This is a genomic window from Pseudomonas sp. MWU13-2517 (assembly GCF_023242545.1).
Taxonomy (GTDB): Bacteria; Pseudomonadota; Gammaproteobacteria; order Pseudomonadales; family Pseudomonadaceae; genus Aquipseudomonas.
The window spans coordinates 1-112572 of the sequence record NZ_JALMFA010000003.1 but is presented as its reverse complement, the minus strand read 5'-3'; the positions used below and the strand labels follow the sequence as shown (position 1 = coordinate 112572).

Genomic DNA, 112572 nt, shown 5'->3' with positions numbered 1-112572 from the left:
TTGGGCGTGTTGTACCACGTGTACGGCAGGAAGTCCGAGACCGGCATGCGGCCCTTGGTGGCCAGGTACCAACGACAGCGCCAGTGCCCGAAGTTGGGAAAGGTGATGATGCACTGACGGCCGACGCGCAGCATTTCGTCGAGGATGCGGTCCGGGTAGTGCACCGCCTGCAGCGCCTGGGTCATCACCACGATATCGAAGCTGTTACTGGCAAAGTTGCCCAGTCCCTTGTCCAGGTCCTGCTCGATCACGTTGATGCCCTTGGCCACGCACTGGGCGATGTTGTCGGCGTCGTTTTCCAGGCCATAGCCGGTGACTTGCTTGTTGTCGCGCAGCCAGCTCAGCAGTTCGCCATCGCCGCAGCCCAGGTCGAGCACGCGGCTGCCGGCGGGTATCCAGTCTTGGATGATTTCCAGGTCGGCTCTCATGGCGTTCTCATACAGTAATGCGGTTCATGTAGTTGCCGAACGCCTGCAAGTAACGCGGGATCGGGATCAGGAAGGCATCGTGGCCCTGCGGAGCGTCGATCTCCAGGTAGCAGACGTCTTTGCGTGCAGCCATCAGCGCGTCCACCAGCTCACGGGAACGGGCCGGCGAGAAGCGCCAGTCGGTGGTGAATGACATCACACAGAACTTGGCCGTGGCGACTTCGAAGGTTTTCGCCAGGTCGTCGTCGTGATTCGCTGCCGGGTCGAAGTAGTCCAGAGCCTTGGTCATCAGCAAGTAGGTGTTGGCGTCGAAACGTCCCGAGAACTCCTCGCCCTGATAACGCAGGTAGCTTTCCACCTGGAACTCGACGCTGTGGAAGTCGTAATTGAGCTTCTCGCTCTTGAGGCCGCGGCCGAATTTCTCGCCCATGGAGTCATCGGACAGGTAGGTGATATGCCCCACCATCCGCGCGAGCATCAGGCCGCGCTTGGGGATCACGCCGGCTTCCTGGAATGAACCGCCGTGGAACTCGGGGTCGGTGAGGATGGCCTGGCGCGCCACTTCGTTGAAGGCAATATTCTGCGCCGAGAGTTTCGGTGCCGAGGCAATGGCCAGGCAATGGCGCACGCGATCCGGGTACGTAATGGTCCATTGCAGCGCCTGCATACCGCCCAGGCTGCCGCCGATCACCGCTGCCCATTGGTCGATACCCAGCAGGTCAGCAAGGCGTGCCTGGCTGTGCACCCAGTCTTCCACGGTCAATACCGGGAAGTCGGCACCGAACGGTTTTGCGGTTTCCGGGTTGATACTGCTCGGGCCGGTAGAACCGTTGCAGCCGCCGAGGTTGTTCAGGCTGACCACATAAAACTTGTTGGTGTCGATGGGTTTGCCGGGGCCGATGCAACTGTCCCACCAACCGGGCTTGCGATCATCTGCGGCGTGGAAGCCGGCCGCGTGGTGATGGCCGGACAGCGCGTGACAGATCAGCACGGCATTGCTCGCCGTGGCGTTCAGTTGGCCGTAGGTTTCATAGATCAGATCGTAGGCGGGCAGCGAGCGTCCACAGGCCAGGGCCAGGGGTTCGCTGAAGTGCGCCACTTGGGGCACGACCAGTCCAACAGAATCGGGGGGAAAGGCAGTTGGCATCGACCCTGCTCTCGTTTAAATGAGGCGTAAGTCTAAAGACCGCTGCACCCAGCGGCAAGCAAAGGCCTGCGCCATTACACAGATACAAGTGTGGGAGGGGGGCAAGTCGAATCGGCGCACCGCCCCTCCTGCACTTGAACCGCGTCAGATCAGGCCGAACAGCTCTTTTGGCATGAACGCATAGTAGGCCAGACGCGGAATCACCCAGCTTTGCAGCAGCTGAATCGCGATAAACGCGAAGATCGGCGAGATATCCAGGCCGCCCAGGTTAGGGATCAAGCGACGGAACGGCGCCAGCACCGGCTCGGTGATCTGGTACACCAACTCGGCGCCCGGGCTGCGGCTGCCGGGTGCGACCCACGACAGGATCACGCTGATGATCATCGACCAGAAGAGGATCTTCAAAAACAGCGAGAAGATGCCGATCAGGCCCCACGGCAATAACAGCACCGTGTTGGCCTGGTAGCCGTTGAGCAGCAGGATCACTGCGAACAGCAGGATCTGCAGCAGCAGCGCCAGCACCAGCGAGGACATGTCCAGGCCGAACATGCTCGGGATCACCCGTCGCAGTGGCTTGAGCAGCGGTTGGGTGGCTTTCACCACGAACTGGCACAGCGGGTTGTAGAAGTTTGCCCGCACCAGTTGCAGGATAAAACGCATCAGCACGATCAGCAGGTACAGGCTGCCCAGGGTCTGGATGATGAAAATGGCAGCGTCATTGATTCCGAGCATGTTTGTTTCCTATGTAGGGGACGACTATTTGCCCAGCTGTTCGGCCATTTCAGCCGAACGGTGTGCCGCGGCACCCAGTGCTTTTTCCACCAGGGCCTCAAAGCCTCCGGCCTGGAACGATTCGATGGCGGCCTGTGTGGTGCCGCCTGGGGAGGTTACACGGCGGCGCAGTTCGGCGGCATCCACCTCGCTGCCGACGGCCATATGTGCGGCGCCCAGAGCGGTTTGCTCGGCCAGTTGCTCAGCCACTTCGTGGGGCAGGCCCAGTTTGACGCCGGCGGCGGTCATGGCTTCGATCAGCAGGAAGAAATAGGCCGGGCCGCTGCCGGAGACGGCGGTGACGGCATCCAATTGCTGTTCCTGCTCCAGCCACAGCGCGGTGCCCACGGCGGACAGCAACTCCTGGGCCTGGTTGCGTTGCTCGGCGCTGACCTCGGATGTGGCATACAGGCCGCTCACGCCCTGGCGCAGCAGCGCCGGGGTGTTGGGCATGCAGCGCACAATCGGCTGGGCACCCAGCCAGTTGTTCATGCTGGCGCATGTGATGCCGGCTGCGATCGACACCACCAGTTGCTGCGGTTGCAGGCTCGGGCGCAGGCTTTCGCACACCGCCTTCATGGCTTGCGGCTTGACCGCCAGCACGATCACGTCGACGCCCTGGATGGCTTCGGCGTTGTCGGCGAATGTTTCGATACCGTGCTCGGCGCTGACGCGGGCGCGGGTGTCGGCACCCGGGTCGCTGGCGCGGATCTGCTGGGCTTGCAGGCCCTTGGCCCGCAGGCCGCCGATCAGGCTGGCCGCCATGTTGCCGGCGCCGATAAAGGCTATACGCGTGTTGCTCATGACAGGTCCTTATTCAGAGAAAAGTCAGCCATTTCACGGCTGGCCATAGTCGCGAGCGCCAAACAGGGCGGTACCGATCCGCACCCAGGTGGCGCCCTGGGCGATGGCCGACTCAAGGTCGTGGCTCATGCCCATGGAAAGTGTGTCGAGCGGCAGGTTCAAGCTGGCTTGCAGGTCTCTTACCGTCGCGAACGCCGCATCTTGCGCCGCGCGATCTTCAGTCGGCTCGGGGATCGCCATCAAACCTCGCAACTTCAGGCGCGGCAGCACGCTGATGGCCTGGGCCAGGGCCGGCAGGTCGGCGGATGTGCAGCCGGACTTGCTGGCTTCGCCACTGACGTTGACCTGGATGCAGATGTTCAGCGGCGGCAGGTCGGCAGGGCGTTGTTCGGACAGGCGTTGTGCGATTTTCAAGCGGTCCACGGAATGCACCCAAGCGAAGTTCTCGGCGATCGCGCGAGTCTTGTTCGATTGAATGGGGCCGATGAAGTGCCAACTCAAGGGCAGGTCGGTTAATTCGGCCTGTTTGCCCAAGGCTTCCTGCAAGTAGTTCTCGCCAAAGTCGCGCATTCCGGCGGCAAAGGCTTCGCGCACGGCTTGCGCGGGTTTGGTCTTGCTCACGGCCAGCAGATGGATGCTGTTTTCATCACGTTGCACGGCGTGGGCCGCGGCACGGATCCGCGCGCTAACCAGGCCAATGTTGTCTGCTATCGTCGACATTCAAGCTGCACCCGTGGATATGGAGTCCGCGGCATTCTACTGGAAATGGAAAGCCCTATGGATATCACGCAATTACTCACGGCCAGTGTGCGCCGTGGCGCCTCCGACCTGCATTTGTCCGCCGGCCTGGCACCGATGCTGCGGATCGACGGCGAAGTCTGGCCCCTGGATGAATCGGTGCTTTCGCCACCGCAAGTGGTGGACTTATTGAGCCCTTTGCTCAATCAGCACCAACAAAAGGATTTCGAAACATCTCTTGAAACGGATTTTGCCTTTGAATTGCCCGGCGTGGCGCGTTTCAGGGCAAATGTGTTCCGGCAGGATCGCGGCATGGGCGCGGTGTTTCGCACCATTCCTGAAGTGCGCAGCCTGCAAAGCCTGGGCCTCGGCGAAGTGTTCCAGCGTATCGCCCAATTACCTCGCGGCCTGGTACTGGTGACCGGGCCGACCGGGTCCGGCAAGTCCACGACGCTGGCGGCGATGATCGACCACCTCAACCAGCATCGGCGCCAGCACATCCTCACCCTTGAAGACCCCATCGAGTTTATCCATACGCCCAAATCGGCATTGATCAACCAGCGGCAGGTGCACCGCGATACCCACAGCTTCTCGGTGGCCCTGCGTTCGGCGTTGCGCGAAGACCCGGATGTGATTCTGGTGGGGGAATTGCGCGACCTGGAAACCATCCGCCTCGCGCTGACGGCGGCTGAGACCGGGCACTTGGTGTTTGGCACGCTGCACACAGCCTCGGCCGCGAAGACCGTGGACAGGCTGGTGGACGTGTTCCCGGCAGGGGAAAAGGCCATGGTGCGCTCAATGCTGTCGGAGTCTTTGCAGGCGGTGGTGTCCCAGGTGCTGGTCAAGAAGGCCGGCGGTGGGCGGGTGGCTGCCCACGAGATCATGCTGGGCACGCCGGCCATTCGTAACCTGATCCGCGAGGACAAGGGCGCGCAGATGGTTTCGGCGATTCAGACCGGTGGGGCGCTGGGGATGAAGACGTTGGACATGAGCTTGAAGGCGTTGGTCACGCAAGGAGTGATCAGCCGGGAAGCGGCGCGGGAGAAGGCAAGGGTGCCTGGGGATATATAAGCGTTTGTAGGCGACACAAATCAAAAGTGGGAGGGAGCAGGCCCCTCTCCCACATCTGTACTGCATTGCAGCTTTAGATCAGCGCTGGACTACCCGCAAGGTGTTCTGCTCTTTGGGCAGAACCCGCTTGGCGATCACGTAGTTCTTGTCCCAGAACGGCTTTTTCAGCGTGTCGATGCTGACCGACTTGCCACGACGCGGTGCATGGATGAAACGGTCGTTGCCCAGGTAGATGGCGACGTGATTGACCTGGCGGCTCTTGAGTTTGAAGAACAACAGGTCGCCCGGTTTCAGATCCTTGCGGTCGACTTTCAACCCGTGGCCGGCGGCCATGGCGTTGGAAGTGCGTGGCAAATCCACCGCTTTGACGTCATTAAACGCATATTTCACCAAACCACTGCAGTCGAACCCTTTACTTGGGCTGCTGCCGCCCCAACGATAAGGAGTACCAAGCACGTTGACGGCACGGCTGAGAACGGTACTGCTTTGCTTGGCGTTGACGGCCAACTGGGGGTGAAGCGCTTTACCGTGGGCCTTGCTCACTTGAGTCGGGCGGTTGACGGTCAGCTTTGCCGACTTGGCAGTGCTGGGTGTGCTGTGAACTTTAGGGGTGAAACCGTTGACGTTAGGAAGTCGTTGCTCACGATTGGTGGCGTGGGCGGCCAGTGGCATTAATAGGCAAATGGTTAGCCATGTCTTGAAAAATGGTCGCATTAGGCGTGGCTCATATGGGTTTGCGCGCAACTTTATAACAGCTTTTTGTGCTGTTCTCAGGCCGTTTGTCGACTGAACCCTGGGGTCAAATGCAGGAAAAGCGCGACGTTTTATCGCAATTGTCCTACACAAGTCAGGCGGTACAAGGCTTTGAGGGGAGGGAAGATACCATTTGCCGTACGTCGGGCGCCCGTAAAAAAGTCACAAAGAAAGTGAAAAAATTTATCTATCGAGGCAAAAGAGGTCCTTCATGAACACCTATCAACAGGATGTTTCGCAGCAAGACACGCACAGCAAGGTGATTGGCTACCTGCTTTGGATTTTCGGTTTTACCGGTGCCCATCGCTTCTATTACGGCAAACCGGTCACCGGTACGATCTGGTTTTTCACCTTCGGCCTGCTGGGTATCGGCTGGCTGATCGACCTGTTCCTGATCCCGGCCATGGACCGTGAAGCCGACCTGCGTTTTACCGCCGGGCCCATCGAATACAACGTGGCCTGGGTACTGCTGGCGTTCCTGGGTGTGTTCGGCTTGCATCGCATGTACCAGGGCAAATGGATCACCGGCCTGATCTACCTGCTGACCGGTGGTTTGTTCCTGGTGGGGGTGCTGTATGACTTCTGGACGTTGAACACCCAGATTTCCATCCGCAATGCGGAGCGCAATGGCGGCCGCTGAGTCTGCAGGTAGATACAAAAACCAAATGTGGGAGCGGGCTTGCCGCGAAGGCAGTGTGCCAGTCGACATCTTCGTGACTGATCCACCGCCTTCGCGAGCAAGCCCGCTCCCACACTTACTGTGCTTGCTTCAGAGCGGTATCAAGCCTGGTAGCTGATGCGCCCATCCACCAGGGTGTAACGCACGGTCGCCGGCAGGCTATGGCCGATGAACGGGCAGTTTTCACCCTTGGACAACCAGTGCTCCCCGGCCACCGTGGAATTGGCCAAGTCAAACAGCACCAGATCAGCCGCCGAACCCACCGCCAATTTGCCCGCCGGCAAGCGCAGGGCCTGGGCCGGGCCTGAGCTCAGGCGTGCCAGCAATGTCGGCAAGTCGAGCAAACCTTCGTCGACTAACGTCATTGCCAGCGGCAGCAGCAATTCGACGCTGCTGATGCCAGGCTCTGTCGCACCAAAGGGTGCCAGTTTGGCATCGCGCTCATGGGGTTGGTGATGGCTGGAGATCGCCGACACCACACCGGATTTCACCGCCGCACGCAAACCTTCACGGTCGGCACGAGTGCGCAGGGGTGGTTGCACGTGATACAGGCTGGAGAAATCGATCAACGCCTCATCCGTCAGGATCAATTGATACAGCGCCACATCCGCCGTCACCGGCAAGCCACGGGCCTGGGCCTGGGCGATCAGGGCGACGCCGCGTGCGCTGGTCAGTTGGCTGAAGTGCGCGCGCACTCCGCTTTGCTCCACCAACAACAGGTCACGGGCCAGTGCCACGGTTTCGGCGGTTTCCGGAATGCCGGGCAAACCGAGGAAGCTGGCGACGGCACCTTCATGGGCCAAACCGCCTTCGGCCAGGTCATGGTCCTGGGAGTGGAAAATCACCGTCAGGTCGAAGGTGGCCGCGTATTCCAGGGCGCGTAACAACGTGCGCGTGCTGCGAAAGCTTTCCAGGCCATTGCCGAAGGCCACGCAACCGGCGTCGCGCAGTGCGATCAGCTCGGCGAGTTGCTCACCGTCCAGGCCCTTGCTCAGAGCGCCGATGGGGAACACTTTGCAGTTGCCGGCTTCGCGGGCACGGTCGAGGATCAGCTCGGTCACGGCCGAGGTGTCCAGCACCGGCCGGGTGTTCGGCGGGCAGCACAGGCTGGTCACGCCACCGGCGGCGGCGGCGCGGGTTTCGCTGGTGATGTTGCCTTTGCGGCTGTAGCCCGGCTCGCGCAGGGCGACGTTCAGGTCCACCAGGCCAGGTGCGGCCACCAGGCCCTTGGCGTCGATGGTCTCCTGGGCGGTGAAACCACTGGGCGCGGCACCGATGGCGATGATCTTGCCGGCGTCCAGGTGAAGATCGGTAAATTGATCCAGGCCGCTGGCAGGATCGATGACGCGGGCGCCGAGAATGCTGAGCTTCACTGGGCCTTCTCCTGCTCGAATTGACGTTGTGCGGTTTGCCCGCTCATGGCCATGGACAGTACGGCCATGCGGACCGCGATGCCGTAGGTCACCTGGTTCAAGATCACCGACTGCGGACCGTCGGCCACCGCCGACTCAATCTCCACGCCGCGGTTGATCGGGCCCGGGTGCATCACAATGGCGTCCGGCTTGGCGCCGGCGAGGCGGGCAGTGGTCAGGCCGAACAGGCGGTAGAACTCGCCTTCGCTGGGCAGCAGGCCACCGGCCATGCGCTCGCGTTGCAGGCGCAGCATGATCACTACGTCCACATCCTTGAGCCCTTCGGTCATGTCGGTGTAGACCTTCACGCCGTACTGCTCGATACCGATGGGCAGCAGGGTTTTCGGGGCGATCACGCGGATGTCCGGGCAACCCAGGGTTTTCAACGCCAGCATGTTCGAGCGCGCGACCCGCGAATGCAGGATGTCACCGACGATCGCTACCGAGAGGTTTTCAAAGCTGCCCTTGTGCCGACGGATGGTCAGCATGTCGAGCATGCCCTGGGTCGGGTGGGCGTGGCGGCCGTCGCCGCCGTTGATGATCGCCACTTGCGGGCATACGTGTTCGGCGATGAAGTGCGCGGCGCCCGAGTCGCCATGGCGTACCACGAACATGTCGGCGGCCATGGCTTCGAGGTTGCGCAGGGTGTCGAGCAGGGTCTCGCCCTTGCTCGCCGACGAGGTGGACACGTTCAGCGTGATCACGTCGGCCGACAGCCGTTGGGCTGCCAGCTCAAAGGTGGTGCGGGTGCGGGTGGAGTTCTCGAAGAACACGTTGCAGATGGTTTTGCCGCGCAGCAGTGGGACCTTCTTCACCGCCCGGCCACCGACTTCGAGAAACGAGTCGGCCGTGTCGAGGATTTCGGTGAGCAGTTCGCAGGGCAAACCATCGAGGGACAGGAAGTGTTGCAACTGGCCCTGAGCATTGAGCTGCAGCGGGCGCTTGGCATCTAGAGGCGTCATCGCGGGGACTCTTTACAAGGCGGTTTAAAGGGCGAGGTCTTGCAGTTCGAGTTCGAGCGGCGTGGGACCGGACAATTTTACCCGTTGGTGGGCTTGCAGCGACAGTGTGGCGCCGACCACGTCCGGGCTGATCGGCAATTCGCCAGCGTCCAGGTCCAGCAGGCACACCAGCGTCACGCTGGCTGGGCGACCGTAGTCGAACAATTCGTTCATGGCGGCGCGGATGGTACGGCCGCTCATCAGCACATCGTCGATCAACACCAGGTGCTGGCCTTCGATCTCGAACGGCAGGGCCGAAGGGCGCACTTGCGGGTGCAGGCCGTTCTGGCTGAAGTCGTCGCGGTAGAAGGACACATCCAGCGTGCCGAGCGGCGAGTCGCTGCCCAGTGCTTCGAGCAACGCCTGGGCCACCCAGACACCGCCGGTGCGGATGCCGATGAAGCGCGGCTCGCTGATGGCGCGGTGTTGCAGATGGGCGGTAAGACTCGTCGCCATCTGGCTGATCAGTTCGGCGGGATTGGGCAGGCTCATGGGTGCTCCTTCTAGGCCTCGCGCTGGCAAGGTCCGGGCTCAAACGTAAAAAGACGCGGCAAGCCGCGTCAGTCAGGATTCAAATAAAGCGGTGTTTTCGTCCAGCCACCCCTGCAACAGCAAGGCGGCGGCGATGGCGTCCACAGGATTGTCGCGGTAGCTGCCTTTCTGCCCGCCACGGTCTCTGCGCTCGCCCTTGGCCTCGAAGGTGGTCAGGCGCTCGTCGTGGGTATAGAAAGGCAGGTTGTAGCGGCCATTGAGGCGGCGGGCGAACTTTTCGGCGCGCAGGCACATGTCGCTCGGGGTGCCGTCCATGTTCAAGGGCAGGCCGACCACGACGGCGTCGGGCTTCCACTCCTTGATCAGCGCTTCGACCTGGTTCCAGTCCGGTACGCCGTTCTGGGCTTTCAAGGTGCACAGCTCGCGGGCCTGGCCGGTAATCACCTGGCCGACCGCTACGCCGATCTGTTTGGTGCCGTAGTCAAAACCGAGGATCAGACGCAAAGCCATCAGGCGTGCCCCGCCTGGCTGGTCAGCAGGTTGAGGTTGACCCGCAACTTGGCCGCGGCCGCTTCCAGGCGCAGTTCACTGGGGGTGTTGAACAGGATTTCGGCGTCGAAGGGGCACGTCAGCCAGGCGTTGCTGGCCAATTCCGCCTCCAGTTGCCCTGCTTCCCAGCCGGCATAACCGAGGGTGATCACACTTTGCTCAGGCCCGACGCCGTCGGCGATGGCGAACAACACGTCCTGGGAGGTGGACAGCGACACACCGTCCAGATCCACCGTGGCCTGGAACTTCGGTCCGGTCGGGTGCAATACAAAACCACGCTCGGTCTGCACCGGCCCGCCGATGTAGATCGGTACGCCCTGGCAACGGGCCGGCGGGTCGACCTCCGGACGCAGTTGCTCGAGGATATCCGCCAGGTTCAGCTCTTGCGGGCGGTTGATCACCAGCCCCATTGCACCATTGGCCGTGTGCTCGACGATATAGGTCAAGGTCTGCGCAAAGTTCGGGTCGGCCATATGGGGCATGGCGATCAGGAATTGGTGCTTGAGGTAGGTCGGGCTGACGTTTTTCATGTTCGATAGTGTGGCGGTGGAGGGGCGAACTGACAAGCTGGTGATGTGCCACAGGTGGCAATTGTCGTCAATTGCTCGACAGCCGATCCCCCCTGGCGAACTTCCAGGTGCGGATGATTTCCAGGCGGTCCACGTCGTTCAGGTCGCCGCTGAACGGCGCAAACGGTGCGGCCAGGCGCACGATGCGCTGGGCGGCCTGATCGAGCAGGGGCTGGCCGGATGACTCCAGCACTTGCACCTCATAGAGCGTACCGTCGCGATTGATCGACACCAGCAAACGCAAATTGCCATAGATCTGCTGGCGCCGTGCCTCATCCGGGTAATTGAGGTTGCCAATACGTTCGACCTTCTTGCGCCACTCGTCCTTATACCAGGCGCCTTTGTCGCGCATGGTCGAGGCAGCGTTCAAGCGATAGATGCGTGGGCGCTTGGCGTATAGCTGTTGTTCGTTGGCCAGTTCGGCTTCCAGGCTGGAAATCTGATCGGAGAGTTGCGAGCTGTCGAACGTCGGCGCCGGTTTCACCGGTTCGGGTTGCGGCTCGGTCTTGGTTTTCTCACGCTGGGCCGGGGCTTTTTGCGGTTTGGGTGCGACAGTGGTCACGGCCGCCTTGGGGGTGGCTTGCTTGACCTCGGGCTTGGGCGCTGGCGGCGGGGTGACTTTATTCACCTTGTTGTCCTGGAACGGCGCCACTTCAGTGGTCTTGGGCACCGCTTTCTTGTCCAGGGTGCCACTGCCTTGCTGGTTTTCCTGCGCGAGAAAGTCCGCCTTCTCGGGCTTTTTCTCGCTCTTGAACGTAGCGAGGGTGATTTCCAGGGTCTTGGTGATCTGCTTGGGTTCGGCGAAGGTGAAGCCCAGGCCGAGGAGCAATGCGAGGTGGACCAATGCCGCGAGGAACAGGGTAAATCCGAGCCGATCAGCCGGGCGCACGCCGCTGTGGGAGAGTTCGGGGGGCAGATTGGACGGAGAGGGCATAAAAAACCAACATCGCGTGTTTCGTGGTTCGGCATGATAGCGCAATGTTGGTTTTTAGCTTCAAGCGACAAGTTACAAGCTGCAAGCTAAAAGCAGTTTGCCTTTAAACTTGAGGCTTGGCGCTTGCAGCTACGTTCAAACTTGAGGCTTGGAGCTTGCAACTTGCAGCTTCGCAGCAATTACGGCCATCAGCATTTCACCGATATTGGTGCCGAAAGCATTGTCGATCTCGCGAATGCAGGTCGGGCTGGTGACGTTGATTTCGGTGAGGTTCTCACCGATTACATCCAGCCCTACGAAGAGCAGGCCCTTTTCGCGCAGGGTTGGGCCGACCTGGGCTGCAATCCAGCGGTCCTTGTCCGACAGCGGTCGCGCTTCACCACGCCCCCCGGCCGCCAGGTTGCCGCGTGTCTCGCCCGCTGCCGGGATACGCGCCAGGCAGTAATCCACCGGCTCGCCGTCGATCATCAGGATGCGCTTGTCGCCGTCCTTGATCGCTGGCAGATAGGCTTGGCCCATGATCTGCTGGGTGCCCAGGGCGGTCAGGGTTTCCAGGATCACCGACAGGTTCGGGTCGCCGGCGCGGTGGCGGAAGATCGAGGTGCCGCCCATGCCGTCCAGCGGCTTGAGGATCACGTCACCGTGCTTGGCGGCGAACTCACGCAACACATCGGCGCGACGGCTGACGACGGTCGGCGGCGTGCACTGTGGGAACAGCGTGGCGAAGAGCTTTTCGTTGCAGTCGCGCAGGCTCTGAGGCTTGTTGACGATCAGCACGCCGGCGCGTTCGGCCTGCTCCAGCAGGTAGGTGGAATAGACGAATTCCATGTCGAACGGCGGATCCTTGCGCATCAGGATCACATCCAGATCGCTCAGCGGGCTGTCGATTTCGTCCTCGAGTTCGAACCACTTCTGCGGGTTGGCAAATACCTGCAGCGGGCGCATGCGTGCGCGGGCTTCGCCGTCGCCCTGGTAAAGGTCGCGCTGCTCCATATAGAACAGTGTCCAGCCGCGGGCCTGGGCGGCCAGGAGCATGGCCAGCGAGCTGTCCTTTTTATAGGAAATGCTGGCGATAGGGTCCATGACAATGCCGACGCGAACGCTCATGGGGGATTTCCTCTAGCAAATAAGGGCGCATAAAAGTGGCGTCAGAGTGGCGCTGCGGCTGTTGTGGGTCAAGGAAAAACCACTGGGCGGGCCGCTCGATAGATTGCGCCATGAGACTGTGCTAAAAAGACTGCCACGACGCAGCAGCCCTCCAATTCCAAGGCTTGTGGCGTTCATCCTGTGCAACATCAGGCAGTACACACCGAAAACCGATTCGCTGTGGCGATGGTAGAGCAGATATGGAACAGCATTCCCACGCCTTGAGAGTGATGGTGATCGACGATTCGAAAACGATCCGCCGCACCGCCGAAACCCTGTTGAAGAACGTGGGGTGCGAGGTCATCACCGCCATCGACGGTTTTGATGCCCTGGCGCGGATTGTGGATCATCACCCGCACATTATCTTTGTCGACATCATGATGCCGCGCCTGGATGGCTATCAGACCTGCGCACTGGTGAAGAACAACCCGGTATTCAAGTCGATCCCGGTGATCATGCTGTCCTCCAAGGATGGCCTGTTCGACAAGGCCAAGGGGCGTATCGTGGGTGTCGATCAGTTTTTGACCAAACCTTTCAGCAAGGAAGAACTACTGAGCGCGATCAAGGCCTACGTGCCTGACTTCGCTGCAGTGGAACAAGCACACTGATACCGCCCCATAAGGGCCGGCATCCACCAGAATAATGGGGAAAACCATGGCACGTGTTCTGATCGTCGACGATTCGCCGACCGAAATGTACAAACTGACCGGCATGCTGGAAAAGCACGGTCATCAGGTACTGAAAGCCGAAAACGGCGCGGACGGCGTGGCCCTGGCCCGCCAGGAAAAACCCGACGCCGTACTGATGGACATCGTGATGCCGGGCCTCAATGGCTTCCAGGCCACCCGTCAGTTGTCCAAGGAACCGGAAACCAACGGTATCCCGATCATCATCATCACCACCAAGGATCAGGAAACCGACAAGATCTGGGGCGCGCGCCAGGGCGCCAAGGATTACCTGACCAAGCCGGTGGATGAAGACACTCTGATCGCCACCCTGAACAAGGTGCTGGCCGGCTGACGGTTCACCATCATGACCGAGTCGCAAACCGCCTTCGAATTGCTGCTGGACATCGACCGCCGCTGCCGCCTGCTGGCCGCCGACCTGCCGTCCCAGGAAGCCCGCCAGCAGCGCTGGAGCGGGATCGCCTTTCGCGTGGGAGCAAATGGGTATGTGGCGCCCATGGGCGAAGTCGCCGAGGTGTTGCATGAGCCGCGTTGCACCTTGATGCCTGGGGTCAAACCCTGGGTCAAGGGCGTGGCCAACCTGCGCGGGCGCCTGCTGCCGGTGATGGATCTGGGTGGGTTCCTCGGCCTTGAGCGGTCCCCGGCGCCCAGGCAGCGACGCGTGCTGGTGGTGGAGTTCAACGACCTGTTTGTCGGGCTGCTGGTGGACGAGGTGGTGGGCATGCAGCATTTCGCGCAAGACGCATTAATGGCAAGTGCCAACCCCGGCGCGCCATTTATCCAGGGCCAGTTCGACGGCGACCCGGTGTGGCAGGTTTTCAGCCCATTCGCTTTGGCCCAGGCCCCAGGTTTCATGGATGTTGCCGCATGACCACCGTCACCACCCCCAAACCCGAGGCTGGGTCGCGCAGCCGTTCACAGATCATCGTGCTGTTTATCGCGTTGATCGTGTTCATCATGCTGCTGTTTGCCAACTTCGCGTACCTCAACACCCAGTCCACCTACGACAAGCAATACATCGGCCACGCCGGTGAATTGCGCGTGCTGTCCCAGCGTATCGCCAAGAACGCCACCGAAGCCGCTGCCGGCAAGGCGGCGGCGTTCAAGCTGCTGGGCGATGCGCGCAACGACTTTGCCCAGCGCTGGGGTTACCTGAAAAAAGGTGATCCGCAAACCGGCCTGCCGGCGGCGCCCCACGCGGTGCACGCCGAAATGCGCGCGGTGCAGACCGACTGGGAAGCGCTGCTGAAAAACACCGACGCGATCCTTGCCAGCGAACAGACCGTATTGTCCCTGCACCAAGTGGCCGCGACCCTGGCCGAGACTGTGCCACAGTTGCAGATGGAGTCGGAAAAGGTCGTCGACATCCTTCTGCAACGCGGCGCCCCGGCCAGCCAGGTGGTGTTGGCTCAGCGCCAGTCGCTGCTGGCTGAACGTATCCTGGGCGCGGTGAATACGGTGCTGGCCGGTGACGATACCTCGGTACAGGCCGCCGATGCCTTTGGCCGTGATGCCAATCGTTTCGGCGAGGTACTCAATGGCATGCTCCAGGGCAACCCCGGCTTGCGCATCAGCCAGGTCGAGGACCACGACGCCCGGGCGCGGCTGGCGGAAATTGCCGAGCTGTTCGAGTTCGTCTCAGGCTCCGTGGATGAGATCCTTGAAACCTCGCCGCAACTGTTCCAGGTGCGTGCTTCGGCCAGCAATATCTTCAACCTCTCGCAAACCCTGCTCGATGAAGCCTCGCACCTGGCCACCGGGTTTGAAAACCTCGCCGGCGGGCGCAGCCTCGACACCATTGGCGGCTACGTGCTGGGCCTGCTGGCGCTGGCCTCGATCATCCTGATCGGCTTGGTGATGGTGCGCGAAACCAACCGACAACTGCATGAGACCGCCGAGAAAAACGAGCGCAACCAGAACGCGATCATGCGCCTGCTCGACGAAATCGAAGATTTGGCCGACGGCGACCTGACCGTCACCGCCTCGGTGACCGAGGATTTCACCGGCACCATTGCCGACTCCATCAACTACTCCGTGGACCAATTGCGCGACCTGGTAGCCACTATCAACCTCACTGCCGGGCAAGTCGCCGGTGCGGTGCAGGACACCCAGGCCACTGCCATGCACCTGGCCCAAGCCTCGGAACATCAGGCCCAGCAGATCGCCGAGGCGTCCACCGCGATCAAGCAGATGGCCCAATCCATCGATCAGGTGTCGGCCAACGCCGCCGAATCCTCGGCGGTAGCGGAGCGCTCGGTGGAGATCGCCAACAAGGGCAACGAGGTGGTGCATAACACCATCCACGGGATGGACAACATTCGCGAGCAGATCCAGGACACCGCCAAGCGCATCAAGCGCCTGGGCGAGTCGTCCCAGGAAATCGGCGATATTGTCAGCCTGATCGATGACATCGCCGACCAGACCAACATCCTCGCCCTCAACGCTGCGATCCAGGCGAGCATGGCCGGTGATGCCGGGCGCGGGTTTGCGGTGGTGGCCGATGAAGTGCAACGGCTGGCCGAGCGGTCGTCGGCAGCGACGCGGCAAATCGAAACCCTGGTGCGGGCGATCCAGGCCGACACCAACGAAGCGGTGATCTCCATGGAACAGACCACCACCGAAGTAGTACGCGGCGCGCGGCTGGCCCATGACGCCGGGGTGGCGCTGGAAGAGATCGAAGGTGTGTCGAAGACCCTGGCAGCGCTGATTCAGAGCATCTCCAATGCGGCGCAGCAGCAGACGTCGTCGGCGGGGCAGATTTCCCTGACCATGAATGTGATCCAACAGATCACCACCCAGACGTCGTCGGGCTCCACCGCCACCGCTGAAAGCATTGGTAACCTGGCAAAAATGGCCAGTCAATTGCGGCGCTCGGTGTCGGGTTTCACTTTGCCCGCCGCCAAACAGGTCGATGATTGAAATGCAGCCGACACGTGGGAGGGCTTGGCCCTTTCCACACGGGCTCTCCATGGCTGTCGAAATCCTGGCAACACCAGCAATTCATGAATTCTAAGCGGAGCAGTTATGGTTGATCGGCACGACTACGTGGCCCTCGAATGGGTCAAGGGCGACATTGCCGAAACCTTGAAACAGGCTCGTTCTGCGCTGGACGCGTTTGTCGAAACCGGCGACGGCGACACGATCGACGAGTGCCTGGCCGGCATTCACCAAGTGCATGGCGCGCTGCAAATGGTCGAATTCTACGGTGCCGCCTTGCTCGCCGAAGAGCTCGAAGAGCTGGCCCTGGCGTTCCAGGCCGGGCGTGTCAGCCAGCGTGATGAAAGCATTCGCCTGCTGCAACAGGCCCTTGGCCAATTGCCGTTGTATCTGGACCGCGTCCATAGCGCCCGTCGTGACCTGCCACTGGTGGTGTTGCCGCTGCTCAACGACCTGCGCAGTGCGCGCGGTGAAAGCCTGCTGTCGGAAACCAGCCTGTTCAGCCCGCAACTGCTGACGATTGCACCGTTGCCCGATGAGGTCCTGGCGCAACGTGCTCCGCCTGAGCTTCACGAGCAACTGCGCCAGTGGCACCAACTGCTGCAACAAGCCTTGGCCGGCCTGCTGCGTGAGGATCACGGCCCCAGCAACCTGGTGGACATGGCACGCGTCTTCGCGCGCCTCGAAGCGTTGTGCCAGGGCGCGCCGCTATTGCCGTTGTGGCAAGTTACTTCGGCGCTGGTCGAAGGCATGCTCACCGGTGTGATCGCCAACAGCCCGGCCTTGCGCAGCCTGCTCAAGGCCAGTGACAAACAACTCAAGCGCCTGCTGGCCCAGGGCATCGCCGGGATCAACCAGCCGGCGCCGGATGACCTGCTCAAGAGCCTGCTGTTCTACGTGGCCAAGGTCACCCGGCCGACGCCGCGTATGCAAAGCCTCAAGGAACGCTACGGCCTGGACGAAGCCTTGCCCGACAGCGCCGTGGTCGACGCCGAGCGCGCGCGCCTGGCCGGGCCGGATCGCGACGGCATGGGGTCGGTGCTCGGCGCTTTGTGTGAAGAGCTGGTGCGGGTCAAGGAGCGTCTGGATCTGTTCGTGCGCAGCGACCGCCAACACACCAGTGACCTCGATGCGTTGCTGGGGCCGCTGCGCCAGATTGCCGATACCCTGGCCGTACTGGGTTTCGGCCAGCCGCGAAAGGTGATCATCGATCAACTGGCCGTGGTACTCAGTCTTGTTCAAGGCCAGCGCGAACCCAACGACGCGGTGTTGATGGACGTTGCCGGCGCCTTGCTGTACGTCGAAGCCACACTGGCGGGTATGGTTGGCACCGTGGAACCGCAAAGCCGCGAAGAAAGCCGTCTGCCCACGACCGACCTGACGCAGATTCACCAACTGGTGATTCGCGAATCCTGCCAATGCCTGAGGCAAGCCCAGGAACTGGTCATCGACTGCATCGAAGCCCACTGGGATCGCCAGCGCCTCGAGTCGCTGCCGCAACTGTTGAGCCAGGTGCGCGGTGCGCTGGCGATGATTCCCCTGCCGCGGGCGGCCAGCCTGATGCGAGGTTGCTCGAATTACGTCGATGAACAGTTGATGGTCAGCGACAGCCCACCCTCCGAGGCGCAGCTGGGGTACTTTGCCGAGGTGATCAGCAGCCTGGAGTACTACCTGGAACGCATGCTCCAGGATCCTGATGCTTCGGGTGAACGGGTGCTGGAGCTGGCGACCCAAGGCCTTGCCGCGCTCGGCTACCTGCCTGCCGAAAAGCCTTGGCGCCAGGCGCTGGTCGCGCCCGATGGGGCATTGTCGGCCGAGAACATCTCCAGCCAGTCTCAGTTCGATGCGTTGGCCAACCCTGCCTCGCGCTTGAACCCGCCGGCCCTGCACCGTCCCGGTAGCTTGCTGCCGCCGCCGGCCGACGAAGAGCCGATTGACGATGAGCTGCGCGAGGTCTTCCTCGAAGAAGTCGACGAAGTGCTCGACGTGCTGCATCGCCATCTGCCGGACAGTGCCGACAAAACCGCCCAGGGCGAAATGCGCCGTGCCTTCCACACCCTCAAGGGCAGCGGTCGCATGGTGCGCGCCCTGGTACTCGCCGAGCTGGCCTGGGCGGTGGAAAACCTGCTCAATCGCGTGCTGGAACGCAGCGTGGCCCCTGGCATTGAAGTGCAACAGGTACTGGATGAGGCGGTGGCCCTGTTGCCGACATTGGTCGCCGATTTCGCCAACGACGAGCAGCGCCAGCGCGATGAAGTCGACGCCCTGGCCGCCCGCGCCCATGCCCTGGCCAGCGGCGCCAGGCCCCATGACCCTATGTTGCTGGAAATCTTCCGCAACGAGGCCCAGAGCCATCTGGACAGCCTCAACCACTTCCTGCAACAAGCCTCCGAGCACATGCCGCTGCAGGTCAGCGATGAGTTGCAACGCGCCCTGCACACGCTCAAAGGCAGCGCCTACATGGCCGGCGTGCTGCCCATCGCCGAACTGGCGCGCCCCCTTGACCACCTGACCCGTGAGTACAAAGCCCATCGCCTGCCGTTGGACCTGGACGAGGTGGAGTTGCTGCTGGAAGCCGAAGGCTTGTTTCAGCGTGGGCTGAGCGCCTTGGACAGCGACCCCCTGGCGCCGATAAAAGGCGCGCAGGCGCTGATCGGCCGCATTCAAAGCCTGCTCGATCATCAACTCCAGGCATTGCTCGAAGCACCTACCGGCCTGCGTATCAAGCGCGACCCGCAACTGATCAGCAACTTCCTGGCCCAGGGCATGGATATCCTGCTCGACGCCGAAAACCTGTTGCGTCGCTGGCAGCAGCATCCTGGCGAGCGTCAGGAACTGACGGCGCTGCTGGACGAGTTGACCACCCTGGGCGAGGGCGCGCACGTCGCCGACCTGCACAGTATCGACGAACTCTGCGAAGCCTTGCTCGACCTGTATGGCGCCGTGGAAGAGAGCAGCCTGGCGGTCAGCGAACGGTTTTTCCAAGAGGCCGAGCAGGCCCATGAAGCGCTGATCAACATGCTCGACCAACTGGCCGCCGGCCAGGAAATCAGCCCGGCGCCGGCACGGGTCGAGGCCTTGCGCGAATTGCTGGATGAGGCCCTCGACCCATCCGCCACCGGCCTGATCAAACGTGACGGCAGCCACGCCTTGAGTATTACCGAACTGGGCGCCGCGACTGCACAGCTGGATCACGACACGGCCATGGACGATGAGCTCGTCGAGATCTTCCTGGAAGAAGCGGTCGACATCCTCGACAGCGCCGGGCAGTCCCTCAAACGCTGGTTGCTGGAGCCCGGCAGCGCCGCGCCCTTGTCGTCATTGCAACGCGATTTGCACACCCTCAAGGGCGGGGCGCGCATGGCCGAAATAGGCCCGATCGGCGACCTGGCGCATGAGCTGGAAGGCCTTTATGAAGGCCTGGTGGACCGCCGCTACAGTTATTCCACCGAGCTGTCCCAAGTGCTGATGGCCTGCCACGAACGGTTGGCCTTGCAACTCGAAGAGCTGCAACACCACCAGCCCTTGAGCGACAGTACCGAACTGGTCGCCAAGCTGCGCGCCTTGCGCCAGGGCGGTACTGCGACCCTTGCCGCCCCGGCGCCGCGTACCCAGGGCGCCGACCCGGAACTGCTGGATATCTTCCTCGAAGAGGCCGCCGACATTCTCGAAAGCTCCTGCAGTGCACTGGCGCGTTGGCAGGCCGAGCCGAATAATCGTCAGGAAGTCGAAACCCTGCTGCGCGATCTGCATACCCTCAAGGGTGGCGCACGCATGGTCGAGATCGGGCCGATTGGCGACCTGGCCCATGAGCTGGAGTTTCTCTGCGAGGGGGTATCCGCCGGCCAGCTGGCGCCGTCCCCCGAGCTGTTCGCGTTACTGCAAGGCTGTCATGACCGGCTGGCGCAGATGATCGACGCCGTAGCGGATGGGCTGCCGGTGGGTTCGGTGGACAAGCTCATCGGGCGCATCAAGAGCCTGGTGCAACCCGGCGACGAACCGTTGGTAGCGGTCGCCTTGCCCGGCGGCAAGACCGAAGCGGCCGTCGACCCGGCGGCGGACATGGTGAAAATCTCCGCCGACCTGCTGGACGATCTGGTTAACCTGGCCGGCGAAACCTCGATCCTCCATGGTCGTATCGAGCAGCAAGTCAATGACGCGCGCATCGCCCTTAATGAGGTGGAGACCACCATCGAGCGCATGCGCGACCAGTTGCGCCGCCTCGACACTGAAACCCAGGGCCGCATCCTCAGCCGCCAGCAGGCCGAGGCTGAGCGCCTGGGCTATGAAGAATTCGACCCGTTGGAGATGGATCGCCATTCGCAATTGCAGCAGCTGTCGCGGGCGCTGTCCGAGTCAGCGTCCGACCTGCTGGACCTCAAGGAAACCCTCGACCGCCGCAATCAGGACGCTTACGACCTGTTGCAACAACAAGCACGCATCAACACCGAGTTGCAGGAAGGCTTGATGCGCACGCGCATGGTGCCGTTTGAACGCATGCTGCCGCGCCTCAAGCGTATCGTGCGGCAGGTGGCGGAGGAGTTGGGCAAGGACGTGGAATTTGTGGTCGGCAATGCTGAAGGCGAGATGGACCGCAACGTGCTGGAACGCATGGTCGCGCCGCTGGAGCACATGTTGCGCAACGCCGTCGACCACGGCCTGGAGTCCCGCGAGGTGCGGCTTTCGGCCGGCAAGCCGGAAAAGGGTCGCATCACCCTGGACCTGACCCACGAAGGTGGCGACATTGTCTTCGACATGCGCGACGACGGCGCCGGGGTGCCCTTGGACGCGGTGCGACGCAAGGCGATCAAGCGCGGCCTGCTCGCCCCTCAGCAGGAAATCAGCGACCGCGATGTGTTGCAGTTCATTCTGCAGCCAGGCTTTTCCACCGCGGAAAAGATCACACAGATTTCCGGGCGCGGGGTGGGTATGGACGTGGTGCATGAAGAAGTGCGCCAGCTGGGCGGCTCGATGGTGATCGACTCGACACCGGGCATGGGCGTGCACTTTCGTATTCGCCTGCCGTTTACCGTATCGGTCAACCGCGCGCTGATGGTGCAATGCGCCGACGATCAATACGCGATCCCGCTCAACACCATTGAAGGGTTGGTGCGTGTGCTGCCCCATGAGCTGGCCGGGCACTATCAGCAAGACCCGCCGTTTTATGAATACGCCGGCCAGCGCTACGAACTGTTCTACCTTGGCGACCTGTTGCACACCGTCGCCCGCCCGAAGCTGCTCGGCCAATATCAGCCCGTACCGGTGCTGCTGGTGCAATGCAATGAACGTCACGTGGCGGTGCATGTGGATGCCATGGCCGGTACGCGAGAGATCGTGGTCAAGGGCCTGGGGCCACAGTTCGCAGGCGTGCAGGGCTTGTCCGGCGCGACTATCCTGGGTGACGGTCGCGTGGTGCTGATCATCGACTTGCTCGCGCATATCCGCGCCCGGCAGCCGGCCTTGCCGGCCCAGGTAGTCGATGCCCCGCTGATGCTCAACGACCCGCAAAAAAAGCGCCCGCTGCTGGTATTGGTGGTGGACGACTCGGTCACTGTGCGCAAAGTCACCAGTCGCCTGCTGGAGCGCAACGGCATGAACGTGCTCACCGCCAAGGACGGCATCGACGCCATTGCGGTGCTCGATGAACACACCCCGGACCTGATGCTGCTCGACATCGAAATGCCGCGCATGGACGGCTTCGAAGTGGCGATCCAGGTGCGCAACGACCCGCGTCTGATGCGCCTGCCGATCATCATGATCACCTCGCGCACCGGCCAGAAACACCGCGACCGCGCCATGGCCATTGGCGTCAACGACTACCTCGGCAAGCCGTATCAAGAGTCGGTGCTGCTGGAAAGCATCGCCTATTGGAGCAAGTCCCATGCTTGACCACCGCGCCAGCCAAGTCACCGGCCTGCTGCTGCCCCTGGCGGACCGCCATCTGGTGCTGCCCAACGTCGCCGTGGCCGAACTCATCGACTTCCAACGCGGAGAACCGGCCAGCGATGCACCGCCGTGGTATTTGCGGCAAGTCAGCTGGCGTGATCGGCAGTTGCCGTTGATCAGTTTTGAAGCGGTGTGCGGTGAAGCCATCGTCACGAGCGAACGCTCGCGGATCGTGGTGCTGAATACGCTGGGTGGGCGGCCGACATTGAAGTTCATTGCGATGGTGATTCAGGGGATTCCCCGCTCGTACAAGCTCGACAGCCAGTTGAGTTATGTGGATGTACCGCTGTGCCCCCTGGAGTTGGCGGCGGTGCAGGTGGGGGAGCATGTGGCGAAGGTACCGGACTTGATGGGGCTGGAGGCGCTGCTGGTCGAGTCCGGCCTGGCCTGACGTGCTCTGTTTTTTTAAGCCTTGTACGAATCAAAGTATGGGGCAGGCCTGAGGCCCTTCAGTCAGTTAAAGCGCGACGCTGTCACTGTGGTGAGGGTGCTTGCTCCCGCTCGGCCGCGCAGCGGCCGCAAAAATGGGCCTGCTACGCAGTCCAACGGGAGCAAGCTCCCTCGCCACGGGAAGTGCTTTTGTCTTGAGTAATGTGGGTGGGCTCTCGGATTTTTCCTGCGAAATTTGGGGCCGTGCATGAACGTGTCGCGGTGTGGGGCAGGCCTAAGGCCCTTCAGTCAGTTAAATTTGTGGCGAGGGAGCTTGCTCCCGCTCGGCTGCGCAGCGGCCGCAAAAATAGGCCTGCTACGCAGTCCAACGGGAGCAAGCTCCCTCGCCACAGGAAGTGCTTTTGCCTTGAGTAATGTGGGCGGGCTCTCGGATTTTTCCTGCAAGATTTGGGGTTGTGCATGAACGTGTCGCGGTGTGGGCAGGCCTGAGGCCCTTCAGTCAGTTAAAGCGCAACGCTGTCACTGTGGCGAGGGAGCTTGCTCCCGCTCGGCCGCGCAGCGGCCGCAAAAATGGGCCTGCTACGCAGTCCAACGGGAGCAAACTCCCTCGCCACGGGAAGTGTTTTTGCCTTGAGCAATGTGGGCGGGCTCTCGGATTTTTCCTGCAAGATTTGGGGCCGCTCATGAACTTGTCGCGTGCAGTCAGCGCGCCTAGTCTTCGTCCCGTCATCACCGAAAGCCAGCATTGGATCAAAGGGGGTATCGAATATGCCAGGACCCAAGGGTTTTAAGTGGCCGGTCCAGGGCTTGCTCAACGGGCTGTTGGTGGTGTGTCTCGGATACTTGGGCGTTGGATGGTTGATGAGCCCAGGTCCACCGGAGTTGGATGAGGTCGTGCTCAAGTACTCCTTGAATAACGGAAGCTCCATTTACGGCGCGCGGAATAATCAGGGGGGCGCTACGGCGGGCTTTTCCTACAGGTACTACGTCCACAAGGATCTGGGCAGTGATCAAGAAATACTCACGACATTGGTGTCGGCGCATCCTTTTCTGAAAACCAAAGAGCCTGATGTCCAAGTGAATCGGGTGGACGGAGTCATCCATCTCATTGTTCGTGGGGGGATCTATGAATACCGTAGCTACCCGCTTGAAGAGTTGGGGGCGGTGAGCATCGACATGAAGTTGTAGGCCGGCTGGCTTCGGATTTTTCCTGCGCTGCTTTATGGCGGCTGCGCGCAGGAGGTCTTCGGACCTGCTGGGTGTCCTGAACAGGCCCGGTCTTGCACACCTGCGCACGGTCGCCACCCTTACTCGCGTGCAAGCGAACGGTAGCGCTCTGATGTACAGCGTCCGCGCGCAAGCCCGCACACACATTTTGATCTTCACTTGTCTCAATGCCAGTGTTTGCTGATCTTCCGTTACTCCAGCCGTAACGATCCACCAACAAGCTTGATTGATGGCCTCTTCAATCACTCCTAAGGTAAGCCCACGACAGCAATCCCCGTGGAGCGACCATGACGACAACAACTACCCCCGACTCGCGCTGGACGCGGCGGCGCGACGAGAAGCAGCGGCGTCTCGGGCTGGTCAAGCATTATGCGGACGGGGCCGTGCTGCCCAGTGACAGGATCGTCCAGGCCCTGGAAGCCCTGATCCTCCCCGGCGACCGCGTGGTGCTGGAGGGCAACAACCAGAAACAGGCTGATTTCCTCTCGCGCTCCCTGGTCAAGGCCGACCCGGCCAAGCTCCACGATTTGCACATGATCATGCCCAGTGTCGGCCGTTCCGAGCACTTGGACCTGTTTGAAAAAGGCATCGCACGCAAGCTGGATTTCTCTTTCGCCGGCACCCAGTCCCTGCGCATCAGCCAATTGCTGGAAGACGGCCTGCTGGAAATCGGTGCGATTCACACGTACATCGAGCTCTATGCGCGGCTGGTGGTGGACCTGATTCCCAATGTGGTGCTCTCTGCCGGTTTCATGGCCGACCGCGCCGGCAATATCTACACCGGCGCCAGCACCGAGGACACTCCGGCGCTGATCGAGCCCGCTGCGTTCAGCGATGGCATCGTTATCGTGCAGGTCAATCAGTTGGTGGACGACGTTACCGACTTGCCCCGCGTGGATATTCCGGCGAGCTGGGTGGATTTCGTGGTGGTGGCCGACAAGCCGTTCTACATCGAGCCGCTGTTCACCCGCGACCCGCGCCACATCAAGCCGGTGCATGTGCTGATGGCGATGATGGCGATTCGTGGCATCTACGAAAAACACAAGGTGCAGTCCCTCAACCACGGCATCGGATTCAACACAGCCGCCATTGAGCTGATCCTGCCCACCTACGGCGAATCCCTCGGCCTCAAAGGCAAGATCTGCCGCAACTGGACCCTCAACCCACATCCCACCCTGATCCCGGCCATCGAAAGCGGCTGGGTCGAAAGCGTGCATTGTTTCGGCACCGAGCTGGGTATGGAGAACTACATCGCCGCGCGGCCAGATGTGTTTTTTACCGGCCGTGACGGCTCGATGCGCTCCAACCGGATGTTCTGCCAACTCGCCGGCCAATACGCGGTGGACCTGTTTATCGGCGCCACCCTGCAAGTGGATGGCGATGGACATTCCTCCACCGTGACCCGTGGTCGTCTCGCAGGGTTTGGTGGGGCGCCGAACATGGGGCACGATCCACGCGGTCGTCGTCACGGCACCCCGGCGTGGTTGGACATGCGCCACGACGACGCGCCGGAAGCCTTGCTCGAGCGCGGCAAAAAGCTTGTGGTGCAAATGGTCGAGACCTTCCAGGAGGGGGGCAAGCCGACCTTCGTCAACACCCTCGACGCGGTGGAGGTCGCACGTAAAAGCGGCATGCCCCTGGCGCCGATCATGATCTATGGCGACGACGTCACCCACCTGCTCACTGAAGAAGGCATCGCCTACCTCTACAAGGCGCGTTCCCTGGAAGAGCGTCAGGCGATGATCGCCGCCGTCGCAGGCGTAACGGCCATCGGCATGCGCCACAACCCCAAGGACACCGCACGCATGCGTCGTGAAGGGTTGATCGCCCTGCCCGAAGACCTCGGTATACGTCGCACCGACGCCACCCGCGAACTGTTGGCCGCCAAGAGCGTGGCCGACCTGGTGGAATGGTCCGGTGGTTTGTACAACCCGCCCGCCAAGTTCAGGAGTTGGTAAATGCGCGCACTCAAACTGCATGAACTGAGCCTCGCCGAACGCCTGGCCGACCTGGCCGTCGACGCGCTGATCGATGAAGCCGACCTGTCACCCAAGCCCGCCCTGGTGGACCGTCGCGGCAACGGTGCCCACCGCGATTTGCACTTGGGCCTGATGCATGCCTCGGCGTTGTCGCTGTGGCCGACGTTCAAGGCGATGGCCGAGGCGGCCATCGAGTTCGGTGAAGTCGGTGTGCCCCTGCGCGAAGCCCTCGGGCGGATTGGCCGTGAAGGTGAGCAGGCAATGCTCGTTACCACCCAAGGCGTGAATACCCATCGTGGCGCAATCTGGGCGCTCGGCTTGCTCACCGCCGCCGCAGCCTTGGAACCACGCGCTATAACGCTGAATGCCGCCAGGCTGGCCCTGCTCAACGACCGTTATGCCCCGCAGCCTTTGAGCCACGGCGCACAAGTCGCCCAACGCTACGGCGCGCGCGGCGCTCGTGAAGAAGCCCAACTCGGTTTCCCTTCGGTGATGCAACGCGGCCTGCCGCAACTGCACAAAAGCCGCCTGCAAAACGTCGGTGAGCAGAACGCTCGCCTGGATGCCTTGTTGGCGATCATGACCGAGCTGGCCGACACCTGTGTGCTCTACCGTGCCGGCCCTGAAGGTATCAGCGCAATGCAGCGGGGTGCCCGAGCCGTGCTGGATGCCGGTGGCAGTGCCACCCTCGCCGGGCGCCGCCGGCTGCACGAGTTGGACCTTCAACTGCTGGCCCTGAATGCCTCCCCGGGCGGTGCTGCCGACCTGTTGGCCGCCTGCCTGTTTATCGACCGCCTCGACGGAGCGTTGTGATGGAAACCTTATCCTTTGAATTCCCCGCCGGGCAGCCGCCCAAAGGCCGTGCGCTGGTGGGATGTGTCGGTTCGGGAGACCTGGAAGTGCTGTTGGAGCCGGGTACGGCGGGCACGCTGACGATTCAGGTGCAGACCTCGGTGAATGGTGCTGAACAGCGTTGGCGCCATCTGTTTGAGCGGATTTTCCAGGAGCAGACGCCACCGGCGTTGAACATTGATATTCACGACTTCGGCGCTACACCCGGCGTGGTGCGCTTGCGCCTGGAGCAGGGTTTCGAGGAGATCGGCCATGACTGACTTGCTCGCTAAACACAGCTTCGTTGAATTGGGTGCTCGGCAGCGGGCCAAGGCGCTGCTGGATACCGGTTCGTTTCGCGAACTGATCGACCCGTTCCAGCGCGTGATGTCGCCCTGGCTCAGTCGCCAAGGCGTGGTGCCCCAGGCCGACGATGGTGTGGTGATCGCCAAGGGCAGCATCGCCGGGTTGCCGGTGGTGATTGCGGCCATCGAAGGCAATTTCCAGGGTGGCAGCCTCGGTGAAGTCGGTGGCGCCAAAATCGCCGGCGCCCTGGAGCTGGCGGCCGAAGACAACCGCAACGGCGTACCCACGCGTGCCGTGTTGTTGCTGGAAACCGGTGGCGTGCGCCTGCAGGAGGCCAACCTGGGCTTGGCCGCTATTGCTGATATCCACGCAGCGATTGTCGATCTGCGTCAGTACCAGCCAGTGATCGGAGTGGTGGCCGGCAGTGTCGGTTGCTTTGGCGGTATGTCCATCGCGGCCGGGCTGTGCAGCTACCTGGTGGTCACCCGCGAAGCACGCCTGGGCCTGAATGGCCCGCAGGTGATCGAGCAGGAAGCGGGCCTGGATGAGTACGACTCCCGCGACCGGCCTTTCATCTGGAGCCTCACCGGTGGTGAGCAGCGCTTTAACAGCGGCTTGGCCGACCGCTATGTCGCGGACGATGTGAAGCAGATTCAGCAAACCGTTACTGCGCTGCTGCAACAAGGCTTACCCGCTCGACAGCGCAGCCGCCAGACCGAGTACTACCTGGCGCGCCTGGCCGAACTGGATGCCACACCGCAGATCGATCCGGCGACGGTGCGCGAGCTGTATCAAGGAGAACGCCCATGAGAGGGTTGCAGTGGTTCAACGCATTGAGCGCCGGGGCGACGCCTGTTGAAGGTTTGCCGGCTTCATTGAGGGTCGCCGACGGCGTATTGAACGGGCAGGCCGTGCGCTTTATCGCCGTGGTCACCGACCCACAAAACCGCTTTCCCCGTGCACGCAATGGCGAGGTCGGTTTGCTCGAAGGCTGGGGCCTGGCCAAGGCCGTGGATGACGCCATTGCCGGCGGCGACCAGCGTCCGATCATCGCCATCGTCGATGTACCCAGCCAGGCCTACGGTCGTCGCGAAGAGGCACTCGGTATTCATCAAGCCCTGGCTGCCGCCGCCGATAGCTACGCCCGCGCGCGGTTGGCTGGGCATCCGGTGATTGCGCTGCTGGTGGGCAAGGCCATGTCCGGCGCGTTTCTCGCCCACGGTTATCAGGCCAACCGGCTGATCGCCCTGCGCGACCCGGGTGTGATGGTGCATGCCATGGGCAAGGCCTCTGCCGCGCGGGTGACCCTGCGCAGTGTCGAAGAATTGGAAGCCCTGGCCGCCAGCGTGCCGCCCATGGCTTATGACATCGACAGTTATGCCAGCCTCGGTTTGCTGTGGGAGACCTTGTCGGTCAGCCAGATTGAACAGCCTACCGAGCAGGATGTGGTGCGGGTCAGCGATTGCCTGGTGAGTGCCATCAAGGGCATCGATGGACGCGACTTGAGTGGACGCCTGGGCCAGGCCAATCGCGCCGCTTCCCGTCATGTACGTGAACTGCTGCGGGAGCAATGGTGAACGCTCACGATTTGCTCTGGGGCATGACCCCGGCGCACCTGCCCGTTGATGCGCCCACCTGGGTGCGGGACGCGATCAGCGCCGGTCATCCGGTGGTGGTGCGTCGCGCCATCACCGAGCCGGACGCTGTGGCGGTCGGTGTGCGTGGGCGTTTGCGCGAGCAACGTTTTGCGACGGTAATGCCCCGGCAATCGGTGCAGCGCAGGGTCACGCCACAAGCACTGCGTGACGTGCGTTCATCGCGAGATTTGCCCGCGTTGCGCGCGCTCGATCAACTGCGTCCGTCGCTGGCGTCATGGGACTGGGGTGTCAGCGGCAGCGCCGGCTTTGAATTGGCCACCGGCATCGAAGCGCTGCATGCCCAAAGCGATCTGGATTTGATCCTGCGTACGCCTGAACCGTTTGATCGCAATGATGCACGGAGCCTGCTGGCGTTGTTGGACACGGCAGTGTGCGCCGTGGACCTGCAACTGCAGACGCCATTCGGTGCGGTCGCTTTACGCGAATGGGCTGGCCCGTCACGCCGAGTGTTGTTGAAAACCGCCAGCGGTGCGCACCTCGTGTTCAACCCCTGGCAGGCCGCGGCATGAGCAGCCTGCTGGTGTTTCCGGGGCAGGGCGCCCAACGGCCGGGCATGCTCCAGCAAATGCCGGGCGTTGTCCTGGATGAAGCCAGTCATGCCTTGGGTGAAGACGTTCGCCAGCTCGACTCCGCCCAAGCCCTTGAGTCGACGCGCGCCGTGCAACTGTGCCTGTTGATCGCCGGCGTGGTCTACGCCCGCCAGTTGCAACACACACCCGACTATGTGGCGGGCCTCTCCATTGGCGCCTATCCGGCGGCGGTTATCGCCGGCGCCCTGGACTTTGTCGACGCGGTCAAACTGGTCAGCCTGCGCGGTGAACTGATGCAGCAGGCTTACCCTCAAGGTTATGGCATGACGGCGATCATCGGCCCGCAGTTATCCACCGTCGAAGCCTTGCTGGCAGATATCCACAGCCCGCAAACCCCGGTGTACTTGGCCAATATCAACGCCGACAACCAGACCGTCATCGCCGGCAGTCATGCGGCGATGCAGTGTGTCGCCGAACGCATCAAAGGCAACGGCATTGCCAAGCGCCTGGCCGTGAGCGTGCCGTCGCACTGCGCACTGCTGGAGCAACCGGCCCAGGTGTTGGCGCAAGCCTTCGTTGCGCTCAAGACGCCGCGCATCACCTACCTGAGCAGCACCCGCGCCCGACCTATCCACAACCCCGAGCAGCTGCGCGATGACCTGGCCTTCAATATGTGCCGCATCGTCGATTGGCGCGGCACCGTGCAAAGCGCCTACGAGCGCGGCGTGCGCCTGCAGATCGAATTGCCTCCGGGCTCCGTGCTGACCGGCCTGTCACGCCGCGTGTTCGAGCAAGGCACGGTGATCGCCTATGAAGGCGCGCGCCTGGACACCTTGCAGGCCCTGCTGCAAGAGGAGGAGCGCCGCCACCGATAAAGCCCCACCCAAGGCATTCGAAGCACAAAAACAACAATTTCGATCGAGCACTTTGAGGACAACAACAATGATTATCTACGGTGTGGCATTGCTGGCGATCTGCACGCTTGCGGGCGTGATCATAGGCGACATGCTTGGCGTGTTGCTGGGTGTCAAATCCAACGTGGGCGGGGTGGGCATTGCGATGATCCTGCTGATCTGCGCCCGTCTGTGGATGCAAAAACGCGGCGGCATGACCAAGGACTGCGAGATGGGTGTGGGCTTCTGGGGCGCCATGTACATCCCCGTGGTGGTGGCGATGGCCGCGCAACAAAACGTGGTCACGGCCCTGCACGGCGGGCCGGTGGCGGTACTGGCGGCCATTGGTTCGGTGGTGGTGTGCGGTTGCACGATTGCCCTGATCAGTCGCACTCATAAGGGGGAACCGTTACCCGATGAAGAGCCGCTGATCGCGCCGGCGGGAGGTCGCTGATATGTGGGACCTCATTGAGAAAGGTCTGGAACATAACGGCCTGGTCACCGCCTTTGCCTTCGTGGGTGTGGTGATGTGGGTTTCCGTGGTGCTGTCCAAGCGCCTGACCTTCGGGCGCATTCATGGCTCGGCGATTGCGATCGTCATAGGGCTGGTATTGGCCTGGGTCGGCGGCACCCTCACCGGCGGGCAGAAAGGCCTGGCCGATGTGGCGCTGTTCTCCGGCATTGGCCTGATGGGCGGGGCAATGCTGCGTGATTTCGCCATCGTTGCCACGGCGTTTGAAGTACAAGCCACGGAAGCCCGCAAGGCCGGGTTGGTCGGCGTGATCGCGTTGCTGCTGGGCACGGTGCTGCCGTTTATCGTCGGCGCCAGCATGGCCTGGGCCTTTGGTTATCGCGATGCGGTCAGCATGACCACCATCGGTGCCGGCGCGGTGACCTACATCGTCGGCCCGGTGACTGGCGCGGCGATTGGCGCGACGTCGGATGTGATGGCGTTGTCGATTGCCACCGGCTTGATCAAGGCGATCCTGGTGATGGTCGGCACACCGGTGGCGGCGCGTTGGATGGGCTTGGATAACCCACGTTCGGCGATGGTGTTCGGCGGCCTGGCCGGCACGGTGAGCGGAGTGACGGCGGGGTTGGCGGCGACGGATCGGCGGCTGGTGCCTTATGGTGCGTTGACTGCGACGTTCCATACCGGGCTTGGGTGTCTGCTCGGGCCTTCGGTGCTGTACTTCATTGTGCGTGGTTTGGTCGGCTGACCTCAGGTTTGTCTGGCGCTATCGGGGGCTTGCCCCCGATAGCGGAGTCTCAGGCTGTCACCCGCCGGTTGGCGTACATCCGACACTCCGCCAGCAACGCGAGCAGATTCGGGTCTCGCTCCTTGGCCTTCAAGAAGACCACACCAATATGCTGCTGCAACCGATACCTGGGTTGCAGCGGTATCAACTTCACCCGGTTCTCGTACACCGCCGCAATCCGCCCCGGCAGCAGGGCATACCCGACCCCCGAACTGACCATGCTCAATAACGTGAAGATGTCATTTACCTGCATCGCCACCTTTGGCTCGAACCCCGCCTGCTTGAACACGCGGTTGCCATCCTGATGGGTAGCGAAGCCATGGGTGAGGGTGATGAAGGTGGCGTCGCGAACGTCGGCGAGGTCGATCTGCTGTTCGCGATCGAACGGTGAATCGGCCGGGGTGGCGAGGAATATGTCATCGCAGAACAGCTCGATCTGTTCGCAGTCAGGGTCGTTGGCGTGTTCGTCGAGGGAGATGAGAATCGCGTCCACCTCCATGTTCTTGAGCTTGTAGAGCAGGTCGAAGTTGGAGCCCAGGATCAGGTCGATATTGAGTTCGCTGCGACGGATTTTCAGACCCATGATCAGCTGCGGCACGGTCTTCACGGTCAGTGAATACAACGCACCGAGCTTGAAGCGTTCGGCGGAGAAACCAGCGGCCTCACGGGTCAGGCGCACGCTGTCGACCACATCGGCCACCAGTTTCTGGGCGCGTTCTTCCAGCACATAGGCGCTTTCCAGCGGGGTGAGGTTGCGCCCTTCGTGTTTGAACAGCGGACAGCGCAGGGCATTCTCCAGGGAGTGGATGGCGCGGTGCACACTGACGTTGCTGGTTTGCAGCTCGGCGGCGGCACGGGCCAGGTTGCCGGTGCGCATGAACGCCAGGAAGATTTCCAACTTCTTGAGGGTGAATTCTTCGTCGATCAGCATGGCCGTGACTCTTGTTCGAATGCACTCGATTGTGCCCGCAAAACCGCGTGGCGTCCCCGGAACGTCACAAGACGCTTGCACTCTTATGCGCAAGACCGGAGGCTAACCCGCCAGTTGTTAACAGTCATAGGAGGTTGGTGACAGATGTACCACGGTGAACGATTCAACGCCTGGAGCCATTTGCTCGGTACAGTCGCGGCGTGTATTGGTGCAGTGTGGATGTTGGTGGTGGCGAGCCTGGATGGCAGCCCCTGGAAAATTGTCAGCGTGGCGATCTATGGCTTTACGCTGTTGGTGCTGTACAGCGCGTCGACCGTGTACCACAGCGTGCGCGGGCGACGAAAAGAGATCATGCAGAAGGTCGACCATTTTTCGATCTACCTGCTGATTGCCGGGAGCTACACGCCGTTTTGCCTGGTGACCTTGCGCGGCCCGTGGGGTTGGACATTGTTCGGTATCGTGTGGGGGCTTGCGGTGATCGGCATCCTGCAGGAGATCAAGCCGCGCTCCGAGGCGCGCATCCTGTCGATCGTGATCTACGCGGTGATGGGCTGGATCGTGCTGGTGGCCGTCAAGCCGCTGATCGCTGCGCTGGGCACGGCGGGGTTTACCTGGCTGGCCGCAGGCGGAGTGTTGTACACCGTCGGTATCATCTTCTTTGCCCTGGAGGACCGGCTGCGGCATTCCCACGGGATCTGGCATCTGTTCGTGATCGGCGGCAGCCTGCTGCACTTCGTGGCGATCATGCACTACGTGATCTGACGGCCGGCAGGGGCCTACAGTCTCTCCAGCAGCTCTCTGGCGCGCAGGCCAAAGATCTCCAGCAGCTTGGCCAACATATGCGGCGGCGGCTCGTCGCCACGGGTCAAGGCGTACAGGGTGATGGGCAGCGGCGGTGTGAGCGTGCGGATGCGGGTTGTGACAGTGGAGGCGCCAAGGGCCGTGAAAGGGTCGATGACGGTCAGGCCGGCGCCGGACTCGACCATGGCACGGGCCAGTGAGTAGGTCTGTACGGAGAGGGTCACCCGAGGCGCCGGGTCGACGTTTTCCAGGTAACTGTCGAGCTTTGTCGCCAGCGGGTCGGCGCTGGACAAGCCAATCAATGGCGCGCCGGCCAGGTCTGCCAAGGGTAACGGTTGACTCAACTCGGTTTCGGGCCAATAGCCTTTGGATGCCAGTGCCACCAGCACACCGTTGGCCAGCACCTGAGTGGTCAGCCCCGGATGGCCGGAGAAGTTGAGCGTCAGCGCGAGGTCGATCTCGCGCATCAACAGCTTCTGCACCAGTTCGCGGCTATGGTCGCTGGACAGTTCGCAGGCGATGTCCGGGTAAGCGCGTTTCCATTCAAGAACCGCCGGTGGCAACAACGACAATGCGAGTGCCGGAATTGCACCGATGCGCACGCTTTGCCCGGGTTCACGGCGCAAGCTCTTGGCCAGGCGCCGCACACCTTGCAGGCTCTGGGTGACTTTCTCCACTTCACTTTCCAGCGCCAGGGCTTCCGGGGTGGGCTGCAGTTTGCCGCGCACCCGCAGGAACAGCGGAAAGCCCAACTGCAATTCGGCGTGTTGCAACACCTTGGTCACCGCCGGTTGCGAGACATGCAGCAATTGCGCGGCGGCGCTGATGGAGCCGGTCTGGCGGATGGCCTGGAAGATTTCGATATGACGCAGGCGCATGGCAAGTCCATAACCTTTGTTTATAGGTAGCCCATCTTTATTCATTGTCGGTGGCCTGTCACCTGCCTCTACCCTTCAACCTCTTACTTCAAAGATGGGGGCGGGGATGGCCAGGCGAGTGTGCATCATTGGCGGTGGCGTCATCGGTTTGGCCAGTGCCTACGCGCTGGTGCGCTCTGGCCATGAGGTGACGGTGATCGAGGCACGCGACAGCCTGGGCAGTGAAACCAGCTTCGCCAACGGCGGGCAGTTGTCCTATCGCTATGTCGCGCCGTTGGCCGACGCTGGTGTACCCCTGCAAGCCATCGGCTGGTTGCTGCGCGGTGACTCGCCGCTGAAACTGCGCCCGCGTCTCGACCGCCGGCAATGGCGCTGGATGGCCGCGTTTCTTGGCGCCTGCCGTGGCTCGGTCAACCAGCGTAATGCCGCGCATCTGCTGCGCCTGGCGTGCCTGAGCCAGAGCACGTTGCAGCGGTGGCGCGAGGATGATCATCTGGACGGTTTCGACTGGCGGCGTAATGGCAAGTTGGTGACCTTCCGCCACGCGGCGACGTTTGAGCACGCGCGCAGCAAAGTCACGGAGATTCTCCAGCAACAGGTTCTGTCGGCTGCCGATTGCGTGCGCCTGGAGCCGGCCCTGGCGAGCGGTGATTTTGTCGGCGGCATTTACACACCGAACGAAGAAGTGGCCGATTGTCATGCCTTCTGCCGGCGACTCGCCGCGCGGCTTGAGGCGTCGGGCCGGTGCAGATTTTTAATGGGGCGCAGGGTGACTGCGATTCGCCATGCCAGCGGTGCGGTGCAGGCCATCGAGTTGGGTGATGAAGTGATGCCGGTGGATCAGCTTGTACTCGCTGCGGGCCATCGCAGTGCTGATTTGGGCTTGCCGGGGTTATCGCTGCCGCTGTACCCGCTCAAGGGCTATAGCCTGAGCGTGCCCATCGGCCCACAGCACCAGGCGCCGCAGGTGAGCATTACCGATTACGACCGCAAGATCGTCTACGCGCGCATCGGCGAGCAATTGCGAGTGGCGGCGATGGTGGACATCGTCGGTTTTGACGCCCGGCTTGAACCCAAGCGCCTGGCATTGATGAAGCGTCAGGCGCTGGAGACTTTTCCTCTGGCCGGCGACTACGCCCACGCGCTCGAATGGGCCGGCATGCGTCCGGCTACCCCGACCGGGGTGCCGCTGATCGGCGCCAGTGTTTATCGCAACCTATGGCTGAACCTGGGCCACGGCGCGCTCGGTTTTACCCTGGCCAGCGGTAGTGGCCAGCTCCTGGCCGAGTTGATTGGCCAGCACGTCCCTTCCATTGATATGCGGGGCCTGGCGCCCCGCGCTGCGTGAGGATGCTCCATGACCATCAGCCGAATCGACAGCAACGAGCGTCTCTCTGGAGCCGTCACTTTCAAGGACCTTGTGTTTATTTCGGGGCAAGTGCCGGGCGAAGGCCAGGACGTGGCGACACAAACCCGAGAAGTCCTGGCAAAGCTCGATGTGCTGCTGGCCCAGGCCGGCAGTGATAAGGACCATCTGCTCAATGCGACTATTTATCTGAAAGATATCGGCGAGGGTTTTGCGCCGATGAATGAAGTGTGGTCTGCGTGGCTGTCGCCAGGCCGGGCGCCAACGCGCACCACGCTGCAAGCGGAGCTGGCGCGGCCAAGTGTGCGGGTGGAAATCAGCGTGATCGCTGTACGTAAATAACCAGAAAAACCAACGGAGAATAACAATGAAAAAGATCCTGTTGAGCGGCTGCACCTTGGGGCTTTTATTGGGAGCACAGGCTTATGCGAACCAAGCGCCGTTGGACGGAACGCTGGGCAAGATCGCCGGCGCCCAATCCGTCACGCTGGGCTATCGCGATGCGTCTGTGCCGTTTTCCTATGTCGGAGATAACAGCGGCAAACCCATGGGGTATTCGGTTGAGTTGGCGAACAAGATCGTTGAGCGTATCCAGCAGAAAACCGGGGTGGCGGACCTCAAGGTGAAATACACCCTGGTGAACTCCCAAACCCGCATTCCCCTGGTGCAGAACGGCACCGTCGACCTGGAGTGCGGCTCCACCGGGGTGACGGCCGAACGGCAGAAGCAGGTGGCTTTTTCCTATGGTTTTATCTACGTGAAAGGCCAGTTGCTCACCGCCAGGGACAGCGGCATCAAGGGGTTCGACGACCTCAAGGGCAAGAACGTAGTGACCACCGCGGGCACCACCAACGAGCGCTTTCTCAAGAGCTATAACGCCGAGCACAAGGCCAATATGTTCGTGATCAGCGCCAAGGACCATGGCGAAGCGTTCAAGATGTTGGAGACCGGCCGTGCGGTCGCGTTCTACATGGATGACGCGCTGCTTTATGGTGAGCGCGCCAAGGCCAGGGACCCGCACCACTGGGTGGTGGTCGGCAAGGAGCAATCGAGGGAAATCTACAGCTGCATGGTGCGCAAGGACGACCCGCAGTTTCTTGCCGTGGTCAACGAAACCCTCGGTGACCTGTACCGCAGCGGGGAGATCAATGGGATTTACCAGCGCTGGTTTGAGCAGCCGATTCCGCCCAAGGGCCTGAACCTGGAATTCCCGATGACCCCTGAGTTGAAGGCGATTATCGCCAACCCGACCAGTGACCCTGTGGACTGATCTGAGTGCGGGCAGGGCGTGGTCCCGATAGCGGTGTGTCAAACACCTGCTTTTTCTGACCCGCTGCTATCGGGGGGCAGTGCGAATTGTTGCACTGCTCCTTGCACATTTTTGCTTGGGGTTGCCGCGCGGGCTCAGAAATCGCCCCACAGTTGTTGGGCAACGGTCAGCGCTACTACCGGCGCCGTTTCGGTGCGCAGCACCCGTGGGCCAAGGCGGGCGGCATGGTAGCCGGCGCTTTGGGCGGTTTCGACTTCGTTGTCCGTCAGCCCACCCTCGGGGCCGATCAGGAAGGCCAGGCTCGACGGTTTGGCGTGGCTGACCATCGGCTTGGCTACCGGGTGCAGCACCAGCTTCAGGTCTGCCTCGGTCTGCTTCAACCAGTCCGCCAACAGCAACGGCGGATGAATCACCGGCACCGTCGAACGCCCGCATTGCTCGCAGGCGCTGATCGCCACCTGGCGCCAGTGCAGCAGGCGTTTGTCGGCACGTTCGTCTTTGAGGCGCACCTCGCAGCGCTCGCTGAAAATGGGGGTGATCGCATTGACGCCCAGTTCGGTGGCTTTTTGAATCGCCCAATCCATGCGCTCGCCCCGGGACAGGCCCTGGCCGAGGTGGATGTGCAGCGGTGATTCGGTCTGGCCCGCAAAACTCTCGGTCAGTTGCACGGTGACGCGCTTCTTGCCGACTTCCAGCAAGTTGCCCAGGAATTCCTGGCCGGAACCGTCGAACAATTGCACGGCGTCGCCTTCGACCATGCGCAACACGCGGCTGATGTAATGCGCCTGGGCCTCTGGCAGCTCAACGTCGCCGAGGCTCAGCGGGGTGTCGGTGAAAAAGCGGGACAATCTCATTTCTGTTCTCTGGAAAAGGTGTGTCGGCAATCAACCCGGATCGCGAAAGCCCGGGTGAAAATCCTGTGGCACGGCGACGCTGACGCTGCTGCTGGTCGCAATATCGATGCCTTCGCTGGCCACCTCGGCAAGGAAGTCGATCTGCTGCGGCGTAATCACATAGGGCGGCAGGAAATACACCACGCTGCCCAGCGGCCGCAACAGCGCACCGCGTTCCAGGGCGTGTTCGAATACCTTCAGGCCACGGCGTTCCTGCCAGGGATAGGGGGTCTTGGTGGCTTTGTCCTGGACCATCTCGATGGCCAGCACCATGCCGGTCTGGCGGACTTCCGCGACGTGGGGGTGGTCAACCAAATGCGCGGTAGCGGTGGCCATGCGCTGGGCCAGGGCCTTGTTGTTTTCGATGACGTTGTCTTCTTCGAAAATATCCAGGGTTGCCAGGGCCGCCGCGCACGCCAGCGGGTTGCCGGTGTAGCTGTGGGAGTGCAGGAAGGCGCGCAGAGTGGGGTAGTCGTCGTAGAACGCGCTGTACACGTCTTCGGTAGTGACCACGGCGGCCAGCGGCAGGTAACCGCCGGTGAGGGCTTTGGACAGGCACAGGAAGTCTGGGCGGATGCCGGCCTGCTCACAGGCGAACAGGGTGCCGGTGCGGCCGAAGCCCACGGCGATTTCGTCGTGGATCAGGTGCACGCCGTAGCGGTCGCAGGCTTCGCGCAGCAGCTTGAGGTATACCGGATGGTACATGCGCATGCCGCCGGCGCCCTGGATCAGCGGTTCGACGATCACTGCGGCGACCGTTTCATGGTTTTCCGCCAGGGTCTGTTCCATGGCCTGGAACATGTTGCGCGAATGTTCTTCCCAGCTCATGCCCTCGGGGCGCAGGTAGCAGTCCGGGCTAGGCACCTTGAGGGTGTCGAGCAGCAGCGCCTTATAGGTTTCGGTAAACAGCGGCACGTCGCCTACCGACATCGCGGCGATGGTCTCGCCGTGGTAGCTGTTGGTCAGGGTGACGAAGCGTTTCTTGTTCGGCAGGCCACGGTTGAGCCAATAGTGGAAGCTCATTTTCAGCGCAACTTCGATGCAGGACGAACCATTGTCGGCGTAGAAGCACCGGGTCAGGCCTTCGGGCGTGATCTGCACAAGGCGCTCGGACAGCTCAATTACCGGCTGGTGGCTGAAACCGGCGAGGATCACGTGTTCAAGCTGGTCGACCTGGTCCTTGATGCGCTGGTTGATACGCGGATTGGCGTGGCCAAACACGTTGACCCACCAGGAACTGACGGCATCGAGGTAGCGCTTGCCTTCGAAGTCTTCCAGCCATACGCCTTCACCGCGCTTGATGGGGACCAGCGGCAATTGCTGGTGGTCTTTCATCTGGGTGCAGGGATGCCACAGCACCGCGAGGTCGCGTTGCATCCACTGGTTGTTCAAGCCCATCGGTTTTCTCCTCGAAGCGGTCCTGCGAACCACGCAGGCGAAACAATCGCGCAAGCCTATGCAATGGGCGGCCGCGTCACAACCCATTACGTACGAATAGGCAGTAAACACAGGACGGTCTGTCACGTTTCTTCTGGATAGTCCTTAATCCATTGTTAATTTAGGCTTCATACCCTCAATATCGTATTTCTCGATATTTCAAAGCGAAATTTTCCGCTTTAATTCGATAGGTAAATCGCTAGGCTTGGCACAGCTCTTACGGGATTAAGTACATGCAGCTACGCAATTCAGCGGCCCGCTATGGTTGGGTCAGTATCGTTTTGCACTGGGGTGTCGCTCTGGTGGTGTTTGGTTTATTCGCCCTGGGCTTGTGGATGGTCGGTCTCGACTATTACAGCGCCTGGCGCAAAGACGCACCGGATTTGCACAAGAGCATCGGCATTACGCTGTTCGCCGTCATGCTGGTGCGGATTGTCTGGCGCCTGGTCAGCCCGCCGCCGCCACCGCTGGCCAGCTACAGTCGTTTGACCCGTATCGGTGCCGCATTCGGGCACGCGTTTCTTTATCTCGGGCTGTTTGCCGTGATGATCGCCGGTTACCTGATTTCCACCGCAGACGGTGTCGGTATCCCGGTGTTTGGCCTGTTTGAGATTCCTGCCGTGGTTTCCGGTCTACCGGACCAGGCAGATAACGCCGGCGTGGTGCACCTGTACCTCGCCTGGGTGTTGGTGGTCTTCGCCGGTTTGCATGGCGTGGCTGCGTTGAAACACCACTTCATTGACCGTGATGTGACCCTGACACGAATGCTGGGGCGCAAAGCCTGATGTTCAACCTCGACTCACAAGGAATAGAAAGCATGTTGAAAAAGACTCTCGCCGCTCTGGCAATCGGTTCCGCCCTGCTGTCTGCCGGTTCGGCAATGGCTGCCGATTATGTAATCGACAAGGAAGGCCAACACGCCTTCGTCGACTTCAAGATCAGCCACCTGGGCTACAGCTACATCACCGGTACCTTCAAGGATCTGGATGGCAAGTTCAGCTTTGACGCCGCCAAGCCTGAAGATGCCAAGATCGAAGTCAATGTGCGCACTGCCAGCGTGTTCACCAACCACGCTGAACGTGACAAACATATCTCCAGCAAAGACTTCCTGGATGTGGGCAAGTTTGCCGACGCCAAGTTTGTCTCCACCAAAGTCACCCCTACCGGCAAGAACGCCGATGGCAAGGTCACTGCTGACGTAGCAGGCAACCTGACCCTGCTGGGCGTGACCAAGCCGGTTGTGGTCAAGGCCACTTTCCTGGGTGAAGGCAAAGACCCATGGGGCGGCTACCGTGCAGGCTTCGAAGGCACCACCACCATCAATCGCCAGGACTTCGGCAAGCAGATGGACCTGGGCCCAGCATCCAACAATGTTGAGCTGTATGTGACTTTCGAAGGTGTGAAAGCGAAGTAATTTTCGCCACGCACACAAAAATGCCCCGCATCTTTCGATGCGGGGCATTTTTTATGGGGCTTGAAAACTCAGCGGTTGCGGGTCAGCAGCGCTGGTTTTTCACCACGAGGACGGCCTGGCAGTTGGTCCAACTGCTCGGGTGTCGGAAAGCGATCCGCTTTCGACTCCTTGTGGATGATCTTCGGCGCCGGTCCACCGCGCGGGTTTTGCACCGCCGGCTCGGACGAACGTTGCTGGTCATCACGGGCCGGGCGGCGGTTACGCGAGTCTTCGCGACGGGCCTGGCCGTCGCGTGGCGCGCCATTACGGCCGCCAGTGCGCTTGGCTGGTGGGGTACCGGTGGTGCCGCCGCTGCTGTTGCGCGGTCCGTTCTGGCGACCGCCCTGTGGCTGGCCACTGCGTGGGGCGCCGGCGCCTGCGCCCGGTGCCGGAGCACCTGGGCGGCGGCCACGGCCTTGGGCCGGTTTGGCCTGAGGCACGTAGTCGACGCGGTTACCGAAGTTATCGATATCGTCGTCCAGGAACTCGTCCGGGGCACGGTCGGCAGCGGCGCGTGGCGGCTGGCTTGGCTGGCGCTGTTCGCGGGCCGGAGTGCCTTCACGAGGCTTCTGCTCGCGGGCCGGGCGTTCGCCACGGCCGGTGGTCGCGGATTTTTCCTTGCCCTTGTCTTTGCCCTTGTCGCGACGACCACCGCCACCGCCGCCGCCATTCGGGCCGTCGCCCTTGGGACCACGTGGGTTGCGTGGGTTGCGCACGTCCGGACGCTCACGCGCTTCAGGCTTTTCAGCCTCCACGGCGCTGGCATCGAAGCCCATCAGGTCGCCGTCGGCGATCTTCTGCTTGGTCATGCGCTCGATGCTTTTCAGCAGTTTTTCTTCGTCCGGAGCGACCAGGGAAATGGCCTCGCCCGAGCGACCGGCACGGCCGGTTCGGCCGATACGGTGCACATAGTCTTCGTCGACGTTTGGCAGCTCGAAGTTGACCACGTGTGGCAACTGGTCGATGTCCAGGCCGCGTGCGGCAATGTCGGTGGCGACCAGGATGCGCACGGTGCCGGCCTTGAAATCGGCCAGGGCTTTGGTGCGTGCGTTCTGGCTCTTGTTACCGTGGATGGCGACGGCGGTGAGGCCGTGCTTGTCCAGGTACTCGGCCAGGCGGTTGGCGCCATGCTTGGTACGGGTGAACACCAGTACCTGTTCCCAGGCGCCGGCGGTGATCAGGTGGGCCAGCAATGCACGCTTGTGGCTGGCGGCCAGGCGGAATACGCGTTGTTCGATACGCTCGACCGTGGTGTTCGGCGGCGTGACTTCGATGCGCTCCGGGTTGTGCAGCAGCTTGCCGGCCAGGGCAGTGATGTCCTGGGAGAACGTAGCCGAGAACAGCAGGTTCTGGCGCTTGGCCGGCAGGCGGGCAAGCACTTTTTTCACGTCATGGACAAAGCCCATGTCGAGCATGCGGTCGGCTTCGTCCAGCACGAGGATTTCCACGTGGGACAAATCGACGCTGCCCTGGCCGCACAGGTCGAGCAAACGACCCGGGCAGGCTACCAGCACGTCAACACCACGGGACATAGCCTGAACCTGTGGGTTCATGCCGACGCCGCCGAAGATGCAGGCACTGACGAACTTCAAGTCGCGGGCATACAGCTTGAAGCTGTCGTGCACCTGGGCGGCGAGTTCGCGGGTTGGGGTCAGGACCAGTACGCGCGGTTGGCGCGGGCCGTGACGCTGGGATTTGTCCGGGTGACCGTTGGGAAACAACCGCTCCAGAATCGGGAGGGCGAAACCACCGGTTTTACCAGTACCTGTCTGAGCCGCAACCATCAGATCGCGACCTTGCAACACGGCGGGAATGGCCCGCTGTTGCACCGGAGTAGGCTCGGTATAGCCCGCTGCCTCGATGGCGCGGACTAAAGCCTCGGAGAGACCGAGGGAAGCAAAGGACATGAGTAATCCTGTTTTAGTTAGGGCTTGGCCCAAAGGGATAATCTTGCCGGGCGTGAATGGCGCTTAGGGGAGCGCAATCCCGTCCGGTCCTGCTGCGTCTGGCGGGCACTCCACCGGCTCGCGCGGGCTGAAAGCTGCGCAGTAGCTGGGTTAGGTGCCTTTTTCAAGACCTCAGCGGCCGGGCGTAAGCCTGGCGGAAAGGCCGGAGTATAACAGAGCAATCACCGCGCGCTGCTTTCCTGCTGCTCAACGGTGCCTGCGGAGGTTGTAATGGGGGCGGTGTGCACGTGGGCATCGCCGTATTTGGCGCTCAATACGGCATAGGCGGGCTCTTGTTTGAAGCGCTTGAGCTCGGCGGCGAAGCGCTGCACCAGCAAGTCCATGCCCGCACCACGGCGCACGGCCAAAAATTGCGGCTGGCGGCTGACCACGAGCGGCGCCTGGCTGACCTTGCCCTCCAGGCCCAGGTCCTTGATCACATGCTGGCCCACCCGGCGGTCCGTGATCAGCATGTCGATGCGCCCCAGCATGAGTTTGCCGAAGTTGGCTTCGTGGCTGGGGGCTGGTTCACGGTCGAAAGCCGTGGAGTCACTGAATGCGTTGCCATAGAGGTAACCCGGCGAGATGCCGACGGTCAGTCCACTCAAGGCGTCCAGGGTCTGGACGGGATGAGGGCGTTCGTTGGCGTAGAACAGCACGAACTCGACCTCCGATAACGGCTCACTGGGGTAAAGCAACAAGGTATCGCGGTCGTGGCTGTGGAAAATATCCAGCGCGCCATCGGCGTGGCCTTGGTCGAGCATTGCCAGGCAGCGCTTCCAGGGGAGGAACTGCCATTGCACATCAACCCCCAGGCGCTGGAACACGGTCACGGTGGTTTCGTAATCGAGCCCGCGCATGGTGCCGTTGTCGTCGTAGACGTAGGGCGTCCAGGGCTCGGTGACAATGCGCAACTTCTCGCCATAAGCGGCCAGGCTCAGGCAAGTGAAAAGCGCAACGGTCAACAGCTTTAAAAAGACAGGCATGCCTGGAGATTACGACGCCCCAGCCCTAAAGAGAAGCTCTGGCACGCGCATTGGCGGCGGATGCTATTTCGCCGGGGCGTCCATCAAGTGGGCATGGATCGCAGCGCGTCGCTCGCCGAGAATCAGCCGCACGACCGGGTTGGCGAACCAGTGCTCCAACTGGTGGGCATCGATTGGACGGTTCTGGCGTTCTTCCTGATTTTGTCGCGCCTTGTCCCACCAAACCGGGCCGCACGCCTGGTCGAACTCGTTCTCGTGCTCATAGCAGCCGTAGAGTATTTCGCGGATGAACTGCTGCTGGTGCTGGGGCAGCAGCAGCGTAATCAGCTTGTACATCAAGCGCTGCAAGCGCGGTGGGCGCGGCAGGTGGGAGGAGACCTGCCGTGTGTCCGCGAGGGCTTGTGCGCTGGTAGGGGCCGCCGCGTGCTTGGCGATCCACGCCTTGACCTTGGCACGAAACAGCTGTTTGCGGCTCCAGTAATGGTGGATCAGGTCCGGGCATTCGCGCACCTTGACGGTGCGGTAGGCGGCGATGGACAGGCAGAACTCTTCCAGGGTGTAGGCGCCTTGGGCGTGGGGGAACAGTTCATCCATCAGTTCGATCGAGCGATCGAGGATGTGCGCATCCTGTTGGGTCAGGCCCATGACGCCGGAGTTGAGGGTCATCATGTCGTCGTCGGCCACGCCCATGTCCAGCAGACGCTGGTACAGCGCGGTGTAGAGGATGCTTTCGTGGTTGTCGCCATACTTGGTGTAGAAAGCGTTGCACAGGAGGGTGCCGGGCTGTACGCGTTCGAACAGGGTCATGGGCGATTGGTGAAAGAACGTATCGGTGTCGATCAGCAGCGCCACCGGCGATTCCTGCAGTACCTGGCGCAGTACCACATGCTTGGTGCGGAAGTGATAGCCGTAGGGTTCGCTCCAGCGTTTGCGGGTGGCTTCGTCCAGTGGGCGCACGCGAACCGGCAGCAATCGATAGGGCTCGGGGTTGTCACTGAAGACCTGGATGTCCACGGTCGCGTCCGGGGTGTCCTGCAGGAACGCCAGTGCGCTGGCGATGCTGAATACCGCTTCCTGATGGTAGGTTTCGGCGCCGAAGACCAGGTAGACCAGTTGCGGGCGGGAAGTCGGGGACACTGTATTCATGGACTGCGGGGTTCCGTGGGTACGTAAAACGACAAAGGCCCTCGTCTGGACGAGGGCCTCGGCACACCGGGCAAGCCTTAGCGTGGCAGCTTGAGGTTGTTCCAGATGGCAAGGCTGGGTTCAGCCTGGTTCAGGGTATAGAAATGCAGCCCTGGCGCACCACCTTGTAACAATTGCTCGCACATTTCGCTGATGACCTGTTCGCCGAACGCCTGGATGCTCTTGACGTCATCGCCATAGGCTTCCAGCTGCTTGCGCACCCAGCGTGGGATTTCAGCGCCGCAGGCGTCGGAGAAACGCGCCAGCTTGCTGTAGTTGGTGATCGGCATGATGCCCGGCACGATCGGGATATTCACACCCATGGCCTGTACGCGCTCGACAAAGTAGAAGTAGCTGTCGGCGTTGAAGAAGTACTGGGTGATCGCGCTGTTGGCGCCAGCATTTGCTTTGCGTACGAAGTTGCGCAGATCGTCTTCGAAATTTCGCGCCTGGGGGTGCATCTCCGGGTAAGCCGCCACTTCGATATGGAAGTGATCGCCGCTTTCTTCACGGATGAAACTCACCAGGTCATTGGCGTGGCGCAACTCACCGCTGGCCATGCCCATGCCGGACGGCAGGTCGCCACGCAGGGCGACGATACGCTTGATGCCGGCTTGCTTGTATTGGGTCAGCAGGCCACGCAGGTCGGCCTTGCTGTCGCCCACGCACGACAAGTGTGGCGCGGCGGGAACTTTGACTTGGCTTTCCAGCTGCAGCACGGTGTTGATCGTGCGGTCGCGGGTGGAGCCGCCGGCACCGTAGGTGCAGGAGAAGAAATCGGGGTGGTAGGTGGCCAACTGCGTAGCAGTGGCCATCAGTTTTTCATGTCCAGCATCGGTCTTGGTCGGGAAGAATTCGAAGCTGTAGCGACGGTCTTGGGACATGGGAAGTCTCCAGCTGCAAGTTGCGAGCTTCAGGCTGCAAGAGGGCGGTGTGCCTGTTCTTGTAGCCTGGAGCTCACAGCTCATCGCTGCTTAAAGGGCAATGACGTAGCAAACCCTCAGCACAAACGCGTTTTCTTGCCGCTTGTAACTGAAGGCTTGCAGCTGCTTAGTACCGGTAAGCGTGTGGCTTGAACGGACCCTCAACGGTCACGCCGATGTAGTCGGCCTGAGTCTTGGTCAGTTGAGTCACTACGCCGCCGAAGCCGCGGACCATTTCCAGGGCCACTTCTTCGTCGAGTTTCTTCGGCAGTACTTCCACGGTCAGGCGCTCGGCTTTCTGGGCTGGCGACAAATCGGCGTACTTCTGCTGGAACAGGAAGATCTGCGCCAGTACCTGGTTGGCGAACGAACCGTCCATGATGCGGCTCGGGTGGCCGGTGGCGTTGCCCAGGTTAACCAGGCGGCCTTCAGCCAGCAGGATCAGGTAGTCGTCGTTCTGCGGGTCGAAATCGCCAGCGCCGGTACGGTGAACCTTGTGTACCTGTGGCTTCACTTCTTCCCATGCCCAGTTCTTGCGCATGAAAGCGGTGTCGATCTCGTTGTCGAAGTGACCGATGTTGCACACCACGGCGCGCTTTTTCAGGGCCTTGAGCATGTTCGCGTCGCACACATTCACGTTACCGGTGGTGGTCACGATCAGGTCGATCTTGCCCAGCAGGGCTTTGTCGATGCTGGCTTCGGTGCCGTCGTTCTGGCCGTTGATGAACGGCGAAACCACTTCGAAACCGTCCATGCAGGCTTGCATGGCGCAGATCGGGTCGACTTCGGAGACCTTGACGATCATGCCTTCCTGGCGCAGGGACTGGGACGAACCCTTGCCCACGTCGCCGTAGCCGATCACCAGGGCTTGCTTGCCCGACAGCAGGTGGTCGGTGCCACGCTTGATGGCATCGTTCAGGCTGTGACGGCAGCCGTACTTGTTGTCGTTCTTGCTCTTGGTCACCGAGTCGTTGACGTTGATGGCCGGGATTTTCAGCTCGCCCTTGGCCAGCATGTCCAGCAGGCGGTGAACGCCGGTGGTGGTTTCTTCAGTCACGCCGTGGACGCGGTCGAGGATCTGCGGGTATTTCTTGTGCAGCAGCTCGGTCAGGTCACCGCCGTCGTCGAGGATCATGTTGGCATCCCAAGGCGCGCCATCTTTCAGGATGGTTTGCTCCAGGCACCACTCGTACTCTTCTTCGGTCTCGCCTTTCCAGGCGAATACCGGGATACCGGCGGCGGCGATTGCGGCAGCGGCCTGGTCCTGAGTCGAGAAAATATTGCAGGACGACCAGCGCACTTCGGCACCCAGGGCAACCAGGGTCTCGATCAGTACGGCGGTCTGAATGGTCATGTGGATGCAGCCGAGGATCTTCGCGCCCTTGAGCGGTTGCTCAGCGGCGTACTTGCGGCGCAGACCCATCAGGGCAGGCATTTCGGATTCGGCGATAAAGGTTTCGCGACGGCCCCAGGCGGCGAGGGACATGTCGGCGACTTTGTAGTCGGTGAAATCTGCAGGCGTGTTGACAGCGCTCATGAAGAGCCTCCATTCGTAGTGTGCGAATGGGCGCCGTTGTGCGTTTAGTATCAGGCCAGGTGCAACCAGGCCGGACAACGCCCCATCCGAGCCTGACAGGTTGGACCTGCTGCAGCGCCCCTCGGACAGGTGGCGGGAGAACGGCATCAGCCGTTCGAAATCGGGGGCGATTATAGCTTTCTTTGTCTGGCAAGTGGCAAGCTACAAGCTACAAGCGGCAAGTTAACAGCGAATCGGCTTTTACTTGCAGCTTGTAGCTTGAAACTTACAGCTGGGGGCGCAACCTTATTGATTACACCCCTCGAACCTGGAACCCCTATGAACTTCCACACCCGCAAATGGGTAAAACCCGAAGACCTCAACCCCAACGGCACCCTGTTCGGCGGCAGCCTGCTGCGCTGGATCGATGAAGAAGCGGCCATTTACGCCATTGTCCAACTGGGCAACCAGCGAGTGGTGACCAAGTACATCTCTGAGATCAACTTCGTCAGCGCCTCACGCCAGGGCGACATCATTGAACTGGGCATCACCGCCACCGAGTTCGGCCGCACCTCCATCACCCTGACGTGTGAAGTGCGCAACAAGATCACCCGTAAAAGTATCCTCACCGTGGAAAAGATGGTGTTCGTCAACCTCGGTGAAGATGGCCTGCCTGCGCCCCACGGCCGTACCGAAATCAAATACGTGAAGGACCAGTTCCAGGATGACGCCGTTGCCGGTTAGGTGTTGATTCTTTACCGGGTTATTCCGTAAGGATCTTTGCGGGGTTCTCTCATCACTCAGGCCTACATCCTGCAGAGAGAGCCTCATGTATGAAAGTGTCAACCTCGCCTGTCCAATCCTCGCTGCCTCTAGCGGCCGATCAGGCGGTAAAAACGCCTCTGGTCAACGAGGTAGGCCCGCGCAAGTTAAGCCTTTATCGCTACAGCGATGGCCGTGTGAGGGTGGTGCTCTCACCGTCACCGGTGAGCCATCTTGTGCTCAGTGGTGGCGGTGCGAAGGGCATCGCCTTCCCGGGAATGCTGCAGGCGCTTGAGCAGGGCAACAGGCTCCCGGGCATCAAAGTGGTTTCCGGCTCATCCGCCGGCGCGATCTCCGCCACGCTGATCGCCAGCGGCATGGGGGCGCAGGCGTTCGGTCAGCTCTCGAACAGTATTGACCTGCCCAGCCTGCTCAATAGCAAAGACCCGGTGACGGCCTGGCTGCAAACAATCGGCTCTGAACTTGGCAAACTCGCCGGGCGCCTGCCTGGTGCCGCCGGCAACGTTTCCCAACTGCTGCTGACCCTGTTGCCGCGCCTGCAAACCGAGGCCTCGCCGCTGGAGGAAATGATACGCACCGAGTCGCGCAAATCGCTCCTCGCTCATATCGCCAAGGTGCCCAGGGCTAAACAGCCCGCCGACATGATAAAGATCGCCGACAGGCTCAGTGCCGGTGGTGCCCCGACTTTTCGCGATCTGGATGTGTTGAGCCGGCATATTCCGGCGATCAAGACGCTCAATATCACGGGCACGGGTATGTTCGACGGGCGCCCGCAGCTGGTTGTGTTCAATGCCAGTCTCACCCCAGATATGGACATTGCCCGAGCCGCGCGTATTTCGGGCGCTTTGCCGGGGTTGTTCAAAGGCCCGGAAGAGCAAGGCCATGGATTCCAGGCACAGGCTCAGATCACGGCGTTTCAGGACGGTGGCTTGCTGGTCAATACGCCCGCGCCGGGGGTTATCGAAGGCGCCGTTGTGCAGAGCCCGTTGAATCGGCCCGAGTCGTTGGTCGTCAAGTTCGAGTCCGAGGCCGCAGCGCCAGAGAAAAGTGGTGGGTTCTTCAGCCATTGGGTCGACCGCGTTACCGGGACACCCCATGCCGCGGCCGGTGCTTATCAGGAGCAGCGACTCAAGGCGTATAGCGATCAGACGGTGACCTTGCCGTTGAAGACGGAAAAAGGTGACTTTCGCGGCCTGCTCAAGGGCACGGTCAACTTCACCATGACGCCCGAACAGAAACAGGAATTGCAGGCACGCAGCCGGCAAGCAGTAGCAGGGCATCTGGATAAGCGTGCACAGGTGCGTGAGTCTCACGCGTTCCCTTCATTGGAAAGCGCGGTGCTGGCGATGGACGATGAACTGCTTGCCGGCGTGCAAACGGCACTCCAGAAAGACCCCGCCGTCGCAGATGTACTGATGTTTCGCAAGCATGCACAGCAAGCCTTGCACGCCTTGGATGGCGCCATCAGCGAGGCCAATCAAGTCGGTGGCGCCCTCAAGCTCACGCCAAAGGTAGCGGCAGCCTTGCGTAACCTGGACGCGCTGGCCCGTCGACCCGAGCACGTCGAGTGGTTGGGGCAACGCTTGAATGCGACGGGCCGGCGCAATTTTCAGCAGCTGTTACAAGTGGTTGCCAGACAGGCTCCGCCCCTGTCCAAAGTGATGGCCAGTGCCGTCGCTGAAATGAAAAGGCGCGACATCGCGGTAAAAGCCGAAAACTTCACGCGTGAGGTGATTTACCCCTCAATGCACCGTCCGGGCCAATCGACCGCCAATAGCGAGTTATTACAGCGCTCGGCACGTGACTTGGCCGACGCGACCACGCCCGCCGAGTTCAACCGCGTACTCGACGGAATCATTGAGCACTACGGTGCGCGCAATAAACCCTGGAGCAAGCCGATCAGCTCTACCACCGTTGAAATGGCCAAGGCCTGGCGCATTCCGGTTTAAATACTGGGCCACTGAACAGCCATCGTTGCGGCGTGTCGTAGCTACAAGTACTCCTTAGGACTCTGGTAGATCATGGCCACCCCCGAAGACGGCAAGACCCCCAACCTGTCGCAGGAAGAGCAACAGGACGTAGACAAAAACCAGCCACCCCGAGCGGCTGTGCTGCATGAAATCATCCGTACCCAGGGCGACCAGGAGCTGGAGCGCAATGTGGCAGCGTTGTGGTGGTCGGCGTTGGCCGCCGGGTTGACCATGGGGCTGTCATTGATGGCCATGGGGTTGCTCAACTCGCGGCTGCCGGAGGGCGAAGCCTTCAAGGTCATCGCCAGTTTTGGCTACTGCGCGGGTTTCCTCGCGGTGATCCTCGCGCGCCAGCAACTGTTCACCGAGAACACCCTGACGGCCGTGCTGCCGGTGATGAGCAAACCCACGCTGAACAACGCGGGCCGGCTTCTGCGGCTGTGGTCAGTGGTGCTGGTGGGCAATTTGTGCGGCACCTTGCTGGTGGCCTACGTGATGTTGCACCTGCCGATTTTCGACACCAAGACCGACATGGCCTTCCTCGAAATCGGCCGTAAAGTCATGGAGAACAACCCTGGGCAGATGTTCGCCAAGGGCATCATCTCCGGCTGGATGATCGCCACCATGGTGTGGATGATCCCGTCGATGGAAAGCGCCAAGATCTGGATCATCATCATGATCACCTACCTGATGGCGCTGGGCGATTTCACCCATATCGTGGTGGGGTCGGCGGAAGTGTCCTACCTGGTGTTCGCCGGTGAGCTGTCGTGGCATGACTTCTGGCTGGTATTTGCCGGCCCGACCCTGGCCGGCAATATCATTGGTGGCAGCTTTATCTTTGCGCTGATCAGCCATGCGCAGATCCGCAGCGAAGGCAGCCTGCCCGGCAAAACAGCTGCGGATCCGAGGCATCCGCAGCAGGTCGACAAGGATCAGTGAGGATCGGGTGTGGCCTCGGGTTCGCCCTGGGTCACATGCTTGACCAGCTTGCCGATGCTCAAACCCTGCAGCAGGATCGATGACAGCACCACGATGTAGGTGATGCTCAGCAGCAGGTCGCGTTCCGGGCCCAGCGGCAAGGCCAGGGCCAATGCCACCGAGACACCGCCGCGCAAGCCGCCCCAGGTGAGAATGCGGATGGTGCCGCGCGGTACGCTGCGCCAGCGACGCAGCAGCAGGATCGCTGGAGCCACCGTCAGCAGGCGCGACAGCAGGATCGCCACGGCCAGCAAGCTTGCCGCAAACACATGTAGCCAGTTGAACGGCAGCAGCAACAGCTCCATGCCGATCAGTGCGAACAGCAGGGCATTAAGCATGTCATCGAGCAATTCCCAGAAGCCGTCCAGGTAGCGCCGGGTCATGTCGTTCATCGCCAGCTTGCGTCCCAGGTTGCCGATGATCAGCCCCGCGACCACCATCGCAATCGGTGCAGAGACGTGCAGTTCGGTGGCCATCGCCGAGCCGCCGATGACCAGGGCGAGGGTCAGCATCACTTCGATCTGATGCTGTTCAATGCTTTTGATCATCAGGTACACGAGGTAACCAATCAGGCCACCGAACACCACCCCACCTATCGCCTCGTGGGCAAACAGCATGGCGGTAGCACCCACCGTCGGGGTTTCGCCCAACTGCGCGATGCCCAGCAACACGGTAAACACCACGACCGCCGTGCCGTCGTTGAACAACGATTCGCCGACGATGGTGGTTTTCAAGGGTTTCGAGGCGTTGGCGGTACGCAGTACGCCCAGCACCGCAATCGGATCGGTGGGGGAAATCAGTGCGCCGAACAGCAGGCAATACAGGAAGCTCACGTGCCAGCCAAACAGGGCAAAGATGTAATACGCCAGGCTGCCGATCACCACGGTAGCAATCAACACACCGAAAGTTGCCAGCAGGCCGATGGGCCAGCGGTAACTGCGCAGGTCGTTCAAGTTGACGTGCAAGGCGCCGGCAAACAGCAGGAACGACAGCATCCAGTTCATCAGCAAGTCGCCGAAGTCGATCTGGCCGATCAGTTGCTGGATACGGTCTTCCAGGCCGGGGTAGCCGAGTACGCTCAGCCCTTGCAGGATCAGTGAGAAGAGCAAAGCCGTGACCATTACGCCAATGGTGGGCGGCAGGCCGATAAAACGGAAGTTCACATAGGTGAGCAGCGTGGTGAGGCAAATGAAGGCGGCGACAAGTTCAAGCATCCGGGGTCCTTGGAAGTTGGGGTGGGGTCATTGATGCTGGATGGACCGCAGCAGCGGCGGGATGTTGCAAGCCATGGATAGAACCTTTTCGGTTTTACAGGGCTCATAGCGGGTAAGTGCGGCCGGACATGTTTAGTGCTAAAACTCCAGCCGCTGGTTAAAACAACAAAAGGAATCTGTGATGACGGTGGCATTCTGGTGTGTATTGATCGCGATATTTCTACCTTACCTGTGCACGGGTGTGGCCAAGTTCAGCGAAGGCAAATTCGGGCTGCGGCAGAACCACGACCCGCGTGCCTTCCTCGATACCCTCGACGGCCTGGCCAGACGCGCTCACAACGCACAACTGAACAGCTTTGAGGTGACGCCGGCATTCGCGGCGGCGGTGATTATTGCGCACCTGGCCGGTACGGCGTCGCTGGTGACGATCAACGTGCTGGCGGTGTTGTTCATCACCAGTCGCCTGCTGTACATCATTTGCTACCTGGCGGATTGGGCGATGTTGCGCTCGCTGGTGTGGTTCGCGGGCATGGCATTGATTGCGAGTTTCTTCTTTGTCTCGATCTGACGCCTGACGCAAACCCCTGTGCTTGTCGTGAGCTGGCCTGCCCTGATGCCGGCGCAACACTGTGGCGAGGGAGCTTGCTCCCGCTGGGCCGCGAAGCGGCCCCAGCTTTTGGTTTGAAAAGACTGGGCCTGCTACGCAGTCCAGCGGGAGCAAGCTCCCTCGCCACAGGTCAGCATCAGGTGCCGGCAGGTGCGTCGGGTACCTGCGGCAGCGTCGCGCCTTTAGGCCACAACATCCAGATCTGCCCCTGCTGCTTCATGTTCCCCGCCAACTCTCCCGCGGCATCACCCGTGCCCCAGAACAAGTCCGCACGCACTTCGCCGGTGATCGCGCCACCCGTGTCCTGCGCGGCGACGGGCCTGGCAATCGGTGAGCCATCGGGTTTGGTGGTCGACAGCCACAACAGGCTGCCGAGCGGAATGACCTTGCGATCAACGGCCACGCTATAACCGGCCGTCAACGGTACGTTCAGTGAACCCCGTGGCCCTTCGTTACTGTCGGGGCGGGCGCTGAAGAACACGTAGCTCGGGTTGCTCGCCAACAGTTCCGGAATACGTTGCGGATGGGCCTTGGCCCAGGCGCTGATGGCGCCCATGGTCACGTCGTCTTTTTTCAGTTCGCCTTGCTCCACCAGCCAGCGTCCGATCGGGCGATAGGGGTAGCCGTTCTGGTCGCCGTAACCCACGCGTAGTTGGCGCCCGCCCGCCAGTTGAATACGCCCCGAGCCTTGGATTTGCAGGAACTGCAGGTCCATCGGATTGGTCAGCCAGGCAATCGGCTTGGCGGTCGAGCCCTGGCTGTTGAGGGTGGCGGCGTCGTCATAGGGTTTGAGCACGCGACCTTCCAGGCGACCGCGCAGGCGCTTGCCCTTGAGTTCGGGGTAGATACTTTCCAGATTGACGATGATCAGGTCGTCCGGCACGCCGTACACCGGCACATGGGCCGTGGCGGTTTCGGTCAGGCTGCCGGGGTAGACCGGTTCGTAATAGCCGGTGATCAGGCCGTTCGGGGTGTTGTCGGCCGAGCGCAGGCCGAATACATCCAGGCGCTCCTTGAGGAAACCACGGATCGCCGCGGCATCGCCTGGCACGCTTACCGCTGCCGCACAAGTCGCACCCCACACCGGATCGGCCTTGAGGCGTTGGCAGGCGCTGCGCCAGGATTCAAAACCGGCCAGCAGGTCGCTGTCGGACACGCTTGGCAAGGCTTCCCATGGCGCGCTCACATACGTGGCGATGGCATGGGGTTTGGCGGCTTCCGGTTTACTGGCTTCTTTGCCGCCGTCACAGCCGGCCAGCAGCGCGATCATCGGCAGAGCCCACGCCAGGCGGCTCCAGGGTTTGAAGGTGAAATTCATACAAGCAATTCCTGAAGCGATCACCCGCGCATCAACGCCAGCGGGCAACCCTTATTATTAATAGGGCTATTGGTCTTTGTGGGCGGGGCGAGGATACTGGCCGCCGTTCCCGTGACCATGAAGCCAACATGACTTTTAAAAAACTGACCGTGGTATTGCTGGCCTGCCTGACGTTGTCCGCTTGCGGCGGTGTTGATCCGAACTCTCCCCTGGGCCAGCGCAAGGCGATCTTCAAACAGATGCTCAAGACCGGCGAAGACCTGGGGGGCATGTTGCGCGGACGTATTCCGTTCGACGGCGCAAAGTTCGCCGAAGGTGCGGTCAAGCTGGACGCGTTGTCCCATGAACCGTGGAAACATTTTCCAAGCGTGCGCGAAGAAGACCATACCAGTGCCAAGGATAACGTGTGGCAACAACAGGCACGTTTCCAGGAACTGGCCCGAAACCTCGAGGCGGCCACCGGTGAGTTGGTGATCGCCAGTCAGGTCCAGCCTTACAAAGCCAGCAACCTGGGACCTGCCGTGCAGAAAGTCGAAGACGCCTGCACCGCCTGCCATAAACAGTTCCGCGACCACTGACGGGTCTTACTGGTCGAGTTCTTCCACTGCGTCCTGCAGTTCTTTGCGGGATTCGGCGAGCTTGTCCTTACGCTTGTTGATCTTGTCGGCGTCGCCCTTTTTCATCGCCTTGTCGAGGTCGGCCTGACGGCGGCTGACTTCGTGCTTGGCGTCGAGCACCTTGTTTTCCCGCTCTTTGCGCAAGGAGGCGTCATTGCAGTGGGTGGTCACTTCGCTCAGGGCTTTTTCCAGGCCGGCCTGCTGCTCGCTGTTGCCGTGAACCTTGGCTTGTTCGATCTGAGTGCTGATGGCCTGGCGCTTGGCGGCGCAGCCGGTGAGTGGCTGGGCTTCTTCGGCTGCCAGTAACGGTGTGGTCATGAAGCTTGCGACGGTCAATAGGGCGAGGGGGGCGAAAAAATTCATGTGGGACTCCAAAGTTGCGATCCGATGGCAGGGTGAATTCTGCCGTGATTAAAGGTGGTTGGCCTGGGTTCAAAACCCGTCTATCCCGGCCGTGTGTAATGTTTGAGCCAACGCCTGCACTTGCGGGTCGTGAAAAAAAGCGCTGAGTTGCGCCGCACGACCCGGGCCGATGCCTTCGGTAGTAAGCCAGGCTTGTGTGTCCCGGGTAGCCAGGGTCTGCCAGCCGCCTTTCAGGTTGTTGCGTGCCGAAGGCGGTACACCCAACGCTTTGAGCCATTGTGCAAAGGGGCGTTGCCGGGCGCTGTGGATGTTGTCGAGCACCCGCGCACGGCTGCGGTCACCGAAGCCATCAATGTTAGCAAGCTCTGTCGCATCCAGGGTTAACCAATCGAGAAAGCCTGCTATTAGACCGGCCTGTATCAATATGTTCCAGGTCTCGCGGCCCATATGCGGCAAGGCCAGGCCCTGGTTGCCGCTGAGCCAGGTCAGGCGCGCAAGCAACTGCTCCTCACAGCCGGGGTCCAGTTGCCAGCAGCTCAAGGCATGGAAGGCCTGGGCATCGGGTACTTGCACTTGCACCCTTGTCTCATTGCGCAGGATGACCTCCTCCAGCCGGGGGATCACCTGGCCGGCCAGGCTGATGGACACCTGGTCTCCGGGGCGGATATCCAGGGTTTGCCAGCGCTTCAGGGAACCGGCGCTGACCCGGCTGATCCGTCGGTCATCCAGGCGCACCGGTTCCAGCTCCAGAATGGGCGTGATACGCCCCGTGCGACCCACCTTGAATTGCACCTTGCGTACCAGTGCCAGAGCCTTGGCGGCCGGGTATTTCCAGGCAACTGCCCAGTAAGGTGCAGCGACTTGCCAGCGTTCGGCAGGAGCTCGCGCGGCTTGGTGCAGCACCACACCGTCGCTGGCGAACGGCAGAGGCTGGTTGTACCAGTGAGTGCGCCACTGCGCGGCGTCGCTGATGTGTTTGATGGGTTGGCTGTAACGCTCGCTGTCGATGAAGCCCCAACGTGTCAGGGTCGCCAGGCGCTCGGAGAAACTGGCCGGGCCTTCTGGCCAGGCCCAGACGAAAAGGCCGATTCCGGCGGCTTCGACGTCATTCAACTGGTGGCGGTTCATCAAACCGGCCACCTTGCTGCGGGCATTGAGCCCGCCGTCTGCCGACTGCACATGTGCATCCAGGCGCCAGTAAAGCTCGCCTTGCAGCACGACATCCACGGGCTCCGGCAGTTGTTGGACGATGGCGGCGATCCTGCTGGCGGAGGCGGACCAGTCCTGACCGAGCAGGCCGTCACCGCGGCTGATGACCTGGCTCAAACGTCCGCTGCGATACACCAATGTCACCGCCACACCGTCGACCTTGGGTTGAATCCAGACGTCCTGGCGACGGCCAAGCCAGTCGCTGACTGCCGACTCATCCGGCAGCTTTTCGAGGCCGGTGTGTACGATCGGATGAGGCAGTGTGCCCCGCGCACTGGCCAGGGGGTTATCAGCGTCCGATGCGGGGTGGGGAAAACACTCGCGCCAACGTTTCAGGCGCTGGCGGGCCTGGTCGTAAAGTTCGTCGCTGACGGGGGACTGGCCGAGGCGGTGGTAACTGTCGTCCCACAGGTGGATCTGCCTGGCCAGCGTGTCGAACTGTGAACGGGTCTGATCGGTGCAGTTTTCGGCCCCGGCCCAAAAAGGTAGAGCACTGAACAGTAAAACAATCAGCAGGCGCATCATGAGCATCCTTGCTCGAAAAGGGCGCCCAGCCTAAGTGATCCGTACGGCCACAAAAAAGCCCCGGACGCGCGGGGCTTTTTACCGGGTGTTTCCGCTTACTTGAACAGGCCACCCAAGGCTTTCACCGCATCATTATTCTGCGCCTTGGCCTGCTGCTTTTGCTGGCTGGCGTCAACTTTGGCCTGGGACTCGGCGAGTTTGTTGCAACCTTTGTTGACTTGCTCCAGCGCAGCTTCAAATGCCCTCACTTTCAGGACGTCGTTCTGAGCGTTGGCTGCATCGATCTTGGCTTGCAGGTCTTTGGCGTGTTGCTGGCAATCGCCGGAATTACCGCCACCCAGTTGCGAGCTCAGGGCACCGCTCAGTGCGCTCAGGTCAGCGGCGTGAGCCGGCAGGGTGAACAGGCTGAGCAGAAGTGCGGCAGGGGCGAGCGTGGAAATGCGCATGAAAACCTCAATGTTCGATTGCCTGCGCGCTTATCCGTCCCGGGCGGGCGCAGTGCAATATCCAAATTAAGGTGAAGGGCCCGAGAGGGCGCGGATTCTAGAGGGCCATTATTTGGCCTGCAAGGTTTGGATCCAAAATATGTGCGCTTCGTTCGCAAACCACCGGGCAATAAAAAGCCCCGCCGGGCTAACCGGGCGGGGCTTGAGTACCGCGAGCGATTACAAACCGGCAGCAGTGCGCAGGTCGTTGGCGCGGTCGGTTTTTTCCCAGGTGAACGTAGTGAAGGTGTCGTCGCCGACGGTCTTCTGCGTAGGCGTACGGCCGAAGTGACCGTAGGCTGCGGTTTCCTGGTACATCGGATGCAGCAGGTCGAGCATGGTGGTGATCGCGTAAGGGCGCAGGTCAAAGATCTCGCGTACCAGCTTGATGATCTTGTCGTCGCTGATCTTGCCGGTACCGAAAGTATTCAGCGAGATCGATGTAGGCTGTGCCACACCGATGGCGTAGGACACCTGGATCTCGCAACGCTCGGCCAGGCCGGCGGCCACGATGTTCTTGGCCACGTAGCGACCGGCGTAGGCTGCGGAACGGTCAACCTTGGATGGGTCTTTACCGGAGAACGCGCCACCGCCGTGACGGGCCATGCCGCCGTAGCTGTCGACGATGATCTTGCGACCGGTGAGGCCGCAGTCGCCTACCGGGCCACCGATGATGAACTGGCCGGTCGGGTTGATGTGGAACTGGGTATCCTTGGTCAGCAGTTCGGCAGGCAGCACGTGCTTGACGATCAGCTCCATCACGCCTTCTCGCAGGTCGGCGTAGGACACGTCCGGGTTGTGCTGGGTCGACAGTACAACGGCGTCGATACCGACCACTTTGCCGCCTTCGTAGCGGCAGGTCACCTGGGATTTGGCGTCCGGGCGCAGCCACGGCAGCACGCCGGATTTACGGGCTTCGGCCTGGCGCTGTACCAGCTGGTGCGAGAAGGTGATCGGTGCAGGCATCAGCACGTCGGTTTCGTTGCTGGCGTAGCCGAACATCAGGCCCTGGTCGCCCGCGCCTTGATCTTCCGGCTTGGCACGGTCCACGCCTTGGTTGATGTCGGGGGACTGCTTGCCGATGATGTTCATCACGCCGCAGGTGGCGCCGTCGAAGCCAACGTCGGAGCTGTTGTAGCCGATGTCGGTGATCACATCACGGACGATCTGCTCCAGGTCGACCCAGGCCGAAGTGGTCACTTCGCCAGCGATGATCGCTACACCGGTTTTCACCAGGGTCTCGCACGCCACACGGGCGAACTTGTCTTGAGCAATGATGGCGTCCAGCACCGCGTCAGAAATCTGGTCGGCGATTTTGTCCGGATGCCCTTCAGACACGGACTCGGAGGTGAAAAGGGAGTATTCGCTCATCTCGATGTTTTCCTGATATTTACCGATGGTGAGTGTCGCCAGCCGGTCGCTGAAAATGGCGAACCTGGATCTGGAAACCATTACGTAAACCTACATAGAGGCTTTCCCCGGGAACGAGTCCCGCAGCGGTGGCCCAACGGGCCAGATCGTCCTGTTCAAACCCCAACCAGAGATCACCGCAGGCCTCCCTGGCCCAATTCTGGTTGTGGCTGCATAAATCCGTAACCAGCAGGCTACCGCCGGGGTGCAGCAACCCGGCCATTTGCTTGAGGGCGTCGGCGGGGGCGGCGAAATGGTGCAAGACCATGTTCAGCACCACGCAGTCGGCCCGCAGGCTGGTGTGATTCAGGGCGTCAGCCAACTGCAGGCTGACGTTGCCCAGCGCTTGGCGCTCGCACAACTGGCGCGCCAGTTCGAGCATGGCCGGGCTGTTGTCCAGTGCGGTGACCTGCCCGAAGCGGCGTGCCAGTTCGGGCAGGAAACCGCCATCGCCAGGGCCGACTTCCAGTGCGGTCGCTTCTTCACTGAAGCTCAGCTTGTCCAACAACGCCAGTACGCTCTCGCGGTACTGGGGCAAGCCGGCGATCAGGTCCTGCTGGGCATGAAACTTCTCGGCGACCCGTGAGAAAAAATCCTGGCTGGCGGCGGCGCGTTGCCCGTGCACTTGAGCGATACGCGACTGCACATCTGGCGGCAGCGCAAGGTTGTCCACTTCGTCCAGCAACGCCGCGTGCAGTTTGCCGCCGAGCAGCTCGGTATGGGGCAGGGCGCGGCGGTAGAAGATCGCATTGCCTTCACGACGGGTGGCCACCAGGTCGGCCTGGGCCAGCACCTTCAAGTGGTGGCTCATGCCCGACTGGCCGATGGCGAAGATCTGCGCCAGTTCCAGCACGCCGAAGGAGTCGTTGGCCAGTGCACGCAATACGTTCAGGCGCAACGGATCGCCAGCGGCCTTGCACAAGGCTGCCAGTTCATCGCCGTCGTCGGGGCGCAGGGAGGGCACGGGTAGGTTCATAAGGCCAGCAGTCTAGTGATGGGTGGAAATCCTCGCAAGGTCAATATCAAAAAGTTTTGATATTGATCGATAAGTGGCGGTTATAAGCAGCGCCTATAGTCTTACAGACGAACCGGTGAAAGGTTTCTGCAGGCGATTGCCGCCCGAAGCACAGGAAAAACACCGCCAAGTGACTATCTGTCATTGCCCGCAGGCGGTGGCTGAGGGAAAATGCCGGTCCTTTTTTCCGTTTCTTTTATTCACTCTATTCAAAATCCTCAGGAGATCAGCGATGCCCAGCCGTCGTGAGCGTGCCAACGCCATTCGTGCCCTCAGCATGGATGCCGTGCAAAAAGCCAACAGCGGCCATCCCGGTGCCCCTATGGGCATGGCGGATATCGCCGAGGTACTTTGGCGTGACTACCTGAAGCACAACCCGAGCAACCCGTCGTTCGCCGACCGTGACCGCTTCGTGCTGTCCAACGGCCACGGCTCGATGCTGATCTACTCGCTGCTGCACCTGACCGGCTACGACGTCACCATCGATGACCTCAAGAGCTTCCGCCAGCTGCACAGCCGCACTCCGGGCCACCCGGAATTCGGCTATACCCCAGGCGTCGAGACCACCACCGGTCCCCTGGGCCAGGGCCTGGCCAACGCCGTTGGCTTCGCGCTGGCTGAAAAAGTACTGGGCGCGCAGTTCAACCGTCCTGGCCACGACATCGTCGACCACCACACCTATGTGTTCCTGGGTGATGGCTGCATGATGGAAGGCATTTCCCACGAAGTCGCTTCCCTGGCCGGTACCCTGGGCCTGGGCAAGCTGATTGCGTTCTACGATGACAACGGCATCTCCATCGACGGTGAAGTCGAAGGCTGGTTCACCGATGACACCCCGAAGCGTTTCGAAGCCTACAACTGGCAAGTGATCCGCAACGTCGACGGCCACGACCCGGAAGAAATCAAGACCGCTATCGACACCGCCCGCAAGAGCGCGCAGCCAACCCTGATCTGCTGCAAGACCACCATCGGTTTCGGCTCGCCGAACAAGCAAGGCAAGGAAGACTGCCACGGCGCCCCACTGGGTGACGCGGAAATTGCCTTGACCCGCGAAGCGCTGAAGTGGAACCACGGCCCATTTGAAATTCCTGCCGACATCTATGCCGAATGGGATGCCAAGGAAAAAGGCCTGGCCACTGAAGCCGAATGGGACCAGCGTTTCGCTGCTTATTCCGCCGAATTCCCGGAGCTGGCCAATGAGCTGGTACGCCGCCTCGCCGGTGACCTGCCTGCCGATTTCTCGGAAAAAGCCTCGGCCTACATCGCCGAAGTCGCGGCCAAGGGCGAAACCATCGCCAGCCGTAAAGCCAGCCAGAACACCCTGAATGCCTTCGGCCCGCTGTTGCCTGAGTTCCTCGGCGGTTCGGCTGACCTGGCCGGTTCCAACCTGACCCTGTGGAAAGGTTGCAAAGGTGTCTCGGCTGAAGATGCCAGCGGCAACTACATGTACTACGGCGTGCGCGAGTTCGGCATGAGCGCCATCATGAACGGCGTGTCCCTGCATGGTGGCCTGGTGCCTTACGGTGCGACCTTCCTGATGTTCATGGAATACGCCCGCAACGCCGTACGCATGGCCGCGCTGATGAAGAAGCGCGTGATCCATGTGTACACCCACGACTCCATCGGCCTGGGCGAAGACGGCCCGACGCACCAGCCGGTCGAGCAACTGACCAGCCTGCGCACCACGCCGAACCTGGACACCTGGCGCCCAGCCGACGCGGTGGAATCCGCGGTGGCCTGGAAGCATGCCATCGAGCGCAAGGACGGCCCGTCGGCGCTGATCTTCTCGCGTCAGAACCTGCAGCACCAAGTGCGTACCGACGCGCAGATCGCCGACATCAGCCGTGGTGGTTATGTGCTCAAGGATTGCATCGGCGAGCCGGAACTGATCCTGATTTCCACCGGCTCCGAAGTGGGCCTGACCGTTCAGGCCTACGACAAGCTGACCGCACAAGGCCGCAACGTGCGCGTTGTGTCCATGCCGTGCACCAGCGTGTTCGAAGCCCAGGACGCCGGCTACAAGCAATCGGTACTGCCACTGCAGGTCAGCGCGCGTATCGCCATCGAAGCGGCCCACGCCGACTACTGGTACAAGTACGTGGGCCTGGAAGGCCGCGTGATCGGCATGACCACCTACGGTGAGTCCGCGCCGGCGGCAGCGTTGTTCGAAGAGTTCGGCTTCACCCTGGAGAACATCCTGGGTCAGGCTGAAGAGCTGCTGGAAGACTAAGGCGAGTTCCCTTGTAGGAGCGAGCTTGTTGTGGCGAGGGAGCTTGCTCCCGCCGGGCTGCGAAGCGGCCCCAATCCGAGTGACCGAGCTGTATCAGATACACCTCGGCAACCGGTTTGGGAGCGCTACGCGCTCCAGCGGGAGCAAGCTCCCTCGCCACACAAGCGCTCTCTTACAGTTGTTTGTGTCGCCCATACTGCGAGAACCCCATGCCTCAACCGCGTCCCTACAAAGTTGCACTCAACGGCTACGGCCGCATTGGTCGTTGCGTCTTGCGTGCTCTGTTCGAGCGAGGGGCGGCGGCCGGGTTTGAAATTGTCGCGATCAACGATCTGGCCGACATGCCCAGTATCGAATACCTGACACGCTTTGACTCCACCCACGGCCGGTTCCCGGGCGAAGTGCGGGTTGACGGCGATTGTCTGCACATTAATGGCAGCTGCGTGAAAGTGCTGCGCAGTGCCACCCCCGAGGGCATCGACTGGGCGGCGTTGGGCGTCGACCTGGTGTTGGAATGCTCCGGTGCCTACCACACCCGTGGCGATGGCCAGCGTTTCCTCGACGCCGGTGCACCACGCGTGCTGTTTTCCCAGCCGATGGCCAGCGAGGCGGATGTCGACGCCACCATCGTCTACGGCATCAACCAGGATTGCCTGACCGGTGATGAACTGCTGGTGTCCAACGCTTCCTGCACCACCAACTGCAGCGTGCCGCTGTTGCGCCTGCTGGATCAGGCGATTGGCCTGGATTATGTGTCGATCACCACGATTCACTCCGCGATGAACGACCAGCCGGTGATCGACGCCTACCATCACGAAGACCTGCGCCGCACGCGATCGGCGTTTCAGTCGGTGATTCCGGTGTCCACAGGTCTGGCCCGTGGTATCGAACGCCTTTTGCCGGAACTTGCCGGCAGAATCCAGGCCAAAGCCGTACGGGTGCCGACGGTGAACGTGTCCTGCCTGGATATCACCATGCAGACCGTCAGCGACACGGATGCGGCGGAGGTCAACCGGATCCTGCGCGACGCCGCCACCAGCGGCCCGCTCAAAGGCTTGCTGGCCTACACCGAGTTGCCCCACGCCAGTTGTGATTTCAACCATGACCCGCATTCGGCGATTGTCGATGCCAGCCAGACCCGCGTTTCCGGCCCGAGGCTGGTGAACATCCTGGCCTGGTTCGACAACGAATGGGGCTTTGCCAACCGCATGCTGGATGTTGCCGAACACTATCTGCACATCGCTTCTAAACAACCTCAACAGTAATTCAGGAACTGCGACCCATGACCGTGTTGAAGATGACCGACCTCGATCTGCAAGGTAAGCGCGTACTGATCCGCGAAGACCTCAACGTCCCAGTCAAGGACGGTGTTGTCACCAGCGATGCGCGAATCCTGGCCTCGCTGCCGACCATCAAGCTGGCCCTGGAAAAAGGTGCGGCCGTGATGGTCTGCTCCCACTTGGGTCGCCCGACTGAAGGTGAGTTCTCCGCCGAAAACAGCCTCAAGCCTGTAGCCGATTACCTCAGCAAAGCCTTGGGGCGTGAGGTGCCGCTGGTGGCCGATTACCTGAACGGCGTCGACGTAAAGGCGGGCGACATCGTGTTGTTCGAAAACGTGCGCTTCAACAAGGGCGAGAAAAAGAACAGCGACGAACTGGCCCAACAATACGCGGCCCTGTGCGACGTGTTCGTGATGGATGCCTTCGGCACCGCTCACCGCGCCGAAGGTTCGACCCATGGCGTGGCCAAGTTCGCCAAGGTCGCGGCTGCCGGCCCGCTGCTGGCTGCCGAATTGGATGCACTGGGCAAGGCCCTGGGGGCTCCGGCTCAACCGATGGCCGCCATCGTGGCCGGCTCCAAGGTGTCCACCAAACTGGACGTGCTCAACAGCCTGAGCCAGATTTGCAATCAACTGATTGTCGGCGGCGGTATCGCCAACACCTTCCTGGCCGCTGCCGGCCATCCGGTGGGCAAGTCGCTGTATGAGCCGGACCTGCTCGACACCGCCCGTGCCATCGCTGCCAAAGTCAGCGTGCCGTTGCCGGTCGACGTGGTAGTAGCCAAGGAGTTTGCTGCAAGCGCCGAGGCGACGGTCAAGCTGATCGCTGACGTGGCTGCCGACGATATGATCTTGGATATCGGCCCACAAACCGCGGCTAACTTCGCCGAATTGCTGAAGTCTTCCCAGACTATCCTGTGGAACGGTCCGGTCGGCGTGTTCGAATTCGATCAGTTCGGCAACGGCACCAAAGTGTTGGCCAAGGCGATTGCTGAAAGCACGGCATTCTCCATTGCCGGCGGCGGCGACACCCTGGCGGCCATCGATAAATATGGCGTTGCTGACCAGATCTCCTACATTTCTACCGGTGGCGGCGCGTTCCTCGAGTTCGTCGAGGGCAAAGTGCTGCCAGCCGTTGAAGTGCTGGAAACCCGGGCCAAAGGTTAAGGCGCGTGATCCGGAAAAGGAGCATTCCCATGATCAAGTCGCTGGCATTGGTGATCACCGCAGGCCTGTTGGTCGCCTGCGGTAGCCCGCCGCGGGTGGCGTCCGAGGCGGATAAAGCCGATGCGCCGCACAAGCACAGCTGCTACCAGGCCGACTGGCAAGCCGAAACCATGCCGGTGATCAACAAGCGCATCGGCAACGAGCGGCTGGAGAAATACGACGCCGCGCCCAACGGTCAGGAACAGGGTTGCCCTTGATGGGTCTGATCAACTAACCGACAGCAGTGGCGGCCCCTGGGTCGCCGTTCGAGGATTGGCAATGAAAGGCGTTTTCGCCCTGGCGGCACTGGCACTTCTGGCTGGTTGCAGCAGCATGAATATGTTCAATAAGGCAGAGTCGACAGACAAGTGGACCACCTGGACCTGCGACAGCAAGGCCGAGGTCAACTGGCGTTTTGCCAATGCGGCCCGTAATGAGGTGGATGTGCGCCTCGGCGGTTCCGACCAGGTTTACCGCCTCAAACAAGAGGTTGCCGCCTCGGGCGTGCTGTACAGCGACGGCCAACTGGCGTTTCACACAAAAGGTGAGGAAGGCCTGGTTTACTGGGTCGCCACCGATGACTTGATCGGACGGGGCTGCAAAGCCCAGTAAGAACACGGTCTGGAATTTAATGAGATCCAGAGGTGGGAGCGGGCCCGCTCCCACAGTAGATCCGGTTCCAAAGTGACATGGATTTTGAATCGGACACTGCAATAACGATTCAGCAGGCCAAGCCTTAACCCCTTGATCTGCAATAACTTGAATAGCCGCCGCCGCTACGGCAGGCTTGCACGATTAACGACCCTCGATCGGGAGAGACAACACAATGGCACTTATCAGCATGCGTCAAATGCTGGACCACGCAGCCGAGTTCGGCTACGGCGTCCCAGCTTTTAACGTCAACAACCTTGAGCAGATGCGCGCCATCATGGAAGCCGCTGACAAGACCGACTCCCCGGTGATCGTCCAGGCTTCGGCCGGTGCCCGCAAATACGCCGGTGCGCCGTTCCTGCGTCACCTGATCCTCGCCGCGATCGAAGAATTCCCGCACATCCCGGTGTGCATGCACCAGGACCACGGCACCAGCCCTGACGTGTGCCAGCGCTCCATCCAACTGGGCTTCAGCTCGGTAATGATGGACGGCTCCCTCGGTGAAGACGGCAAGACCCCGACCGACTACGAGTACAACGTACGCGTCACCCAACAAACCGTGGCCATGGCCCACGCCTGCGGCGTATCGGTTGAAGGTGAACTGGGTTGCCTGGGTTCCCTGGAAACCGGCATGGCCGGCGAAGAAGACGGCATCGGCGCCGAAGGCGTGTTGGATCACAGCCAGATGCTGACCGACCCGGAAGAAGCTGCCGACTTCGTGAAAAAGACCCAGGTTGATGCCCTGGCCATCGCCATCGGTACCAGCCACGGTGCCTACAAGTTCACCAAGCCACCTACCGGCGACGTGCTGGCCATCGACCGCATCAAGGAAATCCACAAACGCATTCCCAACACCCACCTGGTGATGCACGGTTCTTCCTCGGTACCGCAAGAGTGGCTGGCGATCATCAACCAGTACGGCGGCGACATCAAAGAAACCTACGGCGTACCGGTTGAGGAAATCGTCGAAGGTATCAAGTACGGCGTGCGCAAGGTCAACATCGACACCGACCTGCGCCTGGCTTCCACCGGTGCGATGCGTCGCCTGATGGCGACCAACCCGAGCGAGTTCGACCCACGTAAGTTCTTCGGCGCTACCGTAACGGCAATGCGCGACGTGTGCATCGCTCGCTACGAAGCGTTCGGTACGGCCGGTAATGCTTCGAAGATCAAGCCGATCTCGTTGGAAGCGATGTACCAGCGGTATTTGAAAGGTGAGTTGAACGCTAAGGTGAACTAAGCCTCGCGTTTAAATAGAAGCCCGCAGTGATGCGGGCTTTTTTTTCGGTTGGGATTCGATGCCTGCGCGTGGTTTATTCGTGATCAATATCCAACTTGGCAAACGTCACTCGCGCGCCTTCCTTGCTATCCCCACTGTTGTCCTGCACATACACCCCCGCCTTGAAGTACAACGGCTTGGTCCCCCACGCCGCGCCGATTCGCTCGTTCCACTCGCCGTCGGCGGCATACACGCTGAGCAAGCCGGCTTTGTTGAGGTTGATCACGTAGGTAAAACTCTTCTCCAGCGGCACATTCGAAGCGATGGTCACCACGCGGCCTTCGCCGTCATCCGGGCGCATGCGCACCTTGGCGACGATGTTGCCGGTCTGGGTTTTCTCCTTGAACTGGTATTCGAGCTTGATCAGCGGCTTCTGGCTGTCGTAGGCATGAATCTGTCCGATCACGACTTTCCCGGACGATGGCACCTGGTTGACCTCCAGGGTCGCCCGCAGGAAGTTGTTCGCTTCCGGATAGGTCCAGTTGCGCAACCTGCCGTCGGCGTAGGTCTCACGTAATTCACTGCGTGGGTAGATGGCGTTTTCAGTGCGGGTGCCGGTCACTGGTGTCCAGAATTGCACGTTACTGCCTTCAGCCTGGAAATACTGGTCGTTGAAACCGCTCATCAGCTTCGGCGTGTCGATGGTTGCGGGCGGGGAGCCGACAGGAATGCTCAGGTTCCAAGTGGAAAGGTCGATCATGGCGTTGGCCTTATTGCAGGGGGGTTGAAAGCTTTAGCCCGGGGGCTTCACAGATTCTTTATAGGTGGGTTCGCGCCGGTTGTTAAACACTTCCTGGCAATTTATTGGCGTCAACGGAATGCCAAAAAGCCATATGTCGCGGGGGGCGTGGCCTGCAGGGTTTGACCGTTAGTCGGCTTCCTGACCATTGGCGCAATGATGGCATTCACTTCACTTCTGCTTTTTTAGAACCGGGTCTAGAGTGATGCCTCAGTGTTTGTCCGGTTTTAGTCTTAGAAGTGACCGGTGCAGCTCCCAAAGGAAGAGACGTAGCATGGATTGTGCTCCACACCACGGCGATGGCAGTTCGGTTCTTTTGGTGGTCGACGACTACCCTGAAAATCTCATCAGCATGCGTGCATTGTTACAGCGGGAAGACTGGCGGGTAATCACCGCCGCTTCCGGCCTGGAAGCCCTGGAATTACTGCTGGCCCACGAAATTGATCTGGTGCTGCTGGACGTGCGCATGCCCGGCATGGATGGTTTTGAAGTGGCGCGCTTGATGCGTGGCAGCCAGCGCACGCGAATGACGCCGATCATCTTTCTCACGGCCCATGCCCAATCTTCTGCCGCGGTGCAGGAAGGTTATGCCAGCGGTGCCATCGATTACCTGTTCAAACCCTTTGACCCGAACATCCTCAAGCCCAAAGTGCAGGTGTTGCTGGAGCACCAGCGTAATCGGCGGGCCTTGCAGCGCCTGAGCCATGACCTGGAGTCTGCCCGTGCCTTCAATGCCTCGGTGCTGGACAACGCTGCCGAGGGCATTTTGGTGGTGGGTGAGGGCAGCGTCATCCAGTACGCCAACCCGGCGATTTCGCGCCTGCTCAACGCCACAATGGCCGAGTTGCAGGGTGAAAGTTTCCTGAGTTTCCTGCAAAAGCCCCACGTGCCTGCCTGGTTGGGTTTTCCGATGTACGAGGCGTATCGCAAAGGGGAAATGTGGCGCCAGCACGACGCGATTTTGCGTACCCTTCGCGGTCAGCAAGTGCCGGTGGCGTTGTCTTGCGCACCTCTGCCCGTTGAGCAGAAGGCCATGGTGGTGACGGTGCTGGACATGTCCGAAGTACACCATCTTCACCAACAGTTGGAGTTCCAGGCGGTCACCGACCCGCTGACCGGGCTATTGAACCGGCGTGGCTTCCAGCAGGCGGTGGAGAGCACCCTGCTGCGCAGCGAGCGCAATGATCAATCGCTGGTGTTGTTGTACCTGGACCTCGACGGATTCAAGCGGGTCAACGATACCTTGGGCCACGACGCCGGCGACCGCGTGCTGCGCTGGGTGTCGGAGCAGATGCAGGCGTGTCTGCGTTCCTACGACATTCTCGGACGTATGGGGGGCGACGAATTCACCGCGTTATTGGAGCTTGAGTTCCCGGAACAGGCGGCGAAAATCTCGGAAAAGCTGATCGAGCGGGTGTCTGTTTGTCAGCACCTCGATGGTTTGGATGTCATGCTCGGGGCCAGCATTGGTATTGCGACGTACCCGGACTGCGGTTCGGACTTGAGCGGCCTGCTGCGGGCGGCGGATATCGCGATGTATGAAGCCAAGCGCGCGGGCCGTCAACAGTATCGTTATTACGATAAAGACATGAACGGCCGCGCCCGCTCACGGTTGATGCTCGAAGACAGTGTGCGTACCGCCATCGAGAACAAGGAGTTCACCCTGGTGTTCCAGCCACAGGTGTCGTTGGAAGATGGGCGTCTGCGGGGCGTGGAGGCGCTGCTGCGCTGGCAGCACCCGAGCGTCGGCGACGTTCCCCCGGGGCTGTTTTTACCGTTGCTGGAAGAGGCTCGCCTGATCAGCCAGCTGAGTACCTGGATCTACCAGCAGGTCGCGGCTCAGCGCCAAGCGTGGCAAGTCAATTTTGATAGCGAGCTGGTGTTGAGCGTGAGCCTGAGCATCAGCCAGTTCAACATGCCCAACCTCGTGAACCAGTTGCAGCAGGTACTGGAGCGACATGGGTTGCAAGGCCGGCAGTTGGAGGTGGAAATCAGCGAGGACTGCCTGATGAACAACCTGCAAGAATCCACCAGGCAGCTCAAGTTGCTGCGCCAGCTCGGTGTGCGCATTGCGCTGGACGATTTCGGCGCGGGTCGCTGCTCGTTGGCCCATTTACGCGATCTGGAGTTCGATACGCTCAAGCTGGACCCGCAACTGGTGGCTCGCCTGCCGGGCTCGAAGCGGGATGCGGCGATGGCGCGCAGCATTATCCAGCTGTGTGAACACTTCGATGTGTCGGTCATCGCCGAGGGCGTGGAAACGCAGGAGCAAGCCGTGTGGCTCAAGGCCAATGGCTGCCTGTTTATCCAGGGCCCTTTAGCGGCGCAACCGTTGCTCGCCGAGGAGGTTGCGGCCTGGACCCACCCCCGCCCGCTTTGAATTCGCTACACTGGTGGCCTTTCGAGCCCCGTTGCAGACCCCCATGACTGCGTTGAAATACCTCCAGGCCTATCCCGCCGCGCTCCAGGAGCAGGTGCGCCAACTGATCGCCAAAGACCAGTTGGGCGCCTACCTGGAGCAGCGTTATCCCGAGCGCCACGCGGTGCAGAGCGATAAAGCGCTGTATGCCTACGCGTTGGCACTCAAGCAGGAACACCTGCGCAATGCCCCGGCCATCGACAAAGTGTTGTTCGATAACCGCCTGGACCTGACCCATCGCGCATTGGGTTTGCACACCACGGTCTCCCGGGTGCAGGGCGGCAACCTCAAGGCCAAGAAAGAGATCCGCATTGCCGCGTTGTTCAAGGAGGCGGCGCCGGAGTTTCTACGCATGATCGTGGTGCATGAACTGGCGCACTTCAAGGAATCGGACCACAACAAGGCGTTCTACAAACTCTGCGACTACATGATGCCGGGTTACCATCAGGTGGAATTCGACCTGCGGGTGTACCTCACGTATCGCGACCTGCAGGGCAAGCCCTGACCGCACAAGGCGAATGACCATGGATGTGAGCAAGACCAAAAGCAGCTTTTACCGCCGCTTGTACGTGGCGTACTTGATCGACAGCCAGCTGGCCAGCAATGTCCCGGCACTGACCGACGTCACCGGTATGCCCCGGCGCACGGCGCAGGACACGATTACGGCGCTGGCCGATCTGGATATTGTGTGTGAGTTCGAACAGGAAGACGGTGCCCGCAACCATGCCGGGCACTATCGGATTCGCAACTGGGGGGCAATTGATCGGCGCTGGATCGAAGTAAATCTCGGCCAGATCAAGCAGGTGTTGGGTTACCCCTGAACAGTGCTCCCGATGACGTGATCAGGCGCGGCGCATACCAATATGGGGAATATCGTCCTCGAGGTATTCCTCACCCGCCACCACAAATCCGTACCGCCCGTAGTACCCCTGCAAATGCGCCTGGGCTGACAGAAAGATCGGCATGTCAGGCCAGATATCAGCAATGCGCTTGAGCGTCTCTTCCATCATCTGGTGCCCAAGGCCGGTACCGCGCGCCGAAGGGGCTACGATGACTCGGCCAATCACCACGTCGCCACCCTGGGACTCCGGGTCCAGCAGGCGCAGGTACGCCACCAGTTCATCATCTTTCCAGGCCATCAGGTGGTGGGTATCGCCTGACAGGTCCTGCCCGTCGATGTCCTGATAAACGCATTTCTGCTCCACGACAAACACTTCGTTGCGCAGGTGCAGGATGGCGTAGAGCTGTTCTTTGCCCAAATCGTCGTGATGCTTACAGACCCAATCAACCGTCATGATGTGTGCTCTTGGAAATACCTGTACCGGATAGTAAGCGCGTCGACGGCTGCTGTCTAAATCGTGCATTTTTGTGAATGGCGTCAATTTGCCATCATTCTCTGCGTCCGGCGCTGACTTCTTTGTGTAATCTGCAATGCAGGTTCATTGATGAGCTACTGTTATCAGGCCATCGCCTGCCCGCCAAGGACTTTGAGCATGCCGCGATTTTCTCGTGCCGTTGCTTTGATTGCAGTGTTGTTGCTGGCCCAGCCCGCGCTGGCGCAGCGTTTGCGCCTGGTCGCGGATGCCTGGCCACCGTTCACTGATTCGACCTTGGTCAACGGCGGTCTGGCCACCGATATCGTCAGCACGGCGTTGGCCCGCGCCGGGTACGCCAGCGATTTCGAGCAGGTGCCCTGGGCTCGTGCGCTGATGGGGGTTGGCGACGGGCGCTACGACGTGCTGATCAATGCCTGGTACGACGATGCCCGCACGCAGCTGGGGGAGTTTTCCGGTGAGTACCTGCTCAACCGCGTGCGTTTCATCAAGCGCCGCGACGACCCTATCGACTACCAGAACCTGGAACAACTGCACGGTGAACCTGTCGCTGTCGTGCGTGGGTATGCCTATTCGTCAGCCTTCGATCAGGACACGCTGTTGCAGAAGGTGCCGGTGCACAACTTCGCCATGGCCGTGCGCATGCTCGCTGCACAGCGCGTCAGGCTGACGCTGGAAGATGAATATGTTGCCCGCTACTACCTGGCGCGGGAGTCGCCCCGGGTGCGCAATGCCGTGGAGTTTCTGCCCAAGCCGCTGAGCGAGAACAGCCTGCATATCCTGGTGAGCCTGAAGAACCCGGACCACGCTCAGATTGTTGCCGGCTTTGATCGGGAGATTGCCAGGATGAAGGCTGATGGCAGTTATGAACGGTTGATGAAAGAGCACGGGATGTAGTGTTTTTCCCGGACCTCATCGAGGGCAAGCCTTCGCCCACATTTCGATTGTGTAAACCCGACCCAACGTGAGACGGGGTTTGCTCCCGATAGTGGCTCAGGCTGCGCCGGTATCCTTGATCAGATGCGCCGCCAACGTGCGCAACGGCCCCAATTGCCGACAGATCAACGCCAATTGCGTCTGTACCAGACGCTGCCCTTCGTCGATCTCATCCGGCATCTGCTCCAGCTCCGCGGCCATCGCTTCCTCGGCATCGCTCTGAATCGCAATCGGCTGCTTGTTGGCCAGCCCCGTGGCGATTTCATCGATGCTCGCCGCCAGGGTATTGCCAGCACCCTCGATCAAATGTTCACGTACTTCGGCCGGCAGCTGGGTTTCACGGTGCGCGCCCAACCCTGACAGATAACTGAGCAAGGTATGGGACAGCACCAGGAAGCGGAAACCCACGTCGGCTTCCTTACGGAAGTGCCCCGGTTCCATCAGCATGTTCGCCAGGGTAGTGGACAGCGCCGCGTCGGCGTTGTGTGCATTGCGGCGGGCCAGACGGTAGGCCAGGTCGTCGCTTTTACCGACGGCGTATTGCTGCATGATCTGGCGCAGGTAGATGCTGTTACAGGTCAGGGTATTGGCCAGCACTTTGTTCAAGCGCCGGCCTTGCCAGTCCGGCAGGAACAGGAACACCGCCAGGCCCGCGATCACGCTACCGAGCAAGGTATCGAACAGGCGTGGCAGGAACAGCCCGTAGCCGTCGCCTACCTGGTTGAAACAGAACAGCACCATCAGGGTGATCGCCGCCGTGGCCAGGGTGTAGCGGGTGGTGCGGTTGATAAAGAACACCAGGCCGGCGGCGATGGCGAACATCGATTGCACCAGCGGGCTTGGGAACAGGTCGAACAGCGCCCAGGCCACGGTGAGGCCGATGGCGGTGCCGATGATCCGCTGGCCGAGCTTGCGTCGCGTCGCGCCGTAATTGGGTTGGCATACGAACAGCGTGGTGAGGATGATCCAGTAGCCCTGGGACGGGTGAATCAAGTGCACCATGCCGTAGCCGATGCTCAGGGCCAGCGGCAGGCGCAAAGCATGGCGAAACAGCAACGACGTCGGCGTCAGCTGGGTGCGCAGGCGCGTCCACATCTCTTTGAAGTTGCGCGGCGAGCGGTCGAGCAAGCTGCTGTCGGTAGCGTCGGCCAAGGCGTCGGGGTTGCTGGCGTCGCTCAGCAGGCGGTCGAGCGTGGACAGGTTGGCCGCCAGGGCACGCAGCGAACGCAGCAGGCCGCGCCAGGCCGGGTTGCTCTGGATACGCAGGTGCTCCAGGGATGCATTCAAGTCACCCAGGGCTTCGGCGAAGCTGTCGTCATAGATGAACGGCTGGCGCAGCTGAATAGACTCGGCCAGGGTCTGGCAGGCTTTGCCCTGCTGGCGCAGCAGGCGCTGGCAACGGAACAGCACGTCGCTGTGGAAGAAGGCTTCGGCCAGGGCGTTGTAGGGATAGTGAGAGGAGCTGGCGCGTTCGTGAATGTCCTGGGCGAGGAAGTACAGCTTCAGGTAGCGGCTGACTTTCGAACCTGGCCGACCATTGCCCACACGGTGCAGGATGATTTCCTTCGCCGCGTTCAACGCTGCGACTACCCGGCCATTTTGCTGGGCCAATTCCAGGCGCCGTGCTTCCACATCCAATTGGCGGATGGGCTCGAACAGCGACGACTTCAGTTTGAGGTAGCGTCCCAGCTCACGGAACAGCCGTGCCAGGCTCTGTTGTACCGGCTGGTTGGAAAACAGCGCCTGCCACAGCACCGACAGCACGCCGTACCAGGCTGCACCGGCCACCAGCAGCAGCGGTTCATGCCAGAAATCCGTGACGGCACCACCACGCTGGTCCACGCCGATCATGGTGTACACCGACAGGATCAGCGTCGCCGAGGCAATCGCACCATAGCGTTCGCCCAGCGCCCCGAGCATGGTCAGGCCGAAACTGGCCAGGGCCAGGGCAATCGCAAAGATCCAGGGGTAAGGGAACAGCAGTTCCACCGACAGTGCTGCGATGCTGAAACACACCAGCGTCACCGCCAGGGCATTGAGGCGGCCTTGCCAGCTGTCATCGGTCTCGGCCAGGGCGCTGGCGATAATCCCCAGGAACAACGGGATCAGCAGCGTCATTTCATCCTGATACCAGCACAGCGCCATGCTGCCGGTGAGGGCGATGAATACCCTTACGCTGTAACTGAATTTATCCAGCGCCCACAGGCGCCGCATGGACTGCTTGAACGAGGTCGATGACATGAAGTCTGGAGTCTTCCGGGACGATGCCGCTAAATTGAGCCAGTAATGACGCCACGGCAAGCGTGGCGATCACATCCGACAGCAAAATTTATTCCCGCCACCCATTCTCAATGTGGAATGCAATCCAAATGGGAAGGGGCTTGCTGCCGATGGAAGTGGATCAGTCCGCTCATCTGTAGCTGCCCCACCGCTATCGGGAGCAAGCCCCTCGCACATTTTTGATGCGGTTTCGTCAGGCATATTGTGCGGCGGCATAGCCCGACGCCCAGGCCCACTGGAAGTTGAAGCCCCCCAGGTGACCGGTCACATCCAACACTTCGCCGATGAAGTACAGGCCCGGGCTTTTCAGCGACTCCATGGTTTTGGACGAGACCTCCCGCGTATCCACCCCGCCCAGCGTCACCTCGGCCGTGCGATAGCCTTCGGTGCCCGCGGGCACCAACTGCCAGCTCGACAGCTTGTGTGCGATCTCGGCGATTTCGGCGTGGGTGTACTGCTTCATCGGCTTGGACACGAACCAGCTTTGCGCCAGCAGGTTGGCCATCTTCTTGGTGAAGATTTCGCCCAGCAGGGTTTTCAACTCGCTGTTCGGATGCTCGACCTGTTGCTGTTGCAGCCAGGTGTGGGCGTCATGGTCGGGCAGCAGGTTGATCTCCACGGTGTCGCCGGACTCCCAGTACGAAGAAATCTGCAAAATCGCCGGGCCGCTGAGGCCGCGATGGGTGAACAGGATATTCTCGCGAAAGCTCTGGTCGTTGCAGGTGACCAGGCAATCCACGGAGGTGCCGGACAACTCGCCACACAGCTCCTTGAGCTGATCGGTGATGGTGAATGGCACCAGACCCGCGCGGGTCGGCAGTATTTCATGGCCGAATTGCCTGGCGACCTGATAACCAAAACCGGTAGCGCCCAGGGTCGGAATCGACAGCCCCCCGGTGGCGATTACCAGGGATTCGCAGCTCAGTTCGCCCAGGGTGGTCTGCAATTGGTAGCCCCCGTCGACCTTGGCGATCTCCTGGATGGAGGTATCCAGGTGCAGGTCTACGCCGGTCTGGATGCACTCATCGAGCAGCATGCCGAGGATGTCGCTGGACTTGTTATCGCAGAACAGCTGGCCGAGTTTCTTCTCGTGATACGGCACGCCGTGCTTGGCCACCAGCCCGATAAAATCCCACTGGGTGTAGCGGGCCAGGGCGGATTTGCAGAAGTGCGCGTTGTGCGAGAGAAAGTTGGCCGGCTCGGTGTACATATTGGTGAAATTGCAGCGGCCACCGCCCGACATCAGGATCTTCTTGCCGGCCTTGTTCGCATGGTCGACCAACATCACCTTGCGCCCACGCCCGGCGGCGGTCAGTGCACACATCAAGCCTGCGGCGCCGGCGCCAATGATCACAACTTCGGTCGAGCGCAAAACGGTGTCCTCATACATGAATCGATACGATTTCTGTAGGAGCGAGCCTGCTCGCGAAAAACTTCAGCGATGACACGTGCTGTCTGGTCAAACGCGGCGCGCCAAGGTTTTTCGCGAGCAGGCTCGCTCCTGCAGGGGGCGTTGGTGCCGTTACAGGATGCGAACGCGCAACGAACGGCCTTTGATCTTGCCATCATTCAAACGCTGCAGCGCCTGCTTGGCGATCCCGCGCTCCACGGCGACGAACGCCTGGAAATCGAAGATCGCAATCTTGCCGACCTGGGCGCCGGGAATGCCGGCTTCACCCGTCAGTGCACCGAGGATATCGCCCGGGCGGACCTTGTCTTTACGGCCGGCCGCAATGCACAACGTGCTCATCTGCGGCAACAGCGGGCCACCGCTTTGTGGCTTGAGATTGTCCAGTTGGTCCCAGTTCAGCGGGGTTTTCTGCAACTGTTCGATGGCCTGGGCGCGGTGCGCTTCGGACGGCGCCACCAGGCTGATCGCGATGCCCGTCTCACCGGCACGGCCGGTACGGCCCACGCGGTGAATGTGAATTTCCGAGTCGCGTGCCAGTTCGACGTTGATCACCATGTCCAGCGAGTCAATGTCCAGACCACGGGCGGCCACGTCGGTGGCAACCAGCACTGAAGTACTGCGGTTGGCGAACATCGCCAGCACCTGGTCACGGTCGCGCTGTTCCAGGTCGCCATGCAGGCCAACGGCGGAAATGCCCTTGGCGGTCAGGTGGTCCACGGTTTCCTGCACTTGCTGCTTGGTAAAGCAGAAGGCCACGCAAGAGGCCGGGCGGAAATGCGCCAGCACCTTGGTCACGGCGGTCATGCGTTCATCCGGCGAAATCTCGTAGAAACGCTGCTCGATCTGGTCGTCGGAGTGGAACGCCTCGGCTTTCACCTGCTGCGGCGCACGCATGAATTTCGAGGCCAGTTGCTTGATGCTCACCGGGTAGGTGGCTGAGAACAGCAAGGTCTGGCGACGCGCTGGGGTCTGGCTGATGATGTCTTCGATGGCGTCGTAGAAACCCATGTCGAGCATGCGGTCGGCTTCGTCGAGGATCAGCGTGTTCAAACCGTCCAGCACCAACGAACCTTTACGCAGGTGCTGCTGGATGCGGCCCGGGGTGCCGACGATGACGTGGGCGCCATGTTCCAGGGAGGCGATCTGCGGGCCGAGGGACACACCGCCGCACAGGGTCAGCACCTTGATGTTGTCTTCTGCGCGGGCCAGGCGGCGGATTTCCTTGGCAACCTGGTCGGCCAGCTCACGGGTCGGGCACATGACCAGGGCCTGGCAGCCGAAATAGCGCGGGTTGATCGGGTTCAACAGGCCGATGCCGAATGCGGCGGTCTTGCCGCTGCCGGTCTTGGCCTGGGCAATCAGGTCCAGCCCCTTGAGGATCACCGGCAAGCTCTGCGCCTGGATCTGCGTCATCTCGACATAACCCAGCGAGTCGAGGTTAGCCAGCATGGCGGCGGACAGGGGCAAAGTATTAAAAGCGGTGGCGATGGTAGTCACGGAACTGGCTCTGCAAAACAAAATGTCGCGTAGTGTATCAGCCCGCCGCGAAATTCCCTGCATGTTCCGGACGAGGGGGGCGGGCAGTGGCAAGTTGTGAGCGGCAAGCTGCAAGTGTAGAGCGGTATTCTTGCAGCTTGCAGCTTAAGGCTTCAAGCCTGCATCTTGACGCCGCTTTTAGGCGACAACTGCAGGAAGATTGCTGCGGCCAGCATCGCCATGATGCCCACGGTGAGGAAGGTCAACTGGAATGCGCCGAGTACGCTTTCTACCCCGTCATTGCCGGTTTCGGCGGTAAAGCCGCCGAGCAACGCACCGGCACAGGCTACGCCGAGGCTGAGGGACAATTGCGCGACCACCGACAGTAAGCTGTTGCCGCTGCTGGCCTGGGCGTCGTCCAGGTCGATCAGGGTGACGGTGTTCATTGCCGTAAATTGCAGGGAGTTGATCGCCCCGAGCACCGCCAGCATGCACAACAGCAGCGGGTAGGGCGTTTGCTCGCTCACCAGGCCCATGCTTGCCAGCATGATGCCGAGGAACAAGGTGTTGCCGGTCAGCACGATGCGATAGCCCAGGCGCTCGATCAATGTGCGCGCAATAGACTTGGCAAACATCGCCGCCGCCGCCAGCGGCAGCATGCTCATCCCGGCTTCCGACGGCGAGTAACCCAATGCCACCTGCAACAGCAACGGCACCAGGAACGGCAGGGCGCCGCTGCCCAGCCGTGCGAACAGGTTGCCGAGGATGCCCACGGCGAAGGTGCGGGTCTTGAACAGCACCGGTGAAAACAGCGGGTTATCGATATGCCCGGCACGCAGCCAGTACGCCGCCAGGCACGCCAGCCCGCTGAACAGCAGCAACATCACCCGCAGGTGCGGCAAGTGCAGTTCGCCCAGGCCCTCCATGGCAATGGTGATTAGCACCATTGCCGCGCCGAACAGCACAAAACCGACGCCGTCGAAGCGTGTGCGCTCGCTGCCGCGCAGGTCCGGGATGAGTTTCCAGACGGCGTAGCAGCCGATCATGCCCACCGGCAGGTTGATCAGGAAGATCCAGTGCCAGGTCAGGTATTGCACCATCCAGCCGCCCATGGTCGGGCCAAGCAGCGGCCCGAGCAGGCCGGGGATGGTAATGAAGCCCATGATGCGCACCAGTTCCGAGCGAGGGTAGGCACGTAACACCACCAATCGCCCGACCGGCAGCATCAATGCACCGCCCAAGCCCTGGATCACGCGTGCGCCTACCAGCATGGTCAAGCTGCTCGACAGGGCGCACAGCAGCGAACCAATGCTGAACAGCATGATCGCGCCAAAGAAGATTTTCTTGGTGCCGAAGCGATCGGCGATCCAGCCCGAGGCCGGAATTAGCAAGGCGACGGTGAGCATGTAGGCAATCACCACCCCTTGCATGCGCAGTGGGTTTTCCGCGAGGTCCCGGGCCATGGCCGGGAGTGCCGTGTTGAGAATCGTCCCGTCCAGCGACTGCATGAAGAAGGCAATCGCTACCACCCAGGGTAGCCAGCGGGCGGTCTTGGCATCGAGAGGGGCGCGATTCGGCATGTGGACCCTTTTGTTAGCAGGCTATGTGTCGGCGATTATGCGCCATTCGTTGCGCCTTTTCCCACCAGGAAATCCAGCAGTTCACGGTGCACCGCCGACGCGGCTTCGTTGGATTCAAGGTCCAGCAAGTGGCCCGTGTGTTCGGCCACGGCAAAGCTGCTTCGCCCCACGTATTGCTTGAACAACTGCGCCTCGGCGGCCGGGGTGTATTCGTCCAGGGCGCCGTTCAGGAAATGCACCGGTGTTTCAATCCGCTTGAGCGCCGGCAGGTAGTTGCCATCGCCCAAGGCCAGCACTTGGTGAATGTGGAAGCGCGCCTGGCGGTACTCGGTGGTGGCCATGGTCGACAGGTGTCGATGGTTATTGCGCTTGAGGCGTGGCGACAGGTATTTGCCGACGGTCTCGTTGAGCAGATGCCCGACGGCGGATTTGTCATCGGCCTCGATCAGCACGCGCACGCGTTCCACGTAATCGAGCATGGCCTGGTTAAGGTTGGGCGCCAGGGCCATCACCACCGAGCTTTTGATGGAGGGCGGGTTATGCGCCAGGGTCAGCAAGGTAGAAATGCCACCCCAGGAGGCCGATACCAGATGGTTGACCTCAAAGCGCTCCACCAGGGCGCGGAGTATTTGGACTTCATCGTCCTTGGTCACCAGGTCGAGGTCGGTATTGTGTTCGCGGGAGTAGCCCGAAAAGGGCAAGTCAAACAGCAGCACATTGAAATGCTCGGCCAGGCATTTGCTGGTGCGGGCAAAGGAGCGCGTGGTGGACAGTGCCCCATTGACCATGAGCACGGTGTTTTTTTGCGGATGCTTACCTAGCTGTTCAACGTGGACGTTGTAGTGCTTGAACAGGTTCTTGATGACAAAACTTCCATGGTCCATGTCAACGCTCCAACTTGCTTAATCCCAGGCAAGGTCATGCGTCATAGAGGGACGCATCGGGTGGGTGGCGGGATGCCACTAACCCTTATAACGAGGTTTGAGATGTGCGACAACCAGCCGCACGCAGAGAACGGCGAGATAGGATTTTGCGGTAGGAAGGGGCAAAACGAGGTGTCTGAAATCAATACAAAGCAATGTGGGCAGGCTTGCTCACGAAGGGGGTGGTTCAGTTGGAACATTTGACCGAACCAGCCCCTTGGTGAGCAACCCCGCGCCCACTAGGGGATGTTTTTACAACGTCAGCGTAAGGCGCTTGACCAGCGCCCCCGGCAGCAGGTTTGAGGCCGTGTTGCGCCGGTCGTAAGTGCTCGGCGACAACAGCAATTCCCGCTCAGCGGTCAGCGCTTCCAATTGCGCGCCGAGCAGGTTGTACACGCTGTCATCAAACCGCATGGTACTGACGGGCGCCTTGATCTCGCCGTCTTCCACCCAGAACGTGGCAAAACGGGTCATGCCGGTGAGGCGCCCCGCCGGCAGGTCGGAGTAGTTCAGGTACCACAGGTTGCTGATATACAGGCCGGTGCCCAACCGCTTGAGAATATCGGCCTGGACCAGGTTGCCTGCGGCCATTTGCAACGCACTCGGGGATTCGTCACTGCTGGCGCCGTTGGTGCTCAAGCCGTATTCGGCGGCGCTGCGTGAGTTGATCAATTGGCCTTCTGCCTTGCCGCCATTGATCAGCGTAACGTCCGCGCGAGGGTAGCCTTCGGTGGAAAACGCCTGGCTCAGCGAGCCGCTGATTTGCTCATCGAGCGTCACCAGCGGGCTCAACGACTGTTCACCGGCATACAGCTTTTGCAGCGAACTGCCTTTGCTGGCGATGGCCTGGGCGGAGAACCCGCCCCAGGTGATGATGCTGATGATTTCCTCCAGCGCCGCCGGCGCGAGGTAGGCGCGGTATTGCCCAGGGGCCAGTGGGTGCAGTGGGCGACCGAGAAACGCCAGTTGTTCGCGGGCTTGCTGGAAGCGCGCGGCGAACTCGGCACTGTTCCAGGTGTGCCCGGCGTAGCTGGCTTTTACCGCTTCGCCATTGGCGTGGAACAGGCTGAAATCAAAGTTGAAACTGTTGGCTCGATGCCAGCCAAAGGCCCCATCCGAACTGGCGAAACCCCGACTGATCGGGCCTGCGGCGTAGAGACCGACCAGGTCGACACCCTCGGCGGCCTGGTTGATTGCGTCCAATACCTGGGCCAGTTCCGGCAGCGGTCGCGCCTGTTCATTGTGGCTCTGCCAGGCGTTGTGGTTCAGCAGCAGATACGGGTCCTGCGGCAGCAACGGCAAGGTCTCGCGTAATTGCTGCAGGCCGTCGGCCAGGCGTTGGCGGTCCAGTTCGGGTTCGCCGGACAGGGTGATACCCAGGTCGGCGTGGCGGCCCTCGTTGATCAGTTTCAGGTTGAGGCTGGCTTGTTGCACTTGCCCGGCCTGGCGCACCTGCGCGTGGTTGAAGCGTACGAACTCGGACGCTTCATCCGCGTAGCCCAAATGAAATTGCTCCTTGTCGGTGATGGCCTGCTTGAGCCATTCCACCAGTGCCTTGAAGTTGTTCATCAGGCATCTCCCCCAAATACATCGACATTGCTGAATACACAGGCGGGCGAGGCATGGCCGACTCGGATGACCTGGTTGGGTTCGCCCTTGCCGCAGTTCGGCGTGCCCAGCACCTTGAAGGTGCTGGCGTCGCCGACGGCGCTGAGGTTGCGCCAGAACTGCGCGGAAATCGCCCGGTAGTTGGGGTTTTTCACCACGCCCTTGAGCTCGCCGTTTTCGATCAACTGGCCCCATTCGCAGCCGAACTGGAATTTATTGCGCGCATCGTCGATGGACCACGAGCGGTTCGTCGACATCAGGATGCCGTTTTCGATGCCGCCAATCAGTTGTGCGAGGCTCTTGTCGCCCGCTTCGATGTTCAAGTTGGCCATGCGATCGATCGGTGGACGGTTCCAACTGCTGGCACGACTGTTGGCCACGCCGCCCAGGCCCGAGCGGAATTGCGACAACGCACCGCCCAACGGCTTGAGCAGCAGGCCTTCACGGATCAGGAATTGTTTGCTGGCCTGGGTGCCTTCGTCGTCGTGGCCGTAGCTGGCCAGTTGTTCGGGAATGTCGGGGTCGAAGGTCACGTTGAGCAACGGTGAGCCGTATTGCAGGTGGCCGAAGTCGCTGGCTTTGACAAAACTGGTGCCGGCGTAATTGCGCTCGTCGCCCAGGATGCGGTCCATCTCCAGCGGGTGGCCGATGGATTCGTGGATCTGCAGGATCATCTGGTCGGGCATCAGCAGCAGGTCGCGCGGGCCGTGGGGCGTGTTCGGCGCGGCCAGCAATTGCAGGGCTTCATCGGCGATGCGCGGCGCGGCGCCGACCAGGCCGAAGCGGCTGATCACATCGAACCCGCCTTGCTGGCCGAAGTTGCTGCCGCCCAGGGTGCGTGTCTGGCTGTCGTTGCCGTCATAGGCCGTGACATTGACGCCGGGGAACACAAAGCGCTGGGCCTGGCGCAATTGGGCGCCCGCGCTGTTGAGGTAGATCTGCTCGACGTGGGTCAGGCCCAGGCTCACGTCCCAGCTGACCAGGCGCTCGTCTTTGGGCACGGCGGCCGATTCGTTGCCCAGCAGTTGGTAGCAGTCGCTCAAGGACGGGAAGGGCTGGTCGAGGTCGGGGGACAGGTAGTCGGCGACGTCGCTGGAGACCGGTTGGTCGCGCAGGTCGAGCAGGGCGTGGGGCTTGATCAGGCGGGCTTGCTGTTCGGCGCGTTGGAGGGCCGCTTGCAGGCCGGCCAGGGAAATATCGTTGGTCGCGGCATACGCTTCCACGCCATTGAGACGCACGGTCAGCATGGCGCCTTCGTCGTGGCTCAGGTGGGGCGGTTCGGCGACGTTTTTGCGCACTGACAAGTATTGGCCGGATTCGCGTACGTAGCGCAGCGAGAAGAATTCGGCGGTGGTGCGCAGGGCACTGAAATGTTTTTTGAGCGTGGCGTGGTGGTCGAACATGGGGCCTTCCTTGTGGGCGGCTCGGCGCGGGCAAGCGAACAGAGTAGCCGATCAAGGAGGAGGTGAGCACCTGTGGCGAGGGAGCTTGCTCCCGCTGGGCTGCGCAGCGGCCCCAAAAGCTTGGGAGCGCTTCGCACTCCAGCGGGAGCAAGCTCCCTCGCCACAAAGTACGTCAGTTATTGCGCAGAGGGCCCACTTCACGCAACGGTTTGCCACGCACCGGCGCATTGCCGGCCACGTAGTAATCGGCGGTGCTGCGCGGCAGTGGCTGGCGGCCACGGATCTTGTCGGCGATTTTCTCGGCGATCATGATCGTCGGCGCGTTCAGGTTGCCGGTGGTGATGATCGGCATGATCGACGCATCGACCACACGCAGACCTTGCATGCCATGCACGCGGCCTTCGCCGTCCACGACCGCCATGTCGTCGGTGCCCATCTTGCACGAGCAGGACGGGTGGAACGCGGTTTCGGCGTGCTCGCGGATGAACTTGTCCAGTTGCTCATCGGTTTGCACATCGATGCCCGGGCTGATTTCGCGGCCACGGTAGGGGTCCAGGGCCGGTTGCTGCATGATTTCACGGGTCAGGCGGATGCCGTCGCGAAATTCCTGCCAGTCCTGCTCGGTGGACATGTAGTTGAAGAGAATGCTCGGGTAGTCCCGTGGGTTCTTCGACTTCAGCTGGATGCGCCCACGGCTTGGCGAACGCATGGAGCCCATGTGCGCCTGGAAACCGTGCTCTTTCACGCCGTTGCTGCCGTTGTAGTTAATCGCGACCGGCAGGAAGTGGTACTGGATGTTCGGCCATTCGAACTCTTCACGGGTACGGATGAAACCGCCCGCTTCGAACTGGTTGCTGGCGCCGATGCCGGTGCCGTTGAACAACCACTCGGCACCGATGGCCGGCTGGTTGTACCAGAGCAGCGAGGGGTACAGTGACACCGGTTGGGTGCAGGCGTATTGCAGGTACAGCTCGAGGTGATCCTGCAGGTTTTCGCCGACGCCCGGCAGGTCGTGGACCACCGGGATGTCGAGGCTTTCCAGCAGCTTGGCCGGGCCAACGCCGGAACGTTGCAGCAGCTGCGGCGAACCAATGGCGCCGCTGCATACGATCACTTCTTTGCGTGCACGGGCTTCAACGCGCTCTTCGGCTGCCCCGATCAAGTAACGCACGCCAACGGCACGCTTGCCTTCAAACAGCACTTTGTCGCTGAGGGCGTGAGTGACGATGGTCAGCGTCGAGCGCTTCTTGGCGGTGTCCAGATAACCGCGTGCGGTGCTGGCGCGACGGCCTTTTGGCGTGACGGTACGGTCCATCGGGCCGAAGCCTTCTTGCTGGTAGCCGTTCAGGTCTTCGGTGCGCGGGTAGCCGGCTTGCACGCCGGCTTCAACCATGGCGTGGAACAGCGGGTTGTTGCCGGCTTTTGGCGTGGTCACGCTGACCGGACCATCGCCACCGTGCCAGTCGTTGGGGCCGATGTCGCGGGTTTCGGCTTTGCGGAAATACGGCAGGCAATCGAGGTAGGTCCAGTCTTCCAGGCCCGGCAGTTTCGCCCAGCCGTCGTAGTCCATCGCGTTGCCACGGATGTAGCACATGCCGTTGATCAGGGAAGAGCCGCCCAGGCCCTTGCCGCGACCACATTCCATGCGACGCCCGTCCATGTGGGGTTCCGGGTCGGTTTCATAGGCCCAGTTGTAGCGGCGGCCTTGCAGCGGGAACGCCAACGCCGCCGGCATTTGCGTGCGGAAGTCAAAGCGGTAGTCAGGGCCGCCGGCTTCCAGCAGCAGAACGGTGACGCCTTCGTCTTCGGTCAGACGGGTCGCTAATGTGTTGCCCGCAGAACCTGCGCCAACAATGATGTAGTCGTATTCTTGAGTCATGGGGTCTCCTTGGGAGCGGCAAGCTCCAAGCTTCAAGCTGCTGGAAAGAGCAGCGAGCGGTGTATCTGGGAGGTGCGGCAAACCAAGCTGCTTTTACCTACAGCTTGAAGCTTGCCGCTTGGGGCTCATCAGAACACTGATGCGTAGTCGCCCAGCTCAACCTGTACCGATTTGATGCGGGTGAAGTTGTTCAGCGAGCTGATGCCGTTCTCGCGGCCAACACCGGATTGCTTGTAGCCGCCGACCGGCATCTTCGCGTCGGATTCGCCCCAGGCGTTGATCCAGCAGATGCCCGCTTCCAACTGATGAATCACGCGGTGGGCGCGGTTCAGGTCTTTGGTGACCAGGCCGGCAGCCAGGCCGAAGTCAGTGTCGTTGGCGCGGCGGATCACTTCTTCTTCGGTCTCGTAAGTGAGGATGCTCATCACTGGGCCGAAGATTTCTTCACGGACGATGGTCATGTCGTCGGTGCAGTCGGTGAATACGGTCGGGGCCACAAATGCGCCTTTGGCGAATTCGCCTGCGGTCAGACGGTCGCCGCCGCAAAGCAGGCGGGCGCCTTCTTCCTTACCTTTGGCGATGTAGCCCAGCACGCTTTCCATGTGGGCAAAGCTGACCAGCGGGCCGAAATTGGTGTTGTCGTCTTGCGGGTTGCCAACGCGAATGCGCGCAACACGCTCAACGATCTTGGCTTCGAACGCCGCTTGCAGGTGCTTGGGCACGAACACGCGGGTGCCGTTGGTGCAGACCTGACCGGAGCTGTAGAAGTTGGCCATCATTGCGGTATCGGCGGCGCGATCGAGGTCGGCGTCGTCGAAAATGATCAACGGCGACTTGCCGCCCAGTTCCATGGTCACGTCTTTGAGCGAAGAGCTCGAAGCGCTGGCCATGACTTTCTTGCCGGTGTCGGTGCCGCCGGTGAACGAGACTTTCTCGATGCGCGGGTGCTCGGTCAACCAGGTACCGACCTCACGGCCGCTGCCGGTCAGGACGTTGAACACGCCAGCCGGAACGCCGGCTTCGGTGTAGATCTCGGCCAGTTTCAGGGTGGTCAGCGAAGTGACTTCGCTTGGTTTGAAGATCATTGCGTTACCGGCAGCCAGGGCCGGTGCGGATTTCCACAGGGCGATCTGGATCGGGTAGTTCCACGCGCCGATACCGGCTACCACGCCCAGCGGCTCGCGGCGGGTGTAGACGAACGAGGTGTCGCGCAGCGGGATCTGTTCGCCTTCGATGGCCGGCACCAGGCCTGCGTAGTATTCCAGCACGTCGGCGCCGGTGACGATGTCGACGTATTTGGTTTCGGAGATGGCTTTACCCGTGTCCAGGGTTTCCAGGGCGGCCAACTCGTCGTTGCGCTCGCGCAGGATGTCGACGGCACGGCGCAGGATGCGCGAACGCTCCATGGCGGTCATGGCAGCCCAGATCTTCTGGCCTTTTTCGGCGCTGACGACGGCGCGTTCAACGTCTTCTTTCGTAGCACGTTGCACTTTGGCGAGAACTTCACCGTTAGCCGGGTTGATGGCTTCGAAGGTGGCATCGCTGCCAGCGTCGCTGTAGCCGCCGTCAATGTAGAGTTTTTGCAGTTCGAAACGGGCCATAAAGTCCTCGCAAGTGCATAAGTGGTTGGCGTTAACCTCCAAAAAGTGCGCCGTAAGGCCTGGCGACACTGATCAGAAGCGTTCAGGGGATGAGCGTTTATGTGTGCTCTAACTCACCTGCTTGGCCAATTGGAAATCCATGTATTCGTAAGCGATCCGTTGCGCCTGCTCCGTGTCGAAAGCGTCTCCCGACAGGGCGCCGCGCAACCACAAACCGTCGATCAGGGCCGCCAGGCCTCGGGCTGCTTTGCGTGCACGCGGCGGCGGCAGCACTCGGCGAAACTGGCAGCACAGGTTGGAATACAGACGCTGATCGTTGATCCGCTGCAACCTGTGCAATGACGGGTGGTGCATGCTGGCGGCCCAGAAGGCCAACCAGGTTTTCATTGCCGGGCCGTTGACCTGGCTGGCGTCGAAGTTGCCGCCGATGATCACCTGCAGGTGCGCACGGGGGCTGTCGTCTTTCAACGCGAGCCTGCGTTCGTGGACGTTCTCGATCAGCACATTCATCAAGTACCGCATCGTCGCGGCGATCAGGCCGTTCTTGTCCTGAAAGTAGTGACTGATGATGCCGTTCGAGACGCCGGCCAAACGGGCGATCAGCGCAATGCTGGCATCCCCCATTCCGACCTGATCGATGGCCGTCAACGTGGCTTCGATCAACTGCTGGCGGCGTATGGGTTGCATACCGACCTTGGGCATGTAGCACCTCTCCTTAGGCCTGCGGCGGGCGTTGGACGTCCGTCGGCTTGAAGGCCAGTCTATTTTGTTTTGATTGAACGTTCAATCAACAAAGAATAAGATCTGCGACAAATGGTCGCTGCCTACAGGTATTTCCTACCTGCGAGCCGCAACATCTGACACCTGCAAAAACCCTTGAAACAGGCCGTATCAGGGCCTGGCCACCGCTTCGGTGGGGTACAAGAATTTTCGGGGTGTCTTTATAACACCCGTCCGTCGACTGCCGAAAAATCGATGTCCCGGGATAACCGTTGCCTTGTGTTTCTCTTTCGCACTGCCCGGAGCATCTGCGCCATGAGTTCTGCCTCTCTTATAAAGACCCCACCGGAAAAGGTGCGGGTCAACGGTTGGGTGTTTTACACCTCCACCGCGCTGATTCTATTGCTGACCGCCATTCTGATCATCGCCCCGCAGGAGGCCGGGCGCATGCTCGGTGTCGCACAGGCGTGGCTTTCCAAAAGCTTCGGCTGGTACTACATGGTGGTCATCGCCGCCTACCTGGTGTTTGTGGTGGGGCTGGCGTTTTCGTCCTATGGCAAGTTGAAACTGGGCAGCAAGGACGACACCCCGGACTTCAGCTACGGCGCCTGGGCCGGCATGTTGTTCTCGTCGGGTATCGGCATCTCGCTGTTGTACTTCGGCGCCTCGGAACCGTTGGACCACTACTTCAACCCGCCTGAAGGCGCTGCCGCCAGCAACAGTGCGGCTCGCCAGGCACTGCAACTGACCTTCCTGCACTGGGGCCTGCATGGCTGGGCGATCTACGCGCTGGTCGGCTTGGCCGTGGCGTACTTTGCGTACCGTCATAACCAGCCGCTGGCCTTGCGTTCGGCGCTGTACCCGCTGGTGGGAGAGCGTTGGGTAAAAGGTGCGGCCGGCCACGCGGTGGACGGTTTCGGCATGTTCGTGACGCTGCTGGGCCTGGTGACGAACCTGGGGATTGGTGCGATGCAGGTGTCGTCCGGGTTGGAAAACCTGTTCGGCATGGCGCACAGCAACACCAATCTTTTGATCGTGATCATCGTGATGAGCACGGTGGCGACCATTGCCGCAGTGTCGGGTGTGGAAAACGGCATTCGCCGGCTGTCCAACCTCAACATCGTGCTGTTCAGCGGCCTGCTGATCTTCGTGCTGTTGTTCGGCCCGACCCTGCACCTGCTCAACGGCTTCGTGCAGAACGTCGGCGACTACATGAATGGCCTGGTGCTGAAAACCTTCGACCTGTATGTGTACGAGGGCGATGCCAACAAGACCGAGCGCTGGATGGGCCTGTGGACGCTGTTCTATTGGGCGTGGTGGATTTCCTGGGCGCCATTCGTGGGCATGTTCATCGCACGTATTTCCCGTGGTCGCACGGTGCGTGAACTGGTGGCCGGCGTGCTGCTGATTCCGCTGGGCTTCACCCTGGCGTGGTTGTCGATCTTCGGTAACTCGGCCCTGGACCTGGTGCTCAACCACGGTGCGGTGGAGTTGGGCAAGACGGCGCTGGAACAACCGTCCATGGCGATCTACCAGCTGCTTGAGCATTACCCGGCGTCGAAAGTCGTCATCGGTGTGTCGATCTTTGTGGGCTTTGTGCTGTTCCTGACTCCGGCGGATTCCGGCGCGGTGATGATGGCCAACCTTTCCTGCAAAGGCGGCAACGTGGACGAAGACGCACCGCATTGGCTGCGTATCTTCTGGTCGGCGGTGATTACCCTGGTGACCATCGGCCTGCTGTTTGCCGGTAACTTCGAAGCCATGCAGACCATGGTGGTGCTGGCCGGGCTGCCGTTCTCGGTGGTGCTGATTTTCTTCATGTTCGGTTTGCACAAGGCCATGCGTCAGGATGTGGCCATCGAACAGGAGCAGGCGCAACTGGCCGAGCGTGGCCGTCGTGGTTTCAGCGAGCGTTTGACGGCACTGGACTTGCAACCGAGCCAGGGCACCGTACAACGCTTCATGGACAAGCACGTTACGCCGGCGCTGGAAGAAGCGGCGACGGCATTGCGTGATCAGGGGCTGGAAGTGCAGACCTTGCTGGGTAAGTCCAAGCGCTGCATCGGTGTGCGGATCGAGATGCCGGAGGGCAATCCGTTTGTCTATGAAGTGAGCCTGGATGCTTACTCGTCGGCACCGAGCGACCTGCCCGAGGAAGAGCGCACCCGTTACTACCGGGCCGAGGTCTACCTGCACAACGGGCCTCAGGAGTACGACCTGATGGGCTTTACCCAGGAACAGATCACCCGGGATGTGCTCGATCAGTTTGAAAGCCATCGGCAGCTCCTTGGCCGTGTCTATAGCTGATAGTTGAGCCTTGTGGTGTCCTCACTGACACCACTAGAACCCAATGTGGGAGGGGGCTTGCCCCCGATAGTGGTGTGTCAGTCAGTACATCTGTTACTGATACATCGCTATCGGGGCAAGCCCCCTCCCACCGTTGTTTTGCAGTGCCTGTCAGCCCAGGTTTTTGCCCAGCAGGGCATGGTAGAGCTCACTGTCGCCCAGAATCCCCACCACCTGGTTGTTGTCGTGCAACACCAGCTTGTTCCCGGTCTGGTAACGAATCTGCAGCGCATCGCGCATGCCGATGTTCGAATCCACCAGCGTCGGCACCCGGCCCAACCCTTCTACCGCTTGCCCCGGTGCCCAGTTCTGCAGGTTCAGCACCGCGCCATTCTGGCGTGCACCCTTGATGGTGTTGCCTTCGGCCAGGTCCAGCCAGGAGTCGCCGCTCGGGTCCAGGCACACTGAACCGTTGATGCGCTTGCAGTTGTCCAGGGTGCGCATCAGGCTGCGGCCGCACAGCACGTTCAGCGGGTTGGTATGAGCCACGAAGGTGCGCACGTAGTCATCTGCAGGATTCAGCACAATCTCTTCCGGCACGCTGTACTGGATGATCTTGCCGTCTTTCATGATCGCGATACGGCTGCCCAGTTTGAGCGCCTCATCCAGGTCGTGGCTGACGAACACGATGGTCTTGCTCAGCTTGCGTTGCAGTTCCAGCAGCTCATCCTGCAGGCCCTGGCGAATCAACGGGTCAAGGGCGGAGAACGGTTCGTCCATCAGCAGGATATCGGCGTCCATCGCCAGCGCGCGGGCCAGGCCGACGCGTTGCTGCATGCCACCGGACAGCTCGTCGGGCTTCTTGTTGCGCCATTGGCTCAGGCCCACCAATTCCAGCTTGTCATCGACCAGCTTGCGTCGGTCTTTCTCCGGGCGGCCCTGCATCTCGAGGCCGAAGCTGATGTTCTCGCGCACGGTCAGCCAGGGCATCAGTGCGAATTTCTGGAACACCATGGCGATGCGCTTGGTGCGCATCATTTTCAGCTCCGCAGGTGTGCAGGACGCGATATCGATCTGACGTCCTTCATGCTCCACAAACAGCTGGCCACGGCTCACGGTATTGAGGCCGTTGATGCAGCGCAGCAAGCTCGACTTGCCGGAGCCTGACAGGCCCATCAGCACGCAGATCTCGCCTTTCTCGATGTCCAGGCTGGCTTTTTCAACGCCGACAATCTGCCCGGTCTTTTTCAGGATCTCGTTACGGCTCATGCCCTGATCCAGCAGCTTGAGCGCTTCGCGTGGGTCTTTGGAGAAGATCACGTCGACCTTGTCGAATCGGATAATGCTCATGCATCACCCCCTACTTTAGCGTCGGGTTGTTTGCAGATACGGTCGAGCATGATGGCCAGCAATACGATCGCCAGGCCCGCTTCAAAGCCCAGGGCAATGTCGGCGGTATTCAGCGCGTTGACCACCGGTTTACCGAGACCGTCGGCGCCTACCAGGGCGGCGATCACCACCATCGACAGCGACAGCATGATGCATTGGGTAATGCCGGCGGCAATGCTCGGCATGGCGTGGGGCAGTTCAATGCGCGACAGCAACTGGCGGCGCGAGCAGCCAAAGGCCTTGCCCGCGTCCATCAACTCTTGCGGTACGTCGCGGATACCCAGATAGGTCAGGCGGATAGGCGCGGCAATCGCGAACACCACCGTGGAGATCAAGCCGGGCACCACACCCAGCCCGAAGAGGGTCAGGGTCGGGATGAGGTAGACGAAGGTCGGGACGGTCTGCATCAGATCGAGTACCGGCCGCATCATGGTGTAGAACAGCGGTTTGTGCGCGGCAACAATGCCCAGCGGCACACCGATGACCACGCAGACCAGCGTGGCGAACAGCACCTGCGCGAGGGTTTCCATGGTTTCCTGCCAGTACCCCAGGTTCAGGATCAGCAGGAAGGAGGCGATGACAAAAACGGTCAGGCCCCATTTGCGTTGAATAAAGTGAGCGAGTAGCGCAATCAGACCGATCAATGCCAGCGGATTGAACCAGGTCAGCGCAAACGTCACGCCGTGGATCATCGTTTCCAGTGTCGATGCGATTGCGTCGAAATAGTTGGCGCCATGTTTGGTCAACCATTCGACGAAGGCAGCGATGTACTGGCCTAGTGGGATTTTCTGTTCAGTCAGCATGGTAGTGAATGTCCACATGCGAAAGGGAAAACATCCCGGGCCAGCGCACCGGCCCGGGGTCAGCGATTACTACTTGGCGAGATAAGCTTTCACGGCCTCCAGACCTGGTTTGCCATCCACAGTGGTCACACCGGCAAGCCAGGTTTCGAGCACTTGCGGGTTCTTCTGCAGCCAGGCCTTGGCGGCGGCGTCGGGCTTCATTTTGTCGTCCAGGACGTTGCCCATCAGTGAGCTTTCCATGTTCAGGGTGAACGACAGGTTCTTCAGCAACTGACCGACGTTGCTGCATTCCTGGGTGTAGCCCTTGCGGGTGTTGGTATAGATGGTCGCCTGGCCGTAGTTGGGGCCGAATGAATCATCACCCCCGGTCAGGTACTTGATCTTGAAGCGGGTGTTCATCGGATGCGGTTCCCAGCCGAGGAACACGATGGCCTGGCCGCGCTTGGTGGCGCGTTCGACCTGGGAGAGCATTCCGGCTTCGCTGGATTCCACGACCTTGAAGCCCGCGTCTTTCAAACCAAACTGGTTCTTGTCGATCACGGTCTGGATGGTGCGGTTGCCGTCGTTGCCCGGTTCGATGCCGTAGATCTTGCCACCCAGCTCATCCTTGAATTTGGCGATATCGGCGAAGTCTTTCAGGCCCTTGTTGTACAGCTCTTCGGGCACCGCCAGGGTGTATTTGGCGTTTTCCAGGTTGGCGCGCACGGTTTCCACGGTGCCGGCATCACGGTACTGCTTGATGTCGTTTTCCATGGTCGGCATCCAGTTGCCGAGGAAGATATCCATGTTTTTGCCGTCGGCCAGGGACTTGTAGGTCACCGGCACCGAAATCATCGTGGTGCGCGGCTTGTAGCCCAGGCCCTTGAGGATTTCGCTGGTGGTCGCGGTAGTGACGGTGATGTCGGTCCAGCCGACATCGGAGAAGTTGACGGTCTGACATTGTGCCGGTTCTGCAGCGTGCGCCAGGACTGGCAGACTCAGCATGGCGGCCAACAACAACGAGGGTGAAGCTTTCATGGGGCTAGACTCCTGTGTTTTTTCTGACGGCATTCGCCGCGCTTTATAAGGGTTGCGGTTGGAGCGTGCTTTGAGGCGGCGCCACGGGGCCTTGCAAACGAGTCGAGACTGATCATGTACCAGTGAAAATCTGACGCCTACAGGGCGCGTCGTATCCAGTACAGGGAGGGTCGTATCCAGTGTCGGTGACGTCGCTTACAGATTTTTTAAGCCTCAAATCCAGGGTTTCCAGCGATCTGCACCGCAAAAAACGGCCAAAACGGCCCGTTGCCCGAGGGCGGCGCTGGTGAGCATGGGTACGTCGGTGTGAGACGCCGTGGGCGGCAAGAAAAGCTTGATGATGCCGCCATTCAGGCGACTTGAGCGTAGCAGCTCCTGGTCGCCCGGCCTGTGCTCATCTGGAGGTTCCACGGCAATGGCTATCAGCGTTTTTGACCTGTTCAAGATCGGCATCGGGCCTTCGAGTTCTCATACCGTCGGCCCCATGCGCGCCGCGGCGTTGTTTGTTCAAGCATTACGTGAGCGTGACTTGCTGGAGCATGTGCGGCGCGTCGAGGTTCAACTCTACGGTTCGTTGTCGGCCACCGGCATCGGTCACGGCAGCGACACCGCCACGATCATGGGGTTGATGGGCGAATGGCCCGACGCAATCGACCCGTCGCAAATCGGTTTGCGCATCGATACCCTGCGCGAAACCGACACCCTGTTGCTCGACGGGCGCCTGCCGGTGCCTTTCATCTGGGCCCGCGACATGCGCCTGCTGGACGAAAACCTGCCGTTTCATCCCAACGCCATGACGTTGGTCGTGTTCGGCGATGACGGCGAGTTGTACCGCGACACCTACTATTCGGTCGGTGGCGGTTTTGTGGTGGACGAAGCCCAGGCGCAAAGCGGTGTGGCCGACATGGATCGCACCGAACTGCCCTATGATTTTTCCAGCGCGGTAGAGCTGTTGCAGCTGTGCAAGACCCACAACCTGCGCGTGGCCGAGTTGATGATGGCCAATGAAAAGGTCTGGCGCTCGGAAGAGGAAATCCGCAGCGGCCTGATGAAGCTTTGGCGTGCCATGCAAGACTGCGTGGAGCAGGGCCTCAAGCACGAAGGTATCTTGCCCGGGGGCCTCAACGTGCGTCGCCGCGCCGCCAAGCTGCACCGCAGTTTGCAGGAGTTGAACAAACCCAATGTGATCGGCTCGACCTTGAGCGCCATGGAATGGGTCAACCTGTTCGCCCTGGCGGTCAATGAAGAAAACGCCGCCGGTGGGCGTATGGTCACCGCACCCACCAATGGCGCGGCGGGCATCATCCCGGCGGTGCTGCACTACTTTATGAAGTTCAGCGAAGAGGTTACCGAAGCCAACGTGGTCGACTATTTGCTCGGCGCGGCGGCGGTGGGGATTTTGTGTAAAAAGAACGCGTCGATCTCCGGTGCTGAGGTCGGCTGCCAGGGCGAGGTCGGTTCGGCCTGTGCCATGGCGGCTGCCGGTTTGGCCGAGATCCTTGGCGCCACGCCGGAACAGCTGTGCAACGCGGCTGAAATCGGCCTGGAACACAACCTCGGCCTGACCTGCGACCCGGTGGGTGGGCTGGTCCAGGTGCCGTGCATCGAGCGCAATGCAATTGCAGCGGTGAAGGCGATCAACGCCGCGCAGATGGCCCTGCGTGGTGACGGCCAGCACTTTATCTCCCTGGACCGGGTGATCCGCACCATGCGCGATACCGGCGCGGATATGCATGACAAGTACAAAGAAACGTCGCGGGGTGGGTTGGCGGTCAGCGCGGTTGAGTGCTGACCTGCTTTTGTGGCGAGGGAGCAAGCTCCCTCGCCACAAAGGATCGACATTGCTCATAAAGTGAACACCCGAATCCAAAAGCGCCACCTTTTAGCGCGTCGCAAACAGATAAGTAGCTCCCAAACGATTTTTCGCCCAACAGACCCTTCCCTGTGCTTTGGGTGACAGACTTTCCCTACGCTCTCAAAGCGCCTTCCCACAAGTGCTACCGATCTGCTCACACGCCTTGAGCGGGCTCGCTCCTACGGCCATATCCGCGCTTCCTGCATGGGCTTGTTTAGACAGGTCATGAGGTCGTTTTTAGGAGTTATTGGACGGCCATTCAACTTTAGGCATGGCATTTGCTCTATCAAATCCAAAGCCTCTCTCCTCGCTGGAGCGGAGTGCAATAACAAGAGCCTCGCCTGAGGCCATCACCCGCTTTGTGTGAGGAGATACCGCGATGACGTCGTTCAACTCCGGGGCCCAACCCCAGAACCGTGCGCCTCAATCCATCGGCTTTTTGCTGCTGGACAATTTCACGCTGATTTCCCTGGCTTCGGCAGTGGAACCCCTGCGTATGGCCAACCAGCTGTCCGGCCGCGAGCTGTATCGGTGGACAACCCTGAGTGTCGACGGAAACCAGGTATGGGCCAGCGACGGTCTGCAAATCACCCCCGATGCCGCCATGCACAAAGCCCCGGCCCTGGACACTGTGATTGTGTGCGGTGGCGTGGGTATCCAACGTACCGTCACCCGTGAACACGTGTCGTGGCTGCAGAGCCAGGCGCGCCAGTCCCGTCGCCTTGGCGCGGTGTGCACCGGCAGTTGGGCACTGGCTTGCGCCGGTTTGCTCGACGGCTTCGATTGCAGCGTGCATTGGGAATGCCTGGCGTCGATGCAGGAAGCCTTTCCCCGTGTGTCGATGAGCACCCGCTTGTTCACCCTCGACCGTAACCGCTTCACCAGCTCCGGCGGCACCGCACCGCTGGACATGATGCTGCACCTGATCAGCCGCGACCACGGCCGTGAATTGTCGGCCGCCATCTCCGAAATGTTTGTGTATGAACGCATCCGCAACGAACAGGACCACCAGCGTGTGCCGCTCAAGCACATGCTCGGCACCAACCAGCCGAAGTTGCAGGAAATCGTCGCGCTGATGGAGGCCAACCTGGAGGAACCGATCGACCTGGATGAACTGGCGGTGTATGTCGCCGTGTCCCGTCGCCAGCTGGAGCGCCTGTTCCAGAAATACCTGCACTGCTCGCCGTCGCGCTACTACCTCAAGCTGCGCCTGATCCGTGCGCGGCAGTTGCTCAAGCAGACACCGATGTCGATCATCGAAGTGGCCTCGGTGTGCGGGTTCGTCTCCACGCCGCACTTCTCCAAGTGCTATCGCGAGTATTTCGGCATTCCGCCACGGGATGAGCGTGTGGGCTCCAACACCACCCAACAGGTGGCGATGATGCCGATTCCTCAGGCGCTGGTGTTGTCGCCGTTGTCGGGGCCTATGTCGGCATTGAGCCAGGCCCGGAACGAGTCGACTTTTGCCAGTGTAAGGCTCTAGGCCGAGGCGCTTTCATCGCAAGCAGGCCCTCTCCCACATTTCATGATTCAAATGTGGAAGAGGCAGCGCGACGCTTCGACGTGCCCCGATAGCGGTGCGGTGTATCAGGCGCCCGAGTTCTGTTTGAACTGCACCAGAGCCGGCAACAACTGCTTGTCGATCGCCTGGCGAACGGCCGGCAGAATCGTCGCGCTGCCGGTGTACATCTGTTCCACCATGCCCTTGAGTGCCTTGGCCCGCGCCGGGCTCAAACCGCGCACTGCACACTCGCAGGCTTGTTCAGCGGTGGCACCGCTGGACACTTCAAAACCCAGCGAGCGCAGTTGGCCCAGCAGGTCATCCTGGTCAATCAAATCCGCGTGCATCATGACGTTCATCCTGGTGTAGGGAGCGGGGGTCGATTGGAATTCTGGTAGGCCGGCGACCGGTCGGCAAGGGCAGAATCCGCGAATGGCTCATATGGCTATGGGCAGGTCGTTTTCGGGTCATTTACCGATCCAAGTAATAGGCACACTGGATACCAGGCACGCACCTTGAAGGTTTGGTCACCCTCGGGATGTCACGCTCACACCAAGCGCTCTGCCCCGATCCAGTCACGGCTGGACCGGGGCTTTTTTTGCCTGAGATTGTGGAGGGCCGTATCGGGGGCTTGCCCTAACGCCAGTCAGTTACGGGTGAACACTGTATGTGTGGCGAGGGAGCTTGCTCCCGTTGGGCCGCGAAGCGGCCCCGCTCTTTGTTTACAAAGCATGGGACTGCTGCGCAGTCCGACGGGAGCAAGCTCCCTCGCCACAGGTTACTTTTCAGCCTTTTTAACTGCTGCATCAGGGCTTGCCCCCGATGGACGCACCGCGGTCTAGCGCTGCAACACCAGAATCCGCGAGAGCAGCTCATCCCGGTCGATGTAGCACCCTTCGAAATGCCGCGCCCCGGAGGCAGGATCAAACGCATTGCGCGCATGCAAGGTGCGGCGGTTATCGAAGCACCACAATTCGCCCGGGTTCAGGCGCCTGACCAGGCGAAAGCGCGCCTCGCGTGTCATGGCGATAAAGCGTCGATACGCGCGATACAACAACGGCATCTGTTCGACCGGCGCGTCAAACGGTCCGCGCAAGAAGTTGGCCATGCGAATCTCCGCCACATCCCCCAAGGCATCCAGCGCGATAATCGGTGCGAGGCGGCGATAGTCGCTGTGCCGGTCCTTGTTGCGAAACTCCACCGGGATTTCACACAGGGCGTCAAACGCCTCGGGGTCTTCGGCACGCAGCGCGTTGGCAATGGCAAACCCATCGACAAAAATACTCTCGCCTCCGTCCGCATCGTTCACCAGGCAATGCAGAAATTGCAGCCCCGGTTGCAACTCCCGGGTCGGCAAATCGCTGTGCAGCGGCAGGTTGAAAGCGGTGTAGGCGTTGCTGTCGGCATCGGCCTTGGATTGCACGTTGAACAGCACGCCGAAGTTGCTCTCGCGGATAAACGAAATACGGTGGGCGATCAGCGCCAGGGCACCCGGCTCGGTGGGTACGCCGCGGATTTGCGTCAGGCCGGTGTCGCGTAAGGCCAGCAGCCATTGCAGCAAGGCGTCGGGGGCTTCCATCACGGCCGCGTAATCGAATACAGGCAGGCTCAAGGTATGGTCCCACAACCGCGATTGAGGCTTTGCTGCGCGCCGTTCGGCGCGTGACTCATCGTCGTAGGCATGCGCCCGCAACCAGCCGGGATCGTATTGGCTGCGATGGCCGCCGCTCCACGCCACGCTCAGAAAGCCCTGGTCGATACGGGCATCGATGGCGCTGAGATGTTCATCCACATCGATGATTTCCAGCACCTGCTCGCGGGTCACGCTGTACACGCACGCTGCACAAGGGCAGTTATCCCGCAGCCATTGATGATGAAACGGGCTGACCCGCCCATCGGCCCAGCGCACGCGAATCTGATCGTCCAGCAACTGCGCCTCGGCGAGGTCACAGATTTTCGGGTAAGTGCGGAAATCGGCAACGGCGGCGGTTTGCATGGTGGCTCCTGATTATTTTGGCGGGCTATTTTTTTGGCGGCAGGCCAATCACTCGGCCGAGCAGGGAAGGGCGTGGCAGGTCGGCCTGCTCTGCGGTAATGGCGATGAGTTTTTCCAACGTGGCGTCGGTAAACGGTGTTGAATGCGGGCCGGCAAGGTCGACGTGCAGCAGCATCTGCTCATTGCCCGCCAGCTCCTTTTCATCGTCGACCAGATGCAGGCTGTGATAGAGGTGCAGGCGCTTGGCATCAAAGGCGATCAGTTGCGTACGCACCTGCACCTCGGCGCCGAGTTTTACTTCGTGCAGGTAGTTCAGGTGCAGCTCAAGGGTGAACAGCGAATGGCCGCTGGCTTCGCGGTTTTCACTGTCGAGGCCCAGGGTGTCCATCAGCGCATCGGTGGCGTAGCTGAAAATCAGCAGGTAAAACGCATCGCGCAGGTGGCCGTTGTAGTCCACCCACTCCGGCTGGATTCTGGTGGTGTAGGTCGTCAGTGCTGACATGACATAAATCCCGGGTCTGTGCTCGGACAAAAGTGAGGGAGGGGCACCCCTCCCACATAGGTTATTCGGCGAAGGTCATGCCGTGCTTGGCCTTGGTGGTTTTCACTGCCTCCAGTACGGCGAGCAGGCAGTCATCACGATAGCGCTCCAGCGCCGAAATGCTGTGTCTACCCAACTGGTCGCTGGTGCCGTCGACCACGTCGTCGATCAATTTATCGGTCAGCTCCGGCGCCGGCAGATACGTCCAGGGCAACTGCAATGCCGGTCCGAATTGCGCCATGAAGTGCCGCATCCCGGCATCGCCGCCCGCCAGGGTATAGGTCAGGAACGTGCCCATGAACGACCAGCGCAAGCCCGCGCCAAAACGAATCGCGTCGTCAATTTCACCGGTGGTGGCCACACCGTCATTCACCAGGTGCAGCGCCTCACGCCACAACGCTTCAAGCAGGCGGTCGGCGATAAAGCCGGGGACTTCCTTGCGTACATGCAGCGGGCGCATGCCAAGGGATTCGTACACGTTGATCGCGGCTTGAATAGCCTCCGGCGCGGTGTGCTTGCCGCCTACCACTTCCACCAGCGGCAGCAGGTAAACCGGGTTGAACGGGTGGCCGACCACGCAGCGTTCCGGGTGGGTCGAGCCTTCATAGAACTCGCTGGGCAGCAGGCCGGAAGTGCTCGAGCCGATCAACGCATTCGGCTTGGCCGCCGCGCTGATCTTGCTGTGCAACTCCAGCTTCAGCTCCAACCTTTCCGGGGCGCTTTCCTGAATGAAGTCGGCGTCTTTCACACATTCTTCAATGGTGGAAACAAAGCGCAGGCGGTCCTGGGATGCACCCGGTGCCAGGCCCTGTTTTTCCAGGGCACCCCAGGCATTGGCGACGCGCTTGCGCAAGGCGGCTTCCGCGCCGGGCGCCGGGTCCCAGGCGATCACGTCCAGGCCGTGGGCGAGGGCGCGGGATACCCAGCCGCTGCCGATGACACCGCTGCCCAGGGCGGCGAAAGTTTTGATTTCAGTGATAAAGCTCATGGCGCATTCCTGAAGAGTTCGCTGATCCCTGTGGGAGTGGCTTGCTCCCTCCCACATTTTTGATTCGGTTACGGCAGGGGTTAACCGCGCTGGGTAAGGCCCATCTTCACGCGGCCTTCTGCCGGGGTCATGACCCGTGCACCCAGGCGGCTGAGGATTTCACCGGCGCGTTCTACCAGTTGGCCATTGGTGGCGAGCACGCCTTTGTCCAGCCACAGGTTGTCTTCCAGGCCAACCCGCACGTTGCCGCCCAGCAGCACCGCTTGCGCCGCCATTGGCATTTGCATGCGGCCGATACCGAAGCCGGCCCACACCGCGTCGGCGGGCAGGTTGTCGACCATGGCCTTCATGGTGGTGGTGTCGGCCGGTGCGCCCCATGGGATGCCCAGGCACAGTTGAAACAGCGGGTTGTCGAGCAGGCCTTCCTTGATCATCTGCTTGGCGAACCACAGGTGGCCGGTGTCGAAGATTTCCAGTTCGGCCTTTACGCCCAGTTCCTGGATGCGTTTGGCGCCTGCGCGCAGTTGCGCCGGGGTGGACACGTAAATAGTGTCGCCGTCGCCGAAGTTCAGGGTGCCGCAATCCAGGGTGCAGATCTCCGGCAGCAGTTCCTCTACATGGGCCAGGCGGGTCAATGGGCCGACCAGGTCGGTGTTGGGGCCGAACTCCATCGGGTTTTCGCCGGCGCCGATTTCCAGGTCGCCGCCCATGCCGGCGGTGAGGTTGACGATGATGTCGATGTCGGCCTCACGGATGCGCTCCATCACTTCGCGGTACAGCGCGACGTCGCGGCTGAACTTGCCGGTGTGCGGGTCACGGACGTGGCAGTGCACTACGGTGGCGCCGGCCTTGGCGGCTTCAACGGCGGCCGCTGCGATTTGTTTGGGCGTGACCGGCACGTGTGGGCTTTTGGCGGTCGTGTCGCCAGCACCGGTGAGTGCGCAGGTGATGATGACGTCGTGGTTCATGGTGCAGTTCCTTACAGGCGGGCATAGTGATGCCGTGCGCAGCCGGGCGTGGCTGCGTCACGGTGATTCGGGTCAGGTTATTTGCTGGTCAGCTGCAGGTTGGCAGCAGCCGGTTTGCCGTCGAAAGTGGTCACGCCCGCCAGCCAGCGCTGCTGGTCTTGCGGGTGATCCTTGAGCCACTGTTTGGCGGACTCGATGGGGTCCTTGTGATCCAGCAGCGGCTGCATCATCCGGCTCTCGTCGGCGGCGGTGAACGTTAGATTGCTCAGCAGTTTATGAACGTTGGGGCACTGTTCGGCGTAGGTGGGCGACGTCACGCTCCACACCGTGGCCATGCCTTCGTTCGGGCCGAGGGCGTCGTCGCTGCCGGTGAGGTAGGTCATGGCGACGTTGACGTTCATCGGGTGCGGCGCCCAGCCGAAGAACACCACGGCTTCCTTGCGGCGTACCGCACGGTCGACGGCGGCGAGCATGCCGGCCTCGCTGGACTCCACCAACTGGAATTTACCCAGGCCGAACTGGTTCTTGGCAATCATGGCCTTGATCTGGGTGTTGGCCCCCGACCCTGGCTCGATGCCATAGATCTTGCCGCCCAGCTCTTTCTCGAACTTGGCGATGTCGGCGAAGGTTTTCAGGCCCTTGTCCGCCAGGTAAGTCGGCACGGCGAGGGTGGCGCGTGCATCTTCCAGGCTGGGTTTGTCGAGCACCTTGACTTGCTTGGCGTCGATGAATGGCGTGATGGTCTGGGTCATCAGCGGGTTCCAGTACCCCAGGAACAGGTCCAGGCGCTGGTCGCGGATACCGGCGAAGATGATTTGCTGGGAGGCGCTGGTTTGTTTGGTCTTGTAGCCGAGGCCATCGAGCAGCACTTGGGTCATGGCACTGGTGGCGATTACGTCGGTCCAGTTCACCACGCCCATGCGCACGTTCTGGCAAGACGCTGCGTCGGCAGCCATTACGTTCGTGCTCAAGATGGCGCTGGCGCTGAGTGCAAGCACGCAGCGGCTGATCAGTCGGTTCATGGTGGTTCCCTCGGCAGGTCGTTATTGTGGGTTCCGGCGTCTTTGTGCGCCGTGAGCCCAAGTTACGCAAGCCAGTGGGCGGCAAAGCGCACGGCGGCGACCAGCTCTTGCACTGCAGCGACCTGCCCCCTTGAATCCGCCCATGAACGGGAGTATCACAGTGCCACGCTGCCCGTATGACGAGTGCGCCACCATGTCCCAGGATTTCTACTTTTTGCTGATGCCGGGTTTCTCGGCCATTGGCTTTATCTCCGCGCTGGAACCCCTGCGGGTGGCCAACCGTTTTCGTGGCGAGCTGTACCGCTGGCACGTGTTGAGTGCCGATGGCGGCGCAGTGCTGGCGAGCAATGGCATGTCGGTCAATGCCGACGCTGCGCTGGAACCGCTGAAAAAAGGCGCGACGTTGCTGGTGGTCGCCGGCTTTGAACCGTTGCAGTTCGCCACGCCTGCACTGGAGCACTGGCTGCGCCGTCTCGACCACGACGGAGTGACCCTTGGCGCCATTGATACCGGTGCCTGCGTGCTCGCTGAAGCTGGCCTGCTCGACGGCCATCGCCTGACCCTGCACTGGGAAGCCATCGACGCCTTCAAGGAATCGTATCCACACTTGAGCGTGACCCAGGAATTGTTCGAAATTGACCGGCGCCGCATCACCTGTGCCGGTGGCACGGCCTCCATCGACCTGATGCTCGACCTGATCGCGCAGGCCCACGGCCCGGAGCTGGCGATTCAAGTTTCCGAACAGTTCGTGCTCGGCCGTATCCGTCCACGCAAAGACCACCAGCGCATGCAGATCGCCACGCGCTACGGCATCAACAACAAGAAGCTGGTGCAAGTGATCGGCGAGATGGAGCAGCACACCGAGCCGCCGCTGAGCACCCTGGCCCTGGCCGAGGCGATCAAGGTGACCCGGCGGCAGCTGGAGCGGCTGTTTCGCCTGCACTTGAATGATACGCCGAGCAACTTCTACCTCGGTCTACGCCTGGAAAAGGCCCGGCAACTGTTGCGCCAGAGCGATATGAGCGTGCTGGAAGTGAGCATTGCCTGTGGGTTTGAGTCACCGTCGTATTTCACCCGCAGTTACCGCGCACGGTTTGCGAAGTGCCCGCGGGAGGATCGGCGACGGGAGGTGGTTTGACGGGCAATTATAGTAATTTATACTCGTTACTATAATTTATAGCTGAACCAATAATTGAGTATAAAAGCATGTCCAAGAACAGCGGCTTTGTGTTTCGCCGCCCCGCCCTGGCAAGCAGCATAGCCGACGGTTTGGTGGGGGCGGGTATTCAGGACTTCACGTCGGGCCTGTTCCTCGCGGCACCCCGGCGCACCGGGAAAAGCACTTTTTTGCGTGAAGACCTGATTCCCGAGTGCCAACTGCGGGGTTGGCTGACCGTCTACGTCGATCTGTGGGCCGACAAAGAGCAAGATCCGGCAGAGTTGATCGCCGGCGCTATCGCCGCTGCCCTGGTGCCCTACGAAAAGGGCATTCGTAAACTGGCCAAGAACATCGGGATCGAGAAGCTGAGCTTTCTGCGTACCTTGTCCTGGGACTTTACCAAGCCACAACTGCCTGTCGGTGCGACGCTGACCCAGGCCCTGGAATTACTCCACAATGCTGCGGAAAAACCTGTCGTGTTGGTGATTGACGAGGCGCAGCACGCATTAACCAGCGAGTCGGGGATCAACGCGATGTTCGCGTTGAAGGCCGCCCGGGATCAGCTCAACCAAGGCCGTGACGAGGATGGCAGCGGTTTGCACCTGGTGTTCACCGGCTCAAACCGCGACAAGCTGGCCCATTTGGTGTTGGGTAAGAGTCAGCCGTTCTTCGGGTCCAGCATCACGCCGTTTCCGCTGCTGGGTAAAGAGTTCACCCGGGCCTACACTGCACACCTCAACGCGCACCTGGCCCAGACCAACCAATTCAACGCGGCCGATATTGATGAAGCCTTCGAGCTGGTAGGTCGACGCCCCGAGATGCTGCGCACGATCATCGGTGAAGTGGCGCTGGAGCTGGGCGAGGCGAGCAACCTCGGTCAACTGCTGCACAGTCGCGCCGAATTGCTGCGCGCCGGGGTGTGGACCGAATTCGAAAGCGCCTGGAACAACCTCACCGTGCCCCAGCGCGCCGTGCTGGAAGTGATGGTGGAGCGCTCTCAAAACAACGAACCTTTCGCACCCTTCACCGACAGCACGATCACGGCCGTCAGCAAAGTGCTGGAAGACATGGGCAGTGACGTGGTGCCGGGCACCCAGACCATTCAGGCGTGTATCGATGCCCTGCGGGATAAAGAACTGGTGTGGAAGTCGAGCCGGGGTGGGTATGCCCTGGAAGACAAATCCTTCGGGGAGTGGCTGCTGCACAAGCGCCGTACACCGGCCTGAGGCAACACCAATCCAATGTGGGGGCGGGCTTGCTCGCGAATACAGTGTGTCGGTTGGCGCATTCGGTACTGACCCGCCGCATTCGCGAGCAGGCCCGCTCCCACACTGGACTTCGGTGTGACTTACTTCTTTACCAAGGCCGAACAGGCCGCTTTATAAGCTTCGTGCTGATACTTGTTCAACGTCGTGGGCAGTTCAAAGCTGTGCTTCTTGTTCTGCGCGTTAATGGTCTGCGGCGACAGCAGCGTCACCTCAACCCCGTCGAGCAACTGAAACACGCCTTCAATCTTGAACGTGGTCGGGCCACCGGCAAACTCGCCTTTCTTGCTGCGCTTCTTGATCGCGATACGGGTGATGGCGTTTTCCTGCACAAACGCCTTCACCTGGGCGGCGAACGCTTTGACATTGGCCGCCTCGTCATCGTCTTCAAGGGCGATTTTCTTGGTGGACAGCGCGACATGGCTCAGCGCCTGGTCGCCCAGGGAGGCGACGGCGAGGATGGCTTCGCTGCCTTTGATTTCGATGCCGCAAATAGTCATGAATGGCCTTGGTTAAGAGAGAAGTGGCGCGGATTGTCGCTTATTCCTGCCCGATCGACTCCAAAAACTCCGACCGCTCATCACTCATCCGCGCCAGGCAATCATTCTGTTGAATGGCGTAGTCCTTGGTACCCGTCACCGCCGGAAAGGTGTCCACCGCACAATCGGCGTCGCGCAGTTTTTCCCACTTCTGCTGGGCGTCCTTCAGACGAGCGGTAATGTCCGCGAGCTGCGACTTGTTGCTGCCGTAGGTCGACGCCATGCGTTCGAGCAGGCCCTGGTAGTTATCTTTGAGCAATTGCTCGGCGGTGGTTTTGTTGAAAGTGGCGCATTCCAGGGTTTGTTTGTCGTTTTCGATGCCATCGCACGGTGTGTTGTCGGTGTCTTCAGCCGCGTGGGCGGTGGTTGCGATGAGTGCCAAAGCCAGGAAAATCGATTTCATTGCGCCGTCTCATATCAGGTAATGGCCGAATTCTGGCTCAAGCGTAAGACAAAGAACAGCCGCCAGTCAGGCCTCTCTTAACAGCCTTTGTCGCGGATTGACGCTTTCGGCAATTCCCCTGTCGTTTTTGCACCCGGTTCCGTCGGCCCCTGGGCATATGCTGGCCCAAAGCGCCGGCAGACGATTCGGCGCATGAATCGCCATAAGGGGACGCCTGATGAGCCCAGCCGAATTGCACGCCGACAGCATCGTTATCGACGGGCTGATTATTGCCAAGTGGAATCGCGACCTGTTCGAGGACATGCGCAAAGGGGGCCTCACCGCCGCCAACTGCACCGTGTCGGTGTGGGAAGGCTTCCAGGCCACTATCAATAACATCGTGGCCAGCCAGACCCTGATCCGTGAGAACAGCGACCTGGTGATCCCGGTGAAAACCACTGCGGATATCCGTCGCGCCAAGGAGTTGGGCAAGACCGGCATCATCTTCGGCTTCCAGAACGCCCACGCGTTCGAAGACCAGTTGGGCTATGTCGAGATCTTCAAGCAGCTCGGCGTGGGCGTCGTGCAGATGTGCTACAACACCCAGAACCTGGTCGGCACCGGTTGCTACGAGCGCGACGGCGGCCTGTCGGGCTTTGGGCGCGAGATTGTCGGCGAAATGAACCGCGTCGGCATCATGTGCGACCTGTCCCACGTGGGCTCCAAAACGTCCGAAGAAGTCATCCTCGAATCGAAAAAGCCGGTGTGCTACTCCCACTGCCTGCCATCGGGCCTTAAAGAGCACCCGCGCAACAAATCCGATGAAGAGCTGAAGTTCATCGCCGATCACGGCGGTTTTGTCGGCGTGACCATGTTCGCGCCATTCCTGGCCAAGGGCATCGATTCGACCATCGACGACTACGCCGAAGCCATCGAATACACCATGAACATCGTCGGCGAAGACGCTATCGGTATCGGCACCGACTTCACCCAGGGGCATGGCCAGGATTTCTTCGAGATGCTGACCCATGACAAGGGCTACGCCCGCCGCCTGACCAACTTCGGCAAGATCATCAACCCGCTGGGCATCCGCACCGTGGGCGAGTTCCCCAACCTCACTGAGACCCTGCTCAAGCGCGGCCACCCTGAACGGGTAGTGCGCAAGATCATGGGCGAGAACTGGGTCAATGTCCTGAAGGACGTCTGGGGCGAATAAGCCACCGCCAACGCATCTTCTCCCTCGGCCGTTCGTGTCGGGGGAACTACACAAGAATTTTCTGGAGTTAAGTTTCCATGGCCAAGATCGCCCCGCAATTGCCAATCGAAGTCGACAGCGAAACCGGTGTCTGGACCTCCGACGCCCTGCCGATGCTGTATGTGCCGCGCCACTTCTTCGTCAACAACCACATGGGCATTGAAGAGGTGTTGGGCGCTGAAGCCTACGCCGAAATTCTCTACAAGGCCGGCTACAAATCCGCCTGGCACTGGTGTGAAAAAGAAGCCGAGTGCCATGGCCTGGAAGGCGTCGCGGTGTTCGAACACTACATGAAGCGCCTGTCGCAACGCGGCTGGGGCCTGTTCAAGATCCAGGACATCGACCTCGACAAAGGCACCGCCAGCGTCAAGCTCGAACACTCCGCTTTCGTCTACGTGTACGGCAAGGTCGGACGCAAGGTCGACTACATGTTCACCGGCTGGTTTGCCGGCGCCATGGACCAGATCCTTGAAGCGCGTGGCAGCAAGATCCGCACTGTGGCTGAACAAGTCTACGGAGGCTCCGAAGAGGGCCACGATGATGGCTTGTTCACCGTCAAGCCGTTGTAAGCCGAGGACCGTGCCATGGCTTTCGAAGCAATGTTCCAGCCGATCCAGATCGGCAAACTGACCATCCGCAACCGCGTGCTCAGTACCGCCCACGCCGAGGTGTATGCCACCGACGGCGGGATGACCACTGACCGCTATGTGAAGTACTACGAAGAGAAAGCCAAGGGCGGTATCGGCCTGGCGATCTGCGGTGGATCCTCGGTGGTGGCCATCGACAGTCCCCAGGAATGGTGGAGCTCGGTGAACCTGTCCACCGACCGCATCATCCCGCACTTCCAGAACCTGGCCGACGCCATGCACAAGCATGGCGCCAAGATCATGATCCAGATTACCCACATGGGGCGTCGCTCCCGCTGGGACGGCTTCAACTGGCCGACCTTGATGTCGCCGTCCGGCGTGCGTGAGCCGGTGCACCGTGCCACCTGCAAAACCATCGAGCCGGAAGAAATCTGGCGCGTGATCGGCAACTACGCCCAGGCTGCGCGTCGCGCCAAGGCCGGTGGCCTGGACGGGGTGGAACTGTCCGCCGTGCACCAGCACATGATCGACCAGTTCTGGAGCCCACGGGTCAACAAGCGTACCGACGAATGGGGCGGCACCTTTGAGGGCCGCATGAAATTCGGCCTGGAAGTGTTGAAAGCCGTGCGTGCCGAGGTAGGTGACGACTTCTGCGTAGGCATGCGCCTGTGCGGTGACGAGTTCCACCCGGATGGCCTGTCCCACGAGGACATGAAACAGATCGCCAAGTATTACGACGACACCGGCATGCTCGATTTCATCGGCGTGGTGGGATCGGGGTGCGACACCCATAACACCCTGGCCAACGTGATCCCGAACATGAGTTATCCACCGGAGCCGTTCCTGCACTTGGCTGCCGGTATCAAGGAAGTGGTCAAGGTCCCGGTGCTGCACGCGCAGAACATCAAGGACCCGAACCAGGCCACGCGCATCCTTGAAGGCGGTTATGTGGACATGGTCGGCATGACCCGTGCGCATATCGCCGACCCGCACCTGATCGCCAAGATCAAGATGGGCCAGATCGACCAGATCAAACAATGCGTGGGCGCCAACTACTGCATCGACCGCCAGTACCAGGGCCTGGACGTGCTGTGTATCCAGAACGCCGCGACCTCCCGTGAATACATGGGCGTGCCGCACATCATCGAGAAATCCACCGGGCCCAAACGCAAAGTCGTGGTGGTCGGCGCCGGCCCTGCCGGGATGGAAGCGGCACGGGTTGCCGCCGAACGTGGCCACGACGTGACCCTGTTCGAGAAAAAAGAATTCATTGGTGGGCAGATCACCACGGCCTCCAAGGCACCGCAGCGCGACCAGATTGCGGGCATCACCCGCTGGTACCAGTTGGAGCTGGCGCGCTTGAAAGTCGACCTGCGCCTGGGGGTGGCGGCCGATGCCGACACCATCCTCGACCTGCGTCCCGATGTGGTCGTGCTGGCAGTGGGTGGGCAGCCGAACGTGGAGCAGAACGAACACTGGGGCGCCGCCGAAGGCTTGATAGTGAGCAGCTGGGATGTGCTCGACGGCAAAGTCGCACCGGGCAAGAACGTGTTGGTCTACGACACCATCTGCGAGTTCACCGGCATGTCGGTGGCGGACTTCCTCGCGGACAAAGGTAGCCAGGTCGAGATCGTCACCGACGACATCAAGCCGGGCGTGGCCATCGGTGGTACGTCGTTCCCGACCTACTACCGCAGCATGTACCCCAAGGAAGTGATCATGACCGGCGACATGATGCTGGAGAAGGTCTACCGCGAGGGCGACAAGTTGGTGGCGGTGCTGGAGAACGAATACACCGGCGCCAAAGAGGAGCGGGTGGTGGACCAGGTGGTCGTCGAGAACGGCGTGCGCCCTGACGAAGCGATCTACTACGCGCTGAAGGAAGGTTCGCGCAACAAGGGGCAGATCGACGTCGAAGCGCTGTTCGCAATCAAGCCGCAGCCCATCTTGAGTGAGCCGGGTGATGGGTACTTGCTGTTCCGCATCGGTGACTGTGTGGCCCAGCGCAACACCCACGCCGCGATCTATGACGCCCTGCGCCTGTGCAAGGATTTCTAAGTCGACACTGAACCAAAGTGGACTCGGTTTAAATGTGGGAGGGGGCTCGCCCCCGATAGCGATGGGTCAGCTACAGCTCTACCAACTGACACTCTGCCATCGGGGGCCAGCCCCCTCCCGCATTCAAGGCCCGTTTCACAGTAGACCTATGAGGTCTGTGGGAGCTTCACCATGTTGAACACCTTGCTGCCTATTCTCTTATTTGCCGCCCTGGGGCTTGCTGTCCTTGGGGCGCTTCGGCGTGTCGCGATGTGGCGTCGGGGCCGCGCGTCCAAAGTCGATTTGATCGGCGGCCTGCTGGCCATGCCCAAGCGCTACATGGTCGACCTGCACCACGTGGTGGCCCGTGACAAATACATTGCCAATACCCACGTCGCCACGGCGTTGGGCTTTGTGCTGTCGGCATTGCTGGCGATCCTGGTGCATGGTTTCGGCTTGCATAACCGCATCCTCGGCTATGCCTTGCTGCTGGCCTCGGTGCTGATGTTTGTCGGCGCCACCTTCGTCTATCTGCGTCGACGCAACCCGCCGTCACGCCTGTCGAAAGGCCCGTGGATGCGCCTGCCGAAAAGCCTGATGGCATTCTCGGTGAGTTTCTTCCTGGTGACCCTGCCGGTAGCCGGGGTGCTGCCTGCCGACTTCGGCGGCTGGCTGCTCGCGGCGTTGTTGAGCGTGGGTGTGCTGTGGGGCGTATCGGAGATGTTCTTCGGCATGACCTGGGGCGGCCCGATGAAGCACGCCTTTGCCGGCGCCCTGCACCTGGCCTGGCACCGTCGCGCCGAGCGCTTCGGTGGCGGGCGTTCCACCGGTTTGAAACCCTTGGACCTGAGCGATAAAACCGCGCCGCTGGGGGTGGAGAAACCCAAGGACTTTACCTGGAACCAACTGCTCGGCTTCGACGCCTGCGTGCAATGCGGCAAATGCGAAGCCGCGTGCCCGGCTTTCGCTGCCGGCCAACCGCTGAACCCGAAAAAACTCATTCAAGACATGGTGGTCGGCCTGGCTGGCGGCACCGACGCCAAGTTTGCCGGCAGCCCGTATCCAGGCAAAGCCATTGGCGAACACGGCGGCAACCCGCATCAGCCGATCGTCAATGGCCTGGTGGACGCCGAAACCTTGTGGTCGTGCACCACCTGCCGTGCGTGTGTGGAAGAGTGCCCGATGATGATCGAGCACGTGGACGCCATCGTAGACATGCGCCGCCACCTGACATTGGAAAAAGGCGCCACGCCAAACAAAGGTGCCGAAGTCCTGGAAAACCTGATCGCCACCGACAACCCTGGCGGTTTCGCACCGGGCGGGCGTCTGAACTGGGCGGCCGACCTGAACCTGCCATTGCTCAGTGACACGGGCCGCTGCGAGGTGCTGTTCTGGGTCGGTGATGGCGCCTTCGACATGCGCAATCAGCGCACCCTGCGTGCATTCGTCAAAGTACTCAAGGCCGCCAAGGTCGACTTCGCCGTACTCGGCCTGGAAGAACGTGACAGCGGCGATGTGGCGCGACGCCTGGGCGACGAAGCCACCTTCCAACTGCTGGCCACGCGCAACATCCAGACCTTGGCCAAGTACAGCTTCAAGCGCATCGTCACCTGCGACCCGCACAGTTTCCATGTGCTGAAAAACGAATACGGCGCCTTCAACGGCAACTACCTGGTGCAACACCACAGCACCTTCATGGCCGAGCTGATCGGCGAGGGCGCGCTGAACCTGGGCCAGCACAAGGGCAACAGCGTGACCTACCACGACCCTTGTTACCTGGGCCGCTACAACGGCGAATACGAAGCCCCGCGCCAAGTGCTGCGTGCACTGCGTATCGAGGTCAAGGAAATGCAACGTTCCGGCTTCCGTTCCCGCTGCTGCGGCGGCGGTGGCGGCGCACCGATCACTGACATTCCCGGCAAGCAACGTATCCCCGATATGCGCATGGAAGACATCCGTGAAACCGGCGCCGAACTGGTGGCCGTGGGCTGCCCGCAGTGTACGGCGATGCTTGAAGGTGTGGTGGAGCCTCGGCCATTGATCAAGGACATCGCTGAACTGGTCGCCGACGCGTTGCTCGAAGACGCCGCGCCTGCCAAAGCCCCTTTGAAACGTGAACCTGCGGAGGTGCACTGATGAGCGACATTATCCGCCGCGACCCACGGGCCGAATGGATCGCACGTAACCGCCTGCACCCGTTGCATGCGGCGATGCAGCCGGTGCAACACAGCTGGATGGGGCCCAACGGCATCATCCGCAAGAACGTGCACGGTGTCGGTTTCATCGGCCCCAATGGCATCAAGCGCATCGACCGCAGCGGCGCCCAGCAGGGCGGCGCGACCAAGCGTACGGCGGCCGCCGAAGTGCAGTTGCCACTGCATCAGGTGGCGGCGCCCGCGTTCTACATCAACGTGGTGCCGGACATGGTCGGTGGCCGCTTGAGCAGCCACGACCGCGACTTGCTCGGCCTGGCGCGGCATCTCGCCGGCAGCGACGGCGCCGTGCTGGCCGTGGTGTTTGGGGAGCATAAGGAAAGTGCTTTTGCCACCGCCGGTGTGGATCGCCTGCTGGTGCTGGAAGGGCATGAGTTCGACGGTTATTCACCGGAGCAGCGTGTGCACGGTTTACGCGCTGTGGATAACCAGTTCAACCCGCGTCACTGGCTCTTGCCGGATAGCCGCAGTGGGGGTGGTGAGTTGGGGCGGCGTTTTGCCGCCAGCCTCAAGGAGCGCCCCGCCACGCGGGTATGGCAGATCAAGGGTGGGGAATGCATCGGCCGCGCCGGCGCCGGCCAGGAAGACTTGGCTCGGCCATTGCCACGCTTGATTCTGGCGGCTGCCGAATGTGCCGACCCGGTCAGCGAGACCCGTCACGAAGTGTTGCCCGTGGAGTTATCCACAGCCCTGGCTCGCAGCCTGCCGCGCATCGAAGATCTCGGTGCGGTGGCGGTGGACCCGGCGGCGATCCCCATGGCCGAAGCTGAATTCATCTTCTCTGGCGGCAACGGCGTGAAGGATTGGGCGCTGTTCCACCAGACCGCTGCCGCCCTGGGCGCCACCGAAGGCGCTTCGCGGGTAGCAGTGGACGACGGCTTCATGGCCCGGGATCGCCAGGTCGGCGCGAGCGGCACCTGGGTCACCGCCCGCGTCTATGTGGCCGTGGGTATTTCCGGAGCGATCCAGCACCTGCAAGGCATTGGTGCCTGCGACAAGGTGGTGGCGATCAACCTCGACCCCGGCTGCGACATGATCAAGCGTGCCGACCTGTCGGTGATCGGCGAGAGCGCCGCGATATTGCAAGCCTTGATCGATGCGGTCGCGGCCTACCGCAACGGCGCCAAGCGCGATGCAGCTTAGGGATATGACCATGACGACGAATGTAATCAGCCTGGTTTCGATTGGTGCCCATCCCACTTCCGGGCGCCCGCGTCGTGCGGAGCAGGATGCGCGCGCGGTCGAACTCGGCCTGCAAATGGCTGGGGATAAGTTGCAGGTGCTGCACGCCGGCAACATCGCCGAACCGACCTTGCGCAGTTACCTGGGCATGGGTTTGCCGCAGTTGCATGTGCTGGAGCAACCGGCGGGCAGCGATGCCTTGCCGGTGCTCAGTGAGTACCTGCGTGACGCGGGAGCCCAGGTGGTGCTCGCCGGCAGCCAGGCGGAAACCGGTGAAGGTTCGGGCATGTTGCCGTTCCTGCTGGCCGAGCAATTGGGCTGGCCGCTGATTGTCGGGCTCGCACAGGTGGAGTCTATCGACGGCGGCGTAGCCCACGTGCTGCAAGCCTTGCCCCGTGGTCAGCGGCGGCGCTTGAAGGTGCGCCTGCCGTTTCTGGCCACGGTGGATAACGCGGCGCCCAAGCCTCGGCAAAGTGCCTACGGGCCAGCCCAACGCGGCGAGCTGGCAGCCCATGAGGTCGAAGTGCAAGAGGATGAGTTATTCGCAGGCGCCGTGCTGCAGCCGGCCAAGCCTCGGCCCAAGCGCCTCAAGGTGATCAAGGCCAAGAGCGGTGCCGACCGGATGAAGGCGGCCACCGCCAAAGCCAGTGGCGGCGGCGGGCAGGTTCTCAAGGATCTCAGCCCGCAAGCGGGCGCTGAAGCCATCCTCAAGCTGCTGGTTGAGGAGGGTGTGGTTCGCTGAACCTTGTACAAGTAGCGAGCTTGCTCGCGAAGAACGTTAACGATGACGCAGCGTGCCTGGTTTGACGCGGCGCTCTCAGGTTCTTCGCGAGCAAGCTCGTTCCTACAGGGAAACTGATATTACCCACAATCCCTGTTGACCCGTCTGTGGATAACCTGTTCGCGGTCGTCTACACCCCATGCAAATCAAGCCCTGCAACCCCCTGTACGAAAAACAACCAGCCTAACTGGCGGTTTTTCCTGGGTTTTTTACCTGATTCCATTCATTTTGTTGCGCAGACTTGCCCCCAAAGTCTGTTGGCGCTTCTGTGGATAAGATGTTCGCTATCAGCTACAGCCCATATAAAACAAGGCTTTCATGGAGTTGTTCGAAATTTGATCAATCTTGTCGTTTTACCGCCTGAAACGCCTGGATAGCCCGATTTATGAAGCTTTGACAGCCTTTTCCACAGCCCTGGAAAATTTGCCCCCAAAGTCTGTTGGTGTATCTGTGGATAAGGTGTTCGCGTACTGCTACAGCGCACGTTTTTCGTGGCCTGCAAGCAGTTGATCAATAAATGATCAGTGGTGTGTGAATCCCGTCGACTTGAATAAGTCACGGAATTTCTTCATTTATTTTTAGGCCGGGAGCGCACTTGCCCACAATTGCTGTGGGTGGCTCTGTGGGTAAGTTGTTG

General features: G+C 61.2%; 102 protein-coding genes and 1 riboswitch (1 of these 103 only partly in view). Of the genes, 50 read left to right on the top strand and 52 right to left on the bottom strand.

What is annotated here, in order from left to right; genetic code table 11:
- From metW to M5B97_RS05515, 5 genes are all read right to left on the bottom strand, one after another.
- Positions 1 to 428 carry the 5' portion of a methionine biosynthesis protein MetW gene (gene metW / locus M5B97_RS05535; protein ID WP_123717167.1) on the bottom strand. The gene continues 193 nt to the left of window position 1, outside the view, so 428 of the gene's 621 nt are visible here — the first part of the coding sequence; the start codon lies at positions 426 to 428; its stop codon lies beyond the left edge, outside the window.
- Between the two features lie 7 nt (positions 429 to 435).
- Positions 436 to 1575, bottom strand: coding sequence for a homoserine O-acetyltransferase (locus M5B97_RS05530; RefSeq protein ID WP_123717168.1), 1140 nt, complete (start codon positions 1573 to 1575; stop codon positions 436 to 438).
- A 144-nt stretch (positions 1576 to 1719) separates the two neighbouring features.
- On the bottom strand, positions 1720 to 2307 hold the full coding sequence (locus M5B97_RS05525) for a YggT family protein (protein ID WP_060753465.1): 588 nt from the start codon (positions 2305 to 2307) through the stop codon (positions 1720 to 1722).
- 24 nt (positions 2308 to 2331) lie between these two features.
- The gene (gene proC, locus M5B97_RS05520) at positions 2332 to 3150 is read right to left on the bottom strand and encodes a pyrroline-5-carboxylate reductase (protein WP_248730954.1); all 819 of its coding nucleotides are present in this window, start codon (positions 3148 to 3150) and stop codon (positions 2332 to 2334) included.
- A gap of 33 nt (positions 3151 to 3183) precedes the next feature.
- On the bottom strand, positions 3184 to 3870 hold the full coding sequence (locus M5B97_RS05515; RefSeq protein WP_248730953.1) for a YggS family pyridoxal phosphate-dependent enzyme: 687 nt from the start codon (positions 3868 to 3870) through the stop codon (positions 3184 to 3186).
- 57 nt (positions 3871 to 3927) lie between these two features.
- On the opposite strand from M5B97_RS05515, the gene M5B97_RS05510 reads away from it, so the two are divergent.
- Positions 3928 to 4959, top strand: a complete 1032-nt coding sequence (locus M5B97_RS05510) for a type IV pilus twitching motility protein PilT (protein WP_248730952.1) — start codon at positions 3928 to 3930, stop codon at positions 4957 to 4959.
- A gap of 78 nt (positions 4960 to 5037) precedes the next feature.
- On the opposite strand, the gene M5B97_RS05505 is transcribed toward M5B97_RS05510, so the two are convergent.
- Positions 5038 to 5673 carry a C40 family peptidase gene (locus M5B97_RS05505; RefSeq protein WP_134659184.1) on the bottom strand — a complete coding sequence of 212 codons (636 nt, stop codon included), beginning with the start codon at positions 5671 to 5673 and terminating at the stop codon, positions 5038 to 5040.
- A 250-nt stretch (positions 5674 to 5923) separates the two neighbouring features.
- Between M5B97_RS05505 and M5B97_RS05500 the strand changes: the two genes are divergently transcribed.
- The gene (locus M5B97_RS05500; protein WP_123717173.1) at positions 5924 to 6352 is read left to right on the top strand and encodes a TM2 domain-containing protein; all 429 of its coding nucleotides are present in this window, start codon (positions 5924 to 5926) and stop codon (positions 6350 to 6352) included.
- A 140-nt stretch (positions 6353 to 6492) separates the two neighbouring features.
- Here the strand turns inward: M5B97_RS05500 and M5B97_RS05495 are convergent, their stop codons facing one another.
- The 7 genes from M5B97_RS05495 to gshB all read right to left on the bottom strand — a co-directional run bounded on the left by M5B97_RS05495 (position 6493) and on the right by gshB (position 12455).
- A complete protein-coding gene (locus M5B97_RS05495; RefSeq protein ID WP_248730951.1) occupies positions 6493 to 7764 on the bottom strand; it encodes a dihydroorotase in 1272 nt (423 codons plus the stop codon).
- Positions 7761 to 8765, bottom strand: a complete 1005-nt coding sequence (locus tag M5B97_RS05490; protein WP_123717175.1) for an aspartate carbamoyltransferase catalytic subunit — start codon at positions 8763 to 8765, stop codon at positions 7761 to 7763. Before M5B97_RS05490 ends, M5B97_RS05495 begins: the two co-directional genes overlap by 4 nt.
- A 24-nt stretch (positions 8766 to 8789) precedes the next feature.
- Entirely contained in the window at positions 8790 to 9296 is a 507-nt protein-coding gene (pyrR, locus tag M5B97_RS05485; RefSeq protein WP_025857711.1) for a bifunctional pyr operon transcriptional regulator/uracil phosphoribosyltransferase PyrR, read from the bottom strand.
- A 72-nt stretch (positions 9297 to 9368) separates the two neighbouring features.
- The gene (ruvX, locus tag M5B97_RS05480; protein WP_003195067.1) at positions 9369 to 9806 is read right to left on the bottom strand and encodes a Holliday junction resolvase RuvX; all 438 of its coding nucleotides are present in this window, start codon (positions 9804 to 9806) and stop codon (positions 9369 to 9371) included.
- Complete coding sequence (locus M5B97_RS05475; protein WP_123717176.1) at positions 9806 to 10375, bottom strand: YqgE/AlgH family protein; 570 nt, start codon at positions 10373 to 10375, stop codon at positions 9806 to 9808. The genes ruvX and M5B97_RS05475 overlap by 1 nt, the downstream gene beginning before the upstream one ends.
- Before the next feature lie 67 nt (positions 10376 to 10442).
- A complete protein-coding gene (locus M5B97_RS05470; protein ID WP_134659180.1) occupies positions 10443 to 11348 on the bottom strand; it encodes an energy transducer TonB in 906 nt (301 codons plus the stop codon).
- A 135-nt stretch (positions 11349 to 11483) separates the two neighbouring features.
- Positions 11484 to 12455, bottom strand: coding sequence for a glutathione synthase (gene gshB / locus M5B97_RS05465; RefSeq protein WP_123717177.1), 972 nt, complete (start codon positions 12453 to 12455; stop codon positions 11484 to 11486).
- Positions 12456 to 12694: 239 nt separating this feature from the next.
- On the opposite strand from gshB, the gene pilG reads away from it, so the two are divergent.
- From pilG to madM, 16 genes are all read left to right on the top strand, one after another.
- Entirely contained in the window at positions 12695 to 13102 is a 408-nt protein-coding gene (pilG, locus tag M5B97_RS05460) for a twitching motility response regulator PilG (protein ID WP_134659178.1), read from the top strand.
- Between the two features lie 46 nt (positions 13103 to 13148).
- Positions 13149 to 13514 (top strand): twitching motility response regulator PilH, encoded by a 366-nt coding sequence (gene pilH / locus M5B97_RS05455; protein ID WP_003234583.1) that lies wholly within the window; start codon positions 13149 to 13151, stop codon positions 13512 to 13514.
- Between the two features lie 12 nt (positions 13515 to 13526).
- A complete protein-coding gene (locus M5B97_RS05450; protein ID WP_134659176.1) occupies positions 13527 to 14051 on the top strand; it encodes a chemotaxis protein CheW in 525 nt (174 codons plus the stop codon).
- Positions 14048 to 16099: a methyl-accepting chemotaxis protein gene (locus M5B97_RS05445; protein WP_134659174.1), complete on the top strand. Its 2052-nt coding sequence runs from the start codon at positions 14048 to 14050 to the stop codon at positions 16097 to 16099. The genes M5B97_RS05450 and M5B97_RS05445 overlap by 4 nt, the downstream gene beginning before the upstream one ends.
- Before the next feature lie 105 nt (positions 16100 to 16204).
- Complete coding sequence (locus M5B97_RS05440; protein WP_248730950.1) at positions 16205 to 22006, top strand: Hpt domain-containing protein; 5802 nt, start codon at positions 16205 to 16207, stop codon at positions 22004 to 22006.
- Positions 21999 to 22454, top strand: coding sequence for a chemotaxis protein CheW (locus M5B97_RS05435; protein ID WP_123717181.1), 456 nt, complete (start codon positions 21999 to 22001; stop codon positions 22452 to 22454). Before M5B97_RS05440 ends, M5B97_RS05435 begins: the two co-directional genes overlap by 8 nt.
- Before the next feature lie 767 nt (positions 22455 to 23221).
- Positions 23222 to 23641 (top strand): hypothetical protein, encoded by a 420-nt coding sequence (locus M5B97_RS05430; protein ID WP_248730949.1) that lies wholly within the window; start codon positions 23222 to 23224, stop codon positions 23639 to 23641.
- A 326-nt stretch (positions 23642 to 23967) separates the two neighbouring features.
- Positions 23968 to 25638 (top strand): malonate decarboxylase subunit alpha, encoded by a 1671-nt coding sequence (mdcA, locus tag M5B97_RS05425; RefSeq protein WP_248730948.1) that lies wholly within the window; start codon positions 23968 to 23970, stop codon positions 25636 to 25638.
- Entirely contained in the window at positions 25639 to 26472 is an 834-nt protein-coding gene (locus tag M5B97_RS05420) for a triphosphoribosyl-dephospho-CoA synthase (protein WP_248730947.1), read from the top strand.
- A complete protein-coding gene (locus M5B97_RS05415; protein WP_123717186.1) occupies positions 26472 to 26771 on the top strand; it encodes a malonate decarboxylase subunit delta in 300 nt (99 codons plus the stop codon). Before M5B97_RS05420 ends, M5B97_RS05415 begins: the two co-directional genes overlap by 1 nt.
- A complete protein-coding gene (locus tag M5B97_RS05410; RefSeq protein ID WP_134659159.1) occupies positions 26764 to 27606 on the top strand; it encodes a biotin-independent malonate decarboxylase subunit beta in 843 nt (280 codons plus the stop codon). The genes M5B97_RS05415 and M5B97_RS05410 overlap by 8 nt, the downstream gene beginning before the upstream one ends.
- On the top strand, positions 27603 to 28373 hold the full coding sequence (gene mdcE / locus M5B97_RS05405; RefSeq protein ID WP_248730946.1) for a biotin-independent malonate decarboxylase subunit gamma: 771 nt from the start codon (positions 27603 to 27605) through the stop codon (positions 28371 to 28373). Before M5B97_RS05410 ends, mdcE begins: the two co-directional genes overlap by 4 nt.
- The gene (locus M5B97_RS05400) at positions 28367 to 28963 is read left to right on the top strand and encodes a malonate decarboxylase holo-ACP synthase (protein WP_248730945.1); all 597 of its coding nucleotides are present in this window, start codon (positions 28367 to 28369) and stop codon (positions 28961 to 28963) included. Before mdcE ends, M5B97_RS05400 begins: the two co-directional genes overlap by 7 nt.
- The gene (gene mdcH / locus M5B97_RS05395; RefSeq protein ID WP_134659153.1) at positions 28960 to 29859 is read left to right on the top strand and encodes a malonate decarboxylase subunit epsilon; all 900 of its coding nucleotides are present in this window, start codon (positions 28960 to 28962) and stop codon (positions 29857 to 29859) included. The genes M5B97_RS05400 and mdcH overlap by 4 nt, the downstream gene beginning before the upstream one ends.
- Before the next feature lie 67 nt (positions 29860 to 29926).
- Positions 29927 to 30331 (top strand): malonate transporter subunit MadL, encoded by a 405-nt coding sequence (madL, locus tag M5B97_RS05390; protein WP_123717191.1) that lies wholly within the window; start codon positions 29927 to 29929, stop codon positions 30329 to 30331.
- 1 nt (position 30332) lies between these two features.
- Positions 30333 to 31097 carry a malonate transporter subunit MadM gene (gene madM, locus M5B97_RS05385; protein ID WP_123717192.1) on the top strand — a complete coding sequence of 255 codons (765 nt, stop codon included), beginning with the start codon at positions 30333 to 30335 and terminating at the stop codon, positions 31095 to 31097.
- A gap of 49 nt (positions 31098 to 31146) precedes the next feature.
- Here the strand turns inward: madM and M5B97_RS05380 are convergent, their stop codons facing one another.
- The gene (locus M5B97_RS05380; RefSeq protein WP_123717193.1) at positions 31147 to 32067 is read right to left on the bottom strand and encodes a LysR substrate-binding domain-containing protein; all 921 of its coding nucleotides are present in this window, start codon (positions 32065 to 32067) and stop codon (positions 31147 to 31149) included.
- Between the two features lie 144 nt (positions 32068 to 32211).
- Here M5B97_RS05380 and M5B97_RS05375 point away from each other — a divergent pair, with 144 nt between their 5' ends.
- Positions 32212 to 32829, top strand: a complete 618-nt coding sequence (locus M5B97_RS05375) for a hemolysin III family protein (RefSeq protein ID WP_123717194.1) — start codon at positions 32212 to 32214, stop codon at positions 32827 to 32829.
- Positions 32830 to 32843: 14 nt separating this feature from the next.
- On the opposite strand, the gene M5B97_RS05370 is transcribed toward M5B97_RS05375, so the two are convergent.
- The gene (locus tag M5B97_RS05370; RefSeq protein ID WP_248730944.1) at positions 32844 to 33746 is read right to left on the bottom strand and encodes a LysR family transcriptional regulator; all 903 of its coding nucleotides are present in this window, start codon (positions 33744 to 33746) and stop codon (positions 32844 to 32846) included.
- Between the two features lie 106 nt (positions 33747 to 33852).
- Between M5B97_RS05370 and M5B97_RS05365 the strand changes: the two genes are divergently transcribed.
- The 3 genes from M5B97_RS05365 to M5B97_RS05355 are packed head-to-tail and all read left to right on the top strand — an operon-like array spanning position 33853 to position 36382.
- Positions 33853 to 35094, top strand: coding sequence for a D-amino acid dehydrogenase (locus M5B97_RS05365; protein WP_248730943.1), 1242 nt, complete (start codon positions 33853 to 33855; stop codon positions 35092 to 35094).
- A gap of 9 nt (positions 35095 to 35103) precedes the next feature.
- The gene (locus M5B97_RS05360; RefSeq protein ID WP_123717197.1) at positions 35104 to 35454 is read left to right on the top strand and encodes a RidA family protein; all 351 of its coding nucleotides are present in this window, start codon (positions 35104 to 35106) and stop codon (positions 35452 to 35454) included.
- Positions 35455 to 35479: 25 nt separating this feature from the next.
- Positions 35480 to 36382, top strand: a complete 903-nt coding sequence (locus tag M5B97_RS05355; RefSeq protein ID WP_248730942.1) for a transporter substrate-binding domain-containing protein — start codon at positions 35480 to 35482, stop codon at positions 36380 to 36382.
- 134 nt (positions 36383 to 36516) lie between these two features.
- On the opposite strand, the gene M5B97_RS05350 is transcribed toward M5B97_RS05355, so the two are convergent.
- Entirely contained in the window at positions 36517 to 37236 is a 720-nt protein-coding gene (locus M5B97_RS05350) for a 16S rRNA (uracil(1498)-N(3))-methyltransferase (protein ID WP_248730941.1), read from the bottom strand.
- A 30-nt stretch (positions 37237 to 37266) separates the two neighbouring features.
- Positions 37267 to 38673 (bottom strand): adenosylmethionine--8-amino-7-oxononanoate transaminase, encoded by a 1407-nt coding sequence (locus tag M5B97_RS05345; protein WP_248730940.1) that lies wholly within the window; start codon positions 38671 to 38673, stop codon positions 37267 to 37269.
- Positions 38674 to 38945: 272 nt separating this feature from the next.
- On the opposite strand from M5B97_RS05345, the gene M5B97_RS05340 reads away from it, so the two are divergent.
- Positions 38946 to 39497, top strand: a complete 552-nt coding sequence (locus M5B97_RS05340) for a cytochrome b (RefSeq protein ID WP_123717201.1) — start codon at positions 38946 to 38948, stop codon at positions 39495 to 39497.
- 32 nt (positions 39498 to 39529) lie between these two features.
- On the top strand, positions 39530 to 40126 hold the full coding sequence (locus M5B97_RS05335; protein ID WP_134659141.1) for a YceI family protein: 597 nt from the start codon (positions 39530 to 39532) through the stop codon (positions 40124 to 40126).
- Between the two features lie 68 nt (positions 40127 to 40194).
- On the opposite strand, the gene M5B97_RS05330 is transcribed toward M5B97_RS05335, so the two are convergent.
- The 5 genes from M5B97_RS05330 to ahcY form a co-directional block, all read right to left on the bottom strand.
- A complete protein-coding gene (locus M5B97_RS05330; RefSeq protein WP_248730939.1) occupies positions 40195 to 42072 on the bottom strand; it encodes a DEAD/DEAH box helicase in 1878 nt (625 codons plus the stop codon).
- A gap of 221 nt (positions 42073 to 42293) precedes the next feature.
- A complete protein-coding gene (locus M5B97_RS05325; protein ID WP_248730938.1) occupies positions 42294 to 43097 on the bottom strand; it encodes a transporter substrate-binding domain-containing protein in 804 nt (267 codons plus the stop codon).
- A 63-nt stretch (positions 43098 to 43160) separates the two neighbouring features.
- Positions 43161 to 44243: a hypothetical protein gene (locus tag M5B97_RS05320; protein ID WP_248730937.1), complete on the bottom strand. Its 1083-nt coding sequence runs from the start codon at positions 44241 to 44243 to the stop codon at positions 43161 to 43163.
- A gap of 77 nt (positions 44244 to 44320) precedes the next feature.
- Complete coding sequence (metF, locus tag M5B97_RS05315; protein ID WP_123717205.1) at positions 44321 to 45166, bottom strand: methylenetetrahydrofolate reductase [NAD(P)H]; 846 nt, start codon at positions 45164 to 45166, stop codon at positions 44321 to 44323.
- Positions 45167 to 45332: 166 nt separating this feature from the next.
- Positions 45333 to 46742, bottom strand: coding sequence for an adenosylhomocysteinase (gene ahcY / locus M5B97_RS05310; protein ID WP_123717206.1), 1410 nt, complete (start codon positions 46740 to 46742; stop codon positions 45333 to 45335).
- A gap of 21 nt (positions 46743 to 46763) precedes the next feature.
- A riboswitch (S-adenosyl-L-homocysteine riboswitch) is annotated at positions 46764 to 46871 on the bottom strand.
- A 189-nt stretch (positions 46872 to 47060) separates the two neighbouring features.
- Here ahcY and M5B97_RS05305 point away from each other — a divergent pair.
- The 3 genes from M5B97_RS05305 to M5B97_RS05295 all read left to right on the top strand — a co-directional run bounded on the left by M5B97_RS05305 (position 47061) and on the right by M5B97_RS05295 (position 50413).
- The gene (locus tag M5B97_RS05305) at positions 47061 to 47465 is read left to right on the top strand and encodes a hotdog domain-containing protein (protein ID WP_060753419.1); all 405 of its coding nucleotides are present in this window, start codon (positions 47061 to 47063) and stop codon (positions 47463 to 47465) included.
- An 89-nt stretch (positions 47466 to 47554) separates the two neighbouring features.
- Complete coding sequence (locus M5B97_RS05300; RefSeq protein ID WP_248730936.1) at positions 47555 to 49453, top strand: patatin-like phospholipase family protein; 1899 nt, start codon at positions 47555 to 47557, stop codon at positions 49451 to 49453.
- Positions 49454 to 49525: 72 nt separating this feature from the next.
- Positions 49526 to 50413, top strand: a complete 888-nt coding sequence (locus M5B97_RS05295; protein WP_134659129.1) for a formate/nitrite transporter family protein — start codon at positions 49526 to 49528, stop codon at positions 50411 to 50413.
- Here M5B97_RS05295 and M5B97_RS05290 read toward each other — a convergent pair.
- On the bottom strand, positions 50407 to 51666 hold the full coding sequence (locus M5B97_RS05290; RefSeq protein WP_123717209.1) for a sodium:proton antiporter: 1260 nt from the start codon (positions 51664 to 51666) through the stop codon (positions 50407 to 50409). The genes M5B97_RS05295 and M5B97_RS05290 overlap by 7 nt on opposite strands.
- Positions 51667 to 51847: 181 nt before the next feature.
- Between M5B97_RS05290 and M5B97_RS05285 the strand changes: the two genes are divergently transcribed.
- Positions 51848 to 52234: an MAPEG family protein gene (locus tag M5B97_RS05285; protein WP_123717210.1), complete on the top strand. Its 387-nt coding sequence runs from the start codon at positions 51848 to 51850 to the stop codon at positions 52232 to 52234.
- A 175-nt stretch (positions 52235 to 52409) separates the two neighbouring features.
- Here the strand turns inward: M5B97_RS05285 and M5B97_RS05280 are convergent, their stop codons facing one another.
- Positions 52410 to 53591 carry an MltA domain-containing protein gene (locus tag M5B97_RS05280; protein ID WP_248730935.1) on the bottom strand — a complete coding sequence of 394 codons (1182 nt, stop codon included), beginning with the start codon at positions 53589 to 53591 and terminating at the stop codon, positions 52410 to 52412.
- Positions 53592 to 53719: 128 nt separating this feature from the next.
- On the opposite strand from M5B97_RS05280, the gene M5B97_RS05275 reads away from it, so the two are divergent.
- Complete coding sequence (locus M5B97_RS05275; RefSeq protein ID WP_064454500.1) at positions 53720 to 54169, top strand: cytochrome c; 450 nt, start codon at positions 53720 to 53722, stop codon at positions 54167 to 54169.
- 6 nt (positions 54170 to 54175) lie between these two features.
- Here M5B97_RS05275 and M5B97_RS05270 read toward each other — a convergent pair whose 3' ends face one another.
- From M5B97_RS05270 to M5B97_RS05250, 5 genes are all read right to left on the bottom strand, one after another.
- Positions 54176 to 54571, bottom strand: a complete 396-nt coding sequence (locus tag M5B97_RS05270) for a DUF1090 domain-containing protein (protein WP_134659123.1) — start codon at positions 54569 to 54571, stop codon at positions 54176 to 54178.
- 69 nt (positions 54572 to 54640) lie between these two features.
- Entirely contained in the window at positions 54641 to 56305 is a 1665-nt protein-coding gene (gene ligB / locus M5B97_RS05265) for an NAD-dependent DNA ligase LigB (protein ID WP_248730934.1), read from the bottom strand.
- A gap of 95 nt (positions 56306 to 56400) precedes the next feature.
- Complete coding sequence (locus tag M5B97_RS05260; RefSeq protein ID WP_123717214.1) at positions 56401 to 56751, bottom strand: hypothetical protein; 351 nt, start codon at positions 56749 to 56751, stop codon at positions 56401 to 56403.
- 219 nt (positions 56752 to 56970) lie between these two features.
- Positions 56971 to 58161: a methionine adenosyltransferase gene (gene metK / locus M5B97_RS05255; protein ID WP_248731086.1), complete on the bottom strand. Its 1191-nt coding sequence runs from the start codon at positions 58159 to 58161 to the stop codon at positions 56971 to 56973.
- 19 nt (positions 58162 to 58180) lie between these two features.
- Positions 58181 to 59176: a metalloregulator ArsR/SmtB family transcription factor gene (locus tag M5B97_RS05250; RefSeq protein WP_248730933.1), complete on the bottom strand. Its 996-nt coding sequence runs from the start codon at positions 59174 to 59176 to the stop codon at positions 58181 to 58183.
- 271 nt (positions 59177 to 59447) lie between these two features.
- Between M5B97_RS05250 and tkt the strand changes: the two genes are divergently transcribed.
- From tkt to fba, 6 genes are all read left to right on the top strand, one after another.
- Positions 59448 to 61445 carry a transketolase gene (tkt, locus tag M5B97_RS05245; protein WP_123717217.1) on the top strand — a complete coding sequence of 666 codons (1998 nt, stop codon included), beginning with the start codon at positions 59448 to 59450 and terminating at the stop codon, positions 61443 to 61445.
- A 209-nt stretch (positions 61446 to 61654) separates the two neighbouring features.
- Positions 61655 to 62710 carry an erythrose-4-phosphate dehydrogenase gene (epd, locus tag M5B97_RS05240; protein WP_123717219.1) on the top strand — a complete coding sequence of 352 codons (1056 nt, stop codon included), beginning with the start codon at positions 61655 to 61657 and terminating at the stop codon, positions 62708 to 62710.
- A 17-nt stretch (positions 62711 to 62727) separates the two neighbouring features.
- Complete coding sequence (locus M5B97_RS05235) at positions 62728 to 63891, top strand: phosphoglycerate kinase (protein WP_123717220.1); 1164 nt, start codon at positions 62728 to 62730, stop codon at positions 63889 to 63891.
- Between the two features lie 29 nt (positions 63892 to 63920).
- Complete coding sequence (locus M5B97_RS05230; protein WP_248730932.1) at positions 63921 to 64148, top strand: hypothetical protein; 228 nt, start codon at positions 63921 to 63923, stop codon at positions 64146 to 64148.
- A 61-nt stretch (positions 64149 to 64209) separates the two neighbouring features.
- Positions 64210 to 64542, top strand: a complete 333-nt coding sequence (locus M5B97_RS05225; protein ID WP_123717222.1) for an MliC family protein — start codon at positions 64210 to 64212, stop codon at positions 64540 to 64542.
- 214 nt (positions 64543 to 64756) lie between these two features.
- Complete coding sequence (fba, locus tag M5B97_RS05220; protein ID WP_003177554.1) at positions 64757 to 65821, top strand: class II fructose-bisphosphate aldolase; 1065 nt, start codon at positions 64757 to 64759, stop codon at positions 65819 to 65821.
- Positions 65822 to 65894: 73 nt separating this feature from the next.
- Here the strand turns inward: fba and M5B97_RS05215 are convergent, their stop codons facing one another.
- A complete protein-coding gene (locus tag M5B97_RS05215; protein ID WP_123717223.1) occupies positions 65895 to 66560 on the bottom strand; it encodes a polysaccharide lyase family 7 protein in 666 nt (221 codons plus the stop codon).
- Positions 66561 to 66873: 313 nt separating this feature from the next.
- Here M5B97_RS05215 and M5B97_RS05210 point away from each other — a divergent pair, with 313 nt between their 5' ends.
- Genes M5B97_RS05210 through M5B97_RS05200 form a run of 3 tightly spaced genes read left to right on the top strand, consistent with a single transcriptional unit; the run spans position 66874 to position 69839 of the window.
- Positions 66874 to 68979 carry an EAL domain-containing protein gene (locus M5B97_RS05210; RefSeq protein ID WP_134659108.1) on the top strand — a complete coding sequence of 702 codons (2106 nt, stop codon included), beginning with the start codon at positions 66874 to 66876 and terminating at the stop codon, positions 68977 to 68979.
- 43 nt (positions 68980 to 69022) lie between these two features.
- Complete coding sequence (locus tag M5B97_RS05205; RefSeq protein ID WP_123717225.1) at positions 69023 to 69523, top strand: M48 family metallopeptidase; 501 nt, start codon at positions 69023 to 69025, stop codon at positions 69521 to 69523.
- 19 nt (positions 69524 to 69542) lie between these two features.
- Positions 69543 to 69839 carry a winged helix-turn-helix domain-containing protein gene (locus M5B97_RS05200; protein ID WP_248730931.1) on the top strand — a complete coding sequence of 99 codons (297 nt, stop codon included), beginning with the start codon at positions 69543 to 69545 and terminating at the stop codon, positions 69837 to 69839.
- Between the two features lie 21 nt (positions 69840 to 69860).
- Here M5B97_RS05200 and M5B97_RS05195 read toward each other — a convergent pair whose 3' ends face one another.
- A complete protein-coding gene (locus M5B97_RS05195; RefSeq protein WP_123717227.1) occupies positions 69861 to 70313 on the bottom strand; it encodes a GNAT family N-acetyltransferase in 453 nt (150 codons plus the stop codon).
- Between the two features lie 198 nt (positions 70314 to 70511).
- Between M5B97_RS05195 and M5B97_RS05190 the strand changes: the two genes are divergently transcribed.
- Positions 70512 to 71249, top strand: a complete 738-nt coding sequence (locus M5B97_RS05190; RefSeq protein ID WP_123717228.1) for a transporter substrate-binding domain-containing protein — start codon at positions 70512 to 70514, stop codon at positions 71247 to 71249.
- A 96-nt stretch (positions 71250 to 71345) separates the two neighbouring features.
- On the opposite strand, the gene yccS is transcribed toward M5B97_RS05190, so the two are convergent.
- The 10 genes from yccS to betI all read right to left on the bottom strand — a co-directional run bounded on the left by yccS (position 71346) and on the right by betI (position 86151).
- Positions 71346 to 73529, bottom strand: coding sequence for a YccS family putative transporter (gene yccS, locus M5B97_RS05185; RefSeq protein WP_248730930.1), 2184 nt, complete (start codon positions 73527 to 73529; stop codon positions 71346 to 71348).
- 232 nt (positions 73530 to 73761) lie between these two features.
- The gene (locus M5B97_RS05180) at positions 73762 to 74940 is read right to left on the bottom strand and encodes an NAD(P)/FAD-dependent oxidoreductase (RefSeq protein WP_248730929.1); all 1179 of its coding nucleotides are present in this window, start codon (positions 74938 to 74940) and stop codon (positions 73762 to 73764) included.
- A 150-nt stretch (positions 74941 to 75090) separates the two neighbouring features.
- Complete coding sequence (dbpA, locus tag M5B97_RS05175; RefSeq protein WP_248731085.1) at positions 75091 to 76428, bottom strand: ATP-dependent RNA helicase DbpA; 1338 nt, start codon at positions 76426 to 76428, stop codon at positions 75091 to 75093.
- Positions 76429 to 76628: 200 nt separating this feature from the next.
- Positions 76629 to 78035, bottom strand: coding sequence for a multidrug transporter subunit MdtD (gene mdtD / locus M5B97_RS05170; RefSeq protein WP_134659100.1), 1407 nt, complete (start codon positions 78033 to 78035; stop codon positions 76629 to 76631).
- A 35-nt stretch (positions 78036 to 78070) separates the two neighbouring features.
- Entirely contained in the window at positions 78071 to 78919 is an 849-nt protein-coding gene (locus M5B97_RS05165) for an alpha/beta hydrolase (RefSeq protein ID WP_123717232.1), read from the bottom strand.
- Positions 78920 to 79210: 291 nt separating this feature from the next.
- Positions 79211 to 80527, bottom strand: coding sequence for a TldD/PmbA family protein (locus tag M5B97_RS05160; protein WP_248730928.1), 1317 nt, complete (start codon positions 80525 to 80527; stop codon positions 79211 to 79213).
- Positions 80527 to 81969, bottom strand: coding sequence for a TldD/PmbA family protein (locus M5B97_RS05155; protein WP_248730927.1), 1443 nt, complete (start codon positions 81967 to 81969; stop codon positions 80527 to 80529). Before M5B97_RS05155 ends, M5B97_RS05160 begins: the two co-directional genes overlap by 1 nt.
- Positions 81970 to 82141: 172 nt before the next feature.
- Complete coding sequence (gene betA, locus M5B97_RS05150; protein ID WP_123717235.1) at positions 82142 to 83848, bottom strand: choline dehydrogenase; 1707 nt, start codon at positions 83846 to 83848, stop codon at positions 82142 to 82144.
- A gap of 128 nt (positions 83849 to 83976) precedes the next feature.
- Entirely contained in the window at positions 83977 to 85449 is a 1473-nt protein-coding gene (betB, locus tag M5B97_RS05145) for a betaine-aldehyde dehydrogenase (protein WP_123717236.1), read from the bottom strand.
- Between the two features lie 108 nt (positions 85450 to 85557).
- On the bottom strand, positions 85558 to 86151 hold the full coding sequence (gene betI, locus M5B97_RS05140) for a transcriptional regulator BetI (protein WP_248730926.1): 594 nt from the start codon (positions 86149 to 86151) through the stop codon (positions 85558 to 85560).
- 390 nt (positions 86152 to 86541) lie between these two features.
- Here betI and M5B97_RS05135 point away from each other — a divergent pair, with 390 nt between their 5' ends.
- Entirely contained in the window at positions 86542 to 88476 is a 1935-nt protein-coding gene (locus M5B97_RS05135; RefSeq protein ID WP_248731084.1) for a BCCT family transporter, read from the top strand.
- A gap of 150 nt (positions 88477 to 88626) precedes the next feature.
- Here M5B97_RS05135 and choV read toward each other — a convergent pair whose 3' ends face one another.
- The 3 genes from choV to M5B97_RS05120 form a co-directional block, all read right to left on the bottom strand.
- Entirely contained in the window at positions 88627 to 89805 is a 1179-nt protein-coding gene (gene choV / locus M5B97_RS05130) for a choline ABC transporter ATP-binding protein (protein ID WP_123717239.1), read from the bottom strand.
- Positions 89802 to 90647: a choline ABC transporter permease subunit gene (gene choW / locus M5B97_RS05125; protein ID WP_017139374.1), complete on the bottom strand. Its 846-nt coding sequence runs from the start codon at positions 90645 to 90647 to the stop codon at positions 89802 to 89804. The genes choV and choW overlap by 4 nt, the downstream gene beginning before the upstream one ends.
- A 69-nt stretch (positions 90648 to 90716) precedes the next feature.
- Positions 90717 to 91664, bottom strand: a complete 948-nt coding sequence (locus M5B97_RS05120) for a choline ABC transporter substrate-binding protein (RefSeq protein ID WP_123717240.1) — start codon at positions 91662 to 91664, stop codon at positions 90717 to 90719.
- A gap of 415 nt (positions 91665 to 92079) precedes the next feature.
- Between M5B97_RS05120 and M5B97_RS05115 the strand changes: the two genes are divergently transcribed.
- Together M5B97_RS05115 and M5B97_RS05110 are read left to right on the top strand one after the other, a co-directional pair.
- The gene (locus M5B97_RS05115; protein WP_248730925.1) at positions 92080 to 93456 is read left to right on the top strand and encodes an L-serine ammonia-lyase; all 1377 of its coding nucleotides are present in this window, start codon (positions 92080 to 92082) and stop codon (positions 93454 to 93456) included.
- Between the two features lie 442 nt (positions 93457 to 93898).
- Positions 93899 to 95002, top strand: a complete 1104-nt coding sequence (locus tag M5B97_RS05110; protein ID WP_060753382.1) for a GlxA family transcriptional regulator — start codon at positions 93899 to 93901, stop codon at positions 95000 to 95002.
- A 104-nt stretch (positions 95003 to 95106) separates the two neighbouring features.
- Here M5B97_RS05110 and M5B97_RS05105 read toward each other — a convergent pair whose 3' ends face one another.
- The 6 genes from M5B97_RS05105 to M5B97_RS05080 form a co-directional block, all read right to left on the bottom strand.
- Positions 95107 to 95370, bottom strand: a complete 264-nt coding sequence (locus tag M5B97_RS05105) for a hypothetical protein (RefSeq protein ID WP_028618238.1) — start codon at positions 95368 to 95370, stop codon at positions 95107 to 95109.
- A gap of 488 nt (positions 95371 to 95858) precedes the next feature.
- A complete protein-coding gene (locus M5B97_RS05100; RefSeq protein ID WP_248730924.1) occupies positions 95859 to 97016 on the bottom strand; it encodes a gamma-butyrobetaine dioxygenase in 1158 nt (385 codons plus the stop codon).
- A gap of 25 nt (positions 97017 to 97041) precedes the next feature.
- Complete coding sequence (locus tag M5B97_RS05095) at positions 97042 to 97518, bottom strand: thioesterase family protein (RefSeq protein WP_123717243.1); 477 nt, start codon at positions 97516 to 97518, stop codon at positions 97042 to 97044.
- A gap of 61 nt (positions 97519 to 97579) precedes the next feature.
- The gene (locus tag M5B97_RS05090; protein WP_123717244.1) at positions 97580 to 98545 is read right to left on the bottom strand and encodes an L-carnitine dehydrogenase; all 966 of its coding nucleotides are present in this window, start codon (positions 98543 to 98545) and stop codon (positions 97580 to 97582) included.
- A gap of 80 nt (positions 98546 to 98625) precedes the next feature.
- On the bottom strand, positions 98626 to 99513 hold the full coding sequence (locus M5B97_RS05085; RefSeq protein ID WP_248730923.1) for a 3-keto-5-aminohexanoate cleavage protein: 888 nt from the start codon (positions 99511 to 99513) through the stop codon (positions 98626 to 98628).
- 77 nt (positions 99514 to 99590) lie between these two features.
- Positions 99591 to 100535, bottom strand: coding sequence for a choline ABC transporter substrate-binding protein (locus M5B97_RS05080; protein WP_123717245.1), 945 nt, complete (start codon positions 100533 to 100535; stop codon positions 99591 to 99593).
- A gap of 193 nt (positions 100536 to 100728) precedes the next feature.
- Here M5B97_RS05080 and M5B97_RS05075 point away from each other — a divergent pair, with 193 nt between their 5' ends.
- Positions 100729 to 101673, top strand: a complete 945-nt coding sequence (locus tag M5B97_RS05075; protein WP_167659689.1) for a GlxA family transcriptional regulator — start codon at positions 100729 to 100731, stop codon at positions 101671 to 101673.
- Positions 101674 to 101741: 68 nt separating this feature from the next.
- Complete coding sequence (locus tag M5B97_RS05070) at positions 101742 to 102920, top strand: AAA family ATPase (RefSeq protein ID WP_134659080.1); 1179 nt, start codon at positions 101742 to 101744, stop codon at positions 102918 to 102920.
- 122 nt (positions 102921 to 103042) lie between these two features.
- Here M5B97_RS05070 and M5B97_RS05065 read toward each other — a convergent pair whose 3' ends face one another.
- Complete coding sequence (locus M5B97_RS05065) at positions 103043 to 103459, bottom strand: DUF3010 family protein (RefSeq protein ID WP_248730922.1); 417 nt, start codon at positions 103457 to 103459, stop codon at positions 103043 to 103045.
- A gap of 40 nt (positions 103460 to 103499) precedes the next feature.
- Positions 103500 to 103901 (bottom strand): lysozyme inhibitor LprI family protein, encoded by a 402-nt coding sequence (locus M5B97_RS05060; protein ID WP_123717248.1) that lies wholly within the window; start codon positions 103899 to 103901, stop codon positions 103500 to 103502.
- A 217-nt stretch (positions 103902 to 104118) separates the two neighbouring features.
- Here M5B97_RS05060 and M5B97_RS05055 point away from each other — a divergent pair, with 217 nt between their 5' ends.
- From M5B97_RS05055 to M5B97_RS05030, 6 genes are all read left to right on the top strand, one after another.
- Complete coding sequence (locus M5B97_RS05055) at positions 104119 to 105096, top strand: dipeptidase (RefSeq protein ID WP_060753372.1); 978 nt, start codon at positions 104119 to 104121, stop codon at positions 105094 to 105096.
- Positions 105097 to 105173: 77 nt separating this feature from the next.
- Positions 105174 to 105704, top strand: coding sequence for a DUF5943 domain-containing protein (locus M5B97_RS05050; RefSeq protein WP_008083165.1), 531 nt, complete (start codon positions 105174 to 105176; stop codon positions 105702 to 105704).
- 15 nt (positions 105705 to 105719) lie between these two features.
- Complete coding sequence (gene dgcA / locus M5B97_RS05045; RefSeq protein ID WP_123717249.1) at positions 105720 to 107780, top strand: dimethylglycine demethylation protein DgcA; 2061 nt, start codon at positions 105720 to 105722, stop codon at positions 107778 to 107780.
- A 171-nt stretch (positions 107781 to 107951) separates the two neighbouring features.
- Complete coding sequence (gene dgcB, locus M5B97_RS05040) at positions 107952 to 109895, top strand: dimethylglycine demethylation protein DgcB (protein ID WP_248730921.1); 1944 nt, start codon at positions 107952 to 107954, stop codon at positions 109893 to 109895.
- Positions 109895 to 111115, top strand: coding sequence for an electron transfer flavoprotein subunit alpha/FixB family protein (locus tag M5B97_RS05035; RefSeq protein ID WP_248730920.1), 1221 nt, complete (start codon positions 109895 to 109897; stop codon positions 111113 to 111115). The genes dgcB and M5B97_RS05035 overlap by 1 nt, the downstream gene beginning before the upstream one ends.
- Positions 111116 to 111125: 10 nt before the next feature.
- On the top strand, positions 111126 to 111896 hold the full coding sequence (locus M5B97_RS05030; protein ID WP_248730919.1) for an electron transfer flavoprotein subunit beta: 771 nt from the start codon (positions 111126 to 111128) through the stop codon (positions 111894 to 111896).
- The last annotated feature ends 676 nt before the right edge of the window (positions 111897 to 112572 follow it).

What these genes read in the sequence shown, in the direction of transcription:
- M5B97_RS05110 (WP_060753382.1), top strand. Translation starts at nt 93,899, where the DNA reads ATGACGTCGTTCAACTCCGGGGCCCAACCCCAGAACCGTGCGCCTCAA.
- M5B97_RS05350 (WP_248730941.1), bottom strand. Translation starts at nt 37,236, where the DNA reads ATGAGATTGTCCCGCTTTTTCACCGACACCCCGCTGAGCCTCGGCGAC.
- M5B97_RS05410 (WP_134659159.1), top strand. Translation starts at nt 26,764, where the DNA reads ATGACTGACTTGCTCGCTAAACACAGCTTCGTTGAATTGGGTGCTCGG.
- M5B97_RS05030 (WP_248730919.1), top strand. Translation starts at nt 111,126, where the DNA reads ATGACGACGAATGTAATCAGCCTGGTTTCGATTGGTGCCCATCCCACT.
- pilH (WP_003234583.1), top strand. Translation starts at nt 13,149, where the DNA reads ATGGCACGTGTTCTGATCGTCGACGATTCGCCGACCGAAATGTACAAA.
- madM (WP_123717192.1), top strand. Translation starts at nt 30,333, where the DNA reads ATGTGGGACCTCATTGAGAAAGGTCTGGAACATAACGGCCTGGTCACC.
- M5B97_RS05160 (WP_248730928.1), bottom strand. Translation starts at nt 80,527, where the DNA reads ATGAACAACTTCAAGGCACTGGTGGAATGGCTCAAGCAGGCCATCACC.
- M5B97_RS05205 (WP_123717225.1), top strand. Translation starts at nt 69,023, where the DNA reads ATGACTGCGTTGAAATACCTCCAGGCCTATCCCGCCGCGCTCCAGGAG.
- fba (WP_003177554.1), top strand. Translation starts at nt 64,757, where the DNA reads ATGGCACTTATCAGCATGCGTCAAATGCTGGACCACGCAGCCGAGTTC.
- M5B97_RS05055 (WP_060753372.1), top strand. Translation starts at nt 104,119, where the DNA reads ATGAGCCCAGCCGAATTGCACGCCGACAGCATCGTTATCGACGGGCTG.
- M5B97_RS05325 (WP_248730938.1), bottom strand. Translation starts at nt 43,097, where the DNA reads ATGCCTGTCTTTTTAAAGCTGTTGACCGTTGCGCTTTTCACTTGCCTG.
- M5B97_RS05490 (WP_123717175.1), bottom strand. Translation starts at nt 8,765, where the DNA reads ATGACGCCTCTAGATGCCAAGCGCCCGCTGCAGCTCAATGCTCAGGGC.
- M5B97_RS05335 (WP_134659141.1), top strand. Translation starts at nt 39,530, where the DNA reads ATGTTGAAAAAGACTCTCGCCGCTCTGGCAATCGGTTCCGCCCTGCTG.
- madL (WP_123717191.1), top strand. Translation starts at nt 29,927, where the DNA reads ATGATTATCTACGGTGTGGCATTGCTGGCGATCTGCACGCTTGCGGGC.
- tkt (WP_123717217.1), top strand. Translation starts at nt 59,448, where the DNA reads ATGCCCAGCCGTCGTGAGCGTGCCAACGCCATTCGTGCCCTCAGCATG.
- M5B97_RS05100 (WP_248730924.1), bottom strand. Translation starts at nt 97,016, where the DNA reads ATGCAAACCGCCGCCGTTGCCGATTTCCGCACTTACCCGAAAATCTGT.
- M5B97_RS05530 (WP_123717168.1), bottom strand. Translation starts at nt 1,575, where the DNA reads ATGCCAACTGCCTTTCCCCCCGATTCTGTTGGACTGGTCGTGCCCCAA.
- choV (WP_123717239.1), bottom strand. Translation starts at nt 89,805, where the DNA reads ATGAGCATTATCCGATTCGACAAGGTCGACGTGATCTTCTCCAAAGAC.
- M5B97_RS05305 (WP_060753419.1), top strand. Translation starts at nt 47,061, where the DNA reads ATGAACTTCCACACCCGCAAATGGGTAAAACCCGAAGACCTCAACCCC.
- M5B97_RS05380 (WP_123717193.1), bottom strand. Translation starts at nt 32,067, where the DNA reads ATGCTGATCGACGAAGAATTCACCCTCAAGAAGTTGGAAATCTTCCTG.
- M5B97_RS05400 (WP_248730945.1), top strand. Translation starts at nt 28,367, where the DNA reads ATGGTGAACGCTCACGATTTGCTCTGGGGCATGACCCCGGCGCACCTG.
- dgcA (WP_123717249.1), top strand. Translation starts at nt 105,720, where the DNA reads ATGGCTTTCGAAGCAATGTTCCAGCCGATCCAGATCGGCAAACTGACC.
- M5B97_RS05505 (WP_134659184.1), bottom strand. Translation starts at nt 5,673, where the DNA reads ATGCGACCATTTTTCAAGACATGGCTAACCATTTGCCTATTAATGCCA.
- mdtD (WP_134659100.1), bottom strand. Translation starts at nt 78,035, where the DNA reads ATGCCGAATCGCGCCCCTCTCGATGCCAAGACCGCCCGCTGGCTACCC.
- proC (WP_248730954.1), bottom strand. Translation starts at nt 3,150, where the DNA reads ATGAGCAACACGCGTATAGCCTTTATCGGCGCCGGCAACATGGCGGCC.
- gshB (WP_123717177.1), bottom strand. Translation starts at nt 12,455, where the DNA reads ATGAGCGTTCGCGTCGGCATTGTCATGGACCCTATCGCCAGCATTTCC.
- M5B97_RS05500 (WP_123717173.1), top strand. Translation starts at nt 5,924, where the DNA reads ATGAACACCTATCAACAGGATGTTTCGCAGCAAGACACGCACAGCAAG.
- M5B97_RS05440 (WP_248730950.1), top strand. Translation starts at nt 16,205, where the DNA reads ATGGTTGATCGGCACGACTACGTGGCCCTCGAATGGGTCAAGGGCGAC.
- M5B97_RS05355 (WP_248730942.1), top strand. Translation starts at nt 35,480, where the DNA reads ATGAAAAAGATCCTGTTGAGCGGCTGCACCTTGGGGCTTTTATTGGGA.
- choW (WP_017139374.1), bottom strand. Translation starts at nt 90,647, where the DNA reads ATGCTGACTGAACAGAAAATCCCACTAGGCCAGTACATCGCTGCCTTC.
- M5B97_RS05370 (WP_248730944.1), bottom strand. Translation starts at nt 33,746, where the DNA reads ATGCGCCTGCGTCATATCGAAATCTTCCAGGCCATCCGCCAGACCGGC.
- M5B97_RS05295 (WP_134659129.1), top strand. Translation starts at nt 49,526, where the DNA reads ATGGCCACCCCCGAAGACGGCAAGACCCCCAACCTGTCGCAGGAAGAG.
- metK (WP_248731086.1), bottom strand. Translation starts at nt 58,161, where the DNA reads ATGAGCGAATACTCCCTTTTCACCTCCGAGTCCGTGTCTGAAGGGCAT.
- M5B97_RS05290 (WP_123717209.1), bottom strand. Translation starts at nt 51,666, where the DNA reads ATGCTTGAACTTGTCGCCGCCTTCATTTGCCTCACCACGCTGCTCACC.
- M5B97_RS05120 (WP_123717240.1), bottom strand. Translation starts at nt 91,664, where the DNA reads ATGAAAGCTTCACCCTCGTTGTTGTTGGCCGCCATGCTGAGTCTGCCA.
- M5B97_RS05250 (WP_248730933.1), bottom strand. Translation starts at nt 59,176, where the DNA reads ATGAACCTACCCGTGCCCTCCCTGCGCCCCGACGACGGCGATGAACTG.
- ruvX (WP_003195067.1), bottom strand. Translation starts at nt 9,806, where the DNA reads ATGGCTTTGCGTCTGATCCTCGGTTTTGACTACGGCACCAAACAGATC.
- M5B97_RS05210 (WP_134659108.1), top strand. Translation starts at nt 66,874, where the DNA reads ATGGATTGTGCTCCACACCACGGCGATGGCAGTTCGGTTCTTTTGGTG.
- M5B97_RS05165 (WP_123717232.1), bottom strand. Translation starts at nt 78,919, where the DNA reads ATGGACCATGGAAGTTTTGTCATCAAGAACCTGTTCAAGCACTACAAC.
- M5B97_RS05375 (WP_123717194.1), top strand. Translation starts at nt 32,212, where the DNA reads ATGTACCACGGTGAACGATTCAACGCCTGGAGCCATTTGCTCGGTACA.
- betA (WP_123717235.1), bottom strand. Translation starts at nt 83,848, where the DNA reads ATGACTCAAGAATACGACTACATCATTGTTGGCGCAGGTTCTGCGGGC.
- M5B97_RS05330 (WP_248730939.1), bottom strand. Translation starts at nt 42,072, where the DNA reads ATGTCCTTTGCTTCCCTCGGTCTCTCCGAGGCTTTAGTCCGCGCCATC.
- M5B97_RS05470 (WP_134659180.1), bottom strand. Translation starts at nt 11,348, where the DNA reads ATGCCCTCTCCGTCCAATCTGCCCCCCGAACTCTCCCACAGCGGCGTG.
- M5B97_RS05065 (WP_248730922.1), bottom strand. Translation starts at nt 103,459, where the DNA reads ATGACTATTTGCGGCATCGAAATCAAAGGCAGCGAAGCCATCCTCGCC.
- betB (WP_123717236.1), bottom strand. Translation starts at nt 85,449, where the DNA reads ATGGCCCGTTTCGAACTGCAAAAACTCTACATTGACGGCGGCTACAGC.
- M5B97_RS05340 (WP_123717201.1), top strand. Translation starts at nt 38,946, where the DNA reads ATGCAGCTACGCAATTCAGCGGCCCGCTATGGTTGGGTCAGTATCGTT.
- M5B97_RS05270 (WP_134659123.1), bottom strand. Translation starts at nt 54,571, where the DNA reads ATGAATTTTTTCGCCCCCCTCGCCCTATTGACCGTCGCAAGCTTCATG.
- pyrR (WP_025857711.1), bottom strand. Translation starts at nt 9,296, where the DNA reads ATGAGCCTGCCCAATCCCGCCGAACTGATCAGCCAGATGGCGACGAGT.
- ligB (WP_248730934.1), bottom strand. Translation starts at nt 56,305, where the DNA reads ATGATGCGCCTGCTGATTGTTTTACTGTTCAGTGCTCTACCTTTTTGG.
- M5B97_RS05285 (WP_123717210.1), top strand. Translation starts at nt 51,848, where the DNA reads ATGACGGTGGCATTCTGGTGTGTATTGATCGCGATATTTCTACCTTAC.
- M5B97_RS05155 (WP_248730927.1), bottom strand. Translation starts at nt 81,969, where the DNA reads ATGTTCGACCACCACGCCACGCTCAAAAAACATTTCAGTGCCCTGCGC.
- M5B97_RS05445 (WP_134659174.1), top strand. Translation starts at nt 14,048, where the DNA reads ATGACCACCGTCACCACCCCCAAACCCGAGGCTGGGTCGCGCAGCCGT.
- M5B97_RS05195 (WP_123717227.1), bottom strand. Translation starts at nt 70,313, where the DNA reads ATGACGGTTGATTGGGTCTGTAAGCATCACGACGATTTGGGCAAAGAA.
- M5B97_RS05075 (WP_167659689.1), top strand. Translation starts at nt 100,729, where the DNA reads ATGTCCCAGGATTTCTACTTTTTGCTGATGCCGGGTTTCTCGGCCATT.
- M5B97_RS05080 (WP_123717245.1), bottom strand. Translation starts at nt 100,535, where the DNA reads ATGAACCGACTGATCAGCCGCTGCGTGCTTGCACTCAGCGCCAGCGCC.
- yccS (WP_248730930.1), bottom strand. Translation starts at nt 73,529, where the DNA reads ATGTCATCGACCTCGTTCAAGCAGTCCATGCGGCGCCTGTGGGCGCTG.
- M5B97_RS05435 (WP_123717181.1), top strand. Translation starts at nt 21,999, where the DNA reads ATGCTTGACCACCGCGCCAGCCAAGTCACCGGCCTGCTGCTGCCCCTG.
- M5B97_RS05525 (WP_060753465.1), bottom strand. Translation starts at nt 2,307, where the DNA reads ATGCTCGGAATCAATGACGCTGCCATTTTCATCATCCAGACCCTGGGC.
- M5B97_RS05105 (WP_028618238.1), bottom strand. Translation starts at nt 95,370, where the DNA reads ATGATGCACGCGGATTTGATTGACCAGGATGACCTGCTGGGCCAACTG.
- M5B97_RS05475 (WP_123717176.1), bottom strand. Translation starts at nt 10,375, where the DNA reads ATGAAAAACGTCAGCCCGACCTACCTCAAGCACCAATTCCTGATCGCC.
- M5B97_RS05320 (WP_248730937.1), bottom strand. Translation starts at nt 44,243, where the DNA reads ATGAATACAGTGTCCCCGACTTCCCGCCCGCAACTGGTCTACCTGGTC.
- M5B97_RS05050 (WP_008083165.1), top strand. Translation starts at nt 105,174, where the DNA reads ATGGCCAAGATCGCCCCGCAATTGCCAATCGAAGTCGACAGCGAAACC.
- M5B97_RS05365 (WP_248730943.1), top strand. Translation starts at nt 33,853, where the DNA reads ATGGCCAGGCGAGTGTGCATCATTGGCGGTGGCGTCATCGGTTTGGCC.
- M5B97_RS05035 (WP_248730920.1), top strand. Translation starts at nt 109,895, where the DNA reads ATGAGCGACATTATCCGCCGCGACCCACGGGCCGAATGGATCGCACGT.
- M5B97_RS05060 (WP_123717248.1), bottom strand. Translation starts at nt 103,901, where the DNA reads ATGAAATCGATTTTCCTGGCTTTGGCACTCATCGCAACCACCGCCCAC.
- M5B97_RS05070 (WP_134659080.1), top strand. Translation starts at nt 101,742, where the DNA reads ATGTCCAAGAACAGCGGCTTTGTGTTTCGCCGCCCCGCCCTGGCAAGC.
- mdcA (WP_248730948.1), top strand. Translation starts at nt 23,968, where the DNA reads ATGACGACAACAACTACCCCCGACTCGCGCTGGACGCGGCGGCGCGAC.
- M5B97_RS05280 (WP_248730935.1), bottom strand. Translation starts at nt 53,591, where the DNA reads ATGAATTTCACCTTCAAACCCTGGAGCCGCCTGGCGTGGGCTCTGCCG.
- M5B97_RS05115 (WP_248730925.1), top strand. Translation starts at nt 92,080, where the DNA reads ATGGCTATCAGCGTTTTTGACCTGTTCAAGATCGGCATCGGGCCTTCG.
- M5B97_RS05450 (WP_134659176.1), top strand. Translation starts at nt 13,527, where the DNA reads ATGACCGAGTCGCAAACCGCCTTCGAATTGCTGCTGGACATCGACCGC.
- M5B97_RS05095 (WP_123717243.1), bottom strand. Translation starts at nt 97,518, where the DNA reads ATGTCAGCACTGACGACCTACACCACCAGAATCCAGCCGGAGTGGGTG.
- M5B97_RS05190 (WP_123717228.1), top strand. Translation starts at nt 70,512, where the DNA reads ATGCCGCGATTTTCTCGTGCCGTTGCTTTGATTGCAGTGTTGTTGCTG.
- M5B97_RS05215 (WP_123717223.1), bottom strand. Translation starts at nt 66,560, where the DNA reads ATGATCGACCTTTCCACTTGGAACCTGAGCATTCCTGTCGGCTCCCCG.
- M5B97_RS05085 (WP_248730923.1), bottom strand. Translation starts at nt 99,513, where the DNA reads ATGAACCACGACGTCATCATCACCTGCGCACTCACCGGTGCTGGCGAC.
- dgcB (WP_248730921.1), top strand. Translation starts at nt 107,952, where the DNA reads ATGTTGAACACCTTGCTGCCTATTCTCTTATTTGCCGCCCTGGGGCTT.
- M5B97_RS05345 (WP_248730940.1), bottom strand. Translation starts at nt 38,673, where the DNA reads ATGGGCTTGAACAACCAGTGGATGCAACGCGACCTCGCGGTGCTGTGG.
- M5B97_RS05275 (WP_064454500.1), top strand. Translation starts at nt 53,720, where the DNA reads ATGACTTTTAAAAAACTGACCGTGGTATTGCTGGCCTGCCTGACGTTG.
- dbpA (WP_248731085.1), bottom strand. Translation starts at nt 76,428, where the DNA reads ATGCTGGCTAACCTCGACTCGCTGGGTTATGTCGAGATGACGCAGATC.
- betI (WP_248730926.1), bottom strand. Translation starts at nt 86,151, where the DNA reads ATGCCCAAGGTCGGTATGCAACCCATACGCCGCCAGCAGTTGATCGAA.
- M5B97_RS05515 (WP_248730953.1), bottom strand. Translation starts at nt 3,870, where the DNA reads ATGTCGACGATAGCAGACAACATTGGCCTGGTTAGCGCGCGGATCCGT.
- ahcY (WP_123717206.1), bottom strand. Translation starts at nt 46,742, where the DNA reads ATGAGCGCTGTCAACACGCCTGCAGATTTCACCGACTACAAAGTCGCC.
- M5B97_RS05230 (WP_248730932.1), top strand. Translation starts at nt 63,921, where the DNA reads ATGATCAAGTCGCTGGCATTGGTGATCACCGCAGGCCTGTTGGTCGCC.
- pilG (WP_134659178.1), top strand. Translation starts at nt 12,695, where the DNA reads ATGGAACAGCATTCCCACGCCTTGAGAGTGATGGTGATCGACGATTCG.
- M5B97_RS05300 (WP_248730936.1), top strand. Translation starts at nt 47,555, where the DNA reads ATGAAAGTGTCAACCTCGCCTGTCCAATCCTCGCTGCCTCTAGCGGCC.
- M5B97_RS05360 (WP_123717197.1), top strand. Translation starts at nt 35,104, where the DNA reads ATGACCATCAGCCGAATCGACAGCAACGAGCGTCTCTCTGGAGCCGTC.
- M5B97_RS05415 (WP_123717186.1), top strand. Translation starts at nt 26,472, where the DNA reads ATGGAAACCTTATCCTTTGAATTCCCCGCCGGGCAGCCGCCCAAAGGC.
- M5B97_RS05225 (WP_123717222.1), top strand. Translation starts at nt 64,210, where the DNA reads ATGAAAGGCGTTTTCGCCCTGGCGGCACTGGCACTTCTGGCTGGTTGC.
- epd (WP_123717219.1), top strand. Translation starts at nt 61,655, where the DNA reads ATGCCTCAACCGCGTCCCTACAAAGTTGCACTCAACGGCTACGGCCGC.
- M5B97_RS05420 (WP_248730947.1), top strand. Translation starts at nt 25,639, where the DNA reads ATGCGCGCACTCAAACTGCATGAACTGAGCCTCGCCGAACGCCTGGCC.
- mdcH (WP_134659153.1), top strand. Translation starts at nt 28,960, where the DNA reads ATGAGCAGCCTGCTGGTGTTTCCGGGGCAGGGCGCCCAACGGCCGGGC.
- metF (WP_123717205.1), bottom strand. Translation starts at nt 45,166, where the DNA reads ATGTCCCAAGACCGTCGCTACAGCTTCGAATTCTTCCCGACCAAGACC.
- mdcE (WP_248730946.1), top strand. Translation starts at nt 27,603, where the DNA reads ATGAGAGGGTTGCAGTGGTTCAACGCATTGAGCGCCGGGGCGACGCCT.
- M5B97_RS05510 (WP_248730952.1), top strand. Translation starts at nt 3,928, where the DNA reads ATGGATATCACGCAATTACTCACGGCCAGTGTGCGCCGTGGCGCCTCC.
- M5B97_RS05235 (WP_123717220.1), top strand. Translation starts at nt 62,728, where the DNA reads ATGACCGTGTTGAAGATGACCGACCTCGATCTGCAAGGTAAGCGCGTA.
- M5B97_RS05430 (WP_248730949.1), top strand. Translation starts at nt 23,222, where the DNA reads ATGCCAGGACCCAAGGGTTTTAAGTGGCCGGTCCAGGGCTTGCTCAAC.
- M5B97_RS05260 (WP_123717214.1), bottom strand. Translation starts at nt 56,751, where the DNA reads ATGCGCATTTCCACGCTCGCCCCTGCCGCACTTCTGCTCAGCCTGTTC.
- M5B97_RS05090 (WP_123717244.1), bottom strand. Translation starts at nt 98,545, where the DNA reads ATGAGCTTTATCACTGAAATCAAAACTTTCGCCGCCCTGGGCAGCGGT.
- M5B97_RS05200 (WP_248730931.1), top strand. Translation starts at nt 69,543, where the DNA reads ATGGATGTGAGCAAGACCAAAAGCAGCTTTTACCGCCGCTTGTACGTG.